Source organism: Lutimaribacter degradans, assembly GCF_023703375.1.
Classification (GTDB): domain Bacteria; phylum Pseudomonadota; class Alphaproteobacteria; order Rhodobacterales; family Rhodobacteraceae; genus Lutimaribacter; species Lutimaribacter degradans.
In genome coordinates this window covers 55,368-141,268 of record NZ_JAMQGO010000008.1, presented here as the reverse complement: position 1 = coordinate 141,268, position 85,901 = coordinate 55,368, and the positions used below count along the sequence as shown (strand labels likewise).

Genomic DNA, 85,901 nt, shown 5'->3' with positions numbered 1-85,901 from the left:
CCCCCCCCCCCCCCCCCCCCCCCCCCCCCCCCCCCCCCCCCCCCCCCCCCCCCCCCCCCCCCCCCCCCCCCCCCCCCCCCCCCCCCCCCCCCCCCCCCCGGCGCGGGCAAGGCCCGCGCAAAACCTGCAACCGCGCCCAACGGGCGCGGTTTCCTTTTGGCCTAAGGGTCAAAGCCATAGCCGAACCGCGCGATATCCTCGGCGCAAAGTTCTGCGATCAGCGCGGCGCTGCCGTCGTCGTAATAGCCGCGCCAGTCGCGCGCGCGCTCCGTCTCGTTCACCCGCTCCAGCGCCGGGGCGAACCCCAGATGCGCGGCCAGCGGCGCGGCATCCTGCACGAAATGCTCCAGCCGGATATAGGCGTTGCACCGCTCCTGCCCCGTCGAGTCGGTCATGTAGGCGCGCGCGGGCGTGGCCCGGATACTGGCCTGCGTGTGCGGATGGGCCAGGAACTCGGCGAATGTCGCCCCCTGCGCCAACGCCACCGCCTTGTGGGCAAAACGTTGCACGCGCAGCCAGTGGTAATAGCTGACCATCCGGTCCCAGGGGTTGCGCACAAGCGTGAAACAGAACAGCTCGTCCAACTCGTCGGGCGCGACCAGCCCGTCAAGATCGGCCAGGGTGGAATGTTTCCACAACCGTCCCGCTGCCTGTATGCCGGCCAATCGTCTGCGGCGCTTGCGCGCCTTGGGGGTGTCGCCCAGCATGATGTCATCCTTCATGGCGCGGGCCTCCAGCGCCAGCGCCAGCGCCGTTCCCCCGGTCTTGGGGATGTGGATGAACAGGTATTTTCGCCCGCGCGACAGGATCATGGGCCCAGCCTATGCCCGCGCGCCAGCGCCAAGACAACGGGGGCATGATGATTTTCCATCATTCCGGGCCTTTTCATTTCCCATCAACGCGCAATACTCTGACCGTCGCGCGGCGCGCCAGTGAAATTTAGTTGCGAAAGGGGCAAGCCAATGGGTTGGATGAAAGACGAGACAGGTTTGGACAGGAACGCGGCAAATTACGTGCCCTTGTCACCGCTGTCGTTCCTGCGCCGGGCCGTGCAGGTTTTTCCGGGGCACGAGGCGGTGGTCTATGGCCCGCATCGCAAGACCTATGCCGAATATGCCGACCGCGTGACGCGGTTGGCCTCGGCGCTGGTCAAGCTGGGGGTAAAGCCGGGCGAGGTGGTGGCCACGCTTTTGCCCAACATCCCCGCCCAGGCCGAGGCGCATTTCGGCGTGCCCGCCTGCGGCGCGGTGCTGAACACGATCAACACCCGGCTCGAAGCCGATACGGTGGCCTATATCCTGGATCATGGCGAGGCCAGGGTGCTGCTGTGCGATCCGCAATTCCTGCCCATGGCGGCCGAGGCGATCGAACGGATGGAGGGCGCGGCCCCCATCGTGATCGAGGTGGCCGACGACCACGCGGGCGTTCACGCCCATGGGCATTACATGGACTACGAGGCGCTGCTGGAAACCGGCGACCCGGATTTCGAATGGATCATGCCCGAGGACGAGTGGGAATCGATCGCGCTGAACTACACGTCCGGCACCACCGGGCGGCCCAAGGGCGTGGTCTACCACCATCGCGGCGCCTACCTGAACGCGATGGGCCAGGTGATAAGCTGGCGCATGACGCTATACCCGAAATACCTGACCATCGTGCCGCTGTTTCACTGCAATGGCTGGTGCCACACTTGGATGATGCCGCTGGTGGGTGGCACGCTGATCTGCTGCCGCGATATCGCGGCCAAGCCCATTTTCGACGCCATCGCCGACGAGGGCGCCACGCATTTCGGTGGCGCCCCCATCGTTCTGAACGCCCTGATCAACGCCCCCGAGGCCGAGCGGCGCACCTTTGACCACGTGGTCGAGGTGTTCACCGCCGGCGCGCCCCCCGCGCCCGCGACGCTGGCCAAGATCGAGCCGATGGGCTTCAACGTGACCCATGTCTACGGCCTGACCGAAACTTACGGCCCCGCCACGGAATGTACCTGGCAGGGCGAATGGGACGGGCTGCTAGGCGATGACCGCGCCGCCGTCAAGTCGCGCCAGGGCGTTGCCATGCCGTTCATGGAGCCGGTGCAGCTTTGGGATGACCACAACAACCCCGTCCCGATGGATGGCAAGACACAGGGCGAAATCGTCTTTCGCGGCAACGGGGTGATGAAGGGGTACCTGAAAAACCCCACCGCCACCGCCGAGGCCTTTGCCGGGGGCTATTACCACTCGGGCGATATCGCGGTGCAACACCCCAACACCTACCTGCAGATTTCCGACCGCGCCAAGGACATCATCATCTCGGGCGGGGAGAACATCAGTTCGGTCGAGGTCGAGGGCGTTTTGATGGGCCACCCTGACGTTCTGCTTTGCGCCGTGGTGGCCAAGCCCGACGACAAGTGGGGGGAAGTGCCCTGCGCCTTCGTCGAGTTGAAAGATGGCCACGACACCGACGAGGCCGCGCTGATCGCCTATGCGCGCGAAAGGCTCGCGGGGTTCAAGACACCCAAGCACGTGGTGTTCCAGGAACTGCCGAAAACCTCGACCGGCAAGATACAGAAATTCCAACTGCGAGGGATCGCGAAAGAGCTGTAGCAGGGCGATCTTGGGCCGGGGGCAGCCACGCGGACGTGGCTGCCGCTCACCACGGATGCCCGGTATCCGCTGAGTTCAAGACGGGCGGTGAGGGAAGTTCGCTGTAACAGCGCCATGCCCTAATTTGATTGACGAAAGCGGTCGTTCGGATTGAACGAAAATCTTAACGTGCTTCGTTACAGCACAAGCAGTTTGTCGTACAGTGCGTTGACTTTACGAGCGAATGTGTCTCCATGTGGGCGTGGGAGACAAAGTATGGCTGAAACAAAAAGAATTTCGACGAGTGAACAGGCGATCCTTCTAGCTCAGCGAGAGGGCCACTTTTTTGATTTCAAAGGGAAAGAGATTAAGCCTTCCCGACTTAGCAAGACGATTTCTGCTTTCGCAAATACTAGTGGCGGAGAATTGGCGGTTGGCATCGAAGAAGTCGCGGGCTTGTCTGGAAGCGAAAGACACTGGGAAGGGTTCGTCGATGAAGAGGACGCAAATGATATCCTGCAGGTAATCCACGACTTGGAGCAAGTCGGAGGTGGTTTTTCCTGCCAATTCCTGGAAGTTGAAGGCAGCTTAGGTCTTGTGCTTCACGTTGTGGTTGACAAAACGCAGGGTGTTACTGCAGCGAGCGATGGGAAAGTTTACGTTCGGAAGGGTGCGCAAAACTTACCAGTAGCGGGCGATGCCCTAGACCGGCTCAAGTATGACAAAGGGATACACTCTTACGAGGATGAATTACTAAACTGCGAACATCAAGAAGTTTCAAACTCCGCAACGGTGATTGAATTCATGCTTGGAGCGGTGCCCGCAGGCGAACCCTTGGAGTGGCTAACGAAACAAAGAATTGTTGTGGACACGCGGCCTACCGTTGCCGCTACCCTGCTTTTCTCAGACTCGCCACAGGCACTTCTTCCGAAACGGTCGGCAGTGAAAATTCTTCGCTATAAGACCAAAGACGAGGCGGAACGAGATTATCTTTCCGATGACCCTGAGACCGTCGAGGGGTCACTTCATTCGCTGATTTACGATTCGGTAGCTCGTGTGCGTGAGATAATCGAAGGTATCGAAAAAGTTGGTTCGAAAGGTATGGAAAAAGTTTTGTACCCTGAGGAGGCCTTGCACGAACTATTAACGAATGCCGTTCTGCACCGCGATTACAGTATTCCCTCGGACGTACAAGTTCGGATTTTTGACAACCGAGTTGAGATTGAAAGCCCCGGGCGACTACCGGGTCACGTTACGATCGGGAACATTACAAGGACGCAATTCGCAAGAAATCCAAAGATCGTAAGGTTGATCAACAAATTCAAGAATCCACCCAATAAGGATGTTGGTGAGGGCATCAATACCGCCTTTGAGGCAATGGAGAAACTCCGGCTCAAAAAGCCTGAATTTGTAGAAACTGACGGTGGGCTAGTCGTCACGCTAAGACATCAATCGCTGGCATCGCCGGAGCAGTTAGTGAAGGAATATCTTGCTGAGAACTCGGAAATTACCAATGCGGACGCGCGCGAGCTAACGGGCATCAAGTCCGAAAATACAATGAAGAATGTATTCTATCGCCTGCGCGATGCCGGAGAAATCGAGCAGACGCCAAAGGTTTCTGGCAAAAAACACTCTTGGCGATTGTTGCGGCCCGGCTAGGTGGACCTCATTTCATTTTACATTCAATTTGAGGTGCGGTTTCTCGTCTTGGTGCAACCAAACCACAGTGTTAGGTTGAGTCTCACAATACACGCGAATGTCGGCAAAGCGGGCTGCGACCGCAGCATCACAGCCGAGTGGTGAATGTCTCCTGTGGGCCGCAAATAGCGCGGCGCGTTTTGGGCATTTTCGCAGGGGCCTCGGCGTACCGAGGGTAGTGTGGGCTCGAACCGGGCCACCGCACCCCGATTGCACCCCGCCGCGTCCCGCGCCATAAGGTGGCGATCACCCAAGGATCGGCCCCATGCCCCGCTATGCCCTGAAAATCGAATATGACGGCGCGCCCTTCGCCGGGTGGCAGTGGCAAGAAGACCAACCCTCGGTCCAGGGCGCGATCGAGGCCGCGCTGGCCAGGCTGGAACCGGATGTGCCCCGCATCGCCGCCGCGGGCCGCACCGATGCGGGCGTTCATGCCCTGGGCCAGGTCGCGCACTGTGACATGGGCAAGGATTGGGAACCGTTCCGCCTGTCCGAGGCGTTGAATTACCACCTCAAGCCGCAGCCAGTCGCCATTACCGCCGCCGCGCGGGCGCGCGCTGACTGGCACGCGCGCTTTTCGGCCACCGAACGGCGCTACCTTTTTCGCCTACTCGTTCGCCGCGCCCCCGCCACGCACGAGGCGGGCCGCGTCTGGCAGGTGAAAAGCCCGCTCGATATCGACGCGATGCGGGCCGGGGCCGCCCATCTTGTCGGGCACCACGATTTCACCACCTTCCGTTCGACCATCTGCCAGGCCAAAAGCCCCCTGAAAACGCTCGACGAGATCACCATCACCGAAACGCCCGGTTTCAACGGGCCGGAAATCCACTTTCACCTGCGCGCGCGTTCTTTCCTGCATAACCAGGTGCGATCAATCGTCGGCACGCTGGAACGGGTGGGCGCCGGATCGTGGGTGCCCGACGATGTCAAACGCGCGCTTTTGGCGCGCGACCGCGCGGCTTGCGGCCCCGTCTGCCCGCCGCACGGCCTGTATCTTGCCGGGGTCACCTACCCGGATGATCCGTTCACCTGACTGCCACGGGCGCGCCTTTCATCGCGGCTGAAAACCGCCCTGCCGCGCCGCTTCGGCGTGCGCTGGTATCAGGGTGCGGGGGCGGGGATTATTCGCTGGTCAATGCGCCGTTTTCCCAGGTGCCGCTGTCCTCTTCGCCCGAGGCATAGCGCATCGTGCCCTCGCCCTGGCGCTTGCCGGCGCGGAACATGCCCTCGTAGACATCGCCATTGGCATAGGTGGCCACGCCACGCCCGGAAATTTCGCCCGCCTGCCACTGGCCTTCGTATTCGAACCCGTCCGGCATGGTGATCTTGCCGGTGCCGTCGCGCTGGCCATCGGCGAATTGCCCTTCGTAAACCGTTCCATCGGGATAGATGGCCTTGCCCTGGCCATCACGCTGGCCTTCTTTCCACTCGCCCTCGTAACGATACCCGTCGGGATAGGTCATCACGCCGAAGCCGTGGTTCTTGGCATTCTTGTAGGCCCCTTCATAGACCAGCCCGTTGGCATAAGTCGCCTTGCCCTGCCCTTCGATCACGCCGCCGCTCCATTGCCCTTCATAGGTCGAGCCGTCGGGATAGGTGATCTTGCCCTCGCCATCGGCCAGGTCGTTGCGGAATTGCCCCTCGTAGACCGAGCCGTCGGGATAGACCACGCGGCCCTGCCCCTCGATCTGGCCGGCCACCCAGGCCCCTTCATAGCGATAGCCATCGGCCCCGGTGAACACGCCCTGACCGTGGCGGCGGTCATCGGCGAAATCGCCTTCGTAGATGTCGCCATTGGCATAGGTCAGCTTGCCCAACCCCTCGCGGCGGCCCGAAACGAAGGCCCCTTCGTAGACATCGCCGTTGGGCTGGGTCAGCTTGCCCTGCCCGGTCATCTGCCCGCCGCGCCACTCGCCTTCGTAGACCATCCCGTCGGGCAGGGTCAGCGTGCCGCGCCCCTCGCGTGCGCCGCGGGCCATTTCCCCGTCATAGACCGAGCCATCGGGATAGGTGATCGTGCCGCGCCCTTCCTTGACGCCGTTCACCCAGTCGCCTTCGTAGACATAGCCACCCGGTGATTCCATCGTGCCGCGGCCATGATGCATGGCGTTGCGGAACGCCCCTTCATAGCGCACGCCATTGGCATAGACAGCCACGCCGCGCCCGGTGATCTTGCCTTCGACCCAGTCGCCTTCATAGGTTCCGCCATCGGTGAAAACGATCTTGCCCACGCCGTGCGGCTTGCCCTTTTCGAACTCGCCCTCGTAGACCGAGCCATTGGGAAAGCGCGCCACGCCCTGGCCGCGAATCTCGCCATCGACCCACTGGCCAGTATATTCATACCCGTTGGGCAGCCGATACGTGCCCTGCCCGTGCTGCATTCCGTTGCGGAACTCGCCCTCGTAGACGCCCCCATCGTCATATTCCTTGGTCTCGGTCCCGTCTTGCGCCCAGACGGGCGCGCCCAGCCCGATCGCAAGGGCAAGACACGCGTATTTCGCTGTGGTGATCGTCATCGGATGCGTCCCTGCTCTGCCCATCGCGCCGATGGCGCGGTGTTCGAAATCTACTGGAGGCACCCGCACGTATCAACGCCTTTTGCCCGCACGGGCGGGCGGTTGCCCTTTTCCTTCCTTCGCGATCTGTTAAATGAAGGCGCAGGCAGCTTGAGGAACGCAGCAAAGATGGCCGACCGGTTTCGCATCACCCTTGCCCAACTGAACGCCACTGTTGGCGATATCGAGGGCAACGCGCAAAAGGTTTTGGACGCCTGGCATCAGGCCCGTGCGGCGGGTGCCGACCTGCTGGCCCTGCCCGAGATGTTCATCACCGGCTACAACCCGCAAGACCTGATCCTGAAACCCGTGTTTCACCAGGCCGCCATCGCCCGCATCCGCCGGCTTGCCACCCAGTGCACAGATGGCCCGGCCATCGCCCTGGGCGGGCCAACGCTGGATGGTGTGCGTTTGCACAATGGCTATTACATCCTGCAAGGCGGAAAGGTGAAGGCCGAGGTGCTGAAACACCACCTGCCCAATTTCAACGTTTTCGACGAGGAACGCACGTTCGAACCCGGCGACGTGGCCGGCCCCTACGTGGTGAACGGGCTGCGCATCGGCAGCCCGGTCTGCGAAGATGCCTGGTACGAAGACGTGGCCGAAACCCTGGCCGAGACGGGCGCCGAGATATTGCTGGTGCCCAACGGCTCGCCCTATTTCCGCGAGAAGCTGGAGATACGGCAGAACGTCATGGTGTCGCGCGTGGTCGAAACCGGGCTGCCCGCGATCTACCTGAACCTTGTGGGCGGCCAAGACGACCAGGTATTCGATGGCGGCTCGTTCGCGCTGAACCCCGGTGGCGGGCTGGCCCTGCAAATGCCCGTGATGGAAGAAGCCGTGCAGCATGTCGACCTGGCCCGCGGGCCCGATGGCTGGCGCATCGAACAAGGGCCGCTGGCGCACGTGCCGGACGCGCTTGAACAGGATTACCACGCGATGGTGCTGGCGCTGCGCGACTACATGCGCAAGACCGGGTTCGAAAAAGTGCTGCTGGGCCTGTCGGGCGGCATCGACAGCGCCATCGTCGCCACCATCGCGGCCGATTCGCTGGGGCCCGACAAGGTGCGTTGCGTCATGTTGCCGTCGGAATATACCTCGGATCATTCGCTGGAGGATGCAAAGGCCGTCGCCCAGGCATTGGGCTGCCGCTATGATTTCGTGCCCATCACCGAAGGACGGCAGGCCATCACCAACACGCTGGCGCCCCTGTTCGAAGGCACGCAACCGGACCTGACCGAGGAAAACATACAGTCCCGCCTGCGCGGTCTGCTGTTGATGGCCCTGTCGAACAAGTTCGGCGAGATGCTGTTGACCACCGGCAACAAGTCCGAGGTCGCGGTGGGATATGCCACGATCTATGGCGATATGGCTGGGGGCTACAACCCGATCAAGGATGTCTACAAGACCCGCGTGTTCGAGTTGTGCCGCTGGCGCAATGCCCACCACCGGGGGTGGATGATGGCCCCCGAGGGCGAGGTCATTCCCGACCGGATCATAACCAAGCCACCCAGCGCCGAGCTGCGCCCCGACCAGAAAGACGCGGACAGCCTGCCCCCCTACGACGTGCTGGACCGGATATTGGAGCTACTGGTCGATCACGATGCCAGCGTCGCGGATTGCGTGGGCGAAGGCTTCGACCGCGAAACCGTCGAGAAGATCGAGCACCTGCTTTACATCAGCGAATACAAACGGTTCCAATCGGCGCCCGGCGCGCGCCTGTCGCGCAAGGCGTTCTGGCTGGACCGCCGCTATCCCATCGTCAACCGCTGGCGCGACCGGCAATAGGCCACGCTTGCCCGCCCCGGCAGGTGGGATGCCAGCCGCGGCTACCGAGCAGGCAACGCGGGTAACTACGCCCGTCTTGACAAGATGCAAACGCTGCTTAAGCGGGCTTGCCGCTTGAAAACAGGCCTTCGGGTTCGATGCCTCGTTTCTCGGCGCTGGCACGTACCGCCTCTTGCAGCGCGGCGCTGCGGCCTAGCAGGCGGCGGAACCGTGCCTCGTCAAGTTCAAGAAGGGTCGAGGGGGCGATGGCGCGCACCTCGGTTCTGCGGGCCTTGTTCATCAATACAGCCATCTGGCCGAACATCTCCCCGCGTCCAAGGCGCCAGGTCTGACCCGCCGTTTCCACCTCGGTCGCGCCCGACGCGATGAAAAACACGCTTTTGGCGGCGCTGTCCTTGCGGATGATGATGTCACCAGCGTTGACATAGCGCGTCTTGAGCACGCGGCTCAACCGCTTCAAATCCCGCTCCTCCAACGCCGCGAAAAGCGGAAACTGGCGCACCAGTTCGATCCGCTGCAGCGCGATGTCCAACTGCGGGCGATCCTCGGCCGCGGCCCGGCGCAAATCGAGATCTTCCATCAGCTTGGTGTAAACCTCGGCGCCGATCAGGCCATCCTCGCGCATGGTCGCGTATTCGCGCTCTTCCAGCCTCAAGACGGTGCGGCGGATGAACCGGCGCTCCAATTCCTCGGCATAGCCAGGGTATTGCAGGCGCAGACCTTGAAGGGCGGTTTCGACGGCGTCGATCCGGCGCGACAGCAGCTCGCGCAGCAGCTCGGCAACCCGCCGTCCATGAATACGCCGGATGCGCCCATTGATGAAGGCCCCCAGGTCCCGCAGGACAAGCCGTTGCGACAACAGCAATTCGAAACGGTCAGCCGTCATCCGGGCCAGGGGCCGTGACAGGCGCAACCGGCTGTGCAGCAGGCCAGCGGCGCGAAAGGCGCGCCCGTAGGCGACGCTGCGCCGGGCCGCGCGGTTGTACCCGCTGCGCCCGCCCGAGCGCGCGCCCTCGATCAGGCGGTCGGCATCTGACAAGACTTGCTCTGCCATCCTGGCCGAGATCGTCCGCTCGCGGACGCGTTCAAGTATCGTGTCGCGTTCGTGCCCGGCCAATGCAATAAGGCCCAATGTGATCCGGTCACGATCCAGGATATCCGCGCTGTCCTCGGCTGATTTGACTGCCTCTTCCAGCCGCTCACCGAAACGCTTGGCTTCTGACCTGACGATTTCATGGCCAAGCTCGTAATTCTCGGTAGTACGGGCCACGTCTTCGCGCACCGTCTGCAACGCGACGGCGACCACCTGCCGTGAAAGCGCCTCGTCGATCGGTGACAGGCGATCAAGCCCCAGTCGGCCAATGATCCAGCGCAGCGTCGTGCCCTGCACGATCAGCGTGAAAAGCGTAAAGCCGGTGGCCAAGATGCCGACCACGCGCTGAATACCATCCGGCACGCGAAAACTTTCCGTCACGGCCAGCGCCAGTGCCAGTGTCACCGCACCCCGCAAACCACCCCAAAGGATGGCGACCCTGTAGGGCCGTTCGACCGTGGGCGACAGCTTGAGCACCGTCAAAAGCGGCATGAGCCCGAACAGGATCACGACCCGCGCGACAACGGCGGCAAGGATCACCACGCCGACCAGCAGGAAATCCGCGCCCCGCACTTCTTCCAGCAGCCGGGGGATCAGCAGCGCCGCAAGGATAAAGATCAACGCCCCGGCCCAATGCGCCAGAACATCCCAAAGCTCGCGCAGGTTCGTCCAGGCCTGTGGAGGCAGGCGCCCCGGCCCGGTCAGGTTCAGCGTCAACCCGGCGGCGACCACCGCTATCACGCCCGAGGCACCGATACTTTGTTCTGCGCCAATATAGGCAAGATAGGGCAGAGCAACCGAGATCGTGATCTGCGCAAGCTCGTGTCGGCTGAACAGCGCCATGACCCAGACGGCGACCCGCGCCGCCAGCCAGCCGGTGAATGCCCCGCCAACGATCAAGAGCGGGAAACGTGCCAGCGCGTCCCCGAGGCTGGGATCAGGCACACCCAGCATGACGAACCCCATGAACAGCCCGAAAAGCGCAATGGCGGCAGCATCGTTCAGCAGGCTTTCGCCCTCGATGATACGGGCCAGACGTCGCGGCGCCGAGATCGACCGGAAAATCGAAACCACGGCCGAAGGATCAGTGGTGGAAACGATCGCACCGATCAGCAGACAGGCCGCCAGCGGCAGCGCGCTGACCCACGACAAGGCATAGCCCACACTGAGCGTTGCCACGACCACCGCCACCACGGCCAGCACGAGGATAGGCACCCAATCGTCCAGCATCCGGCGCAGGTTCATGCCCAGCGTCGCCTGGAACAGCAGCGTTGGAAGAAAGACGTAAAGAAACACGTTCGAGCGGATCGGCAGTGCAAGGATCGCCTCGGCCACCGGGTTGAGCGCATCGGTCAATTCGGTGCGCAGGAAAAAGATCGCGCCGACGCCGATCAGGATGCCGATGCTTGCGAGGATCACGCTGTAAGGCAGGCGCATCCGCGCCGCCAGCGGCTCGGCAACGCCGATGACGAGGAATAGCGATGCTATGATCGTGGTGACCAGAACGATGTCCATGCTATTGAAATAGCACAGTGTTCATTGGTCGCATCGCGAAAATGCCGCAAATGGGCGACCGGCGCGGAATTTCCGGCCACGCGGTCTGGATTCTGAACAGGCAGCGCGACCGCCTTGGCCCGCGCGCGGCACCACGCCGTTTCGGAATGGGTTTTGCTTGTCTGCGTGTCTGTTCACTTCGATCAGGCTCATTCCCACCAGCGGTCTATGGTGGCAATGTCATCATCGCTCCAGCCGAAATGGTGCGCGTATTCATGCACGGTGACATGGGCGATCAATTGCTCCAGCGCCACATCGCCCCTGTCACGCCATTCCGCAAGGATCGGCTGGCGAAAAAGCCACACGACATCCGGCCCGGCGGGTTGATCCCAGACTGATTTTTCCGTCAGCGGCACACCGTCATACAGCCCCGTCAGCTCCAGCGGGTCATCCATTTCCATTTCGCGCAGGATATCGTCTGGCGGCCAATCGGCCACGCGCAGCGCCACGTCGCGGGCCAGCGCGGCGAAGGGGGCCGGAAACGCGGCCACCGCATCGCGCGCCACCTGTTCGAACCCGTCAAGATCAAGTGCCTCTTGCATGCATCGCCATATGGCCCTGAACAACGCGCGCGAAAAGGCCCAAAACGACTTGCATGGCGGAAACTGACAAGCCGCATGGCTGGGCGCACGCTAGGGGTCGTCACCCGTTCACATCCAGGAAAACACAGGTGATAGACGTTCACACCGTCGCGGCGGCGTTCTCGCCCGCCGAATGCTCTGCCATAGTCGCATTATGCCGCGATCATGCACCGAAAGATGCAAGGCTGGTCGGGCAAGCCCGCGACCACAACCTGCGCCGGGCCGATCTTGTGTGGCTCGACGAGGTTGCAGGCGCCGATTGGGTGATGGACCGCATCATCGACGTGGTGCGCCGTGCCAACCGTGACGTGTTCGGCTTTGAACTGACCGAGTTTGCGGAAAGCCCGCAAGTCGCCCGCTACGGCGCCGAGCGCGAGGGGCATTTCGACTGGCACGCCGATATCGGCGACGCGGCGCTGGCACGCAAACGCAAACTGACTTTCGTTGCGCAGTTGTCAGATCCCGAAAGCTATGACGGTGGCCTGCTCGAGCTGCGCCCCTCGGCCCAGGTGATTTCCGCGCCGCGGGCGCAGGGAGCGGCAACGCTGTTTCCCAGCTACCTGCTGCACCGCGTCACGCCGGTGACGCGCGGCGCGCGGCAGTCGCTCACGATCTGGGCGCACGGGCCCGTGTTTCGCTGAAGCCCGTCAGGTGTGGCGAAAGGTCAGGTAATGGGGGGTGCGCCCCTCGCGCAGGGCCTTTTGTTCGTAGCGGGTGGAAATCCAGTCGTCCCACGGCTGGCGCCAGTCCTGCGGCCCCTCGGCCAGCCATTCGAAACCGTGGCGTGGCACCTGCTCCAGCGTCTGGCGGACATAGTCGGGAATGTCCGTGGCCACGCGAAAAATCGCACCGGGTTTCAGCACACGGGCCAGCGGCTCAAGATGTTCGGGCGTGACGAAACGGCGCCGATGGTGGCGTTTCTTGGGCCAAGGGTCGGGATAGAGCAGAAAAGCGCGATCAATGCTGCCCGCGGGCAACACATCGAACATGTCGCGCACATCGCCCGGATGGACCCGCAGGTTTTCCACGCCCGCCTGCCGTATCTTGCCCAGCAACATGGCAACGCCGTTGATATAGGGTTCACAGCCGATGATTCCGGCCTGCGGATTCAACTGCGCCTGGTGCACCATGTGTTCGCCCCCGCCAAAGCCGATTTCCAGCCACACGGGCCGGTCGCCGAACAGTGCTGGCAGATCCAGCGGGGTGCGGTCGGGGTTTGCATCCCAATCCACCGGGCCGGGCGACAGCTTGGCCAGGTCTTCGTTAAGGTAGGCCTCTTGGCTGGGGCGCAGGCCCTTGCCCTTGATGCGACCATAGAAATTGCGCCACGGAGCGCCGGAATGATGATTTGACGTGCCCATGCCCTGCCTCCTAGCGCCGGGCGCGGGCGGGATCAAGCGGCGGCAGAGGGGCGCGCGCGCATACGCTCCAGCCAGTCATGCGTGGCAGCGTGATCCTCGGGCGGGCGCATCTTGATGACGCGGGCGAAATCGGTGAAAACGAAGGCCGAGATATCGGCCAGGCTGAAGGCGTCACCGGCCAGCCACGGCGTTTCCGACAGACGATCATTCAACAGCTCGAAAAAGGCGGAAACCCGCGCCAGACCACGTTCGGCGAGTTCGGGAATCTGTGGCAGGTCCATCGGTCCGGGTAGCGCGCGGCCCTTCATCGCGGGGTGCGAATTGCGAAACGCCTCCGCCACGGCGACGCCGCCCTCGAATTCGACAATCGCATTCCACATCGCCACAAGGCCCTTTTCGTCGGGCGTGCGGCCCATCAGGGGTGGCTCGGGGTGCACCGCCTCAAGATAGGTGGCGATGGCGATATTCTCGGTCAACGTGGTGCCGTCATCGGTGATCAGCACCGGCACGGTGGCGCGGGGGTTGATCTTGAGAAACTCGGGCGACAACTGCTGCCCCTCGGCAATCGAGATATCATGGGTTTCGACCGTCAGCCCCTTTTCGACGATCACCATCCGCGCGCGACGCGGGTTGGGGGCGGTTGAACAGTCGTAGAAAATCATGCGCTTGGCTCCTTTTCTGGGTGGGGCCAGTGTCGGGGTGCCCCAGGCACAAGGCAAGAAAAAACCGCGCGCCACAGGAGTGACGCGCGGCTTTGGATCAAGGGCGATAATCGCTTGCTCAGATCGCTTTTTTCAACGCTTCGGCCAAGTCGGTCCGCTCCCAGCTAAAGCCGCCATCGGCATCGGGCTCGCGACCAAAATGGCCATAGGCAGCCGTGCGCGTGTAGATTGGCTTGTTCAAATCCAGATGCGTGCGGATACCGCGCGGCGTAAGGTCCATCACCTTGGGGATAGCGGCCTCGATCTGCGCTTCGGGCATCTCGCCCGTGCCATGGGTGTTGACATAGATCGACAAGGGGCGCGCCACGCCGATGGCATAGCTGAGCTGCAAGGTGCAGCGCCGTGCCATGCCCGCGGCCACGATATTCTTGGCCAGATAGCGCGCGGCATAGGCCGCCGAGCGGTCAACCTTGGTCGGGTCCTTTCCGGAAAACGCGCCGCCGCCATGCGGGGCCGCGCCGCCATAGGTATCAACGATGATCTTGCGTCCGGTCAGGCCCGCGTCACCATCGGGCCCGCCGATGACGAATTTGCCGGTGGGGTTCACGTGCCATTCGGTTGCGGCACTCAGCCATTCGCCGGGCAAAGACTCGCGGATATAGGGTTCGACCAGGTCGCGCACGTCGGCGCTGGTCATGTTTTCATCCATGTGCTGGGTCGACAGCACGATTTGCGTGACCTCGACCGGCTCGCCGTTCTCGTACCGCACCGAAAGCTGCGACTTGGCGTCGGGGCCCAGGTTGGGTTCCACGCCGGATTTGCGCACCTCGGCCAGCCGCCGCAGGATCTTGTGGCTGAACTGGATCGGGGCCGGCATCAGCGCGTCCGTTTCATCGGTCGCATAGCCGAACATGATGCCCTGGTCACCGGCGCCTTCGTCACCCTGCTCGCCCGTAACGCCTTGGGCGATATGGGCAGATTGTTCGTGCAAAAGGTTGGTGATCTCGCAGGTGTTCCAGTGGAACTTGTCCTGTTCGTATCCGATATCCTTGATGCAGGCACGGGCGATATCGTCGATCCGGCCCATGTATTCGTGCAGTTTCGCCTGATCGGTCAGGCCCACTTCACCGCCGATGACCACGCGGTTGGTGGTCGCGAAGGTCTCGGCCGCGACACGGGCCAGGGGATCTTCGGCCAGAAAGGCATCGAGGATGGCGTCCGAGATACGGTCGCACACCTTGTCGGGATGCCCCTCCGAAACGGATTCGGAGGTGAAAGTGTAGTTTTGTCTTGCCATGAAAAACGCTCCATTGATGCGACCCGCCACGCCAGGAAGCCGTTGTGACGGTGGGATGCCACTCGTTACGCGCCCGGCAGGGCGGCGTCAATGCGATTTAGTCCGTCGCATCCGGGCAACATTCAGGCCAAACCCGCCAAGACACAGGAAAATCAGCAGGGCAATCGGCCCGTCGCCCGATCTTGCATAGGGCGTTGGGGGCAGCGCCGGTGGCAAGGCGGCATCCACGAAACCCGCCTGTCCCAGTGGGATTTGGGCCCGCACCGTGCCGCGCGGCCCGATCATGGCCGAAACGCCGGTATTGGCCACGCGCACCATGGGCAGCCCCTGCTCCACCGCGCGCAAACGCGCCTGGGCGAGGTGCTGATAGGGCCCCGAGATGCGACCGAACCACGCATCGTTCGTGATCTGCAACAGGAACCGTGGCCGGGCGGGTGCGGTGGCCACATCGCGGGGAAAGACCGCTTCGTAACAGATAAGCGGCAAGGCGGCGCCGATGCCCGGCACCTCCATCAGCCGCGCACCCGGCCCGGATGAATAGCCGCGCCCTTCGGATGCGGCCAACCCATGAATACCCCAGCGCGCAAGGATGTCGCCCAAGGGCATGTATTCGCCGAATGGCACCAGGTGGTGCTTGTCGTAAAGCGCACCCACCTGCCCGCCCGCGTCGATGCGCGCGGCGCTGTTGTAGATGCGCATGCCCTCTTGCCGCTGGACACCCAGGACAACCGGCACGCCGCCTGCCGCATCGGCCACGGCGGCCAGCGCGTCATCGGCGTAGTTCAACCAGACCGGCACCGAGGTTTCGGGCCACACGATCAGGTCGGGCCGCGCGGTATCCGTGGTTGCGGCGGTAAAACCCAGTTGGCGGCGGAAGAAACCCGGCGCTTTCTCGGGGTCCCATTTTTCATGCTGCGGGGCATTGGGTTGCGTCATGCGCACCAATGGCGCATCCGGCGTGGGGGCGGGCGCAGGCTGGGCCGCCCCCCAGTACAGCAGGGCGGCAAACAGCCCCGGCCCCAACAGCGCGGGCAGCGGTCGCGGCCCCACCAGCCCGCACAGCGAAACCGCCAGCGCCAGTACCGTTGCGGTCAGCCCCAACGCGCCGCCATATGCCGCAAGCTGAAGCGCGGGCGACGCGATCAGAACATGCCCGACCAAGGCCCAGGGAAAGCCGGTGAACAATATGCCCCGCAGCATTTCGGCCCCGGTCAGGGCAACGACCCAGATTAGCCCGCGCCCGCCAAGGACGCGCGCCAGACCAAAGGCCAGCGCCCAGAACAGGGCCAGCCCCGCGGCCATCAGCACCAGGGCAAAGGGCGCCATCCAGCCGTGGCGGGCAACATCCACCAGGAACGGCTCGATAATCCATGACAGCGCCACGAGAAAATAGCCCGTGCCGCCCGACCACCCGACCAACGCAGCGCGGCGCCAGCCGCCGGCGATGCGAAAGAGCGCGTAAAGCCCGGCAAAACCCAGGATCGCCAGCGGCCACAGGTTCAGTGGCGCGTGTCCCGTTGCCGACACCGCGCCGGCCAGCAGCGCCAGCCCCATTACCTTGCGTAACGGGCGGCCCTGCACCCAGCCCTTCATCCGGCCCATCGGCGCAGCGCCCGCTTTCATCTAGCTTGCCGAGCTGCCATCCAGCCGCACGCGCAACCGCTTGATGCGGCGCGGGTCGGCCTCGACCACCTCGAACTCGGGGCCGGCCGGGTGCTTGACCACCTCGCCGCGTACCGGCACGCGGCCCGACAGCATGAAGACCAGCCCGCCCAGCGTGTCGATCTCTTCTTCGTCCACGTCCTCGGTATCGGTCAGGGATTGGCCGATCTCTGCCTCGAACTCGGCCAGCGGGGTCTTGGCAAGTGCGAGGTACTGGCCGTCTTTCTCGGCGGTCCAGAAACTGTCATCCTCGGTGTCGTGCTCGTCCTCGATCTCGCCGATCACCTGTTCGATCAGGTCCTCGATCGTCACCAACCCGTCAACGCCGCCATATTCGTCGATCACCAGCGCCATGTGCTTGCGTTCGGTCTGCATCTTTTGCAGCAAGACCCCGATGGTCATCGAGGGCGGCACGTAAAGCAGCGGGCGCAACATGTCTTTCAGCGCGAAAGACCCGCCCTTGCCGTTGAACCCGTGTTTCAGCGCGAAATCCTTGAGATGGATCATACCCTGCGGGTTGTCGAGCGTACCTTCGTAGACCGGCAGGCGCGTCAACCCGGTTTCGCGGAACTGCTCAACCAGTTCATCGCGGCTGATGCTGCACGGAACCGACACGATATCGGCCTTGGGCACTGCCACGTCCTCGACCCGCATGTTGCGCAGGTTCGACAAGCTGGGCGACGCCGTCTGGCTGTGTGCGTGGGAGTCTCGGAACGTGTCCTCGACATCCGATGCGCCAAGCGCCCCAATGATGCGTGTGAAAAAATTCCCGTTCGTTTCAGCGACGGGATCGTGTGTTTTGGCCTCGATCGGCTGCGCGCTATGCGCCGCCGTAGAAGAGCCCTCGGTGCTTTCGCCCATTTTTCCTTACCAAAAACCGGGCCCGATCGGCCCATGATGTCATCAATATGGGTCAGGCAACCCCAGTTTGCCAAGTATCTTTACTTCGGTTTGTTCCATCAGAGTGGCGTCGCGGTCACGGATATGGTCATAGCCCAGCAAATGTAACACCGCGTGCACAACCAGGTGCGTGGCGTGATCGGCCAGTTGCTTGCCCTGTTCAGCCGCTTCGCGCGCGCAGGTATCATAGGCGATGGCGATATCGCCCAGCTCTTGCAGCGGCCCCGCGTCAGCCCCTTGCGGGCCTGTTTCGGGCAAGCCCGGCATATTGCCGTCATTGGTGGCGGCAAGGTCCTCGGCGGGCCAAGACAGCACGTTGGTGGGCTGCGGCTTGCCACGGAAATCGGCATTCAGCACGGCAATGCGCGCATCGTCGCAGGCCAGCAGCGCGATTTCAAAGCGCGATGGATCAAGCCCCAGATGGGTCAGCGTCGCCGCCGCCGCGCCTTCGGCAAGCGGCTCGATCCCGGCACTGGTCCAGCGCTCATCCTCGATGATCGTATCAACCAACATGGGCCTGCCATATCCGCTTGGCCCGTGCGGTAGAAGTGCAAAAACGCGCAGTCTCTTTATAGGCCGGGCCCCCGGACGATATGCCCCAAGGTTACCGCCCCGGTTTATTGATCGGCGTCGTAGGCTTCGATGATGGCCGCGACCAACGGGTGGCGAACCACGTCGCGGGCCGTGAAATAGTTGAAGCCGATCTTGTCGATGCGCTTGAGCAGCCGTTCGGCATCGTGCAGCCCCGATGTCACGCCGCGCGGCAGGTCAACCTGGCTGCGGTCGCCGGTGATCACCATGCGCGATCCTTCGCCCAGGCGCGTCAGGAACATCTTCATCTGCATCGAGGTGGCGTTCTGCGCCTCGTCCAGCACGACAAAGGCGTTCGACAGCGTCCGGCCGCGCATGAAGGCCAGCGGTGCGATCTCAATGCGCTTTTCCTCGATCAGCTTGGCGACCTGCTTGCCGGGCAGGAAATCGTTCAGCGCGTCGTAAAGCGGCTGCATGTAAGGATCGACCTTGTCCTTCATGTCGCCGGGCAAATACCCCAGCTTTTCGCCCGCTTCGACCGCCGGCCGTGACAGGATGATACGGTCGACCGCGCCGTTGATGAACATGTTCACCCCCGCCGCGACCGCCAGATAGGTCTTGCCGGTGCCCGCGGGGCCGATGCCGAAACACAACTCGGACTTGAACAGGTTCTGCACATAGCTTTTTTGCGCGTCGGTACGCGGTTCAACCAGCTTCTTGCGGGTCTTTATCTCGACCGCACCGCCCTTGAACATTTCCAACTGGTCGCCGTCGCGGCTGCCGGTATCGTCGCCTGAGCCACCCATGCGAATTTCACGGTCGATATCGGCGCGCTCGACCTCCCGCCCGGCCTCGAGCCGGGAATAGAGCGCGCCCAGCACGTCCATCGCCTCGTTGGCGGGGGTATCTTCGCCGATCACGGCCAATTCGTTGCCGCGGCGCAAGATCTGCACCCCAAGCTTCTGTTCTATCTCGGCCAGGTTGCGGTCATATTCGCCGCACAGGTCGATCAACAGGCGGTTATCGGGAAATTCCATCACGCGCTCGCCGAGCGCGAAAGGGGCGGTCGCCGGGGGCAGCTCGGTGGTGGGCAAACGGATCTCCTTGTCCGGGCGTACGTCGATGGTGCCAAGTTGTGCCGCGCGGTGCAACCGTTTGGCAGGGAAACTCATCGTGTTGAGACAAAAAACGCCGCAAGCGCGGAGCCTGCGGCGTTTTGCAAGGCATCTAGCACCGGGTCAGAGCGAGTCAGGCACGCCGCTGCCGCCCTTGAACGGGCCGACCGCCGTGTTGGGCGGCGCAGCTTCCGAGCAGACCGGCTTGCCGTACTTGTCCAGGCGCTGCGACAGGTATCCTTCAAGACCATCATCGATGATCCAGTGATCGCACCCGTTGGGGTCAACCCAGATACCGGCCTGCAATTGGCTCAGGCTCTTGCGGTCGAAACCGCGGTCGCGGCTCTTGTCCGGCCCGACTGTTCCATCGCAGGCCGCCAAGGTGGTGATCATGGCAAGACCAGCGGCAATTTTCACGATATTCATAATTATTCCCCCGGTGGCCTTACTGGATACAGATGATTTCAACGCGGCGGTTCTGCGCCATGCCCGCCGCGGTGCTATTGGCCGCTTTAGGCATACGCTCACCATACCCGCGCACATCGACGACACGCGCGCCCACCCCGGAGGCCACGCGCGCCACCGCGTTGGCCCGGTTGTAGCTCAGGCGCATGTTGTATTCGTCAGAGGCGCGGCTATCGGTATGCCCGGCGATGACGAACGCCCGCGCGGTGGTCGAACGAAAGAAGTTTTCCAACTGTGCCCGGCCGGCCGCCGAGATACGGTGGCTATCGGTGGCGAAATACTGGTCGGAGTTCATGACGCCGCAAACATTGCCCCGGCGGCAGACCGGGACGCCCTGGCGGTTCACATGCGGCGACATGTAGCCTTCGGCGCCGTCATCCATGACCCAGTGTTCGCAGCCGTCCGGGTCGATCCATATACCGGGAATGTATTCTTCGCCCCGAACGGTCTGTTGTGCCGATGCCGGTGCCGGTACCGTAAAAATGATTGCGCCCACAAGCAGGGCGCAGATAAGTTGCCCTGCTCTGCGGATCGCCTTGGTAAATGTAACCACAGCAGTCATCCTGATATTGTTGTCCCCCAACGGCCCGTCCCGGAAACATCTGGGAGGGGCCAACCTTCCGCACACAGGATGTAGCAAAATCAATCGCCTGTGAAGGGAAAAATCCCTTATACTGTTTCGCGTAAGGAAACATGGCCCCGCGCTCGGGGCCCGCCTTGCGCACCGGCAGCCCGATGGCCCGCGCGGGACAGTTCAGGCGACTTCGCCCGCGAGCGAGTTCGGGCCGCTTTCCAGGATACGCACGCGATGAATCTCGCCGGCCCGCGCGCGGCTGTCGGTGACATGCACGGCGTGCAGGTAATCGGACTTGCCGACCATCTGCCCGCTCATCCGGCCCGGTTTTTCAAACAGCACGCCCACCTCGCGGCCCACCATCGCATCCTGAATGGCCCGCTGTTGCTCGGTGATCAGCGCCTGAAGCCTTTGCAACCGCTCGTCGGCCACCGCCGCATCGACCTGCGCACGCTCGGCCGCCGGCGTGCCGGGACGGGTGGAGTATTTGAACGAGAACGCCTGCCCGTAATTGACGGCGCGGATCAGGTCCATCGTGTCTTCGAAATCCTGGTCGGTTTCTTCGGGGAAACCCACGATGAAATCGCCCGAGATCAGGATGTCGGGACGGGCGGCGCGGATACGCTCGATCAGTCGGATATAGCTTTCGGCCGTGTGGCTGCGGTTCATCCGTTTCAGGATGCGATCACTGCCAGATTGCACCGGCAAGTGCAGGTAGGGCATCAGTTTCTCGCACTCGCCATGCGCCGCGATCAGGTCATCGCTCATGTCGTTTGGGTGGCTCGTGGTAAAGCGGATACGCTCCAGCCCGTCGATCTTGTCCAGCGCCCAGATCAGGCGGGCCAGGCTCCAATCGTCGCCGTCCGGGCCAGGCCCGTGATAGGCGTTTACGTTCTGGCCCAGCAGCGTGATCTCGCGCACACCGCGCTCGACCAGGTCGCGCGCCTCGTCCAGCACGCGGGCGGCAGGGCGGCTGACCTCGGCCCCGCGGGTGTAGGGCACCACGCAAAAGGCACAGAACTTGTCGCAGCCTTCCTGCACGGTCAGAAACGCGGTCGGGCCACGGCTGGCCTTGGGGCGCTGCTTGAGAACCTCGAACTTGTCCTCGAGCGGGAAATCGGTATCGAGCGCCTTTTCGCCCTGTCCGGCCTTGGCCTCCATCTCGGGCAGGCGGTGATAGCTTTGCGGGCCCACCACCAGGTCGACCATGGGCTGGCGGCGCATGATCTCGGCGCCCTCGGCCTGGGCGACGCAGCCCGCGACCCCGATCTTGAGGTCGGGCCGCGCGGCCTTGAGCCCCTTGAAGCGGCCCAGCTCGGAATAGACCTTTTCAGCGGCCTTCTCGCGGATGTGGCAGGTGTTGAGCAGGATCATGTCGGCATCATCGGGGCTGTCGGTGCTGACATAACCGCTGCTGCCCAGGGCTTCGGCCATGCGCTCGCTGTCATAGACGTTCATCTGACAGCCATATGTCTTGATATAGAGTTTCTTCGCCTCGCCCATCCGACCGGCTCCATTCTGCTCGCGTTGGGGTGCGTATACCAGAACGGCGCCACCTTGCAATGTAGGGCGAATTGTCCGAGTTTCGGCGACAATAAAAAGGAAAGGCAAGCGGCAGCATGCGATTTGAATCGTTGAACGAGTTTCTGTCAAAGGGCGAGCCGGTGTTGGCCAAGGGGCCCGTGGCGTTGATCTTTGCCGAAGACGAGACAGAGCTGGACAGCACGTTGCGCCATCACCTGTCTTGCGGGTTCAAATCCGTCGTTCTGTTTGCCCCGCCCCCGCTTGCAATGGCCGCCGACGTGGCCGACCGCGTGACGCGGGTCGATTATGACACGCTTGTGGACAATGCCCTTGTCACGGCGATCAACGCCGTGATCAACAAGGCGCCGGGCCAGTGGCTTTATTATTGCTACAACGCCGAATATCTTTTCTACCCGTTCTGCGAAACGCGCACGGTGGGCGAAATGCTGACCTTTCACGGCGAAGAGCGACGGGACGCCATGCTGGCCTACGTGGTCGATCTGTACGCAGCCGACCTGGACGCGCATCCCGACGCCGTGTCTCTGGATGACGCGCACCTGGACAAATCCGGCTATTACGCGCTTGCCCGCGAAGACCCTGTCACGAAGCAGCCGCGCGACCGGCAACTGGACTTCTTCGGCGGGCTGCGCTGGCGCTTTGAAGAACATATTCCCGTGCCGCGCCGCAAGATCGACCGAATCGCCCTGTTCCGCGCGGCGCAGGGCCTGACATTGCGGCCCGACCACACCTTTTCCGACGAGGAGTACAACACCTACGCCTGCCCCTGGCATCACAACCTAACGGCGGCGATCTGTTCGTTTCGTACCGCCAAGGCGCTGAAACGCAACCCCGGTTCGACCTTCGATATCGAGACCTTTTGCTGGCACAACTCGGTCCCGTTCGAGTGGCATTCACGGCAATTGCTTGACCTTGGCCTGATGGAGCCCGGCCAATGGTTCTGAAGCGGACGTGACCCGGCGGAGCGGGCCGCGGCCCGCGCATTGGGAGCATCGCTGACGCGCTGCGGAATGAGGGGCGCTGCCCCTCAAACTCCCCAGGGTATTTGCGGCAAGAGGAAGGATGCCGTCAGGCCGGCCTTGTGCGCAGGAACAGGTAGAGCGGCAAGCCGCAGCTGACACCGATGCAGAAGGTGGCCGGGATGGCGACCAGCGCCGTCCAGTTGCGACGCGTGGCCACCTCGGCCAGGATCCAGATCGTCAGCGCGATGGCGGCAATGGTCAGATCCCACGTCAGTCCGGTGGTGGAGGCGTTGACATACCATGCATCGACCAGGCCGGACAGGCCGGTGCCGGTTTCCGTCATGTAGCTGGCGAAGTAATACATCGGGTGGACGGCGCCCCAGACGGCCAAGCCAAGATATAGCACGCGCAACGGGGACATGTCAGTAGGCCCTGGTGACGCCGAACCGGGCCTCGCCGCTGATCGTGACGCCGGTGTCAGGCGCGGTTTCAGCGGTGCCGGGGCGTTGCGGTTCGCCGTCGGCGCCGCAGGCGACGAGCGTGACGAGAGCCAGCAACAGGGCGAGCGGTTTCATTTCAGCACCTCTTTCCAGCGGGCAACCTGGGCGCGCACCTGTTCGGGCGCGGTTCCCCCGTAGGATGTGCGCGAGGCGACCGAGTTTTCAACCCCGAGCACGGTGAAGACGTCGGCGGTGATGTTGGAATGGACCGATTGCATGTCGTCGAGCGTCAGGTCGGGCAGATCGCAGCCCCTGCCCTCGGCCATCGCGACAAGCTGGCCCGTGACGTGATGCGCATCGCGAAACGGTATGCCCAGCACGCGGACCAACCAGTCGGCCAGGTCGGTTGCGGTGGAAAACCCCGAACCGGCGGCGGCGGCAAGGCTGGCGCGATTGGCGGTCATGTCACGCACCATGCCCTCCATCGCGGCAAGGGCCAGCATCAGGTTGTCGGCGGCATCGAAGACCTGTTCCTTGTCTTCCTGCATGTCCTTCGAATAGGCCAGCGGCAGCCCCTTCATCACCGTCATCAGCGCCACGTTGGCCCCGAAGATACGCCCGATCTTGGCGCGAATCAGTTCGGCCGCGTCGGGGTTTTTCTTTTGCGGCATGATCGACGACCCGGTGGAAAAGCGGTCGCTGAGCGTAACGAAGCGGAATTGCGCGCTGGACCAGATCACCAGTTCCTCGGCGAAACGGCTGAGGTGCATCGCGCAGATCGAGGCGGCGGCAAGAAACTCCAACGCGAAATCGCGGTCGGAGACGGCATCGAGCGAATTGGCCGCCGGCCGATCGAAGCCGAGTGCTTGCGCGGTCATGTGCCGATCGATGGGGAAGGAGGTGCCCGCCAGCGCTGCCGCGCCCAGGGGGCATTCGTTCATGCGGGCGCGCGCATCGCTGAACCGCCCGATATCACGGCCGAACATCTCGACATAGGCCATCATGTGATGGCCCCAGGTGACGGGCTGCGCGGTTTGAAGATGGGTAAATCCCGGCATGACCCAATCGGCGCCGGCCTCGGCCTGCGCGATGAGCGCCGCGACGAGCGCCCGAAGCCCGTCAATTGCCGCGTCGATCTGGTCACGCACCCAGAGCTTGAAATCGGTCGCCACCTGGTCGTTGCGCGAACGCCCGGTGTGCAGGCGGCCCGCCGGCGCACCTATGATCTCTTTCAGGCGCGCCTCGACATTCATGTGAATGTCTTCGAGCGCGGCGGAAAACTCGAAACGCCCCTCTTCTATTTCTGACAATACGGTGAGCAGACCTTTGCGAATGGCCTCGGCATCGCTATCACTCAGGATGCCCGTGGACGCCAGCATTGCGGCATGGGCGCGTGAACCGGCAATATCCTGTGCCGCCATCCGCTTGTCGAACGAGATAGAGGCGTTGATCGCCTCCATGATCGCGTCCGGCCCCGCGGAGAACCGGCCGCCCCACATCTGGTTTGCGCTGTCATTGCCCATGTCTGCCCCTTGGAGGTCATATGCGTCTGTCGAAGTCCACCGTGCTTTATCTGGCCATCGCCGTCTGTGCAATCGCGGGCGTGGCCTGGGTCGCGCTGAAAGACCCCGCGCAGGTGATGCCTGCCGGGCTGGAAAACCGTGCCGAAATCGAGGCACTGCGCACGGGCGACATGAAGAAACTGCAATTTCACCCCGCACCGAAAGCCGTTCCCGCCATAGCGTTTGACAGCGAGAGCGGCGAAGAGGCGCAGCTGTCCGATTACAACGGAAAGCTGGTGGTGGTGAATTTCTGGGCCACCTGGTGCGCGCCATGCCGCAAGGAAATGCCGATGCTGGACGCGCTGCAGGATGAACTGGGCGGTGACAATTTCGAGGTGGTGACAATCGCCACGGGCCGCAACGCCCCGCAAGCGATGAAGGCGTTTTTCGACGAGGTCGGCGTGAAGCATTTGCCGCTGCACCGCGATGCGAACTCGGCGCTGGCGCGCGGGATGGGCGTTCTGGGCCTGCCCGTCACGCTGATCCTGTCGCCCGAGGGGGGGGAACTGGCGCGGCTGACGGGGGATGCCGATTGGTCATCCGACAGCGCCAAGGCGATCCTGACCGCGATGATACCGGACAGCTGACCCAAGGCCAGCTTCGTCTGCAGAAGATTTGCAACCTGCCTGTCGCAGGCCCCGGCGGAATGGCGCCCATGCCGGTTTGGCGCTTTCTTGAAGGCGCGGATTTGCTAAGCTTCGGGCCAAAAGGATATGTGCCCATGCCCCTGACCCGCCGCGCCTTTACCCTGGGCCTGACCAGCGCGTTGACCCTGCCAAACGCCGCCCTTGCGCAGGGGTTCGACGCATGGCTGCGCCGGTTCCGCGCGCAAGCCGCGCAGGCGGGTATATCGCAATCGACGATGGACGCGGCATTTGCCGGGGTGCAGCGGCTGCCAAGGGTTGTTGCCAACGACCGCGAGCAGGCCGAGGTGACGCGCAGCCTGCAAGATTACGTGAGCACCGCGGCCTCGTCCGCGCGCATCCGCGGCGGGCAACGGGCTCTGACCCGGTTCGGACAAGTGCTGGGCCAGATCGAGCGACGCTATGGCGTGGAAAAAGAGGTGATCGTCGCCATCTGGGGCATGGAAAGCAGTTTCGGCGGATTTCGCGGATCGACCCCGGTTATCTCGACATTGGCCACCTTGGCGCATGAGGGGCGGCGGGCCGACCTTTTCCGGGCCGAGCTATTGGCTGCGCTGCGGATAATCCAGTCGAGCAACGTGTCACCGGCGGGGATGCAGGGCAGTTTCGCGGGCGCCATGGGACACACGCAATTCATGCCCTCGACCTACCTGGCCCACGCGGTGGATTTCAACGGCGATGGCCGACGCGACATCTGGGGTGATGACCCGACGGATGCGCTGGCCTCGACGGCGGCGCTGCTGGCCACGAATGGTTGGCGGCGCGGCCAGCCATGGGCCATCGAGGTGAACCTGCCGCAAGGGTTCGACCTGGCGCTGACCGGGCGCGTCTACCCGCGCCCGACGCTTGACTGGCGCGGGCTGGGCGTGACGGCTGCGGGCGGTGGGCGCTTGCCCGATCACGGCAACGGCGCGCTGATACTGCCCGCCGGTCCGCGCGGGCCGGTCTTTCTGATCCATGACAATTTCCACGTCCTCAAGACCTATAACTACGCCGACAGCTACGTGATCGGGGTCGGGCACCTGTCGGACCGGCTGGCCGGTGGCGGCCCGATCCGCGCGGGATATCCGCGCGATCCGTGGGGCATGAGCGATGCCGAACGCGTGGCGCTGCAAAAGCGGCTGAACGCGGGCGGCTTTGGCGCCGGCAACCCCGATGGGGTGATCGGTGAAAAGGGACGGGCCGCCATTCGCGCCTACGAGGCGGCCAATGGCCTGCGCGTCACCGGGGTTCCGAGCCGGGCCTTGCTGCAAGGGTTGCGCTAGACCAAGTTGGCCAGGCTGTGGCCCCGCGCGGGGCCAATGACGCGGCCATCCGGCCGCGCAATCATGGCAATGTCACTCGGCCCATTCCCATGGGCGAGTGAAGCCGCCCAGCACGTGGCTTACCTCGTCATCTTGCAGCTCGCCGGTGCGCTTCACTCGCGCGACCAGGCCGCGTTTCTTGTCGTCCACCACTTCGATCACGCGGGCGTTCAGCTTGGCCTCTTCCAATGCAGCATTGTAGACACGCGTGATCGCACGTTTGCGCAGGTCGGGCTTGAACACCTTGCCGACAGCCGTTTTCGGCAATTCATCCAGGATTTCCACATGTTTCGGCAGGGCCGCGCGTTCATGCACGTGAATCTTGCAATGCTGGTACAACTCCTTGCCGGTCACTGTGCCGCCATCGACCAGTTCCACGTAGGCGCATGGAATTTCGCCGGCATGGGCATCGGGCTGGCCGATCGCCCCGGCAAAGGCCACGTCCTTGTGCGCCAGCAGGGCATCCTCGATCTCGGCGGGGTCGATATTGTGACCGCCGCGAATGATCAGGTCTTTTGCGCGACCCGTGATCCACAGATAACCATCGGCGTCGATACGGCCCAGGTCGCCCGTGCGCAGGTACTTGCCGTAATAGTAAAGTTCCTTGTTCTTGTCGGGCTCGGTATAGGTTTCGGGCGCATTCACGCCGGGGTTCGATACGCAGATCTCGCCCACTTCGTCGGTGGCGCATTCCACGGATTCGCCATCGACCTCGCGCATGATGCGGATATCGGTATAGGGGAAACGGATCCCGACCGAGCCGACCTTTTTCTCGCCATCCACGGGGTTGACGCTGACAAGGCAGGTGGCCTCGGTCAGGCCGTAACCCTCGACGATGGTCACCTGCGTGGCGCTTTCGAAACGCTTGAACAGTTCAAGCGGCATGGGCGCCGACCCCGAGAACGAGGTTTTGACGCTGCTCACATCGGCATCAACCGGGCGCTGCATGAGGGCCGAAACCGCCGTAGGCACGGTAATGATGAAGGTGATCTTCCAGCGTTCGATCAGTTTCCAGAAATTGTCGAAAACACCATCGCCGCGATACCCTGCGGGCGTGGGGAACACCACGTGGGCCCCAGACTTGATGCAGGCCATCAGGATCACGTGACAGGCAAAGACGTGGAACAGTGGCAGCGGGCAGATCACGTTGTCATCGGGCGTGTAGAGCAGCGTGCCCCCCAGCCAGCCGTTATAGATGATGCCGGAATAGCGGTGCTGCGCCACCTTGGGCATCCCCGTGGTGCCACCCGTGTGGAAATACGCCGCCACCCTGTCACCCTGCGCATCGGCGAATTGGAGCGTGCGGGGTTGCCGAGCCATTTCCTTGTTGAAATCCAGAACATCGGCGTGGTGATTGCCCAGGTTCTTGGGGCGCACCAGCGGCACGATCAGGTTCTTCGGGAAGGTAAGGTAGCGGTTGAGGTCAACCTCGAGCACAGTGTGCACATTGGGCGCATGGCGCACCGCCTCGGCGGTTTTCTGGGCAACATCCGTCTTGGGGAACGCCTTGAGCGTGACAACGACCTTGGCCTTGGTCTCGCGCAGGATGGCCCCGATCTGTTCGGGTTCCAGCAGCGGGTTGATCGGGTTGATGATACCCGCGATTGCCCCGCCAAGGATGGTCAGCACGGTTTCGTTGCAATTGGGCATGACCATCGCCACCACGTCATCCTCGCCCACCTTCAGGCTTCGGAACAGGTTGGCAGCCTGGCAGGTGCGAGCGTAAAGCTCGTCCCAGCTCAGGGTTTCGGCCTTGTCATCAGGCCCCGAGAGCAACTGGAACGTGACGGCATCCTGCTTGCCATGTGCATCTTTCGTCTGCTTCAGCATCTGATGCAGGGTTGTGGGCACGTCACGCTCGGCCCACGGCATTTCGTTTTCGATGGCGATGGAATCCTGCACGGATGCAAAGGCCATGATGTCCTCCCAATCTGGGCGCACGCCCGGAATCTCCCTCTCGGGGCAGTTTGGATGCGAAACAAACCCGGCGCAAGTGGGCCGCCGCGACGTCATCGAAAGACCGGACCCCAAGTCAAGTAACAAGACCTGGCACGGCTGCCACGGTGCAGCGACGCGGTTCCCGCCGGCCGCGCCCGCGCCCTTACCAGCGTTTCAGGGCGTCTTCATCCTCGTCCCGCGCGGCGACCCAGTCTGCCCCCTGCCCGGTATGCTCTTTCTTCCAGAAGGGCGCGCGGGATTTCAGGTAATCCATCAGGAATTGCGCCGCCTCGAACGCATCGGCCCGGTGCCGCGCGGCGGTGGCGACCATCATGATCATCTCGTCCGCCTGCATCCGGCCGTGGCGATGCACGATCAACACGTCGCCCAATTGCCAGCGGTCGCGGGCTTCGTCCTCGATCTTGTGCAACGCGCGCTCGGTCATGCCGGGGTAATGCTCGATCTCCATGGCCTGCAAGCCCCCGGCCACGTCGCGCACGACGCCGGTGAAGGTCACGATCGCCCCCATGCCGCCCGCCTGCGCGGCGACAAAGGCGTTGGCCTCGGCCCCCAGGTCGAACGGGTCGGATTGCACGCGCACCGCCATGCGTTCAGCCCCCCGTCATCGGCGGAAAGAATGCCACCTCGCGCACGCCGTCCAACGGGGCATCGAACTCGGCCAGGTCCTGGTCCACCGCCACGCGCAGGGCGGACAGATCGGCGAAGGCGACCTCGTAGCGGTCTTCGCGGGCGCGCAATTCCTCGACCAGTTGGGCCACGGTGGCCGCTTGCGTTTCGACGGTTTCGCGCGGCAGGCCGATGCGTTCGCGCACCCAGGCAAAATAGAGAATATCTATCGTCATGAGCTGTCCTTCAGATACGGGATGGCTTTGCGAAAATAATCCAGCCCGGTAATGAATGTCAGCGCCGCCGCGATCCAAAGCAGCGCCAAGCCTATGTGCCCTGCCCAGATCATGCCCTCAAGCTTCCACCACAGCCCGTGCAGATCCGGTTCGCGCCCGTCGAGGATGGCGGCAACCATCTCGGCATCCATGCCATATGTGGACATGCCGAAGTAATGTTCAAACACCCCCTGGCCGAAAAGCACCGCGATGGCGACCATCTGCAACGTGGTTTTCCACTTGGCCAGTTTCGTCACCTTCAACGTGCCGGCCGTATCGCCCAGGAACTCACGCAGTCCTGAAACGAACACCTCGCGGAACAGGATCACCGTCGCGGGCAGCACAAGCCAGGGCGACATCGACGAATAGCCCACGATAACCATAAGCGCGATCACCACCATGGCCTTGTCGGCAATCGGGTCCAGCATGGCGCCCAGTTTCGTTTCCTGTTTCCAGGCGCGCGCCAGGTAACCGTCGAACCAGTCGGTCACCGCCGCGCCCAGGAACAGCAGCAGCGCGAACCAATCGGCATATGGGCGGGTGAAATACAAAAACATCACCGCCACGCCGGGCGCGGCCAGCAGGCGCAGGACCGTCAGGATATTCGGGATCGTCCATGTCATGGCATGTTTCCTAGCCGCTTCGAGCCGCAGGGGGAAGGCCCGTCAATACCGCCGATGCACCCGCCGCCCGCTGGCGATCCGACGCTTGAGCATCGACTCGCGCAGGAAAACGAAAAGCCCCGAGCCCATGATGAGCACGATCCCCAGGCTGACCCAGATATCAGGCAACTCGGCCCAGATCGCCCAGCCCCAGAACACCGCCAGCGGCAGGCCCACATATTCGAACGGTGCCACGGTGGCGGCATCGGCCATCCGGTAGGCCTGGCTGAGGCAATAGCTGACAATGGCCGAGTTCAGCCCCAGCCCAAGGAAAAGCCAGCGATCGTCGGGCGCGGGCCAGACCCATGCACGCAGCAAGAATTGCAGCGAGCCGTTCTCGACCCCTTCGGCAAAGCGACCGTCCCCCGCCACGATGTAGAACAGCACCGACACCGTGATGAAGGTGGCCTGGATATAGACCGCCAGCGCCGAGGCCGATGTCGTCACCCCCAGCCGCCGGGTCATCAACTGGTTGAGCGCATAGGTCAGCGCCGCCAGAACCGGCAGGAACAGCACCACGCGCGGCACCCCGAGCGCGGCCTGCCCGGCCCAGGGCTTCATCATGACGACAACGCCCAGGAACCCCACCAGCACGGCGCCGAGGCGCCAAGGCCCCACCTTTTCGCCGAGAATGGGAATAGACAGCAGCGTGATCATCAAGGGCGCAGCGAAAAACAGCGCCGTGGCGTCGGCCAGCGGGATCACCGCAAGCGCGGCAAAGAATGTCATGTTCGAGATCACGATCAGCACGCCACGCAGCAGATGCAAGCTGGGCTGGCGTGTCTTGAGCAGGTGAAAGCCGCCCTCCCACCGGACCAGCATCAGGCTGAAAAGGATGCCGATCGACGAGCGGATGAACACCATCTGGTGCAACGGGTAGCCCCCCGACAGCTGCTTGATCAGCATGTCGTTTACCGAAATGGCGGTGACGCCGGCTAGGATGAAGACGATGCCTGCCGTGTTTCTGTCTATCTGCGACCCCATGTCGCCCGCCTAGCACGCCCGCAGGGTGGCGCCTATCGCAAAAGCGACCTCTTCCCGCAGCCCGCGGCTTGGGCTAACGTCGCGCGCACTGGACGAATGAGGGAGACCAGCGATGGAAATGCACGACCAGCGGGACATCCGCGCCGACCGCGAAACTGTGTGGGCCGCACTTTTGAGCGCGGATGTGTTGCAGGAATGCGTCCCCGGCGCGCAAGAAGTGACAGGCAGCCCCGAGGACGGGTTCCAGGCCACGGTGGTGCAAAAGGTCGGCCCGGTGAAGGCCACGTTCAAGGGCATGGTAAGCCTGACGGACATGAAGGACCTGGAAAGCCTGACGCTCTCGGGCGAGGGCAAAGGCGGCGCGGCCGGTTTTGCCAAGGGCAGTGCCAAGGTACGCCTGGAAGAGATCGAGGGCGGCACGCGTCTTTACTACGATGTCGATGCCAAGGTGGGCGGCAAGCTGGCACAGCTGGGCAGCCGCATCATCGACGGTTTCGCCAAGAAGATGGCCGACCAGTTCTTTTCCCGCTTCCAGGAGGTGCTGGAGGGCCCCGCCGAGGATAGCGAGGAAGAACCCGAGGCGGTCAAGAAGGGCTGGCTCAAGCGACTGACCAGCCGGTCGTGATCTTGCGGAGCGCGGCCCGTGGCCGCGCGCCGGTTCAGCATCGCCGAGGCGATGCGGATCGAGGGGCGCTGCCCCTCGAGCACCCCGGGGTACTTGAGGCAAGAGGAAGATGCAGGGCGCGTGTGCGCGAGCGCGGGTTGGGCGCCGGGCGCGCCGGTGCTAGCTGTCCGTGAAAAGGAGATGCGCGATGACATCCATTCTGCACATCGAAGGGCTGACGAAGCGCTATGCCTCGGGGCACGAGGCGCTCTCGGGCGTGGACCTGACGATCGAGGAAGGCGAGATCCTGGCACTTCTGGGCCCGAACGGTGCGGGCAAGACGACGCTGATATCGATCATCTGCGGCCTGGTCATGCCGACGGGCGGGCGCGTGTCGGTTGGCGGGCACGATATCGCGCGCGATTACCGCAAGGCGCGCGGCATGATCGGGCTGGTGCCCCAGGAAATCGCGCTGGAGCCCTTCGAGACGGTTTGGAACGTGGTGCGGTTTTCGCGCGGCGTGTTCGGGAAAAAGCGCAACGACGCACATCTTGAGGACGTGTTGCGCAGCCTGAGCCTGTGGGAAAAACGCGACGCGCAGATCCGTGAATTGTCGGGCGGGATGAAACGGCGCGTGCTGATTGCCAAGGCACTGTCGCATGAGCCGCGCGTGCTGTTTCTGGACGAGCCCACAGCAGGCGTGGATGTGGAGCTGCGCCGTGGCATGTGGGAGGTGGTCGAGGGGCTGCGCGCGCGCGGCGTGACCATCATCCTGACCACCCATTACATCGAAGAGGCCGAAGAGATCGCCGACCGTGTCGCGGTTATTTCCAAGGGCCAGATCCTACTGGTCGAGGAGAAGGCCCGCCTGATGGCGCGTATGGGCCGGAAAGAGCTGCGGATCGAGTTGCACGAGCCGATCGACAGCCTGCCCGAGCGGTTCCGCGACAAGGGATTGGAGCTTGTGGATGCGGGCCGCGCGATCGTGTTTCATTATGATACCCGCGGGGAGCGCACGGGCATTGCCGCGCTTCTGGCCGAGCTGTCGGAGGCAGGGATCGTGTTGCGCGACATCTCGACCCGGCAATCGAGCCTGGAAGAAATATTCGTGGGACTGGTGACGGAGGACACGGCATGAACTGGACTGCCATAGGCGCCATCTATCGCATGGAGATGCTGCGCTTTTTCCGCACGATCCTGCAAAGCTTCGTTTCGCCGGTTTTGTCGACCTCGCTTTACTTCGTGGTGTTCGGCACTGCCATCGGCAGCCGTATCGACCAGGTCGAGGGGGTCAGCTACGGTGCGTTCATCGTGCCGGGGCTGATCATGCTGTCGATCATGACACAGGGCATATCGAACGCCAGTTTCGCGATCTATTTCCCGAAATTCATCGGCACGGTCTACGAGATCCTGTCGGCGCCGATCAGCTTTCTGGAGATCACCATCGGCTATGTCGGCGCGGCGGCGACCAAGTCGCTGTTCATCGGGGCGGTGATCCTGGCGACGGCACATCTGTTCGTGGATTTGCAGATCGCGCATCCGCTGGCGATGCTGGCCTTCATGGGGCTGACCTGCCTGTCATTCGCGCTGTTCGGTTTCATCATCGGCATCTGGGCACAAAATTTCGAGCAATTACAATTGATCCCGCTGTTGGTCGTGACGCCGCTGGTGTTCCTGGGGGGTGCGTTCTACTCGGTCTCGATGCTGCCGCCGGCGTGGCAGACGGTGACATTGTTCAACCCGGTGGTTTACCTGATCTCGGGCTTTCGGTGGTCGTTTTTCGGGCTGGCGGATGTGCCCGTTGGGCTGAGCCTGCTGGCCATCGCGGGGTTCACATGCCTGTGCCTTGCCATCATCTGGTGGATGTTTCGCACTGGTTACCGGCTGCGCGATTGACACGCTTTCACGCAACAAATGCCATGGCTTGCGCGCGGGCACCTTGTTTGTCGCGCACCGGCAATCTACATCGGCATTCATGAAACGGTTCATCCCCTTTGTAAAATCCGATCCTGTCGTGGCCGTTGTTCGGCTTTCGGGCACCATCGGATCGGGGCCGCGCGCGCAACTGAGCGACGAGGCCCTTGCCCCCATGCTGGAGCGGGCCTTTCGCCGCGGCAAGCCGCAGGCGGTGGCGCTGCTTATCAACAGCCCTGGCGGCTCGCCCGTGCAGTCGGCGCTGATCGGCGCCCGCATCCGCCGCCTGAGCGAGGAAAAGGGCGTGCATGTTCATGCCTTTGTCGAGGATGTGGCCGCCTCAGGCGGGTATTGGCTGGCCTGCGCGGCCGATGATATCTGGGCCGATTATGGCTCGATCCTGGGGTCGATCGGGGTGATCTCGGCGGGTTTCGGCGCGCATGTGCTGCTGGCGCGGCAAGGGGTCGAACGGCGGGTTTACACCGCGGGCCAGTCGAAATCGCTGCTGGACCCGTTCCAACCCGAAAAAGAAGAGGACGTGGCCCGCCTGCGGGTGATCCTGGATGACATGCATGACGGCTTTATCGACTGGGTGAAAACCCGTCGGGGCGACAAGCTGGATGAAGGGACCGAGCTGTTCACGGGCGATGTTTGGCTGGGCAGCAAGGCGCGGGAACTGGGCCTGATCGACGGGCTGGCCCACCTGGAGCCGAAAATGAAAGAGCTTTACGGCGACAAGGTGCGCTTTGCCCGGTATGGGCGCAAGCGGTCGCTGTTCCAGCGGCTGGGCGCGACGCTGACGCAAGACGCCCTTGCCGGGCTTGAGGAGCGCGCGGCCTATGCGCGTTTCGGCCTCTGACGTGATTATAAAGATCGTCACCCTGTTCCTGATCGCGATGGGCGTGCTGGCCATGTTCGGCAAACTGCGATTTCCGGGCCAGGCGAAATTGCAATCGGCCCGTTGCCCGTCATGCGGCCGCTACCGGATCGGCAAGGGGCCTTGCCCCTGCAAGAAGGGAAAACGCTGAGACATGGAATGGCTGCTGGTTGGGCTTGGCCTGGTGATCCTGCTGCTTGCAGGCGACGCATTGGTGAAAGGCGCGGTGAACCTCAGCCTGCGCGTGGGCATACCGGCGCTGATCGTCAGCCTGACCATCGTGGCCTTCGGCACCTCGGCGCCCGAACTGCTGATTTCGGTCAAGGCGGGGCTTGAGGGCGTTCCGGGACTTGCCCTGGGCAACGTGGTCGGGTCGAACACGGCGAATATCCTGATGGTGCTGGGCATCCCTGCGTTGATGGCCACGATGCACACCAGCGAATGCGACAGCCGCAAAACCTATTTGCAGATGCTCGCGGCCTCGGTGTTGTTCATCGGGCTGGCCTTTACCGGCGAATTCAACGTGATAACCGGGCTGATACTGCTGGCGGCCCTGTTCGCGATGCTTACAATTGCCTTTCTCGACGCGCGCGCCCATCGCAGCGCCGAAAAGGCCGCCATTGCCGCCACCGAAGAAGAAGAGGTGGAAGGCGCCGACCCCGACATGCCGTGGTGGCAGATCCTTGTTTTTCTGGCCCTGGGGCTGGTCGGGCTGCCGCTCGGCGCCGACCTTCTGGTCGACAATGCCAGCATCATCGCGCGCCGATACGGCATCAGCGACACGGTAATCGGCCTGACGCTTGTGGCGGTCGGCACCTCGCTGCCCGAGCTTGCCACGACGGTCATGGCCGCGCTGCGCCGCCAGGCGGACGTGGCGCTTGGCAATGTCATCGGGTCGAACATGTTCAACCTCCTGGCGATCATCGGCATCGCCGGGCTTGTCGCACCCATCCCGGTAGACCGTGAATTCCTGACATTCGATCTGTGGGTGATGCTTGGGGCATCGATCCTGCTGGTTCCGTTCGTGTTTCTGGGGCGCGACATCACGCGCATCTGGGGCGTGATCTTGACGGCGCTTTACGTGGGCTATGTCGTGATCGTGCTAAGCTGACAAACAAGGAGGCGCGCATGACACGGGCTTTGGTGACCGGCGCGGGCAAGCGACTGGGCCGCGCAATGGCATTGTATCTGGCAGATCGCGGGTATGACGTGGCGGTGCATTACGCCAGTTCGGCCGATGCGGCCGAAGAGGTCGCGCAGTTGATACGCGACAAGGGGCAGATGGCCGCCACGTTGCCGGCCGACCTGCTGGACGAGGGCGCCACCCAGGCCCTGCTGCCCGCCGCCGCAAAGGCGCTTGGCGGGCCGATCACCGTGCTGGTCAACAACGCTTCGATCTTTGAATATGACAATATCGAGACTGCCACCCGCGAAAGCTGGGACAGGCACATGGAATCGAACCTGCGCGCGCCCTTCGTGCTGACACAGGCGCTGGCCGGACAGGTGCCCGCACCGGAACACGACGACTTGGGAGAACCCGTGGCGCAGGGGCTGGTGGTCAACATGATAGACCAGCGCGTGAACAAGCTGACCCCGGAATTCATGACATATACCATCGCCAAGATGGGGCTATGGGCCTTTACGCGCACCGCCGCGCAGGCGCTCGCCCCGCGCGTGCGCGTCAACGCCATCGGCCCCGGCCCCACGTTGCAAGGCGGGCGCCAAAGCGACGGTCATTTCGCTCGCCAGCGCGCGGCAACGGTGCTGAACCGGGGCCCAAACCCCGCCGATATCAACGCCGCGCTGGGGTACTTCCTGGATGCCCCCGCCATCACCGGGCAGCTTTTGTGTGTCGATGGCGGGCAGCACCTGGCCTGGCAAACGCCGGACGTCCTGGGTGTCGAGTGACGCCGTGGTGGATTACCCCGGCGGCAAGTTGTTCACCGCTCTCAATTCCGTGATCCGCCCGTTACAAAATTGTTAAGAATATCAGTGATTTGCAATGTGCGATATTTTTTATTATTCAAAACCAAATACTTACAATCTCGCCCATTTTTTAGGCAAATCATGGAACACCGTCAAAACGAACGAAGAATCCGGACTGCCCAAAAGATATCATCAGAGTTATCCACAGCTTCGGTGGATTTGTTCGGCCTTGCCCTACTCGTCTGTTCATTGCAGCCGCCGCGCAAGAATCATATCTGTGCATCATGAGCCCTGATACCGACGCGCCGCGCACCGGCCACACCGTCATTCACGACTACCTGAAGACGCTGGACGCCTCGCCCGGCGTCTACCGGATGCTCGATTCCCAAAGCCGGGTGCTGTATGTCGGCAAGGCCCGCAACCTGCGCGCACGGGTCGGCAATTACGCACGCCCCACCGGCCACAGCCCCCGCATCGCGCGGATGATTTCCGAAACCGCCTCGATGATGTTCCTGACCACGCGCACGGAAACCGAGGCGCTGCTGCTGGAACAAAACCTGATCAAGCAGCTCAAGCCCAAGTTCAACGTGCTGCTGCGCGATGACAAGTCGTTCCCGAACATCCTGGTCACCGGCCACGATTACCCAATGATAAAGAAGCATCGCGGCGCCAAGCGCGAAAAGGGCCGCTATTTCGGCCCCTTCGCCAGCGCAGGCGCGGTGAACCGCACCCTGTCACAGTTGCAAAAGGTCTTCTTGCTGCGCAACTGCACCGACACCCAGTTCGAAAGCCGCACCCGGCCCTGCCTTCAATACCAGATCAAGCGCTGCACCGCGCCCTGCGTCGGAAAGATCAGCAAAGAGGAATACGGCAAACAGGTGGCTGACGCCGAGCGGTACCTGTCGGGCAAGTCGACCGAGATCCAGGAAAAGCTGGCCGCGCAAATGGCAGAGGCCGCCGAGGCGATGGAATACGAACGCGCCGCCGCCTTGCGGGACCGCATCCGCGCCCTGACGCAGGTGCAGACCGCCCAAGGGATCAACCCCCGCAGCGTGACCGAGGCCGATATCATCGCGTTGCACCTGGAAAAGGGGCAAGCTTGCGTCCAGGTATTCTTCATCCGTGCCGGCCAGAATTGGGGCAACCGCGATTTCTATCCGCGCGTGGGCGCCGATATCGACGCGCCCGAGGTGCTCGAGGCGTTCCTGGGCCAGTTCTATGATACCAAGGATCCACCCCGCCAGATCATCCTGTCCCACGGGATCGAAAACCCCGACCTGATGGAACAGGCCCTGACCGAGAAACTGGGCCGCAAGGTCACGCTGATCGTGCCGCAAAAGGGCGAAAAGGCCGAGCTGGTCGAGAGTGCCGCGCGCAACGCGCGTGAAAGCCTGGCGCGCAAGATGGCCGAAACTGCCACGCAGGCGAAATTGCTGCAAGGCGTGGCCGAAGCTTTTGGCCTGCCGGCCCCCCCGCAACGGATCGAGGTCTACGACAACTCTCATATCCAGGGCACCAACGCGGTTGGCGCGATGATCGTCGCCGGCCCCGACGGTTTCATGAAGAACGCCTATCGCAAGTTCAACATCCGCGGCCAAGACCTGACACCGGGCGACGATTTCGGCATGATGAAAGAGGTGCTGCATCGCCGCTTCAAGCGGCTGTTGAAGGAAGACCCCGACCGCGACCGCGGGCTATGGCCCGACCTGCTGCTGATCGATGGCGGCGTCGGACAGGTCAGCGCCGTGGCCCAGATCATGGCAGAACACGGGGTGTCCGACATCCCCATGGTGGGTGTGGCCAAGGGTATTGACCGCGACCACGGCAAGGAAGAATTCCACCGCAAGGGTCAGCGCCCCTTTGCCCTGCGAATGAACGACCCGGTGCTCTACTTCATCCAGCGCCTGCGCGACGAGGCGCACCGTTTTGCCATCGGAACCCACCGCGCCAAGCGCGCCAAGGCCGTGGGCGCGACCCCGCTCGACGATGTGCCGGGTGTTGGCGCGGCGCGCAAGCGCGCGCTCTTGGCGCATTTCGGTTCGGCCAAGGCCGTCAGCCGTGCGAACCTGGCCGATCTCAAGGCGGTGGAGGGGATATCGGACAGCATGGCCGAAACCATCTACGCCTTCTTTCACGAAAAAGCGTAGCCCGGCTGCGTCGGGCAAATGCCCGCCCTAAGCGTTCCCGCTTTCTGAAAATGTCGCGGGCCGTGTTTGCTGCGCCACCCCTGCGCCATCCGCCAGTCCGGCACGCAGGGCACAGGATGCGCGGTGCTGCCTGGTGCGAAGCTATCGGTTGGCACCCGGGATCGGCCCGTTCTCCGTCCAGTCCCAGGTGCCCGCGTCCCGCTCGGCCACGGCCTGTTTCCAGCCCACGGCCTCGGCCCGCGCCTTGAAATTCAGCCCCTCGGGCGAATGCCGCGTGATCCCGTCGAATATCGTGGCAAGGCGTTGGGTGTTCATCAGCCCTTGCGCCTCGATCGCCTGGTTGATCACAAGTTTCTGCATCGCCAACTGGTTGATCGGAACGCCGGCCATGCGCGCGGCCAACGCCTCGACCTCTTCATCCAGTAGGTCATCCGGCACCGATTTCAGCACCAGCCCCATCTCGGCCGCCTCGCGCCCGGTGATCTTGTCGCCGGTGAACAACATGCGCTTGGCCCGCTCGGCACCCAGTCGGTAGACCCACATTGCCGTTGTCGGGCAGCCCCAGACCCGCGTGGGCATGTACCCGATCCGGGCGGTATCGCCCATCACGACGAAGTCGCAACACAGCGCAATGTCCGACCCACCCGCAACGGCAAAGCCGTGCACCTTGGCCACCACGGGTTTCAGCGCACGCCACAGCGCCATGAAGTGCTGCGTGTTCTTCCACATGAATCGGTAATCCTGGATCGGGTCCCAGGGCATGTCCTGGGTGGCCTGGCCGTTGCCGTTGCCCTCAGCGTAATATTTCAGGTCATAGCCCGCGCAGAATGCCTCGCCGACACCGGCCAGCACAATGACATGCACCCCGTCATCGGCATCGGCGCGCTGCACGGCCTGTTCCAGCAGCACCGGCACCTCGTCATCGATGGCATTCATAACCTGCGGGCGGTTCAGCGTGATCCGCGCGATGCGCCCGTCCTTTTCATACGTCACCTTGCTCATATCTTGCTCCTCCCTTTGGCTGGCAGCAAAGCACCGTGCACTACACGCGCCAAGCGTGACGCGACGGCGCGCTTGTGCGCGCACAAGGTGGCCTGCAGCCTTGCATGCGAAAAACGATGCACAAGGGCCCGCGCGCCCAAGGCACGGGGCGAACCTCGCTTGCCTAGTCCAGCTTTATCACCAGGCCACCTGCCGCCTGCGCATCGGCCGGGTCATGGGTGACCATCAGCACCGGCAATCCCGCCGCGCGGGCCCGCTCGAAGACAAGGCTGCGGATCTGTGCGCGCCGGTCGGCATCGAGCGACGAGAACGGCTCGTCCAGCAGCAGGGCGCAGGGCGCGGCCAGCAGGGTGCGCATCAGCGCCACGCGCAGTTTCTGCCCGCCCGAAAGCGTGGCCGGATCGCGGCTGGCAAAACCGTTCAGGCCGACATCGGCCAGCGCCTTTTCAACGGCAGCCCGCCGCGCCGCGCCCCGCAACGCCCGCGGCAGCCCAAAGGCAAGGTTACTGCCCACCGACAGATGGGGAAACAGCAAAGGGTCCTGGAAGAGGATACCGATCTGGCGCGCCTCGACCGGCAGGGCGGCCAGGTCTCGCCCATCCAGCAAGATCCGGCCAGACACGGCAAAGGGGGGCGACAGCGTTCCCATCACAGCGCCCAGCAGGGTTGACTTGCCCGCACCCGAAGGCCCCATGACCGACACCACCTGCCCCGGCGCCACATGCGCCGAAAGCCGCAGCATCGGCTTGCCCGACAGGGTCACGCGCAAATCTTGCAGGATCAGCCCCGGCTCATCCATGAAGCAGCCCTCGCCTGTTGCACCAGACCAGCCGTGGCAGCCCGACGGCCAGGGCGAATGGCAAGAGCGCAAGCCCCGTTTGCACAATCGCCCAAACCGCGATGGCGCGCCTGTCGCCGCCCGCCGCCAGCGCCACCGCCTCGGTTGTTACGGTTTGCACCCGCCCGCCACCGATCAGAAGCGTGGGCAGGTATTGCCCAACCGACACGGCAAACCCCACGGCCGCTGCCGTAAGCAGAGGTGCCAGCAGCATCGGCAACCGCACCGCCCAAAGCACCCGGTCGGGCCCCGCGCCAAGACTGTGGGCAATGGTGGCCTGGCGCGCATCCCAGGCGCGGAACGGATCGCCCAACGACAAGAAGACGTAGGGAAAGACAAATATCACATGCGCCGCGACAACCGCGCCGACCCCGCCCTTGACCCCGAGCATCAGCATCCATGTTTGCACGCCCGGCAAGAATGCCACTTGCGGCGCCAGCAGCGGCAGGTACAGCAGCCATTGCCCGCGCGCGCGCAGGCGCAGGGCGTGGCGATGCTCGGCCTCGAGGCAGCCGATGGCCAGCACCAGCGCAAGGAAGGTCGACAACGCGGAAATGCCGATGGTCGTGCCCAGCGCCTCGGCCACGCCGGGCCAGTGGCGCACCCAGTTGCCCAGCGTCATCGCGTCGGGCCAGGGCGAGGGAAAGCGCCAGAAACCGGCAAAGGACCAGATTGCCAACACGCCCAACCCCGCCAGCACCGTCAGCGCCGCCGACCCGGCCAGCGCCAGCGACAACGCCGCCGTGATTGCCCCACCGGCGCGGCGCGCGCCCGACCAGATCCAGGCCCGGCCCAGCCACGCCACCACGCGTTCACCCAGGCACCAAAGGCCCAGTGCTGCCACCACAAGCGCCAGCTGCAGCGTGGCGGCGGCCGCAGCCTGCAGTCGCATTGCAAGGTCCGGGGCGTTCATCCAGCGCACCACCTGCACCGCCAGCGTGGGCGGCGTATTGGGCCCCAGGATCAAGGCCACATCGACCACGGTCATGGAAAAGGCCAGAACTACGAGCACCGGCAACCTGATCTGGGCGTAGACGCGGGGAAACACCGCCTTGAGCCAGGCCGCGGGCCGATCATGGCCAAGGCTGCGCGCCACGGTTTCGGCGCGCACCGCGTCGGCCTGCCCCAGCGCGGCCAACGTCATCAACAGCAGGAACGGCACCTCTTTCACCACGAGCCCCGCCATCAGCGACAGACCCGCCGGGTCTTGCACGATCAGCAGGTCAGGCGGCTGTGTCCAGCCGGTAGCCCAGGGCGACAGCAAGCGCACGACAAGGCCCGACGGGGCGACAAGAAAGGCCAGGCCAAAGGCGGCTGCCGCATGGGGCACCGACAACAGCGGCGAAAGCGCCCGCCGGAAGGCCGCGAAAGACCGCGTGCCCGACCAGCAGGCCACGAGCAGCATCACGATGACCAGCGAGATCACAGTTGCCCCCAGCCCCGTGACCATGCTCAGCCATACCGCGCCGGGCAGACCCGGCCAGGCCAACAGCGCCCGGAAGGCATCTACGCCAGGCTCGACCCGCCCGATGACCGGCAAGATGCCGAATGCCGGGGCCAGCGTGCCCACCAGCCCCGCCAGAACCGGCCCCAGCAACAGCGCCAGGGTCAGCATGGGCATGGCGCGCAGGCGCATGCTACCGGGTCACGCCGTAGCGGTCGATCCAGTCGGCCTCGATCCTCGTCATCCAGCTTGGATGCGGTTCGGGCAGCGCGGGGCCCAACGCCTCGGGCGACAACGTGGCAATGCCCAGATCGACCTCGTTGAACAGGGCGCGCTCGGCCTCGGGCAGCGCGGCCACGTCCAGAACCGTGCCATAGCCCAGATGCGCCGGATCCAGCGCGCGGGCCTGCACCTGCGGGCTGAGCAGGAAATCCGCCACCACCATCGCGCCGGTCTTGGCGCTGGCATTGTAGGGGATCGCCACGAAACTCGCGTTTGCAATGCTGCCCCCGCCGGGCACGAACGTGCGCACCGTGTCGGGCAGCTGGTGTTTGGCGATCGCGGTCGACGCCTCGCCGGGGCTGAAACTGATGGCCAGCGAAATTTCGTCATCCGCCAAAAGCTGGATCTGGCGCGGCCCGGTCTGCGGGTAGGCCCGGCCCTGCCGCCACAGGTGCGGCGTAAGCTGGTCAAGGAAATCCCATAGCGGCGCGGTAACGGCATCGTAATCGGCCTGTTCGACCGGCACGAGCAGCGGCGCAGTGTCGTCAAGCACTCCATAAAGCGCCTGCTTGAGGAATGTCGTGCCAAGGAAATCGGGCGGTTGCGGATAAGTGAAACGGCCCGGATTGTCCTTTGCCCAGCCTAGCAGCGCATCCATATCTTCAAGCGGTTCCATATCCGCCGTGTCATACATGAAAACCACCTGCGCGGTGGCCCAAGGGCTTTCCATGCCGTCGGTCGGCACGGTGAAATCGGCCCTGACCGGCTTGCCCTCCACGTCGACCAGCGCCCAGTTGGGCAGTTGTTCTGCGAAGGGGCCGAACAGCAGGTCCGCCTCTTTCATCGCGGCAAAGTTCGGTCCGTTGATCCAGATCAGGTCAATCGCGCCGCCGCTGTCCTGGCCGGCCTGTTTCTCCGCCAACACGCGCGAGACCGCGTCGCCCGTGTTTGACAGCTTCACATGCTCAAGCGTTACGCCGAACTCCTCGGTCACGCGCTGCCCGACCCAGGCGATAAAATCATTGGTTGTCGTCGAGCCGCCCCAGGCGTTCCAATACACCGTCTGTCCGCGCGCCTCTTTCAGCACCGCGTTCCAATCGGCCGGATCGGGCTCGGCCCAGGCCAGCGCGGGCACCATGGCCAGCGTGGCGATCATGCGTTTGAGCATCCTCACTCCCCTTTCACTCCTTCGAAAACCCGCCGCGCCAACAGCAGCCGCGACGCCCCCGTCACGAAACACAATGCCCCGAACACCCAGGCCAGGGGTGCGAACCAGCCCGGCCACAGGCACAGGGCCACGAAAAACGCGATCGTTTCGAACCCTTCCAACAGCCCGCCGGTAAAATAGAGCGATTTGACCCCGCGCGCATCCGTCTTCATCTCGTGTTTTTCCGCAAGGATCGCATACCCCAGGAAACTGGCACCGTTGAAATAGAAACTGCACAGCAGGAACGCGCCGGCGGCTCCGTTCGCCACCGGGTCGAGCCAGACAAAACCAACCGGCACCGCACCGTAGAACAGGAAATCGCAGACGATATCGAGATAGCCCCCGAAATCGCTGCCATGGCTCGCGCGGGCCACGGCCCCGTCCAGCCCATCGGCCAACCGGCTGGCCAATAGCGGCAAAAGCGCCCAACCTGGCGCACCCAGCGCGATCACCGCTGCCGCGCCCAGCCCCAGCACCAAACCCGTCAGCGTGACCGCGTCCGCCGTGACACCCCAGCGCGCCAGAACGCGCCCCTGCGCGTTCAGGACCGGGTCGATCAGGGGGCGGATATAGGCGTCGATCATGGCCAAGCCATAGACCGGGCGCGCCCACACAGGCCAGTGCCAATCGCGTTACGGCGTTGAAACAATCGCCATCGGGGCGCGGATAGGCCGGAACCTGTCGCACAAGGGCTTGAATCGCGCCGCGTGATGCGTATGCGTGGAGCATTCGACAAGGACAGGTAACCATGACGGACAGGTTCGACCACACGGTTGAGATCCTCGGCGATCTTATCGCGTTTCCCACGGTCTCGGCCGACAGCAATCTGGAAATGATTGCCCACCTCGCCAACCGGCTGAACGATGCCGGCGCCGCGGTGCAGATGATGACGGACCCTTCCGGCCACAAGGCAAACCTTTTTGCCACCATCGGCCCCGAGATCTCGGGCGGGATCGTGCTGTCGGGCCATTCCGACGTGGTGCCCGCAGAGGAAAGCGGCTGGACGGATGACCCGTTCGAAATGGTCGCACGCGATGGCGCGTTCTATGGCCGCGGCACCTGCGACATGAAGGGCTTTATCGCAGCGGCCACCGCCATGGCGCCCATGCTGTCCGAGGCAAACCTGCGCCGGCCCGTGCATTTCGCCTTTACCTATGACGAAGAGGTGGGCTGCCTGGGCGCGCAGCACCTGGTGCGCGAACTCGCGCATGCCGAGGTCCGACCCGCGACCGCCATCATCGGCGAGCCCACGATGATGCGCATCATCGAAGGGCACAAGGGTTGCTGCGAATACACCACGCGCTTTCACGGGCTTGAGGGGCACGGTTCGGCGCCCGACCTGGGTGTATCGGCGGTCGAATACGCTGCGCGATACGTCATGCGCCTGATCGAGCTGCGCGAGCATCTGAAACCGCGGGCGCCCGTGGGCAGCCGGTTCGAGCCGCCCTGGTCGACCCTGCAAGTGGGTCGGCTGCATGGCGGTGTGGCCCATAACGTCATCGCCGGCCTTGCCGAAGTCGAGTGGGAACTCCGCCCGGTGCAGACCGCCGACAAGACCTATATCACCACCGAGATCGACCGTTACGCCAACGAAGTTCTGCTGCCCGCCATGCGCGCGGTGCACCCCGACGCGCAGATCGAAACCGAGGTGATCGGCGATGTCGAGGGGCTGGAACCCGCCGACGATAACGAGGCGCGCGACATCATCCAGCAATTGACAGGCCAGAACGGTGCCGACGTGGTGGCCTTCGGCACCGAGGCGGGGCTGTTCCAGTCACTGGGGATGAGCGCGGTGGTCTGTGGGCCCGGTTCGATCGAGCAGGCGCACAAGGCCGACGAGTACGTCAGCGCCGACCAGTTGGGGCAATGCGTCGACATGCTGGAACGGTTGTGTGACGGGCTGGTGATGCGCTGAGCAGACCGCCGGTCATCGCCCGCGCCGCACATGGGCCATCCAGTACTCGCCCCCCCGGCGCACGGCCTGGTAAACCGCATGTCCCGCCGCCACGCCGAGACCCGTATGCATACCGGCAAATCCCGTGTCACCCGAAGGCGCGGCCACGGCGATGCAATCGGTGCCGGTGCCGGTGGCCAGGCCGGTCGGCAGGTCATGGCCCAGTTCGGTCACGGCGACTGTGCGTGCCTGCGCCACAAGGGCCAAAAGCTCGATCAACGCGGCCTGCGTGACACCGGCCTCAACGCGCAACGCGATGTTGATGGTTCCGAAGCTTGCCGGATCATAGGCCATGCGGGTGCCCACGCGCTCGGCATTGGACAGGCCCACGGTGGCCACCGCGGTGGCGGTCATCCCGTCCTGCGTGGCAGTGGCCACCTCGTAGGCGCGCACATCGCGCGAGGTCAGGAAACAAGGCGCGTCGCGGGCGTTTCGGCCGGCCAGCTCGGCATCCAGCCATTCGGGCACGTCCAGGTCTGGCGTCAGGTCGGCGTTGCGCACCTCGCGCCACAGGATGCGGCGTGCAGCCACGAAACCGGGCCGGTTCAACGTGTGGCTTAACACCTGCATCTCGCCGCCCAGGTCGAAACAAAGCCAGGGCCGCGCAAGCGTGACGCTCATTCCAGCACCTCGAGCGGTTGAAAGACATGGCCGTGTTCGGTTGCCGCGCTGAAAGCGGTAATGCCAAAGACCTGCGCCACCAGTTCTGGCGTCAGCACCTGCCCGGGCGGGCCATCGGCCACGACACGGCCCTGCCCCAGCAGGATCAACCGCGAGCAATGCCGCGCCGCCAACCCCAGGTCGTGCAGCGATACCAGCACCGCGCGCCCCGACCGGGCGACCTGGCCAAAGGTGCGCATCGTCGCGATCTGGTGCGCCGGGTCCAGCCCCGACACGGGTTCATCGGCCAGCAGCAGCGGCGTGTCCTGCGCCAGCGCCCGCGCGATCAGCACGCGCGCCTGTTCGCCACCCGACAGCCGCGTGGCGGTGCGGTTGCGCATGTCCGACAGGTCCATCCAGTCCAGCGCCCGCGTCACCGCCGCGCGGTCGGCCTGCGACAGGGCCCGCGCCCGGTGGGGCGTGCGGCCCAGCGTCACCAGCGCCTCGACCGTAACGGGCCAGGCGATTTCGCGCATCTGGGGCATCCAGGCCACCGCCCGGGCCCGGGCGCCCGGATCGAGCTCGGCAAGGCAGCTTTGGCCTTCATGCGGCAACAGCCCAAGCGCCGCGCGCATCAGCGTGGTCTTGCCCGCGCCATTGGGGCCAATCAACCCCACCAGTTCACCGGGCTCGATATCGAGCGTGACACCGGAAAACACCGGGCGGTCGCGCAGGGTAACCGACAGGTCGCGCAAGGACAGCAGGGTCATACCATCTCCTTTCGCGTCTTGTAGATCAGGTGCAGGAACAGCGGCGCGCCCACCAGCGCGGTCAGGACACCCAGTTTAAGGTCGCGCTCGGGCAGGATCACACGCACCGCGAGATCGGCGGCCAGCAACATCGCCGCGCCCCCCAGCGCCGAGGCCGGCAGCAGGCGCGAGGGTTGCGCCCCCACCAGCGGGCGCAGCAGATGCGGCACCACAAGACCCACGAAACCGATGGCCCCGGCAACGGCAGTTCCCGCCCCCACCACGCAGGCCGTGCCAAGGATCAGAACCAGCCGCAGGCGGGGCAGGTCGATGCCCATGGCCTGTGCCGCGTCTTCGCCCAGGGTCAGCGCATCCAGCCCCCGGCCCAGGCTGGCCAGCAACACCCAACCCAGCAGGGTAAAGGGCAGCGCCAACCACAGATGCGTCATCGACCGGTCGGCCAATGACCCCATCATCCAGAACACGATTTCGTTCACCGCAAAGGGGTTTTGCGACAGGTTCAGCACCAACTGTGTCAACGCGCCCGCCATCGCCGAGATCGCGATCCCCGCCAGGATCAGCACCAACGCCCCACCACGCGGACCGGCCAATGCAAGCACAAGCAGAACACCGCCCAATGCCCCTGCCAGCGCCATCAGCGGCAGCGCCAGCGCAAAGGCGGCCGAAAGGCCCGTCTGGATCGCCAGGACCGCCCCCAACGCGGCCGAGCCCGACACCCCGATCAACCCCGGTTCGGCCAGCGGGTTGCGCAGATAGCCCTGCATCGCCGCGCCCGCCAGGCCAAGGCTGGCCCCGATCATCGCCGCCAGTATCGCACGTGGCAGACGAATTTCGCGCATCACCATGGCAACCGGCCCCTCGCCCCCGCCGAAAAGGCCCGCCAGGCTGTCAACCGGCGCAATGCTGGCCGGCCCGACCAGCAGCGACAGTACGAACAGCGCCGCCACCCCGACCGACAGACCGACGAACAGCCGGGTCATCGGGCCGCCTCGACCCGGCGGCGCAGATCAGCCATGGCCGTGACAGCGCGCAGCGCGTGCGGCGTGCCGCAGACCCAGTCACGGTCGGTCACGGTGCCATTGACCCGCCCGCGTTTCAGCGCGGTGACAACCGGGTGCTCCATCACCGCCTCGGCCCGGCTCGCGCCGGGATAGGGGTTGCCGGTCACCACCACGTCGGGCGCGGCCATCGCCAGCATCTCCAACGGCAGCGCGCCAATGGCGCCAAAACCCATTTCGGTCGCGATGTTTTCGAACCCTGCCGCGCGCAGGATCTGCCCCGCCAGCGAGGTGTCGCCCGAGGTATAGCCATTGGCATAATAAAGCGCCGCGCGCGGACCCTTGTTGTCATGCCGCAGCGCGGCCAGATCGGCATTGAAGCGGTCGATCAGCGCCTCTGCGCGGTCAGGCCGGCCCAGCAAGTCACCCATCCGGGCCAGGCGGTCAGGAATGTCCGACAGCGCATAGGCAGGGTTGAACTCTTCCACGCGCAGGCCCAGCCGGCGCAGCATGTCGACGGTGGCGCGATCGGTGAACCGACCGGCCAGAACCAGGTCGGGCGCCATCAGATACACCTCTTCGGCACGGCCATGGATCACCGGCAGGTCGGCGGCCTTTTCGGCCATGGCCGATGTGCGCGGGTTGGCGGCCAGCGCCGTCACCGCTGCCAGTTGCCCCGGCGCGGCCAGCATCATCGCCAGCTGATCGGTGCACAGGTTCAACGATACGACCGTTTTGGGGGCATCGCGCGACGGCGCGTCGGGGGCCGACAGGGTTTCTTCCGGGGCCGACGCGCGCAAGCCCCCCGACCCTGCCCCGATGGCAAGGGCCGCCGCGCCAGTCACCACCAGCGCGACAAGCAAAGATATGACCCTAGAACGACGCACGGAGACCGAAATACGCTGCCCGGCCCGGCATGTTGTAGCCGCCGGCGGTCTCGTAATCCTCGTCCAGCAAGTTCTCGACCCGCATATAAGCCTGCGCTTGCGTGCTGACATCATATGTCACGCCCAGGTTGACCAAGGTGTAATCGCCCACCTTGTTGCCTGCGGGGGCAAAAGCGCTGGGCACCACGTCGACCACCTGTTGCACCTCGAACATGCCGCCAAAGCCCCGGCCCAGGTCGGCCTCGACCCCCAGCACCAGGTCGTGCCGGGGCACGCGCACCAGCCGCGCGCCATTGTTCTCGGCATCGGTCAGCGTGTAGTTGCCGAACAGGCTGTAGCGCTCGTTCACGTCATAGGTGCCTGCCAGCTCCAGCCCCTTGGTCGTGGTCGTGCCCGGCACCTGGTTGTAGGCCGAGGTCGTGAAATCGTACTGAATGAGGTTGTCGATCTCGGTGTAAAAGGCGGTCGCGCGGATAGACCCGGCACCAAGGTCACGCTCGACCCCCAACTCGAACGAACGGCTTTCCTCGGGTTGCAGCGTTGCGCTGCCGAAGGGGCCATAAAGCTCGTATAGCGACGGGGCGCGAAAGCCCGTTCCCAGAACCGCCCGCACCGTCCAGTCGGGCGTGGCGCGCCATGCAGCGGCCAGGCGGCCCGAGCTCGACCCGCCGAACATCGAATGATCGTCATGCCGCAACGCAAGCGACAGGTCCAAGGTATCGCTGGGGGCATAGAGCGCCTCGGTGAAAACCGAATGTGTCGTGACATCGCCGGAGGTGCCCGGCAGCGCGAAACTTTCCTCGGTGCGGTCGGCGCCGAAATTCAGCGTCAGCCCGGCATTGAGCGGCGCCGAGCCGCGATACTCCAGTGTTTCACGCTCCCCCAGGAACGAGGTCGTGAACCCGCCCGGGTCCTGCCGGTCGCTCTGATAGGCGGAAAAGGCAAGCTCGTGCTGCACCGCGCCTGTCTCGAACCGGGCAAAGGCACGCGCGCCGCGCTGGGCAAACAGGTTGGTGCCGCGGTTGTCGGTCGTGGACCGGTCAACCTCGGCGGTGCCGTCACGCCACAAAAGCGCTGCACCCAGCGTCAGGCCGTCGGTCAGGTCGTATTCCGCCGTGGCAGTCAGCATCTCGCTGTCGTACCCGTCTTTCTCGGTGTCACCCGCCCGCGCCGAGATACCCTCGGTGCGAAAGCGCGAATAGGTCATCGCAACCTCGCCACGCTCGCCACCATAGGCATAGCCGAAACTGCCCGAATAGGTATCGAAGCTGCCAAACTCCAGGTTCAGTTCGGTAGTCGGGCCCCGACCGCGCGCGCGCATGGTCGTGATATCGATCACGCCGCCAATCGCCTCGGAGCCATAAATCGCCGATTGCGACCCCTTCAAGACCTCGACCCGGCCCAAACCGGCCGACGTAAGCCCGCCGAAATTGAAAGAGGTCTGCGTTGACGACGGGTCGGCAACATCGATCCCGTTGATCCGCACCCCGATATAGTTGGTATCAAGCCCCCGAATCCGCAGCGTGGTGTTGGTGCCCACACCGCCATTGGCCGAGTAACTGACACCGGGCTGGCGCGACAAGGTCTGGCGCAGCGTCGTGTCGGTGTTCTGCAGCTCTTCATCCTCGATCACCTCGACCGTGGCGCCGGTGCGCGCTGCGGAAACCGGCGACAGGCTGGGCGACAGAACGATTGCTCCCAGATCAAGCGGTTCCTCTGCCATCGCGGGAGCGGCAGCCAGTGCCGTGATCGAGATGGAGGCCAAAATCCTGTGTTTCATACTGCTATCCTTCCAACAGGGGCGCTTTGCCCCGTATCCGACAAGTCAGGCGGAAGGACATACGCCCCCCGTGACGGTGAAAAATGCCACCACAACGGAAGGTCCGTTATCCACGGCGCGCCCCGCGCCCGGATAGGGTGATCACCTCGGCAGGTCTCCTGACTTGCGGGTCACAGCTTGGCCGGGCCTTCCCGCAGCGCCTTGGGGCGCGGCAGTGGCATATGCCGGCGTCGCTCACCGCTTACAGTTGCGGGGGCAGTCACGGATTTGGGCCGAAGCCCGCACCATGTTCCCTTTTACCCGGACGACTGAATCGCCCGGACCGAAGCAATCTCAGGGATAGCGAAAGATTGATGGCCGCGAAAGAGCAAAGACGACACAACACCCAGCCGATGCGGCCCGGCGCCCCCCTATCCGTGACCGGAACAGGCGGGCGCGCATTGTCATAGACCATGTCACAGGCCAGGCAGCCGACCAGCCGGCGCCGGCTTTCGCCGCGCCGTACTTTATACGGAAATCAACCGGGGCCAGCCTGCGGCGTGGCCGCGTCACGCCCTAGCGGCGACCCAGCTTGCCGAACTCGCTGTCCAGCAGCGCGCGCATTTTCTTCGCGCCGCCGCGCAAGGCTGCCGATACATCGGCATCATCGTGGCTGACGGTCTGGGGGTCCATCCCCTCGGGGCGCGCCTCGATCTTGCAGCGGATGTCATCGGCCCCGCCCTTGGCGGCGTTGGCATCGGCCAGGTGGACCTCGACCCGCGACAAGCGGTCAACCAGGTGGCCCAGTGCATGGGTTACGGTCTCTTCCGCCACCTCGGCCAAACGGTCATCGCCCTGGATGTTTGAATCGGTGTTAAGTTGGAACTGCATGTGTCCTCCTGGGTTGCGGGGCGCTGGTACAAGCTCGGGCGCCCCACCCACCTATTTAGGAAGGGCGCCTCGCAATTGCATCATCCCCGCAATCACTCGGGGCGAACGCGCGCGGCCGTCTTGTTGGCAAAGGCCTCCAGCCGCCCGCGCGAGGCGGGTTGGGTGTTGACGATACCCGCAACCACCGATTCCGCATAGGCCGCATCCAGCCCCGACATGTTCTGCATGTGGCTGATGGCAGAACAGATGGCGAAATTGGACAGGGGCGGGTTGGTGGCCGCGGCCCGCGCGATTTCCAGCGCCTTGGCCTCGGAATCCTCGACCAGGTATTGTGCCAGGCCAACGCTGATCGCCTCGTCGCCCTTGTAGACACGGCCGGTCAGCATCATGTCGATCATCCGCGCCTTGCCCACCAGGCCGGCCACGCGGATCGTGGCGCCGCCTCCGGTGAACAGGCCGCGCTGCCCCTCGGGCAGGGCAAAATAGGTGCTTTCGTCGGCCACGCGGATATGCGCGCTGCTGGCCAGTTCCAGCCCGCCGCCGACGACCGCGCCCTTAAGCGCGGCAATGATCGGCACACCGCCATATTCCATCTTGTTGAACGCTTCGTGCCAGCGCAGGCAGACATGCATGAACTGCTCGGGGCTGCGATCCTGCTGGTGATGCTCGACCAGGTCCAAACCGGCAGAGAAATGCGTGCCCTCACCGCGCAGGATAACCGCCCGCGCGCCCATGCGCGGCAGTTTCGAAAACACGTCGATCAACTCGTCGACCATTGCCGCATTCAGCGCGTTTCGTTTTTCGGGGCGGTTCAGAGACAGGGTGACGATGCCCTCGTCATCGGCGCTGATGGCCAGGGTTTCCAGTTGGAAGATATCCAGGCTGTCCATTCGAATCTTGTCCTTCTGTTTTGATCGGGTCGAACTCAGTCCCCGGCCAATTCGGCCAGGATGGCGTCGGTATCCTGCCCGCGTTCGGGCGCGGGGCGTGGCCGGTCTGGCGCCTGCCCGTCAAAGCGCGGCGCGGCGGCGGCCTGCAACACCCCGTCGGATTGCTGCCAGATGCCGCGCGCGGCGATATGCGCGTCGCCCGCCGCCGCATCCGGCGCGTTCACCGGCCCGACACAGGCATCGCTGCCATCGAACAGCGCCAGCCAATGCGCCAGCGGTTGCGCGGCAAACATCGCAGCCAGCCGCTCCGACAGGTCGGGCCAGGCCGCCTTGTCATATTGCCGCGCGGCGAAATCGGCATCATCCGACAGGCCAAGCAGTTCCAGGAAAATGGCGTAGAACTTGGGTTCAAGGCATTGCACGGACAGGAATTTGCCATCCGCGCAGGTGTAGCAGCGGCTCCAATGCGGGCCATCCAGCAGGCTTTGCCCGCGCATCATCGACAGCCCGCCCGCCACGTTCAACGACATCAAGAGGTTCATCATGTGGGCCGAGCCGTCAACGATGGCGGCATCCACCACCGTGCCCCGGCCACTGCGTCCGGCCCGGATGATCCCCGCCAGCATCCCCGCCACCAGGTACAGCGCGCCACCCCCGATATCACCCACCATCGTGGGCGGCGTGAATGGGGGCTGCCCAGCAGGCGAGGCATACCACAAGGCACCCGACAGCCCGATATAGTTCAGGTCATGTCCCGCCTGAAGGCTGCGCGGCCCATCCTGGCCCCAGCCGGTCATCCGGCCATAGACCAGCGCGGGATTGATACCGTGGGCATCTTCGGGGCCAAGGCCCAGCCGCTCCATCACGCCGGGGCGGAACCCTTCGATCAACCCGTCGCTACACGCGACCAGGCGCTTGACGGTATCCATGTCGGCGGGGTCTTTCAGGTCCAGCGCGATCGACCGCTTGCCCCGGTCCAGCAGGTTGCGCGCCGCCTTGTCGGGTGCGCCGGCGCCACCGCCACCCTTGCGGTGCACCACGATCACATCCGCACCCAGGTCGGCCAACATCATGGCCGCGAAGGGCCCCGGGCCCAGCCCCTCGATTTCGATGATGCGAATACCGTCCAGCATGGCGCGCCCTCCCCGGCTTGCATATTTCTCCTCGGGGCGCATTAACGGCATCCCGAGGTCCGAGCGCAAGCGCCCCGGCCAAAAGTGACGCAGGGTCGGAGCACCGCATCATGGCCCGCCATCCTGGCCAAGCGCCCTGTGCTTGGCCGCCAAAGCGTGCTAATCAAATCGTCAAAATCCGGCCGCCCGGCCCCGAGGCCCCGGCAGCGCAGGGTGAACCACGTGACAAATATTGCAGCAGAAAGGCTTGCATCGTGCAGGACAAGGATATCGATCAAGACCATATCAGGTCGCTCCTGGAACAGGACGAAATCGAGATGAGCGTTGTGATCTCGGACCCTTCGCAACCAGACAACCCGATGATCTATGTCAGTGACGAGTTCGAGACACAGACCGGCTATGCCCCGGACGAGGTGATCGGACGAAACTGTCGTTTCCTTCAGGGGCCGGATACGAACCCCCACGCCATCGAGGCGATCCGCCAGGGCCTGAAGGCCGAGACCCGCTTTACCATCGACATTCTCAACTATCGCAAGGATGGCACGCCTTTCGTCAACCGGCTGCGCATCCGGCCAATTTATGACGCCGAAGGCCGGTTGATGTTTTTTGCAGGGGCACAGAACCCGGTTTGACGCCCCGCGCCCGATAGCGGCGCCGGGCCTGATCTGCTTGGGAAAGGGCCGATTTCGATATGCCAGACCTGTTGATCGTCTATCACTCGCTGACGGGCGGCAGCCGCCAGATGGCCGAGGCCGCCGCCAGCGCCGCGCGGGACGAGGTGGAAACAACGCTGAAAACAGCGGTCGAGGCGGAGCCGGACGACCTGTTGCAGGCCGATGGATACATCTTTTGCGCGCCCGAAAACCTGGCCGCCATCGCCGGCTTGATGAAGGATTTCTTTGATCGTTGCTATTACCCGGTTCTCGGCCGGATCGAGGGCCGGGGATATGCCCAGATGGTCTGCGCCGGATCGGATGGCGAAAACGCCGCGCGGCAAACCGCCCGCATCGCGCAGGGCTGGCGCCTGAAAGAGGTGCAGCCGCCCCTGATCGTCTGTACCCATGCCCAGACACCCGAAGAGATCCTTGCCGAAAAGACCATCGGCCAGAACGACCTGTCACGTTGCCGCAGCCTGGGGGCCGCCATGGGGGCCGGTTTGCAGATGGGCGTTTTCTGAACGCCAAGGCATGGGCGCCTGACGCGCCTCATTCAAGGTAGCGCCGCAGATATGCCTCGACGGGCAGCGTCGCGCCAAGGCGACTGCCCAGAAGGAACATGCCGCCGAACTTGCGCTGAAGATACAGCACATCCATCGGTAGGGGCGGCGGCACATAGCCCGCCTGCGCCAGGGCCATACCCTGCTCATTCATCCGCGCCGATAACGTGCGGTCCGCGAACTCAAAGGCCTCAGCCCCACGGATCGCATCGAATACCGTGCCGATCATTGCCAATATATGGGCATCGAACGTGCCATCCCCTTTGATGAAACGCAGCTCTTGCGCGGCGACCTGCAGCGCGGGGGCATTGCCCTCCAGCCCGGCACGCATCAGGCGGCGGTAGCCCCCGGTCAACGACGGGTCCAGCGCCCGTGTCGCCCCGAAATCCAGCAAGACGATCCGGCCCGTTTCGGCATTGTAGCGGTAATTGGCAAAATTCGGATCGCTTTGCGTCAGCCCGAATTCGAACACCTCGCGCAGGGTCAGGTCGATCAGGCTTCCCATTATGCCATTGCGTTCAGCCTGCGGGGCCTCGGCCGCGGTTTCGATGGGGCGCCCTTCAAGAAACGACATGGTCAATATCTTGCGCGTGCTCCAGTCGGCGTGAAACATTGGCAACGCGAAGGCCGCGCTGTCCGCCAACAGGCGGGCGAAGCGTTCAAGATGCGCGCCCTCGCGCGTGTAATCGGTTTCCTCGTGCAGTTGGCTGCGCGCCTCTTCCATGTAGGGGGCCAGGTCGAACCCGCCGGGCAACAGCCCCGACATGCGCACCAGGGCGCCCACATTGGCCACGTCGCTGTCGATGCTGTTCGCGATACCGGGATATTGCACCTTTATCGCCACGTCGCGCCCGTCGCGCAGCCGCGCACGGTGGACCTGCCCGATACTGGCCGCAGCGATGGGGCGCACGTCGAACTGCCGGAAATGCCGCTGCCAATCACCGCCCCAGTTGCGCGTCAGCACCTGTTTCAACTGCGCGGGCGGCATGACATGCGCCTGGTCCCGCAGACGCGCCATGATCCCGGCCAACTCGGGCGGCAAGACCTCGCCCGCATCCATTGAGATAAGCTGACCCATCTTCATCGCCGCGCCTCGCATCCGCGAAAGCTCATCTGCCAGGCGGCGCATGTTGGCCGGTGTCATCAGCAGACGGCGCATCTCGGGCCGCGTGCCCCGGCCCAACGGGCCCAGGGCACTGACTGCCATGTTTCCGGCGATCCCCGCTGTCATCGAGCCGAGCCGCGCGAAACGGTTGATCCGGCCTGCTGGCACCGCCAACGGGCGCGAGGCGTTCGACGTAGATTTGGTCAAATCCTGTGTCCTTTTGCGGGGCCGACGCAATCCACGCCACGCCAGCGTTTCTGCAACGTCACGGCCACGATTTTCACACCGCCAACAGATAGATAGGGCAGGCATCCCGATGTCGAGCCCCGGCCCCACTAACCCCGGCGCGGCACAACAAACGGGGTTCAGTATTGCGCAGCCCATACCGACGGAAAGACACTGGAAAGCAAGCGCGCAGGATCACGCCCAAACAGATCACGTTCGAACAGTTCAACCTCGATCGCGCCTTGGAAGCCGCTGTCCCGCGCGGTCGCGACACAACGCGCCGCCCAGTCAGAAAGTGGCAAGTCCCGATGCATCGCGCCCGCGCGCATCACCGGTTCGCAGACTTGCAATACCACAGGATGCGCTGGCTGCCCGCCAAGCAGCGCCCCCAGCTCAGGATCATGGGCGGAATGATAAAGATCGACGATCAAGCGTGTCGCCGAAAGATCGCGGATAACATCAAGCGCCTGATGTATGGAATTGCAAACGCCCTTGGTCAGGCATTCGGCCGGGTGGATCGGTTCAAGCCCGAGCGTAACCCCCACCGCCTCGGCTTCGCCGTCAAGGGCGCCAAGCTTATCGACGAAGCGCGCCCGCGCGTCGGGCAACCTGTCAAAGGCCCCTGCCCCGCCGGTAATGACGCAAAGCGCCCCGGCTTCGAGCGTGGCCGCCGCCTGGACCAGGCGACGGTTTTCCTCCGCCTGGCGCGCCTGGAAGGCAGCATCGGGATCGGTAAAATACCCGGCGGAATTGAGCGAAGAAACCGACAAGTCGCGCCGATAGAGTTCGCGACGCAGGCGGTCCGGCGCCATCTCGGACAGCGCGCGGCGCGTCAACGCGACAGACCCGGCCCCAAGCCGCGCGGCAAGGTCGAGAAAGTCGCCCAGCGGCCACCCTGCGGGCCAAATGTAGTGATTTACCGCGAAAGGATATCTCATGCGCCCGGACCGCGGCGCATGACCGCCAAAAGTATCAACAACCCCGATGCGATCAGCGTGACCCCGAATAGCGGCACCGAGAAACCGCCCGTCCAATGCGCAAGCGTGCCAAAGGACACGGGCCCCAGCACCCCGCCGATCTCGGCAGAGGTAAAGAACAGCCCGCCCGCCAGCCCCAGCCGCTCCTCGGGCACGCCGGGTGTTTCCATTAGCAGCATTATGGCGACGGTCATCATCGATCCACGCGCCAGGCCTTGCAGCATTAGCCCCGTTGCAAGAAGTATCGGCTGTTGCGATTGCAGCAACAAGCTGGCCAGCAGCACAGCCCCGAACAGCGTGGCCATAACGAGCAGCCGCCGCTCGGGCGTGGCAAGGCGCGGAATGAACAGCACCCCCAGGATACCGATGGCCGGGGGCAGCGCCGCCCAGACACCGGCCGAGACCGCGGTAAACCCGTAGCTGCGCAGGATCTCGGGCATCCAGTTGTTGAAACCGTGATTGATAAAGAACACGCCCACGGCCATGATCAGGATCACCCGCACGGCAGGCACCGAAAGAATCTCGGCAAAGGCGCGCAAGTTGTATTTCTTGCCGTCCCCCGCCGCGCCCAGATCCGCGGCGCGCCCTCGGGACACCATCAACCAGAAAAACCCCGAGGCCAGGACCAGCCCCGCATATGCCGCCATCACCCCGCGCCAATTGCCTCCGACAAGCGGCAGGACGACCGCGTTTGTCAGGCCCAGCGCCACCAACCCGCCAAGATATGGCCCTGTCACGTAAAGCCCCATCGCGGTGGCGCGGGCCTTGCCCTCGTAAAGCCGGGCAATGACAAGCGGCGCACCGACCGAGATCATCGGCCCGCCCGCGCCGAAGACCGCAACCGCAAGAAAAAGCTGGAACGGCGTCTCGGCCACACAGCGCAAAAGGGCCGAGGAGGCCATGATGACCGTCGCCAGTACCAGCATGCGCCGCGCGCCCAATCGGTCAAGCAATATACCACAGGGCACGGCACACAGGATGTAGGCAAGCGGCCACGACCCCAGGATCGCGCCGATCACGGCGTTATTGGCGTCGATATCGGCGCGTATCTCGGCCAGCAGCGGGGCCATCGACGCGATGATGACCCCGAAACTGAAATAGACACCCCAGACGCCCGCCAGAACCGGCCAGCGCGCCGCGACGCCAGGTGCCGGGGCCAGGGTTGGGCTGGTCACGAAACGGCTCAGTAGCTGCGCGGCAAGCCAAGTACGTGCTGGCCAAGAAAACCGTAAATCATGTTCTTCGAAATCGGGGCCGTCTGGTACAGGCGGGCTTCACGCCACTTGCGCTCGATCCCGTATTCGCGGGCGAATGCAAAGCCTCCATAGGTCTGCATGCAGATTTCGGCACAGGCCCACGAAGCATCGGCAGCCAGCAGCTTGGCCATGTTGGCTTCGGCCCCGGCCTTTTCACCGGCATCGAACATCGCGGCAGCCTTTGTGACCATCAATTCGGCGGCCTGCGCCTTGGCATAGGCATCGGCGATGGGAAACTGGATACCCTGGTTTGCGCCGATAGGGTGGCCGAACACGACGCGGTCATTGGCATATTCGCACGCCTTGTCGATAAAGAATTTCGCATCGCCAATGCACTCATAGGCGATCAGGATGCGTTCGGCATTCATGCTGTCGACGATGTATTTGAAACCACGTCCCTCTTCGCCGACCAGCGTATCGGCAGGGATTTCCACGTTGTCGAAAAACACCTCGCAGGTGTTGTGGTTGATCATCGCATCAATCTTGGAAAGGGACAGGCCGTTTTTCCGCGCGTCGTTCATGTCGATCAGGAAAACCGACATCCCGTCAGAGCGTTTCTTGCACTCGGCGGCGGGCGTGGTGCGCGCCAGAAGCAGCATGAGATCGGACTCGAAGGCCCGGCTTGTCCAGACCTTTTGGCCGTTGACGATATAAGTGCCGTTCGCGGTTTTCTCGGCCCGTGTCTTGAGCTGCGTGGTGTCGCTGCCCGTTGTGGGCTCGGTTACGCCGAACGCCTGCAGGCGCAGCTCGCCCGTGGCGATCTTGGGTAGGTACTTCTGTTTCTGTTCTTCCGATCCGTGCTTCAAGACCGTGCCCATCGTATACATCTGCGCGTGACAGGCTGCGGCGTTGCAACCCTTGGCATGGATCGTTTCCAGAACGGCACCGGCCGCCGAAAGGGGCAGGCCCGCCCCGCCATACTCTTCCGGGATCAGCGCCCCCAGAAAGCCAGACTTGGTCAACGCCGAGACGAAGTCATGCGGATAGGCGTCTTCCTTGTCCAGCTTGAGCCAGTATTCATTGGGGAAATCCTCGCACAGCCGGCCAACCGCGTCGCGAATATCCTGCCAGCCGGGATGCACGGGCATCGTGATCATGTCAGAGTCGTATTGGGTCATGTGGGGCGTCCTTCAGATGACGTTTTTTTCGCGCAGGGCAGCAATCTCGTCGTCCGAAAGGCCGAGATCGCCAAGTATGGCGTCGGAATGTTCACCCGCATCCGGGGCCGAGACATAGACCGACGCGGGCGTGCGCGACAGTTTCACGGGCTGCGCGACAAGGCGCGTCTGGCCGCGGGCGGGATGATGCACGGGGGCTGCCATTTCAAGATGCTGCACCTGCGGATCGTCAAAGACCTCGTCCATCATGTAAATCGGACCGGCGGGCACTCCCACCTCTTCCAGTGCGGCAACCCAATGGGCCGTGGTGTTCTCGGCGAATATGGGTTCAAGCAGGCCCCAAAGCTCGGGCCGGTGTTCAAACCGGGCCGCGTTCGTTGCGTACCTGGCATCCTGCGCCCAATCGGGCTTGCCGATAAGTTTGCAAAGGGCCTGCCATTGCGTGTCGCTGCCGACGCCCAGGTTGAGATAGCCATCGCTCGTCGGCACAACGCCCATCGGCGTGACATAAGGGTGATCGTTTCCGGTCGATCGCGGAACCTCACCCTCGACCAGGTAGCGCGCGGCCTGGAAGTCCATCAACGCGATCTGCGCCTCCAGAAGCGAACTTTGCACCCATTGCCCGCGGCCAGATGCGGCGCGTTCCTGCAAGGCCACGAAAATGCCGATCGCCGCATACAACCCGGACGAACTGTCGGCCACGGCTGCACCTGCACGCATCGGCCCTTCGTCGGGGTTGCCGGTCACGCCCATCAGCCCGCCCATGCCTTGCGCGATCTGGTCAAAGCCCGCGCGGCGCGCATAAGGACCAGTTTGGCCAAAACCCGAGATCGAGGCAAGGATGACGCGCGGGTTCACCCTCGCCAGGTCTTCATAGGCGATGCCAAGCCGATCCTTCACGTCGGGGCGAAAATTCTCGACAACCACATCCGCGCCCTCAACCATGCGCAAGAACAGCGCCCGGCCCTCAGGCGCTTTAAGGTTCAGCGTGAGAGAGCGCTTGTTGCGGTGCAGGTTCAACATGTCATAGCCATGCCGCGCCCCTGAAACACCCGCCGACGGATCGGCACCCACGGGGGCCTCGATCTTGATAACGTCTGCCCCGAAATCGGCCAAAACACGACAACAGGTCGGCCCTGCGCGGACGCGGGTCAGATCAAGGACTTTCAGGGATTGCAGGGCGGTTGAACGCTCGGCCATCATCCTGCCTCCATCACGCGTGCGGCCCCGTCGGAATCGGCTTTGGCATACCAGTCGCCAATACCGCTCGAAGTCAGGAAAATCGTATCGTCACGCGCCGTCAGCAGATCTAGCGCGGCCTCGAAATGATGCGCGACATGGGGCACGCCGATGATGTGCGGATGCAGGGCCAGCGTCATCACCCGCGGCTGGCCTTTCATTTCCCTTTCGAACACCGCCAGCGTCGCCTCGACACGCTTCAGGTATTCATCGGTCGATCCGTTCTGGATCGCATAGACCGGCACGTCGTTAAGCTCGAAACTGTAGGGTAGCGCCATTAGCGGCCCATGCTTTGTTTTCATCCATGTCGGCAGATCGTCAAGCACCCAGTCATGCAAGAACTCGACCCCCTCGGCCTTGAGAAGGTCGGGCGTCTCCTCGGTTTCGCCCAGTCCCGGGCCCAGCCACGCGCGGGGCCGCTTGCCGCCGGCTTGCTCCAAACGGTCAAGACAGCGGCGGATCACCGCGGCCTCGTCCTCGGCCTGTTTCAGCGATTGCTGGAACCATCCATGACCGACCAGTTCCCAATCTGCCTCGACCACCGCGTCCATCAGCGCGGGGTAGACATCGGCCACCTGCGCATTCAGGAAAGCGGAGCACGGAAGCCCCTTGCGCGCCAGCATGTCAAGCATGCGCGGCATGCCGCAGCGCATACCGTATTCCACCCATGAAAAATTCGGCACATCCGGGGGGGCGGGGGTGGCACCGTGGGGGGCGGGAATGATGCCTCGCGGCATCGGCCGCTCGATCGGCCAATATTCGATGTTCATCACGATATGAACGATAAGCGTCTTTCCCGCGGGACCGGTCAGGGGCGCACGGTCCGACGAAAGCTGGAAAGGGATGCGCGGATTTGACGGCATGACGTTACTCCACATGTAGCCGGATGTCCGATGGTTTCCACGACAGCCGCACCGGCGCGCCCGCTTCGGGCGGGGTGTCGTCGCTGCCTGCGATGACCCGACTGACCATTTCGGTCCCGTCAGGCAAATGCGCCAGATGCGACGTCGTCAGGCCGAGATAAACGCTTTCATCGTAGGTTCCGATCATCGACAGCCCATCAGAAGCCGCAGCGCTGCCATTGGCCCGGTCCAGCGATACACATTCCGATCGGATCGACAGCGTGACCTCTTGCCCATCGGACACATCCAGGTCGCGCTTGTCGACCTGCAGCATGGCACCTGCAACATCGACCACGATACTCGCGCCATTCGACTGGGCCACCTTGCCCTTTAGCATGTTGTTCTCGCCCACAAAGCTGGCAGTAAAACTTTTTTGTGGCGCGCGATATATGTCGCGGGCACGGCCATATTCCACCAGGTCGCCATTCGCGATCAGCGCGATCCGATCGGCAACGGTCATGGCCTCTTCCTGGTTGTGGGTGACGTGGATGAAGGTGATACCCACCTTTTCCTGCAAATGCTTTAGTTCAAGACACATGTCCTTGCGAAGCTGAGCATCCAGCGCGGCCAGCGGTTCATCGAGAAGCAGGATGTCACGGTCGAGAACGATGGCGCGCGCCAGTTGCACCCGCTGCTGCTGGCCACCCGACAGTTCATGCGGCTTGCGGTGGGTGAACTGCGTCAGGCCCACCTGTTCCAGCGCGTAATCCACCTTTTCTGCGATCCGAGCCTTGGACAGCCCAGCCACCTTGAGGCCGTACCCCACGTTCTGGGTCACAGTCATATGCGGAAACAGCGCATAGGCCTGGAAAACCATCGTGGTTGGGCGTTTGTCAGGCGGCAGATGCCCGACGTTGCGGCCATGCAAGAGGATTTCGCCCCTTGTGGGCTTATGAAAACCGCCAAGCGTGCGCAAGAGAGTGGTCTTGCCACCGCCCGAAGGGCCAAGCAGCACGAAATATTCGCCCGCGGCAATGGATACGTTCACGTTCTTCAACGCGACGAAATCGCCGTAGTGTTTTGCAAGGTTGCGCACCTCGACGGCGGGGGCCTTGTTGTCGGTCATATCGGTCGTCCCATAGGTCATGACATCACCGGCTCGGCCTTGGCGCGGGCGATGCGGCCAAGGCTTTCGGCGCGGAGCATGGTGAAAAGGATGATGGAGCCGATCACGGCGATGGCCACAAAGCTGACCATGGCGGACATGGCATAGCTTTGGGGCGACATGCCGGTGTTCAGCATCTGGCTGATCAGCACTGTGGTAAACGTGTCAAACCCGCCCTTGAGAAGGCTGGTGCGGGTGTATTCGTTGAACACGAGGATCACTGTGAAGGCGCAGGCCGAAAAGACGCCGGCGCGGATCTGCGGAAACTCGATGTCCCAGAAAGCGCGCCAGCCATTGGCGCCGCAGGCGCGCGCCGCTTCGGTCTGTTCCGTCCGGTAACGCCCCATGGTGATCAGGATCACAACGAAAGAATAGGGAATGGTGTAGATGATCAGCCCGATCGTCGCGGTCAGAAAACTCAGCCGGAACCAGCTATCGAAAAGCGATGTGCCGATCTGATCGCCAAGCCAGATGAAAACCAGGTTGAGGTTCTTGAAGAATACCAGCAGCGCCGACCCCAGGATATCGGGCGGCACGAACAGCGGCGACAAAAGCAGGAAGATCGGGAAAAGCTTGTTATCGGCCGCCTTGTAGTACTTGGCGGAAAGCAGTGCCATCGGCACGGCGACAACGGTGACCACAAGCGCCAGGATCACTGTCCACCCCAAGGCCCCGATCAAAAGCTCGTCCGAGAAGATGAGCCCGTACCATTCCAAGGTGAAAACGTACTCATTGGCGCCAAAGCCGTTGGCATTGAAGGACACATACATCACGTAAATGACCGGCGTCATCAACGTCAGCACGACAAGCAGCAGGTAGGCCCATTTCAGCCGGTGCAGCCAGATATTGTCATAATCGTTCATGGCAGGCCTCAGCTTAGCGGTGTCAGGATCTTGGTAAGGTCGAACAGCTTGTGACCGATCCAGAGCAGCGACAGAAGTGTCGCCATCATGATCGCGCTCACCGCCATGGCGAGCGGAAAGTCGAGCGCGGTTATCGCCTGCGTGGCGATAAGCCCTGCATTCACCGCCCCAGCGCCGCCAAGGATGTTCGGCAGCAGTGCAACGCCAAGCCCGTTTACGAAAATAAAGACCGAGCCAGCGAAAATGCCCGGTGCCGCAAGTGGCAGGATCACATCCTTGAAGCGCCGCCAGGGCCCCACACCTAGGTCGTCGCAGACTTCGAAAATGTATTTCGGCACCGCTTCCATGGCGAGGAAGCCCGAAAACACGATAAAGGGCAGGAACGAAAGAACCTCGCCGATGACCACGCCGGTATGCGAGTAAAGCAGTGCCGTGATCGGTTCGTCGATAAGCCCAAGTTCCATCAGCGTGCTGTTCACCAGGCCGTTGCGCTGCAACACGGGGCGCAGCGCGAAAACGCGAATGATCTCGGAGACCATGAAGGGCAGGATGAACAGCAAAACCACGCGGTGCTGGGCGACCTGCGGAATCGATTTACGCACGAAAACCGCGATAGGAAACCCGAGAACAAAACAGATCACGACCGAGATCAGCGAATATTTCATCGAGCTCAGGAAATTTGTCAGGCGCGCCGAGAAAAAGAAGTTCTCGTAGGAAAACAGGGTGAACCCCGGCTCCATCCAGAACATCGTGCGCTCGAAAACCGAGAACACCACGGTCATGGCCATCGGGATGGCGAAGAACATCACCATGAAGATCAGCGGCGCGCGGAAAACCCATGGCACGAGTTTCGCGCGCCACGGGGCTTTATCGGCGTCAACGGGGTGGCCCCCGCTGACTGCGTGGCTCGACAGATCGGCCATTGACGATCAGGCCGCCTGAACCTTGGCCCACCAATCCTGATAGGCGCGCATGTTGGTCGGAAACACGTTCTGCCAGGAATTGCCAGCGACCGACCGTCGGGCCTGCTTGCGCGCCAGACGCTCGGCCATGATGGCCTTGGTATCGGCGTCGAAATCGTCGGGGTTGGCATCCACGTATTCGTTCACACCGCTCATTTGCGGCGAAAAGCCCAGGCCGGCCAACGTGCGCGCGCCGAACCAGGGTGACAGGTAGACGTTTGCGAGCGCATAAAATGCGTCCTCCATCCCGCGCTCCTTGCCTCCGCGCGTCAGCATGACGATGTTGTTCCACGTCTGGTGGCCCTCTTTCATCGTGCCGTAGCGGATGTCCTGCCCGTTCTTGCGCGCGGCGAATATCTGGATGACTTCCCAGCAGGACGACACCAGCACCTCTTCCGAGGAAAGCAGGTCGGCCCCGTTCTGAACCCCGTCCCAGAAGGTGCGGAAGTGGCCTTTTTTCTTGAGGTCGATCAGGAATTCGCAGGTCTGGCGCACCTCGTCCTCGGTCATGTCCGAAGGATTGTCGATCGAGCCCTTCCCCGATTGCTTCAGGTAAATCGCCGTGTTTGTCAGTGTCGGGCCAAAATCGTTCTGCATAGCTGCACGACCGCGGAACTGGCTGTCGAAGAGCGCCTCCCACGAGGTCAGCTCTTCGCCGATCTCGTCAAAATTGAAAGCCAGGCTGTCGGCGTTCGAGATATAGGGAATCGCGTAAAGCTTGCCATCGTGGCGCAACGTGTCGGCTGCGGCCCCGCCCTCCTGGTAGTGGGGCAGAATATTGGCCCAGTTGGGAATCCGGGCCGGGTCTAGCTCGGCGATGGCCCCTTGCGACGCAAGCGCATCCTCCATGCCTCCACCATTGTCGGTCATCGCGTCGTAAAGCGCGTTGCCGTCGCCCACCACCATCTTCTGGATGGATTCATCGGCACGCGCGGACTTGGCGATGGCATTGATGCCGACGCCCGACTGCGACTCCATGTCAGACCAATCTTGCGCGCCCACCTTGGCAATGCCCGGCGCCCAGAGTTTCAGCGCCTCTTGCGCGCGGGCGGGCACACCAAAGGCGCTGGCGGCAGCGCTCGCCCCGAAAAGGGCCATGAATGTTCGGCGGTTGAACTCGGTTTGGTTCATGAGACTTCTCTCCTGCTGGTTGGGTCCGACGCCAGGGCGGCGGACGGAAACATGTTCCCCGGTCTTGATGCCGAGTATCTCGCAGAGGCCGCCTGATCTGCGCGTTCTACCAGCCCGGCGCAGGGCAGACACCAACGGTGCGTGGGTTCTGATTATGTCGACAAAATTTCTAAATGCAAAAAAATTCTGTATGCAGAAACGACTTTCCCGCAACCCTCTATTTTTATGCCTTTTTTCCACTAACCCGCACAAATTTGCATCCTTACAGGCAAAACCGCTGGAAAGAACCCGCTTGATTTGCATGCCATCATGAGCGAATTTTTAAGCGAGATACCAATTTCTGCATGCGAAATGACCCATACATGGCCACCATCGAATCAGAGCTGACACGGATCTGCTGCGGAAACATCGGCGCGGACGTTCGGGCGTTGGCGCGTTTCAGCCTTCTGGATTGGCTGGGTTGCATCTTTGCGGCGCGGGCCACGCCGGTAGCACTTGCATGGGCACGCGCGCTGAACGCAGACCGCCATGATGTGCTGCGCAGCGCGATGTCACCGGATCGGACAGACGCACAGGGCGCGGCCTTGGCACTTGGCGGTCTGGGCAACGTTCTTGAGATGGACGACCTGCATCGCGCCTCGATCCTGCATCCCGGCGACACGGTCTGTGCCGCGGCACTAGCCGTGGCCATGCGGCGCCCAACCTCGGGCCCTACGCTGCTGGCAGCCATCGTGCGCGGATATGAAATCGCAACGCGCATTGGCGTGGCGGTTGCGGCGGGCGGCTATACCCCGTTTTACAATTCGGGCACCTGTGGCGTTTTCGGCGCCGCGATGGCGGCGGCAGACCTGCACCGGCTGGGGTCTGCCCACCTGGCAGACGCGCTTGGGCAGGCGGGCATGCAGGCCGCAGGAATCTGGCAATGCCGACTGGAACCGGGATTCTCGAAACAGCTTGCCACGGCCCATGCCGCGCGGGCCGGTGTCTTGTCCGCAGAGCTGGGCGCGGCTGGATTTACCGGGCCGCAGGCGATCCTTACGGGCGAGATGGGTTTTTTCAAAAGCTATTACCCCGGCGCTGACCCCGCCGCGGTACTCGACCCCCAACCCTGGGCCATCTCGCGGATGAGCTACAAGCCCTTTCCGGCCTGCCGCCACGCACACCCGGCCATTTCGGCGGCACTGGCGCTCGGGGCCGATCTGTCATCGCCCGTGCAGCGCGTTGACATTCACACGTATCGCGCCGCGATTGATTTTTGCGACAACACTGCCCCCGAAACAGCGGACCAAGCCCGGTTCAGCCTGCAACACGCCGTGGCAGTGGCCCTGCAAAAGGGCGCGCCCGAGATTGTGGATTTCGCCCCCCCCGCCCTGCAGGTACCAGCCACGAAAGCCCTGCGCGGGCTTGTCCACCTGCATGTGGACCCGGAATACGATGCAGCCTTTCCAAACCAATACGGCGCACGGGTCGTGGCAACCACGGCCGACAGCACCACGCACACCGCCACCTGTCCCGCAGCCTGGGGCGACCCGGAAAACCCCATGTCAGAGGCTGATCTGATCGCCAAGTTTCAACGCAACGCTGCCCATGGCGGCCTGACCGCAAAGGCTGCCACGAATGTGCAAGAAGCCGTTCTTGCCCTGGCAGACGCTCCCGATCTTGGCGCGCTTGCCCAAAGCCTCGCCCAATCCCTCGTACCCCAACAGGAGACCGCCTGATGCTGCTGAAACCGCCAGTTCCCTTCCATGAGCTTGACAACGAAACCGGCTGGGAGCCCGTTCCGGGCGGTGCCCCGGGGGTGCAGCAAAAGATGCTGTCGGGTGCACTTGACGAAACAGCGAAGACGGGTGTGCGCACGCGGCTTATCCGGTTTCAACCCGGCACGATCGCGCCGGCGATTTTCATGCACGATTACTGGGAAGAGGTCTACCTGATCTCAGGCAAGCTGGTGAACGGCTGCGATGCCGAAGGCAAGGGCGGCACCGAATATGCCGCACCCTCATATGCCTGCCGCCCGCCAGGAACGGAACATGGGCCCTTTACCTCGTCCGAGGGCTGTATCTTCTTCGAGATTCAATACTATATCGGAGACACGTGATGGAGCTGGGCCTTACCGGCAAAAGCGCGCTTGTTACCGGCGGCTCGAAAGGAATCGGGCACGCCATTGCCGCCGCGCTGCTGGCCGAGGGCGCGCATGTGACGTTGGTCGCACGGGACACCGCCCAGCTTGCGTCGGCGCAGGCGGCCCTTTCCGAAGGCGCCCAAGGCCGCGTGCACATGGTGCCAGCCGATCTTGGCACCGATACGGGACGTCTGTCGCTGATCGAGGCTGTCGGCACCCCGGACATCCTGGTCAACAACGCCGGCGCGATCCGCGCAGGCAAGATCGGCGATCTTGGCATTGCGGATTGGCGCCATGATTGGGAATTGAAGGTCTTTGGCTACATTCATCTCTGCCAACTTTTGCTTCCGGCCATGGCAGAACGTGGCACGGGCAGTATTCTCAACATCATCGGCATGGCAGGGCGCGCCAACCGAGCGGCCTATATCTCGGGTTCCTCGGCCAACGCGGCGCTCATCGCGTTCACGCAGGCACTGGGCGCCGATGCTCAGGCACAGGGCCTGCGCGTGTTCGGCATCAACCCGTCGCCAACCCTGACCGACCGGATGACCGATTTCATGAAACGCAAGGCCAAGGCCGAGTTCGGCGACGAAAGCCGCTGGCACGAAATGGTCGAACCTGACCGTTTCCCCTATGGCAGGCCGGCCCAACCCGACGAGGTCGCTGCATTGGCGACGATGCTGCTGTCACCGAAGGCGGGGTATCTGAACGGAACAGTGGTCGACATGGACGGAGGCGGACAATGGACAGGCAACTGAGAGACACGGAAGAACATGCGCAAGGCAAGCTGCGCCTCTCGCGGGCGGGCGGCGTGGCGCGGATCGTTCTGAACGCACCGGACAAGTTGAACGCGATGAGCCTTTCCATGTGGCATGCCCTTGGCGATGTCTGCCTGGCGCTGGCCCGTGATCAAAACCTGCGCGTCGTCACTATCGAGGGGGCGGGCGACCGTGCCTTCGTGGTCGGGGCCGACATCTCGGAATTCGGAGAAACACGCAACAGCGCCGAGGCAGCGGCCAGCTACGGCGCGGCCGTTTCCCGCGCCGAAGAGGCCATCACCGCGCTGCCGGTTCCAACGATCGCGCTGATCCGCGGGTATTGTATCGGCGGCGGGCTTGAGATCGCCATGCGCTGCGATCTGCGTCTGGCCCGTGATGACGCCCGTTTCGCCATCACGCCTGCCAAGCTGGGCCTCGGGTACGGTTACGACGGCATCGCCTTGCTTGAACGGCGGGTCGGCCATGCGACGACGGCGGATCTTTTGTTCTCGGGTCGAAAGATGGCCGCTGACGAGGCGATGGCAAAAGGGATTTGCGACCACGTCTACCAAACAGCCCGCTACGACGAAGCCACGCACGCCTATATCAAAACGATGGCCGAAAACGCACCCTTGTCGATCCGCGCGATCAAGGCGGCGCTGATTGACCTGGCCAGGCCCGAAACAGCGCGCAACCCCGATCACCCCCGAAAGCTGGCGCAGGCTTGCTTTGACAGCGCCGATTACCGCGAGGGTCAGGCGGCCTTCTCCGAAAAGCGCCCCCCAAGGTTCGAGGGACGGTAAGTCGATGCCGTCGCCCAGCCCCCATTGCGCCATCGGGCGCAGCGAACGCGTGACGGACACGCTCGATCTGCGGCAGGCGCGGCTGATGCAATTGACACTTGATCGGCCCGCAACGCTGACAAAGGGCGACCCCCTGCCGCCGTTCTGGCATTACCTGTATTTCAACCCGCAGATCCGCGCGTCGGACCTGGGCCGCGACGGGCATGAACGGCTCGGGCGTTTCATCCCCGATTTCGGCCTGCCCCGCCGGATGTGGGCCGGTGGCCGCGTGACGATCGACGCACCGTTGCGGCTGGGCGAAGAGGTCGAGAAACGCTCGACCATCCGAAGCATCGAGGAAAAGACCGGCCGCTCGGGCCGGCTTTGCTTCGTGACGGTGGATCACGATTTCAGCGTCGGCGGCGAGCATCGCATACGCGAGACGCAGAACATCGTTTATCGCCAGCCACCCGCCCCAGGCAGCGCGCCGCCAACCGGCCAGCGCGCGCCCGACGACGCCCGGTTTTCGCGCGTCGTGACACCAGACCCGGTGACATTGTTTCGCTATTCCGCGCTTATCTTTTACGGGCATCGCATTCACTATGACGCCGATTACACCCGCGAAGTCGAAGGGTATCCCAGCCTTGTGGTGCATGGGCCACTGACGGCCACGCTGCTTGTGGACCTGGGGCTGGCCCATCTTGGTGATCGCAGGCTGACCGCCTTTGACATACGCGCCATGCAGCCGCTATTCGCCCCCACCCCCTATACGTTGGAAGGCCGCGCCACCCAGACCGGTGTTTCGCTATGGGCCCGCACGCCGGACGGGGCCACGGCCATGACCGTGACCCTACATGCAGTGGACTGATTTACAGGAGAGTTCCATGACCAACCCCTTGTATGACAGGTTGATCGGAGATCGCCGCGACAGCGACGCCGTTCTGCTGCACCTCCCCGAAGGCGGCACAGTCACCTATGCCCAGATGGCCGCCCGCGCTGACAGGATCGCCGGGATGCTGCGCGCCCGCGGCTTGGCCAAGGGCGACCGCCTGGCGATGCAATGCCCAAAATCGCCCGAGGCGCTGGCGCTTTATCTTGCCTGCCTGCAATCGGGGGTAATTTTCCTGCCACTCAACACCGCCTACACTCCTGACGAGATCGCATATTTCGTTGGCGACGCGACGCCGAAGATCCTCGTGACCGACCCTGCCGCAGAAGCGGCGCTGACGCCGGTTGCACAAAAGGCCGGCGCCGCGCTGCTGACGCTCGACGGCGACCAGCATGGCAGCTTTGCCCAGGCCGTGGCCGCATCGGAGCCGGTCACCTCCGCAACCCCTTGCACCACCGACGATCTGACCGCTTTCCTTTACACCTCGGGCACCACGGGCCGCTCGAAAGGTGCGATGCTGACACAGGGCAACCTGCTGTCGAACGCCGAGGTGCTGACCGAAACCTGGCGCTTCACCGCGCAGGATGTGCTGATACATTCATTGCCGATCTTTCACGCCCACGGGCTTTTCGTGGCGTGCAACGTTCTCATGCTTGCGGGCGGGTCAATGATCTGGCTGCCTGGCTTCACGGTCGCGGGTGTTCTGGCCGCCTTGCCAGGGGCGACAACGATGATGGGTGTGCCCACTTTCTATACAAGGCTGCTCGACAGCCCCGACTTCGACCGTGCGCGGGCTGGCCACATGCGGCTGTTCACATCGGGCAGCGCGCCACTGCTGGCCGAAACCCACACCGCCTTTCGCGCCCGAACCGGCCATGCGATCCTTGAGCGCTATGGCATGACGGAAACCGGCATGAACACCTCGAACCCTTATGACGGCGAACGCCGTGCCGGCACGGTGGGTTTTCCCCTGAAGGGCACCGAGATCCGCATCATGGGCCAGGAAGGGCAGGAACTGCCCTGCGGCGAAACCGGCATGATCGAGGTGCGCGGCCCCAACGTGTTCAAGGGATATTGGCAGATGCCCGAAAAGACCGCCGAAGAACTGCGCGATAACGGCTTTTTCATCACCGGTGATCTTGGGCTGATCGACGCCGATGGATATGTCACCATCGTGGGTCGCGAGAAAGATCTAATCATATCGGGCGGCTACAACATCTATCCAAAAGAGGTCGAGCAGGTGCTCGATGACCAGCCCGGCGTCAAGGAGAGCGCGGTGATCGGTGTGCCGCATCCCGATTTCGGCGAGGGCGTTGTAGCCGTTCTGGTGCCCGAAACCGGTACCACGCCGGATCTGGATGCGATCGCCGCCGCCGTGGCCGGCAAACTGGCCAACTTCAAGCGGCCCAAGGCGTATTTCGTGCTGGACTCTCTGCCCCGCAACACGATGGGAAAGGTACAGAAAAACGTGCTTCGGGCCGAGTATGCCGAACAGTTCGATACGGCACCGGGGGTAAAAAAGGCGGGCGAATAATCCCGTTACAGTGCGCTTGCAAGCCTCTCCGCCAATGCAAGAAGCTCCCTCTCGGAGCCTTTGGGGCCAAGCAATTGCACCGAGACCGGAGGCTTTGACTCAGGTGCCGGAATAGCCAGGGCGGGCAAACCGGCGACATTGGCCAAAACGGTAAAATCCGCCTGGCCCACGGGCGGGCGGCTGCCATGCGCAAAGGCAGGTTCCGCGACAGTCGGCAAAAGCGCCACGGAGCCGGGGCCCAGCCCGTCGGTCAGGCAACGCGCCGCCGCTTCCAGCCGCGCGCGCACCTCCCGCGCCTTTTCTTCCGGCACCTTCGCACCGTAATCCAGCAGCTTTTGCAGGCCCGGGCTTAGCCCCGGCTCGGCGCCCAGGCTTTGGGCCCCTTCGATCTCGGTCAGCAGAAAGGCATCGGCGCGCAGCGCGTCGAGATCTATTTCAGGCATCTCTCCGGGCTGGCCCAGAAAACCGCCAAGCAATGTTGAGCATGTCTTGAAAAATGCCGCGACATCGGGCGTGCACCGGCCAAGCCACTCGCTGCCCGGTGCATGCCAACCCGTCGTTTCCCGAAATGGGCCGTCATGTGCGAGAACGTCGAGTACCTCGGAGATGGCCGCAGGCGTTCTTGCAAAAATGCCCAGCGCATCAAGACTGGGCGCCAGCGGCACCACGCCATCAAGCGGCAGCACTCCCTGCCCGACCTTCAGACCGTAGACCCCGCAATAGGCCGCCGGTATTCGAACCGACCCCATCGTGTCGCTTCCCAGCGCGGCATCGACAAGGCCGGCCGCCACGGCCACCGCCGCCCCGCCCGACGATCCGCCCGCGCTATGGCCCGGATACGCGACGTTTTCACAGCGACCGAAATGCGGATTGTCGGTTGACGCGCCAAGCGCGCCCTCATCCATTGCAAGACGGCTTACCAAGGTGGCCCCTGCGCCCCGCAATGCCGCCACCACCGACGCATCCGCCGCCGCGATCCGGCTGGCACGGGCACCTATCCCGGCAGTCCATCCCTGGCCGGCAACGGCGATGTTGGCCTTTATCCCGATCACACGTCCCGCAAGAGGCCCCGCACCCACCGCCTGCGCGCGGTCTACAGGCCCCGAAGCTGTGAAATCTTCGCAGAAGTGCAGCGCCGCGTCGCGCGCGGCGATCTGGTCGAAAAGCGCGCCAGTGTCGATCATTGATCGGCCACGGACTTGGAGTGCTGCATTCGTGCCGCCACGCGGGATGCCCCGGCAAGCAGATGTGCCGACATGACGCTGGCCGCCCATTTCGGCGCGCGCGCCTCGATCGCGTCGATGATTTCGGCATGATGGTTCAGGCTGCGCATCAGGTCTTTTTCCGAGTACATCGAATAGGTCCTTACGACCATGCTGACATCCAACGCGGTGGTCATCAATGCCGTCAGGCGCGGTGACCGGGCTGCCGCCACGATCGCGCGGTGAAAGGCCTCGTTGGCCTCGGTAAGGCGTTGATTGGCGGCCTCGTCCCGTGGCGGGGTGTCAGCCTTCATGGCGGCGTTGATGCGTCGCAGTTCGGCAATGTCCTCTTCGGTGGCCAGACGCGCGGCGCGCTGGACCGAATAGCATTCCATCAATCGGCGAATCTCGTAGATCTGCTCCGCCTCGTCCTCGGGGAAATGCGCAACGCGGGTCGTGTACCCGCTTTGCCGCTCGATGAACCCCTCAAGAACCAGCCGCCCAATGGCTTCGCGAATAGGGGTTCGCGATAGCCCCAGATCATCGGAAAGGCGTGTCTCGGTCAGGCGTTCCCCCTCTTCCAGCTTGCCTGTAAGAATGTTCTTGCGAATTGCCTGATACGCCTGTTCGGTAGCGTTCGGCCTCGAAGAGCCGGAAGATTGCATGGACATGAACCTTTGAACTGGGCCCAATCGGGGCGGGATAAGGTGCGCTGCACCAAGACGCCTATTTTGTATGCGAAATAAAACAGCCGGTCAAAACGAAATTACCCGGCCACATTATCCTGCATGCACCTCAATACTCATAAAAAACAGGTTTATTAGGAAGAACACTAGCGCGCCAAAGGTATCGCCGACACCCCGCGCCCCGGAAAAACAGTGGCAATTTTTCTGGAAATGTATCCAGAAATTGGAGTATTCGTAAAATCAAGCGGGCGACACGGGGATTCGCACCCGGACCGCTTGGGCCGCGTTGGCTCGGGGTCTTGATGCGACGGGTGGCGCCCGCAAGGAAATAGAAGCCCCGCCAAGGGGTCTGGCGTCCGCGCCTGCACTGTCACCGCCGCCCCGCCGCGTGCCGGGACACGGTCGCCAATAAAGGCACCGGCAAAGCTGCCGATACGCCGCAACGCAAAAATGCGCCGCGACGAAGGCGTGAATAATCAGGGAGACTAGAAAATGAAAACCTTCACCAAGTTCAAGACACTCGCCGCGGTGTCGGCAGCGGTGTTCACGCTGGGGCAGCCTGGCGCCGTTTCCGCCCAGACATCATGGGACATGGCCACACCCTACCCGGATGCCGAATTTCACACCCGCAACATCGTCCAGTTCGCAGAAGAGATTTCCGATGCAACTGCTGGCGAGTTGAGCATTACCGTCCATTCCGGCTCGTCGCTGTTCAAACACCCCGAGATCAAACGTGCGGTGCAAAATCAGTTCGTGCCGATCGGCGAAGTGCTGATGGCCAACCTGTTCAACGAAGATCCCATTTTCGGTGCCGACAATATCCCTTTCATCGCCTCGAACTACGAAGATGCCAAGGCGCTTTGGGATGCCCAGCGCCCGCTGGTCGAAGCCAAGCTGGCAGAAGACGGGATACGCCTTCTTTACGCGGTGCCATGGCCGGGACAGGGCTTTTATACCAACAAGGAGCTGACATCCGGCAGCGACCTCGAGGGGATGCGCTTCCGCACCTATAATGCGACGACCGCCCGCATGGCCGAGTTGCTTGGTGCCTCACCGACCACCATCGAAGCGGTGGAAATCCCCCAGGCGTTCTCGACCGGGATCGTGGATGCAATGGTGACCTCCGGAGCCACCGGCGTGCGCACCAAGGCGTGGGATTTCACGACGGAGTTCTACGATCTGCAGGCATGGCTTCCCAAGAACATGATCATCGTGAACGAATCTGCATTCTCGGACCTTCCCGAAGACCAGCAGAAGGCGATCCTTGATGCTGCGGCCGCAGCCGAGACACGCGGCTGGGAAATGAGCCAAACCGTTTCCACTGAATCGGTAAACGAACTTTCGGAGAACATGACCGTGCACCAGCCCAGCGCCGAATTGAGCGCCGATCTTGGCACTGTGGGCGAGACGATGGCCGCCGAATGGGCCGAAAGCGTTGGCGACGAGGGTAAAACCATCCTCGAAGCGTTGGACTGATCCTCGCTCGGTGCGGGCCGGCGGCACTGATCGCCGGCCTGCATCTTTCCCTGGGTCATTCGACGCCAATGCGGGTTGCGCCCGCGCATGCAAGAGGATGGATAATCATGCTCACGCGCTCCCTTAACGCGATATATTGGGCCGCCGGTGTAATGGCCGGCGTTTTCCTGGTGGCAATCTGCGTGATCGTTTCTGCCCAGATCGTGGCACGCCAGCTAGGCACCATCATACCATCGGCCGACCAGTTCGCGGGGTTTTGCCTGGCGGCAACCTCGTTTTTGGGCCTCGCCTACAGTTTTCGCCACGGCAGCCACATCCGCGTGACGCTTTTCGTGCGCGGCTTGCGCGGGCTGGCGGGGCGGCTGTTTCTTGCCATTGCACTGGCCACCGCGGCCGCGATGACGCTTTTGCTGGCCTGGCACACCATCGGCATGGTCTTGCAGAATTTTTCGCGCGGCGAAGTGACCTCGGGCCTTGTTCCGGTGCCGCTCTGGTTTCCGCAACTGGGTATGGCCGTCGGCGTGACGCTGTTCGGAATCGCGATCGTGGAAGACCTCGTTCGCACCCTGGCAGGTCATGACCCGTCGTTCATCGAGGCCGAGAATCGAAACCAGGCGCAAGTCACCGAAACAGATGATCGGGGAAAGCCGCTATGAGCGTCGCCTTGCCTCGCGTGCCATGCGCCGCCGTCAAAGGCACAACGCCCCCCTGCCGGGCTCTGCCGATCTTCCACGGCAGGCAATCCATTTCTGAAATCACCTCACCGGAGGCGCGCCCCTGATGGACCCGAACCTCGTAACGCTATTCCTGATCGGGGCCATGCTGGTGATGCTTGCGCTCGGTATCTGGGTGGCGCTGTCTCTCATGATCGTCGGTTACCTGGGCATCGCACTGTTTTCCGGCGCACCGGCCGGGGCCATCATGGCCACGACAATCTGGGGCCAGTCCTATTCTTGGGCGCTCACCGCACTACCGCTTTTCATTTGGATGGGCGAAATCCTGTATCGCACCAGCCTGGCCGCCAATATGTTCAAGGGGCTTGCCCCGTGGATGAGCGCCTTGCCCGGCCGCTTGCTGCACGTCAACGTCGCCAGTTGCGGCCTTTTCGCGGCGGTCTCGGGCTCGTCCGCCGCAACCACGGCAACCATCGGGCGGATCACGATCCCGGAACTTGAAAAACGCAACTACGACCAGAAGATGATCGTCGGCAGCCTGGCGGGCTCTGCCACGCTGGGCTTTCTCATCCCTCCCTCGATCATATTGATCGTCTACGGCGTCGCCGCCGAGGTTTCGATCAGCCGGCTGTTCATTGCCGGCGTTCTGCCTGGGTTGATGCTGATGCTTCTGTTCATGGGCTACATCATGGGCTGGTCGCTTTTGCATCCCGACCGCACACCACCGCCCGAGCCACGCGTGCCGTTCCTTCAACGCATCCGCGCCACCGCTGGGCTTTTTCCGATGCTGGGGCTTATCGTGGCAGTGATCGGCTCGATCTACGCCGGCTTTGCCACCCCGACCGAGGCCGCGGCCGTCGGTGTGCTGGGGGCGTTGGTTTTGTCCGCGCTGTCGGGCACGCTTACGCACGCTTCCTTCGTCGAAAGCGTCGCGGGGGCGACGCGCTCGACCTGCATGATCACGCTCATTCTGGCCGGGGCGGCCTTCCTGTCTGTTTCCATGGGGTTTACCGGGATACCGCGCACGCTTGCGGCATGGGTCGGTTCTTTCGATCTCAGCCAGGTCGAATTGCTGCTGGCACTGACACTTCTGTTCATATTGCTTGGGTGTTTTCTTGATGGCATCTCGATCGTGGTTCTGACCGCATCGGTGATCATGCCCATGGTGCAGGCCGCGGGGATAGATCTGATCTGGTTCGGTATCTACCTGGTGATCGTGATCGAGATGTCGCAGATCACGCCTCCCGTGGGGATCAACCTGTTCATACTTCAGGCGATGACGCGGCATGACCTTTTGACCGTCGCCAAGATGGCTTTTCCGTTTTTCCTGGTCCTCGTCCTCGCCACGCTCCTGTTGATCCTGTTTCCACAGATCGCGACCTACATGCCGTCACTCATGACACGTGGCTGACCGGGAAAGACAAGCCTCACTGCGTGTCGATCCAGACCGCGGCTGCCGCCTTCGGAGGGTGGGCGGTTTGGCCGCCACGGCACCGGGCAGCCAGCCGCTGCCCGGCGCGAAACGCACCGTTTCCAAAGGATTACCATCATTGGAACCAAGGAAGACGTGTTACGCTCGAACCACGACATGCCACGGCCTGACACGGTGGCCCTGTCACCCGGTCAATAAACGGTCAATAAACGGAATTGCAGCCCCGGGTCCGGGCGATGACTCAGCCCGCCAGCAAAATTTTTCGGGGCACGGCAAGGCAAGAATGAATAGGCGCTGAACCTCATGATGAAACTCGCAGCATTCGCCACCGGCACGCTGGTCGCAGCCAGCCTTTCAACCCCGGTTCAGGCGACCGAAACCATTCTTTTCAACTGTTTCTTTCCGCCCCGGCACCATGTCTGCTCCGAATTCCTGCCCGAGATGGGCCGCAGGATCGACGCCGCAACCGAAGGCCGTGTTGCGTTGCGCGTGCCGCCCAGTTCGCTGGCCGCGCCACCCAACCAGTACGAGGCCGTGCGCAACGGGGTCGTGGATGGCGCCGTTCAGTTCAACGGTTTCCTGGGCGAACAGGTGCCCGCGATTCAGTTCGCCCTTCTGCCTTTTGTCGGGCAGGCCGGCGCCGAGCAAAGCAGCGTTGCGATCTGGGAAACCTACCAGGCCCATTTCGGCCCTGGCTTTGGCGACGCGGTCCTGTTGAGCGTCTTCGCCTATAACGGCGGCGATTTCTATTCGGTCACCGACGCGCCCATCGACTCGGTGCAGGATATCGCGCGCCGCAAGATCTGGGCCGTGCCCGGCGCAACGGCGAACACGATCGCCGCAACCGGTGCCTCGGTGGTTTCCGGCCCTGCCGTGCAGATGCTGGAAATCGTCTCACGGGGCGTGGTCGACGGTCACGTGGGTGTGCCGCAAAGCGAGATCGCCCAGTTCAAGCTGACCGACTACACCCGCTCGGTCACGCTGTTTCCCGAAAAGATTTTCCAGGCCAGCTTTTCCTTCTTCGTCAGCAAGGACAAATGGGCGCGCATCTCCGAACCGGATCGCGCCGCCATCCTCGCCGCGCTGGGCGGCGATTTCGCGCGCTGGATGGGGGCGTTCCAGGATCGGGTCTTTCACCAGGCACATGAAGAGCTCAAGGCCGCGGGCGTGGCCTTTGTCGCGGGCGATCCGGCGATGCTGGACGAACTCAGGACGCTGGGCCGCGCCCAGGTCGAGGCGTGGATTGCAAGGATGGGCGACGAGGGAGTCGACGGTGCGCAAGTTCTGGCCGATTACGCCGCAGCCGTTGATGCGGCCCGCCCAACCAACGGCGACTGATGGCACTGTACCGGATCAGGCAAGCCATCAGGTTGCTTATGGTCGCCCTGACCGGAGCCGCCATGCTGGTGATGGTCTTGCTGACAGTGGTGGATGTCGTCGGGCGTCATGGGTTCAACGCCTCGGTCTTCGGCGCATCCGAGATGATCCAATGGTTGATGATTATCGTGGTCTTCGGCGGCATCGCCTTTGTCACGCGCGATGATGCGCATATCACCGTCGGGCTTTTCGAAAACCTGCTGGAGCGCCGCCTGCCCTTGGTGTCGCGCTGGGGCCGCCACATCTTCACTCTCGGGTTCTATGCGCTGATGGTCTGGGTGTTGTGGCGGCTTGCGCTGGGGGGCCTGGAAAGCGGTCGCCGCTCGGCCGTGCTGGGCATTCCGACCTGGGCCTTTTCCGGTATGGGCGCGCTGATCTCGACGCTCGGCCTTCTGGGATTCGTCGCTGATCTCTGGCACCGGCGCGGCCGATTGCGCCGCAAGGGCCGGTTCGGGCCAGACAAGGGCCCCTCATGACCCCGGCCCTGATCGGCTTTTCCGCGGTGATCGGGCTGTGCCTTCTGGGCCTGCCGCTTGCATTCGTGACGCTGGGCGTCGGGCTGGTCGGCTTTGCCTGGTTGCGCGGTTGGAACTGGAATGGTGCGCTGACCATGATGGGCCAACAGGTGATGGATACCGCCGGCAGTTATTGGCTTTCAGTGATACCGCTCTTTGTGCTCATGGGTGTCTTCATCCATCGCGCCCACATATCCGAAGATCTGTTTCGCGCCGCACATGGGCTTGTCGGGCATCGGCGCGGCGGGTTGGCGCAAGCGTCGGTTCTGGCATCGGCGGCCTTTTCGGCGGTCTCGGGGTCGTCGCTGGCCACCGCCGCGACCATGACCAAGATCGCCATGCCGCAGATGCGCGCCTATGGCTATGACGACAGGCTGTCATCGGGCGTGGTGGCGGCGGGCGGTACGCTGGGCATCATGATCCCGCCCTCGGTGCCGCTCGTGGTCTACGGCCTGATCGCCGCGCAGGACATCGGAAAACTGTTTGCCGCCGGGATGGTGCCCGGACTGTTGCTGGTGGCGCTTTTCATGGCGACGGTGGCAGTCACCGTGCGCCTGTGGCCCGCAAAAGGCCCCGCCGGGCGACGACTGCCCGGCCCCGAACGCCGTACCGCGTTCTTGCGGGTCTGGCCCGTTCTGGTGCTTTTCGCGGTTGTGCTGGGCGGCATTCTGCTCGGCGTTTTCACCCCGACCGAGGCGGCCGGTATCGGCGCCTTCGCAGCCGGGGTATTTGCCTTTGCGCGCGGGCACATCCAAACCCTCAAGGCCCTGTTTTCCATGCTGATCGAGGCGGTGCATACCAGCGCCGCCCTGTTTGCCGTGATCTTCGGGGCGCTGGTATTCGCGAATTTCATCAGCCTGTCGGGGCTTCCCAATGATCTGCTCGATCTCGTCGACGCCTTCGCGATAGGGCCGCTGACGATCGTGGTCCTGGTCTGCGCAATCTGCCTCGTTCTGGGCATGGTGTTCGAAACGATAGGTATCTTGCTGCTGATCACGCCTATATTCTTGCCGGTTTTGCATGATGCCGGCGTCGATCTGATCTGGTTCGGAATCGTGATGATCATCGTGATCGAGCTTGGGCTGATCACGCCACCCATCGGGCTGAACGTGTTCACCGTGCGCTCGGTGATGCCCGGCATCGCGCTGGGCAATATCTTTCGGGGGGTGATCCCCTTCGTCATCGCCGACCTGGTCGCGCTGGCGCTTTTGCTGGCATTCCCGGGTATCGCGCTGGCGCTGCTGCACTGGCTGTGATCACCTGCGCGCGCCCTCGGGCCAGGGCATTTGGGCATGGGCGCGCGCGAATTCGTGCAAACGGGCCGCCATCGGCCCATCGGGTGGTGCGCCGCGGCGCGTGGCCATGTCGACATGCAACAGCACCGTGTCGACCGTGGCCGCCAATGTTCCATCGGCCTTGAAAACGCGGTGAAACAGACGCGTTTCGCTGTCCTCGGCCAGCAAGACCTGGCTGTTGACGCGCACCGTTTCGCCCGCGTGGAGTTCGGCCAGGTATCGCAGGCTGTCTTCCTGCGTGACGTAACCGCCCCCCTTCGCGGCATGGGCGGCGTCGCACCCGATCATTTCCATGAACCGTTCGGTCGCCTGCGCGCCGATTTCAAGGTAGCGGGCTTCGTTCATGCGACCATTGCGATCGGTCCAGCCTGACGGGATCACCCGATGAACGGTGACGGGCAGCCCGTCATCCGATGGCAGGTCCAGCGTCGTTTCATGCGCGCCGATCGTGCCGCCCGCCCCGGTGCCGGTTTTCTTCAGCACGCGCATCATGCCCACCAGGTTGTCATCGCGCAGCCGTTCCAGCGCCCGAATCGACATGTGGCCCGATTGCGCGTCGGATTGCCCCGCGATCAGCTCGACAAGTTCGGGCGTGAATTCGGGCACATCCATCAGCTTGGTCCAGGGCCATTCCAGCGCCGGGCCGAACTGCGCCATGAAATGCGCCATGCCCGCCTCGCCCCCGGCGATGCGGTAGGTTTCGAACAGGCCCATCTGCGCCCAGCGCAGGCCAAACCCCATGCGGATCGCCTCGTCTATTTCGGCGGTGGTGGCGATGCCATCCTTGACCAGCCACAGGCTTTCCCGCCAGACGGCCTCAAGCAGCCTGTCGGCGATATGAGCGTCGATTTCCTTGCGCAGGGTGAGGGGATACATGCCGACGCCGCGCAGGATGCCGGCTGCGCGCGCGCAATGGTCGGCCGCGCCCACCAGTTCGACCAGCGGCAACAGGTAGACCGGGTTGAACGGATGCGCAACGATCACCCGCGCGCCCTGCGCCGTCAGTTCCGAGGGCTTGAACCCCGAGGTCGAAGACCCGATCACCGCCTGCGCGGGCGCCAGCCGGCTGATATCGGCATGCACCTTGTGCTTCAGCTCCAGCCGCTCGGGCACGCTTTCCTGCACCCAGTCGGCATCCGCCACGGCAGGCGCCAAGCTGTCATGCAGGCGCAGCGTGCCTTCGGCCGGCAGGGCCCTGTCATACAGCGCGGGCAAGGCGCGGCGCGCGTTGTCGAGCACCTCGCCGATCTTGCGCGCGGCCTCGGGGTCGGGGTCGAAAACCGCCACGTCCCAGCCATTCAAAAGGAACCGCGCGGCCCAACCGCCGCCGATCACGCCACCGCCGATGATTGCTGCCTTCATGTCAATCGCTCCGTTCATGGGCCAATGCCGGGGCCTGCCCGCTCATGCCACCGGCGCCCGCTTTGTCAGGCCCAGTGTCTCGCGCACCTCGGTCGGGCCGATCACGCGGGCGCCCATGTTTTCAACCAGCGTCACCGCCCGCTCGACCAACTGCGCATTGGTGGCCAGCACGCCGCGGTCGAGATACAGGTTATCCTCCAGCCCCACGCGCACATTGCCCCCCGCCAGAACAGAAGCCGTGACATAAGGCATCTGGTCACGCCCAAGGCTGAAGGCCGACCAATGCCAGTCGTCGGGCACGTTGTTGACCATCGCCATCAGCGTGTTCAGGTCGTTCGGCGCGCCCCAGGGCACGCCCATGCAGAGCTGCACCAGCGCCTGTGGGGCCAGCGTGCCCTCTTCGACCAACTGCCTGGCGAACCACAGATGGCCGGTGTCAAAGGCCTCGATCTCGGGTTTCACGCCCAGCCGGGTCATCATGGCCCCCATCGCGCGCAACATGCCGGGCGTGTTGGTCATGACGTAATCCGCCTCGGCGAAATTCATCGTGCCACAATCCAGCGTGCAGATCTCGGGCAGACATTCGGCGATATGCGCCATCCGCTCGGTCGCGCCGATCATGTCTGTCGCGCCGGCATCGACGGGCAAGGGCGCCTCCACGCCGCCGAACACGATATCTCCGCCCATGCCCGCCGTCAGGTTCAACACCACGTCGACCTCGGCCGCGCGGATACGCTCCGTCACCTCGCGGAACAGTTCCAGCCGCCGCGACGGCGTGCCGGTTTCGGGATCGCGCACATGGCAATGAACCACCGCCGCACCGGCGCGCGCGGCGTCGATGGCGCTGTCGGCAATCTCTTTGGGTGAGCGTGGCACATGCGGGCTGCGGTCTTGCGTGCTGCCCGAGCCGGTGACGGCACAGGTGATAAAGACATTGCGGTTCATCGACAGTGGCATGGCATGAATCCCTTTTTCAGGCGGGTCTCGTTTCCGGGCAAAGGCGCGCGTTGCAGGTTTGCCAGCCCTCGGCACCTGCACGATATCGTTGAACACGGCCAAGACAAGCCAAAGCCCCGCGCCCGCGCAGGATTTTCGGCACAGCCCGCTCGACACCCGCGCGGGCCTGCCCGATGATACCGGCCATGAGCCGGATCAATCTTGAACAATTGCGCACCTTTCTGTTCGTCACCCGCAAGGGCGGCGTGCGCCGCGCGGCCAGCGCCATGAACCTGACGCAACCGGCCGTGACCGCCCGCATCCGCAACCTCGAGGAAAGCCTGGGCTGCGCCCTGTTCGACAGGTCGGGCGGCGCCATGCGCCTGACCAAGCGGGGCGAGCGCCTGCTGCGCTATGCCGAGGAATTCGAACATCTGTCCGAACTGGTCGCCCGCGACGTGATCGACCCTGCCGGTCTTGAGGGCCACCTGCGGCTTGGCGTGTCCGAAACCATCGCGCAATGCTGGCTGCCCGAGCTGATCGCCCGGTTGCACCGGCTCTACCCCCGGCTGGAAATCGAATTCAACGTCGACATCTCGATGAACCTGCGGGCAAGCTTGCTCGACGGGGAAATCGACCTGGCGATCCTGCTGGGGCCGATCTCGGAATACACTGTCGAGAATATCGAGCTTCCGGGGTTCGCGCTGGCCTGGTACGTCGCCGCCGACGCCCCCGACCTGCCCGGCCCCGCCTATTTCGACGGCCGGCCGGTGCTGACCTATGCGCGCAACACGCGGCCTTACCGCGAAATCCGGGCCGAGCTTCTGGCCCGACTCGGCCCCGGCGCGGCGATCTTTCCGTCCTCGTCGCTTTCGGCCTGCTTCCGCCTGGTCGAGGCCAGCCTGGGCGTGGCCGCCCTGCCCCGCGCCCTTGGCGCCTCCTACGTGGCCGAGGGGCGCATCCGCGAATTTGACCCCGGTTGGGAGCCAAGGCCCCTGCGCTTCACCGCGTCCTACCTGGGCGAGCCGCGCAGCCAGATCGTCGAAACCGCCGCGCAGACCGCGCAAGAGGTCGCGCTGGCCTTTCAGGCCGCGCAGGATATCGGCTGACCTCTGACATGCGCGCGCCGTGCCGGACACCACCGCGCGGCGTGCAACGTGTAACCCCGCCTGGCCCGAGGCGATAACAATTGGTTATCTCTACCTAGAAAATATTTCGATTTGCTTTTATCGCCGCGCCCGGCGACGCTGAACCTGTCCAATGGGGGATGCACATGACCACCGATCACAACCGGCTGCGCCACGCCGATCTGCCCACCGTCCGCCAGGCCATCCGCGCGGGCCAGTATACTGCCCATACCGCAGGCCTTGGCGCGGGCTACCTGCAGGCGAACCTTGCCGTCCTGCCCAGCGCCTACGCGCTCGATTTCATGCGGTTCTGCCAGCGCAACCCCAAGCCCTGCCCGCTGGTGGGCGTGTCGGACACCGGCAACCCGATGATGACGACGATGGGCCGCGACATCGACATTCGCACCGACGTGCCGGCCTATAACATCTATCGCGATGGCCAGCTTGCCCGAAGCGTCACCGACATCACCGACCTGTGGACCGATGACATGGTGGCCTTCGCCCTCGGATGCTCGTTTACCTTCGAAAATGCGCTGATGCAGGCCGGGATTCCAGTCTGGCATATCGACAACGATACCACCGTTCCGATGTTCCGCTCGTCCATCGACACGGTCCCGGCGGGGCCGTTCTGGGGCAAGATGGTCGTCAGCATGCGCGCCGTTCCAAACCCGCGCGTCGACGAGGTGCGCGAGATTTCTCGCCGCTTTCCGCTGGCGCACGGCGCGCCGGTGCATGTCGGCGATCCGGCTGCCATCGGCATCACCGATCCGGGCGCGCCCGATTGGGGCGATCCCGCGCCCATCCCGGCAGACCACGTGCCGGTTTTCTGGGCCTGCGGCGTGACCCCGCAGGTCGCGCTTGAAGCCGCAAGCCCGCCCCTGTGCATCACCCACAAGCCCGGTCACATGCTGATCACCGACATCCCCGAGGATGCGGAAACCCCGGTGCTGCCACAACACACCACGCAAACACGACAACCAAGGAGAGCATGAAGATGAAACGCCTTATCACCGCACTTGCCGCCACCACGGCGCTGGCCGCCCCCGCCCTGGCCGAGGATCTTTCGGTCGTCGGCTCATGGTCGGGCCTGCCGCTGCACAAGCAATACGAGGCGCCGTTCTGGTCGGAAACGCTGCCCGCCGCATCGGACGGGTCGCTCAACGTGTCGCTGACCACCCACAACCAGATGAACCTGGGCGTGGGCGACGTGTTCCGCCTGCTGGGCGATGGCGTCTATGACGTGGCCATGACCGTGGCCGACTATGCCGTGGCCGACGCCCCCGAGCTCGAAGGGCTGGACGTTCCGATGATCGCCATGACCGCCGACAAGGCCCGCGCGATGGTCGATGCCGCCCGGCCCATGGTCGAAGACATCTACAACACCCGCTTCAACAGCCATGTGCTGGCCATCGCGCCCTACCCGCCTCAGGTGGTGTTCTGCAACGCCGAGGTGACCGAACTGGCCGATCTCGAAGGCAAGAAGGTGCGCGCCTCGGGCCGCATGACCGCCAAGTTCCTTGAGGCCCTGGGCGCCGAGGGTGTCAACGTGGCCTTCTCCGAAGTGCCCGGCGCGCTGCAAAAGGGCGTCGTGGATTGCGCAGTCACCGGCGCGGGCTCGGGCTATTCCGCCGGCTGGTGGGAGGTTTCGACCCACCTGATGCCGATCCCGCTGGGTGGCTGGGACAGCGTCGTGACCGCCATCAACCTGGACAAGTGGAACGGCCTTGACGCCGAAACCCAGGATTTGATCGAAACCCAGATCAAGGCCGAATTCGAAGACCCGGCCTGGGCCACGGCGCAGGATGCGCTGGTCAACGACATCGCCTGCCTGACCGGCAATGGCGAGTGTCCCGCCGGCGAAGCGCGCGACATGACGCTGGTCGACGTGTCCGATGCCGATTTCGCCAAAGCCCGCGACGTGCTGGTATCCGAAGTGCTGCCCGACTGGGCCGAACGTGCCGGCGACGACTGGGTGACGCGCTGGAATGAAAGCGTGGGCCAGGTCGTCGACGTGACCGTTCCCACCAACTGATCCTGAAAGGCCCCGACCATGGCGGAAACGATCCTTTCGACCCTGCGCAGCCTGAACCGGTGGGTGGCCATCACCATCGGCATCGGCCTGCTGGCCTGCGCGGGCTTCGTCCTGCTGGATATCGTGTTACGCCAGGTCGGGGCCTCTTTCGGCGGCACCGATGAAATCTCGGGCTATGCCATGGCCATCGCCACCAG

84 protein-coding genes and 2 riboswitches (1 of these 86 only partly in view) are annotated in these 85,901 nt (G+C 63.6%); of the genes, 35 read left to right on the top strand and 49 right to left on the bottom strand.

All coding sequences use genetic code 11. The annotated features are described in order from the left end of the window. Positions 1-161: 161 nt before the first annotated feature. Entirely contained in the window at positions 162-812 is a 651-nt protein-coding gene (locus M8744_RS12845; protein ID WP_251418253.1) for a sulfotransferase family 2 domain-containing protein, read from the bottom strand. A gap of 150 nt (positions 813-962) precedes the next feature. Between M8744_RS12845 and M8744_RS12840 the strand changes: the two genes are divergently transcribed. The 3 genes from M8744_RS12840 (at position 963) to truA (ending at position 5,298) form a co-directional block, all read left to right on the top strand. Then, a complete protein-coding gene (locus M8744_RS12840) occupies positions 963-2,588 on the top strand; it encodes an AMP-binding protein (protein WP_251418236.1) in 1,626 nt (541 codons plus the stop codon). Positions 2,589-2,843: 255 nt separating this feature from the next. After that, positions 2,844-4,226 (top strand): ATP-binding protein, encoded by a 1,383-nt coding sequence (locus tag M8744_RS12835; RefSeq protein ID WP_251418233.1) that lies wholly within the window; start codon positions 2,844-2,846, stop codon positions 4,224-4,226. A 304-nt stretch (positions 4,227-4,530) separates the two neighbouring features. Continuing rightward, the gene (gene truA, locus M8744_RS12830; RefSeq protein ID WP_251418230.1) at positions 4,531-5,298 is read left to right on the top strand and encodes a tRNA pseudouridine(38-40) synthase TruA; all 768 of its coding nucleotides are present in this window, start codon (positions 4,531-4,533) and stop codon (positions 5,296-5,298) included. A gap of 88 nt (positions 5,299-5,386) precedes the next feature. Here the strand turns inward: truA and M8744_RS12825 are convergent, their stop codons facing one another. Next, the gene (locus M8744_RS12825; RefSeq protein ID WP_251418213.1) at positions 5,387-6,781 is read right to left on the bottom strand and encodes an MORN repeat-containing protein; all 1,395 of its coding nucleotides are present in this window, start codon (positions 6,779-6,781) and stop codon (positions 5,387-5,389) included. A 168-nt stretch (positions 6,782-6,949) separates the two neighbouring features. Between M8744_RS12825 and M8744_RS12820 the strand changes: the two genes are divergently transcribed. Beyond that, the gene (locus M8744_RS12820; protein ID WP_251418210.1) at positions 6,950-8,608 is read left to right on the top strand and encodes an NAD+ synthase; all 1,659 of its coding nucleotides are present in this window, start codon (positions 6,950-6,952) and stop codon (positions 8,606-8,608) included. 97 nt (positions 8,609-8,705) lie between these two features. On the opposite strand, the gene M8744_RS12815 is transcribed toward M8744_RS12820, so the two are convergent. Beyond that, complete coding sequence (locus M8744_RS12815; RefSeq protein WP_251418207.1) at positions 8,706-11,216, bottom strand: cation:proton antiporter; 2,511 nt, start codon at positions 11,214-11,216, stop codon at positions 8,706-8,708. A 188-nt stretch (positions 11,217-11,404) separates the two neighbouring features. Then, a complete protein-coding gene (locus tag M8744_RS12810) occupies positions 11,405-11,797 on the bottom strand; it encodes a metallopeptidase family protein (RefSeq protein ID WP_251418206.1) in 393 nt (130 codons plus the stop codon). A 128-nt stretch (positions 11,798-11,925) separates the two neighbouring features. Here M8744_RS12810 and M8744_RS12805 point away from each other — a divergent pair, with 128 nt between their 5' ends. After that, on the top strand, positions 11,926-12,477 hold the full coding sequence (locus tag M8744_RS12805; protein ID WP_251418203.1) for a 2OG-Fe(II) oxygenase: 552 nt from the start codon (positions 11,926-11,928) through the stop codon (positions 12,475-12,477). A 6-nt stretch (positions 12,478-12,483) separates the two neighbouring features. Here M8744_RS12805 and trmB read toward each other — a convergent pair whose 3' ends face one another. The 10 genes from trmB to miaB form a co-directional block, all read right to left on the bottom strand. Further along, positions 12,484-13,197 carry a tRNA (guanosine(46)-N7)-methyltransferase TrmB gene (gene trmB / locus M8744_RS12800; protein ID WP_251418200.1) on the bottom strand — a complete coding sequence of 238 codons (714 nt, stop codon included), beginning with the start codon at positions 13,195-13,197 and terminating at the stop codon, positions 12,484-12,486. Positions 13,198-13,229: 32 nt separating this feature from the next. Further along, positions 13,230-13,859: a glutathione S-transferase family protein gene (locus M8744_RS12795; RefSeq protein ID WP_251418197.1), complete on the bottom strand. Its 630-nt coding sequence runs from the start codon at positions 13,857-13,859 to the stop codon at positions 13,230-13,232. Positions 13,860-13,977: 118 nt separating this feature from the next. Continuing rightward, positions 13,978-15,156 (bottom strand): methionine adenosyltransferase, encoded by a 1,179-nt coding sequence (gene metK / locus M8744_RS12790; RefSeq protein WP_251418179.1) that lies wholly within the window; start codon positions 15,154-15,156, stop codon positions 13,978-13,980. A 6-nt stretch (positions 15,157-15,162) separates the two neighbouring features. Then, a riboswitch (SAM-SAH riboswitch) is annotated at positions 15,163-15,210 on the bottom strand. 33 nt (positions 15,211-15,243) lie between these two features. Beyond that, positions 15,244-16,779, bottom strand: a complete 1,536-nt coding sequence (lnt, locus tag M8744_RS12785) for an apolipoprotein N-acyltransferase (protein ID WP_251418176.1) — start codon at positions 16,777-16,779, stop codon at positions 15,244-15,246. After that, on the bottom strand, positions 16,780-17,679 hold the full coding sequence (locus M8744_RS12780) for a hemolysin family protein (protein ID WP_251418173.1): 900 nt from the start codon (positions 17,677-17,679) through the stop codon (positions 16,780-16,782). Positions 17,680-17,721: 42 nt separating this feature from the next. Beyond that, the gene (ybeY, locus tag M8744_RS12775) at positions 17,722-18,231 is read right to left on the bottom strand and encodes an rRNA maturation RNase YbeY (protein ID WP_251418170.1); all 510 of its coding nucleotides are present in this window, start codon (positions 18,229-18,231) and stop codon (positions 17,722-17,724) included. Positions 18,232-18,335: 104 nt separating this feature from the next. Next, positions 18,336-19,286, bottom strand: a complete 951-nt coding sequence (locus M8744_RS12770; RefSeq protein WP_251418280.1) for a PhoH family protein — start codon at positions 19,284-19,286, stop codon at positions 18,336-18,338. 201 nt (positions 19,287-19,487) lie between these two features. After that, positions 19,488-19,790 (bottom strand): hypothetical protein, encoded by a 303-nt coding sequence (locus M8744_RS12765; RefSeq protein WP_251418152.1) that lies wholly within the window; start codon positions 19,788-19,790, stop codon positions 19,488-19,490. 19 nt (positions 19,791-19,809) lie between these two features. Beyond that, positions 19,810-20,391, bottom strand: a complete 582-nt coding sequence (locus M8744_RS12760) for an OmpA family protein (RefSeq protein WP_251418149.1) — start codon at positions 20,389-20,391, stop codon at positions 19,810-19,812. A 192-nt stretch (positions 20,392-20,583) separates the two neighbouring features. Then, complete coding sequence (miaB, locus tag M8744_RS12755) at positions 20,584-21,906, bottom strand: tRNA (N6-isopentenyl adenosine(37)-C2)-methylthiotransferase MiaB (RefSeq protein WP_251418146.1); 1,323 nt, start codon at positions 21,904-21,906, stop codon at positions 20,584-20,586. A 116-nt stretch (positions 21,907-22,022) separates the two neighbouring features. Between miaB and M8744_RS12750 the strand changes: the two genes are divergently transcribed. Further along, positions 22,023-22,889, top strand: a complete 867-nt coding sequence (locus M8744_RS12750) for a glycosyltransferase family 2 protein (protein WP_251418127.1) — start codon at positions 22,023-22,025, stop codon at positions 22,887-22,889. Between the two features lie 124 nt (positions 22,890-23,013). On the opposite strand, the gene M8744_RS12745 is transcribed toward M8744_RS12750, so the two are convergent. From M8744_RS12745 to argH, 3 genes are read right to left on the bottom strand one after another with little or no spacing between them, the layout of a single operon-like run. Further along, positions 23,014-23,328, bottom strand: a complete 315-nt coding sequence (locus tag M8744_RS12745; protein WP_251418124.1) for a DUF2834 domain-containing protein — start codon at positions 23,326-23,328, stop codon at positions 23,014-23,016. A 1-nt stretch (position 23,329) separates the two neighbouring features. After that, entirely contained in the window at positions 23,330-23,482 is a 153-nt protein-coding gene (locus M8744_RS12740) for an argininosuccinate lyase (protein WP_251418121.1), read from the bottom strand. Further along, positions 23,479-24,870 carry an argininosuccinate lyase gene (gene argH, locus M8744_RS12735; RefSeq protein WP_251418118.1) on the bottom strand — a complete coding sequence of 464 codons (1,392 nt, stop codon included), beginning with the start codon at positions 24,868-24,870 and terminating at the stop codon, positions 23,479-23,481. The genes M8744_RS12740 and argH overlap by 4 nt, the downstream gene beginning before the upstream one ends. Positions 24,871-24,890: 20 nt before the next feature. Between argH and M8744_RS12730 the strand changes: the two genes are divergently transcribed. Both M8744_RS12730 and M8744_RS12725 read left to right on the top strand, forming a co-directional pair. Next, on the top strand, positions 24,891-25,496 hold the full coding sequence (locus M8744_RS12730) for a TlpA family protein disulfide reductase (protein WP_434481369.1): 606 nt from the start codon (positions 24,891-24,893) through the stop codon (positions 25,494-25,496). Positions 25,497-25,630: 134 nt separating this feature from the next. Beyond that, positions 25,631-26,818, top strand: coding sequence for a lytic murein transglycosylase (locus tag M8744_RS12725; RefSeq protein WP_251418115.1), 1,188 nt, complete (start codon positions 25,631-25,633; stop codon positions 26,816-26,818). Between the two features lie 72 nt (positions 26,819-26,890). Here M8744_RS12725 and M8744_RS12720 read toward each other — a convergent pair whose 3' ends face one another. The 5 genes from M8744_RS12720 to M8744_RS12700 form a co-directional block, all read right to left on the bottom strand. Further along, entirely contained in the window at positions 26,891-28,774 is a 1,884-nt protein-coding gene (locus M8744_RS12720) for an acyl-CoA synthetase (RefSeq protein WP_251418112.1), read from the bottom strand. A gap of 184 nt (positions 28,775-28,958) precedes the next feature. Beyond that, complete coding sequence (locus M8744_RS12715; protein ID WP_251418109.1) at positions 28,959-29,402, bottom strand: molybdenum cofactor biosynthesis protein MoaE; 444 nt, start codon at positions 29,400-29,402, stop codon at positions 28,959-28,961. A gap of 4 nt (positions 29,403-29,406) precedes the next feature. Continuing rightward, entirely contained in the window at positions 29,407-29,658 is a 252-nt protein-coding gene (gene moaD / locus M8744_RS12710) for a molybdopterin converting factor subunit 1 (RefSeq protein WP_251418107.1), read from the bottom strand. Next, a complete protein-coding gene (gene pgsA, locus M8744_RS12705; RefSeq protein WP_251418104.1) occupies positions 29,655-30,320 on the bottom strand; it encodes a CDP-diacylglycerol--glycerol-3-phosphate 3-phosphatidyltransferase in 666 nt (221 codons plus the stop codon). Before pgsA ends, moaD begins: the two co-directional genes overlap by 4 nt. A 42-nt stretch (positions 30,321-30,362) precedes the next feature. Next, positions 30,363-31,343: a DMT family transporter gene (locus M8744_RS12700; protein ID WP_251418101.1), complete on the bottom strand. Its 981-nt coding sequence runs from the start codon at positions 31,341-31,343 to the stop codon at positions 30,363-30,365. 112 nt (positions 31,344-31,455) lie between these two features. Here M8744_RS12700 and M8744_RS12695 point away from each other — a divergent pair, with 112 nt between their 5' ends. From M8744_RS12695 to uvrC, 8 genes are all read left to right on the top strand, one after another. Next, positions 31,456-31,968, top strand: coding sequence for an SRPBCC family protein (locus tag M8744_RS12695; RefSeq protein ID WP_251418098.1), 513 nt, complete (start codon positions 31,456-31,458; stop codon positions 31,966-31,968). A 187-nt stretch (positions 31,969-32,155) separates the two neighbouring features. Further along, a complete protein-coding gene (locus M8744_RS12690) occupies positions 32,156-33,085 on the top strand; it encodes an ABC transporter ATP-binding protein (protein ID WP_251418095.1) in 930 nt (309 codons plus the stop codon). Further along, on the top strand, positions 33,082-33,843 hold the full coding sequence (locus M8744_RS12685; protein WP_251418092.1) for an ABC transporter permease: 762 nt from the start codon (positions 33,082-33,084) through the stop codon (positions 33,841-33,843). The genes M8744_RS12690 and M8744_RS12685 overlap by 4 nt, the downstream gene beginning before the upstream one ends. Before the next feature lie 79 nt (positions 33,844-33,922). Further along, the gene (locus M8744_RS12680; protein WP_251418089.1) at positions 33,923-34,720 is read left to right on the top strand and encodes a S49 family peptidase; all 798 of its coding nucleotides are present in this window, start codon (positions 33,923-33,925) and stop codon (positions 34,718-34,720) included. Then, the gene (locus tag M8744_RS12675; protein ID WP_251418086.1) at positions 34,701-34,889 is read left to right on the top strand and encodes a hypothetical protein; all 189 of its coding nucleotides are present in this window, start codon (positions 34,701-34,703) and stop codon (positions 34,887-34,889) included. Before M8744_RS12680 ends, M8744_RS12675 begins: the two co-directional genes overlap by 20 nt. A 3-nt stretch (positions 34,890-34,892) precedes the next feature. Then, positions 34,893-35,849 (top strand): calcium/sodium antiporter, encoded by a 957-nt coding sequence (locus tag M8744_RS12670; RefSeq protein ID WP_251418083.1) that lies wholly within the window; start codon positions 34,893-34,895, stop codon positions 35,847-35,849. Beyond that, a complete protein-coding gene (locus tag M8744_RS12665; RefSeq protein ID WP_256474195.1) occupies positions 35,846-36,646 on the top strand; it encodes an SDR family oxidoreductase in 801 nt (266 codons plus the stop codon). Before M8744_RS12670 ends, M8744_RS12665 begins: the two co-directional genes overlap by 4 nt. Before the next feature lie 302 nt (positions 36,647-36,948). Then, positions 36,949-38,811 carry an excinuclease ABC subunit UvrC gene (gene uvrC / locus M8744_RS12660; protein ID WP_251418062.1) on the top strand — a complete coding sequence of 621 codons (1,863 nt, stop codon included), beginning with the start codon at positions 36,949-36,951 and terminating at the stop codon, positions 38,809-38,811. Between the two features lie 141 nt (positions 38,812-38,952). Here uvrC and M8744_RS12655 read toward each other — a convergent pair whose 3' ends face one another. The 5 genes from M8744_RS12655 to M8744_RS12635 all read right to left on the bottom strand — a co-directional run bounded on the left by M8744_RS12655 (position 38,953) and on the right by M8744_RS12635 (position 44,108). Further along, positions 38,953-39,897, bottom strand: coding sequence for a crotonase/enoyl-CoA hydratase family protein (locus tag M8744_RS12655; protein ID WP_353049793.1), 945 nt, complete (start codon positions 39,895-39,897; stop codon positions 38,953-38,955). 79 nt (positions 39,898-39,976) lie between these two features. Then, the gene (locus M8744_RS12650; protein WP_251418035.1) at positions 39,977-40,612 is read right to left on the bottom strand and encodes an ATP-binding cassette domain-containing protein; all 636 of its coding nucleotides are present in this window, start codon (positions 40,610-40,612) and stop codon (positions 39,977-39,979) included. Beyond that, positions 40,605-42,272, bottom strand: coding sequence for an ABC transporter permease (locus tag M8744_RS12645; RefSeq protein WP_251418021.1), 1,668 nt, complete (start codon positions 42,270-42,272; stop codon positions 40,605-40,607). The genes M8744_RS12650 and M8744_RS12645 overlap by 8 nt, the downstream gene beginning before the upstream one ends. A gap of 16 nt (positions 42,273-42,288) precedes the next feature. After that, positions 42,289-43,485 carry an ABC transporter substrate-binding protein gene (locus M8744_RS12640; RefSeq protein ID WP_251418018.1) on the bottom strand — a complete coding sequence of 399 codons (1,197 nt, stop codon included), beginning with the start codon at positions 43,483-43,485 and terminating at the stop codon, positions 42,289-42,291. Positions 43,486-43,487: 2 nt separating this feature from the next. Then, positions 43,488-44,108: a CDP-alcohol phosphatidyltransferase family protein gene (locus M8744_RS12635; RefSeq protein WP_251418015.1), complete on the bottom strand. Its 621-nt coding sequence runs from the start codon at positions 44,106-44,108 to the stop codon at positions 43,488-43,490. Between the two features lie 164 nt (positions 44,109-44,272). Here M8744_RS12635 and argE point away from each other — a divergent pair, with 164 nt between their 5' ends. Then, positions 44,273-45,439 (top strand): acetylornithine deacetylase, encoded by a 1,167-nt coding sequence (gene argE / locus M8744_RS12630; RefSeq protein ID WP_251418012.1) that lies wholly within the window; start codon positions 44,273-44,275, stop codon positions 45,437-45,439. Between the two features lie 12 nt (positions 45,440-45,451). On the opposite strand, the gene M8744_RS12625 is transcribed toward argE, so the two are convergent. The 8 genes from M8744_RS12625 to M8744_RS12590 all read right to left on the bottom strand — a co-directional run bounded on the left by M8744_RS12625 (position 45,452) and on the right by M8744_RS12590 (position 53,406). Beyond that, on the bottom strand, positions 45,452-46,099 hold the full coding sequence (locus M8744_RS12625) for an adenosylcobinamide amidohydrolase (protein ID WP_251417996.1): 648 nt from the start codon (positions 46,097-46,099) through the stop codon (positions 45,452-45,454). After that, positions 46,096-46,848 carry an ABC transporter ATP-binding protein gene (locus M8744_RS12620; protein WP_251417993.1) on the bottom strand — a complete coding sequence of 251 codons (753 nt, stop codon included), beginning with the start codon at positions 46,846-46,848 and terminating at the stop codon, positions 46,096-46,098. Before M8744_RS12620 ends, M8744_RS12625 begins: the two co-directional genes overlap by 4 nt. Next, entirely contained in the window at positions 46,845-47,828 is a 984-nt protein-coding gene (locus tag M8744_RS12615; RefSeq protein ID WP_251417931.1) for a FecCD family ABC transporter permease, read from the bottom strand. The genes M8744_RS12620 and M8744_RS12615 overlap by 4 nt, the downstream gene beginning before the upstream one ends. Next, on the bottom strand, positions 47,825-48,709 hold the full coding sequence (locus M8744_RS12610) for an ABC transporter substrate-binding protein (RefSeq protein WP_251417924.1): 885 nt from the start codon (positions 48,707-48,709) through the stop codon (positions 47,825-47,827). Before M8744_RS12610 ends, M8744_RS12615 begins: the two co-directional genes overlap by 4 nt. Positions 48,710-48,719: 10 nt before the next feature. Then, complete coding sequence (locus M8744_RS12605) at positions 48,720-50,513, bottom strand: TonB-dependent receptor plug domain-containing protein (RefSeq protein WP_251417915.1); 1,794 nt, start codon at positions 50,511-50,513, stop codon at positions 48,720-48,722. Between the two features lie 131 nt (positions 50,514-50,644). After that, positions 50,645-50,855, bottom strand: a riboswitch (cobalamin riboswitch). A 213-nt stretch (positions 50,856-51,068) separates the two neighbouring features. Beyond that, complete coding sequence (locus M8744_RS12600) at positions 51,069-51,383, bottom strand: HPF/RaiA family ribosome-associated protein (protein ID WP_251417891.1); 315 nt, start codon at positions 51,381-51,383, stop codon at positions 51,069-51,071. A gap of 92 nt (positions 51,384-51,475) precedes the next feature. Continuing rightward, entirely contained in the window at positions 51,476-52,273 is a 798-nt protein-coding gene (locus M8744_RS12595) for a crotonase/enoyl-CoA hydratase family protein (protein ID WP_251417884.1), read from the bottom strand. A gap of 35 nt (positions 52,274-52,308) precedes the next feature. Next, on the bottom strand, positions 52,309-53,406 hold the full coding sequence (locus tag M8744_RS12590; protein ID WP_251417877.1) for a CaiB/BaiF CoA transferase family protein: 1,098 nt from the start codon (positions 53,404-53,406) through the stop codon (positions 52,309-52,311). Positions 53,407-53,660: 254 nt separating this feature from the next. Here M8744_RS12590 and M8744_RS12585 point away from each other — a divergent pair, with 254 nt between their 5' ends. Together M8744_RS12585 and M8744_RS12580 are read left to right on the top strand one after the other, a co-directional pair. After that, the gene (locus tag M8744_RS12585) at positions 53,661-54,038 is read left to right on the top strand and encodes a PAS domain-containing protein (protein WP_251417870.1); all 378 of its coding nucleotides are present in this window, start codon (positions 53,661-53,663) and stop codon (positions 54,036-54,038) included. Between the two features lie 59 nt (positions 54,039-54,097). Continuing rightward, positions 54,098-54,583, top strand: coding sequence for a flavodoxin family protein (locus tag M8744_RS12580; RefSeq protein WP_251417864.1), 486 nt, complete (start codon positions 54,098-54,100; stop codon positions 54,581-54,583). 28 nt (positions 54,584-54,611) lie between these two features. Here M8744_RS12580 and M8744_RS12575 read toward each other — a convergent pair whose 3' ends face one another. The 10 genes from M8744_RS12575 to M8744_RS12530 all read right to left on the bottom strand — a co-directional run bounded on the left by M8744_RS12575 (position 54,612) and on the right by M8744_RS12530 (position 65,505). Further along, complete coding sequence (locus M8744_RS12575; RefSeq protein WP_251417858.1) at positions 54,612-55,934, bottom strand: ABC1 kinase family protein; 1,323 nt, start codon at positions 55,932-55,934, stop codon at positions 54,612-54,614. A gap of 158 nt (positions 55,935-56,092) precedes the next feature. After that, on the bottom strand, positions 56,093-56,890 hold the full coding sequence (locus M8744_RS12570; protein WP_251417851.1) for a sugar phosphate isomerase/epimerase family protein: 798 nt from the start codon (positions 56,888-56,890) through the stop codon (positions 56,093-56,095). Beyond that, positions 56,887-58,104 carry an MFS transporter gene (locus M8744_RS12565; protein ID WP_251417845.1) on the bottom strand — a complete coding sequence of 406 codons (1,218 nt, stop codon included), beginning with the start codon at positions 58,102-58,104 and terminating at the stop codon, positions 56,887-56,889. Before M8744_RS12565 ends, M8744_RS12570 begins: the two co-directional genes overlap by 4 nt. Positions 58,105-58,112: 8 nt before the next feature. Then, positions 58,113-59,303 (bottom strand): acyl-CoA dehydrogenase family protein, encoded by a 1,191-nt coding sequence (locus M8744_RS12560; RefSeq protein ID WP_251417824.1) that lies wholly within the window; start codon positions 59,301-59,303, stop codon positions 58,113-58,115. A gap of 12 nt (positions 59,304-59,315) precedes the next feature. Continuing rightward, complete coding sequence (locus M8744_RS12555) at positions 59,316-60,503, bottom strand: CaiB/BaiF CoA transferase family protein (protein WP_251417816.1); 1,188 nt, start codon at positions 60,501-60,503, stop codon at positions 59,316-59,318. Then, entirely contained in the window at positions 60,503-61,405 is a 903-nt protein-coding gene (locus M8744_RS12550) for a polysaccharide deacetylase family protein (RefSeq protein ID WP_251417809.1), read from the bottom strand. The genes M8744_RS12555 and M8744_RS12550 overlap by 1 nt, the downstream gene beginning before the upstream one ends. A 4-nt stretch (positions 61,406-61,409) precedes the next feature. Next, the gene (locus M8744_RS12545; RefSeq protein ID WP_251417803.1) at positions 61,410-62,531 is read right to left on the bottom strand and encodes an ABC transporter ATP-binding protein; all 1,122 of its coding nucleotides are present in this window, start codon (positions 62,529-62,531) and stop codon (positions 61,410-61,412) included. Beyond that, positions 62,528-63,412, bottom strand: coding sequence for an ABC transporter permease (locus M8744_RS12540; protein WP_251417797.1), 885 nt, complete (start codon positions 63,410-63,412; stop codon positions 62,528-62,530). The genes M8744_RS12545 and M8744_RS12540 overlap by 4 nt, the downstream gene beginning before the upstream one ends. Before the next feature lie 8 nt (positions 63,413-63,420). Then, positions 63,421-64,257, bottom strand: a complete 837-nt coding sequence (locus M8744_RS12535) for an ABC transporter permease (protein WP_251417782.1) — start codon at positions 64,255-64,257, stop codon at positions 63,421-63,423. An 84-nt stretch (positions 64,258-64,341) separates the two neighbouring features. Then, positions 64,342-65,505: an ABC transporter substrate-binding protein gene (locus tag M8744_RS12530; protein WP_251417779.1), complete on the bottom strand. Its 1,164-nt coding sequence runs from the start codon at positions 65,503-65,505 to the stop codon at positions 64,342-64,344. A gap of 362 nt (positions 65,506-65,867) precedes the next feature. Between M8744_RS12530 and M8744_RS12525 the strand changes: the two genes are divergently transcribed. The 6 genes from M8744_RS12525 to M8744_RS12500 are packed head-to-tail and all read left to right on the top strand — an operon-like array spanning position 65,868 to position 71,590. Beyond that, positions 65,868-67,223, top strand: coding sequence for an MmgE/PrpD family protein (locus M8744_RS12525; RefSeq protein WP_251417776.1), 1,356 nt, complete (start codon positions 65,868-65,870; stop codon positions 67,221-67,223). Then, complete coding sequence (locus tag M8744_RS12520; protein WP_251417774.1) at positions 67,223-67,603, top strand: cupin domain-containing protein; 381 nt, start codon at positions 67,223-67,225, stop codon at positions 67,601-67,603. Before M8744_RS12525 ends, M8744_RS12520 begins: the two co-directional genes overlap by 1 nt. Next, positions 67,603-68,385 carry a short-chain dehydrogenase/reductase gene (locus M8744_RS12515; RefSeq protein ID WP_251417770.1) on the top strand — a complete coding sequence of 261 codons (783 nt, stop codon included), beginning with the start codon at positions 67,603-67,605 and terminating at the stop codon, positions 68,383-68,385. The genes M8744_RS12520 and M8744_RS12515 overlap by 1 nt, the downstream gene beginning before the upstream one ends. After that, entirely contained in the window at positions 68,370-69,188 is an 819-nt protein-coding gene (locus M8744_RS12510) for an enoyl-CoA hydratase (RefSeq protein WP_251417767.1), read from the top strand. Before M8744_RS12515 ends, M8744_RS12510 begins: the two co-directional genes overlap by 16 nt. 4 nt (positions 69,189-69,192) lie before the next feature. Further along, positions 69,193-70,035, top strand: coding sequence for an HTD2 family dehydratase (locus M8744_RS12505; protein ID WP_251417761.1), 843 nt, complete (start codon positions 69,193-69,195; stop codon positions 70,033-70,035). A 16-nt stretch (positions 70,036-70,051) separates the two neighbouring features. Further along, positions 70,052-71,590 carry a malonate--CoA ligase gene (locus M8744_RS12500; protein WP_251417754.1) on the top strand — a complete coding sequence of 513 codons (1,539 nt, stop codon included), beginning with the start codon at positions 70,052-70,054 and terminating at the stop codon, positions 71,588-71,590. 5 nt (positions 71,591-71,595) lie between these two features. Here M8744_RS12500 and M8744_RS12495 read toward each other — a convergent pair whose 3' ends face one another. Both M8744_RS12495 and M8744_RS12490 read right to left on the bottom strand, forming a co-directional pair. After that, entirely contained in the window at positions 71,596-72,774 is a 1,179-nt protein-coding gene (locus tag M8744_RS12495; protein ID WP_251417747.1) for an amidase family protein, read from the bottom strand. Next, positions 72,771-73,463 carry a GntR family transcriptional regulator gene (locus tag M8744_RS12490; protein WP_251417741.1) on the bottom strand — a complete coding sequence of 231 codons (693 nt, stop codon included), beginning with the start codon at positions 73,461-73,463 and terminating at the stop codon, positions 72,771-72,773. The genes M8744_RS12495 and M8744_RS12490 overlap by 4 nt, the downstream gene beginning before the upstream one ends. A gap of 507 nt (positions 73,464-73,970) precedes the next feature. Here M8744_RS12490 and M8744_RS12485 point away from each other — a divergent pair. The 6 genes from M8744_RS12485 (at position 73,971) to M8744_RS12460 (ending at position 80,208) form a co-directional block, all read left to right on the top strand. Further along, positions 73,971-74,954 (top strand): TRAP transporter substrate-binding protein, encoded by a 984-nt coding sequence (locus M8744_RS12485; RefSeq protein ID WP_251417736.1) that lies wholly within the window; start codon positions 73,971-73,973, stop codon positions 74,952-74,954. Between the two features lie 107 nt (positions 74,955-75,061). Beyond that, entirely contained in the window at positions 75,062-75,610 is a 549-nt protein-coding gene (locus tag M8744_RS12480; RefSeq protein ID WP_251417731.1) for a TRAP transporter small permease, read from the top strand. Between the two features lie 124 nt (positions 75,611-75,734). Then, positions 75,735-77,039, top strand: coding sequence for a TRAP transporter large permease (locus M8744_RS12475; RefSeq protein WP_251417726.1), 1,305 nt, complete (start codon positions 75,735-75,737; stop codon positions 77,037-77,039). A gap of 327 nt (positions 77,040-77,366) precedes the next feature. Continuing rightward, a complete protein-coding gene (gene dctP / locus M8744_RS12470; RefSeq protein WP_251417720.1) occupies positions 77,367-78,398 on the top strand; it encodes a TRAP transporter substrate-binding protein DctP in 1,032 nt (343 codons plus the stop codon). Then, positions 78,398-78,913 carry a TRAP transporter small permease gene (locus tag M8744_RS12465; RefSeq protein ID WP_251417699.1) on the top strand — a complete coding sequence of 172 codons (516 nt, stop codon included), beginning with the start codon at positions 78,398-78,400 and terminating at the stop codon, positions 78,911-78,913. Before dctP ends, M8744_RS12465 begins: the two co-directional genes overlap by 1 nt. Then, positions 78,910-80,208, top strand: a complete 1,299-nt coding sequence (locus M8744_RS12460) for a TRAP transporter large permease (protein WP_251417680.1) — start codon at positions 78,910-78,912, stop codon at positions 80,206-80,208. The genes M8744_RS12465 and M8744_RS12460 overlap by 4 nt, the downstream gene beginning before the upstream one ends. Here M8744_RS12460 and M8744_RS12455 read toward each other — a convergent pair whose 3' ends face one another. Continuing rightward, a complete protein-coding gene (locus M8744_RS12455) occupies positions 80,209-81,609 on the bottom strand; it encodes a carnitine 3-dehydrogenase (RefSeq protein WP_251417673.1) in 1,401 nt (466 codons plus the stop codon). Positions 81,610-81,651: 42 nt separating this feature from the next. Beyond that, entirely contained in the window at positions 81,652-82,566 is a 915-nt protein-coding gene (gene bcoG / locus M8744_RS12450; RefSeq protein WP_251417666.1) for a 3-dehydrocarnitine:acetyl-CoA trimethylamine transferase BcoG, read from the bottom strand. Positions 82,567-82,751: 185 nt separating this feature from the next. On the opposite strand from bcoG, the gene M8744_RS12445 reads away from it, so the two are divergent. From M8744_RS12445 to M8744_RS12430, 4 genes are all read left to right on the top strand, one after another. Continuing rightward, complete coding sequence (locus M8744_RS12445; RefSeq protein ID WP_251417662.1) at positions 82,752-83,654, top strand: LysR family transcriptional regulator; 903 nt, start codon at positions 82,752-82,754, stop codon at positions 83,652-83,654. Between the two features lie 164 nt (positions 83,655-83,818). Next, entirely contained in the window at positions 83,819-84,664 is an 846-nt protein-coding gene (locus M8744_RS12440; protein ID WP_251417656.1) for a putative hydro-lyase, read from the top strand. A gap of 2 nt (positions 84,665-84,666) precedes the next feature. After that, on the top strand, positions 84,667-85,704 hold the full coding sequence (locus tag M8744_RS12435) for a TRAP transporter substrate-binding protein (protein WP_251417651.1): 1,038 nt from the start codon (positions 84,667-84,669) through the stop codon (positions 85,702-85,704). An 18-nt stretch (positions 85,705-85,722) separates the two neighbouring features. Next, positions 85,723-85,901: the beginning of a TRAP transporter small permease subunit gene (locus M8744_RS12430; RefSeq protein WP_251417645.1), read on the top strand. 370 nt of this gene lie beyond the right edge of the window; 179 of the gene's 549 nt are visible here — the first part of the coding sequence; its start codon is at positions 85,723-85,725; the stop codon falls past the right edge of the window.

Coding starts and splice junctions, on each gene's coding strand:
- M8744_RS12510 (WP_251417767.1), top strand. CDS start 68,370: ATGGACAGGCAACTGAGAGACACGGAAGAACATGCGCAAGGCAAGCTG.
- M8744_RS12460 (WP_251417680.1), top strand. CDS start 78,910: ATGACCCCGGCCCTGATCGGCTTTTCCGCGGTGATCGGGCTGTGCCTT.
- argH (WP_251418118.1), bottom strand. CDS start 24,870: ATGGGCAATGACAGCGCAAACCAGATGTGGGGCGGCCGGTTCTCCGCG.
- M8744_RS12670 (WP_251418083.1), top strand. CDS start 34,893: ATGGAATGGCTGCTGGTTGGGCTTGGCCTGGTGATCCTGCTGCTTGCA.
- M8744_RS12740 (WP_251418121.1), bottom strand. CDS start 23,482: ATGAAACCGCTCGCCCTGTTGCTGGCTCTCGTCACGCTCGTCGCCTGC.
- ybeY (WP_251418170.1), bottom strand. CDS start 18,231: ATGTTGGTTGATACGATCATCGAGGATGAGCGCTGGACCAGTGCCGGG.
- M8744_RS12725 (WP_251418115.1), top strand. CDS start 25,631: ATGCCCCTGACCCGCCGCGCCTTTACCCTGGGCCTGACCAGCGCGTTG.
- trmB (WP_251418200.1), bottom strand. CDS start 13,197: ATGGGCACGTCAAATCATCATTCCGGCGCTCCGTGGCGCAATTTCTAT.
- M8744_RS12540 (WP_251417797.1), bottom strand. CDS start 63,412: ATGAACGATTATGACAATATCTGGCTGCACCGGCTGAAATGGGCCTAC.
- M8744_RS12590 (WP_251417877.1), bottom strand. CDS start 53,406: ATGCTGGACGGTATTCGCATCATCGAAATCGAGGGGCTGGGCCCGGGG.
- M8744_RS12465 (WP_251417699.1), top strand. CDS start 78,398: ATGGCACTGTACCGGATCAGGCAAGCCATCAGGTTGCTTATGGTCGCC.
- M8744_RS12580 (WP_251417864.1), top strand. CDS start 54,098: ATGCCAGACCTGTTGATCGTCTATCACTCGCTGACGGGCGGCAGCCGC.
- M8744_RS12825 (WP_251418213.1), bottom strand. CDS start 6,781: ATGACGATCACCACAGCGAAATACGCGTGTCTTGCCCTTGCGATCGGG.
- metK (WP_251418179.1), bottom strand. CDS start 15,156: ATGGCAAGACAAAACTACACTTTCACCTCCGAATCCGTTTCGGAGGGG.
- M8744_RS12685 (WP_251418092.1), top strand. CDS start 33,082: ATGAACTGGACTGCCATAGGCGCCATCTATCGCATGGAGATGCTGCGC.
- M8744_RS12485 (WP_251417736.1), top strand. CDS start 73,971: ATGAAAACCTTCACCAAGTTCAAGACACTCGCCGCGGTGTCGGCAGCG.
- bcoG (WP_251417666.1), bottom strand. CDS start 82,566: ATGCCACTGTCGATGAACCGCAATGTCTTTATCACCTGTGCCGTCACC.
- M8744_RS12475 (WP_251417726.1), top strand. CDS start 75,735: ATGGACCCGAACCTCGTAACGCTATTCCTGATCGGGGCCATGCTGGTG.
- M8744_RS12690 (WP_251418095.1), top strand. CDS start 32,156: ATGACATCCATTCTGCACATCGAAGGGCTGACGAAGCGCTATGCCTCG.
- M8744_RS12795 (WP_251418197.1), bottom strand. CDS start 13,859: ATGATTTTCTACGACTGTTCAACCGCCCCCAACCCGCGTCGCGCGCGG.
- M8744_RS12545 (WP_251417803.1), bottom strand. CDS start 62,531: ATGACCTATGGGACGACCGATATGACCGACAACAAGGCCCCCGCCGTC.
- M8744_RS12595 (WP_251417884.1), bottom strand. CDS start 52,273: ATGGACAGCCTGGATATCTTCCAACTGGAAACCCTGGCCATCAGCGCC.
- M8744_RS12555 (WP_251417816.1), bottom strand. CDS start 60,503: ATGGCCGAGCGTTCAACCGCCCTGCAATCCCTGAAAGTCCTTGATCTG.
- M8744_RS12625 (WP_251417996.1), bottom strand. CDS start 46,099: ATGAGCGTCACGCTTGCGCGGCCCTGGCTTTGTTTCGACCTGGGCGGC.
- M8744_RS12780 (WP_251418173.1), bottom strand. CDS start 17,679: ATGGGCGAAAGCACCGAGGGCTCTTCTACGGCGGCGCATAGCGCGCAG.
- M8744_RS12845 (WP_251418253.1), bottom strand. CDS start 812: ATGATCCTGTCGCGCGGGCGAAAATACCTGTTCATCCACATCCCCAAG.
- M8744_RS12745 (WP_251418124.1), bottom strand. CDS start 23,328: ATGTCCCCGTTGCGCGTGCTATATCTTGGCTTGGCCGTCTGGGGCGCC.
- moaD (WP_251418107.1), bottom strand. CDS start 29,658: ATGACGATAGATATTCTCTATTTTGCCTGGGTGCGCGAACGCATCGGC.
- M8744_RS12605 (WP_251417915.1), bottom strand. CDS start 50,513: ATGAAACACAGGATTTTGGCCTCCATCTCGATCACGGCACTGGCTGCC.
- M8744_RS12620 (WP_251417993.1), bottom strand. CDS start 46,848: ATGACCCTGCTGTCCTTGCGCGACCTGTCGGTTACCCTGCGCGACCGC.
- M8744_RS12525 (WP_251417776.1), top strand. CDS start 65,868: ATGGCCACCATCGAATCAGAGCTGACACGGATCTGCTGCGGAAACATC.
- M8744_RS12720 (WP_251418112.1), bottom strand. CDS start 28,774: ATGGCCTTTGCATCCGTGCAGGATTCCATCGCCATCGAAAACGAAATG.
- M8744_RS12445 (WP_251417662.1), top strand. CDS start 82,752: ATGAGCCGGATCAATCTTGAACAATTGCGCACCTTTCTGTTCGTCACC.
- miaB (WP_251418146.1), bottom strand. CDS start 21,906: ATGGGCGAGGCGAAGAAACTCTATATCAAGACATATGGCTGTCAGATG.
- M8744_RS12765 (WP_251418152.1), bottom strand. CDS start 19,790: ATGAATATCGTGAAAATTGCCGCTGGTCTTGCCATGATCACCACCTTG.
- M8744_RS12490 (WP_251417741.1), bottom strand. CDS start 73,463: ATGTCCATGCAATCTTCCGGCTCTTCGAGGCCGAACGCTACCGAACAG.
- M8744_RS12650 (WP_251418035.1), bottom strand. CDS start 40,612: ATGGATGAGCCGGGGCTGATCCTGCAAGATTTGCGCGTGACCCTGTCG.
- M8744_RS12480 (WP_251417731.1), top strand. CDS start 75,062: ATGCTCACGCGCTCCCTTAACGCGATATATTGGGCCGCCGGTGTAATG.
- M8744_RS12560 (WP_251417824.1), bottom strand. CDS start 59,303: ATGACCCAATACGACTCTGACATGATCACGATGCCCGTGCATCCCGGC.
- M8744_RS12515 (WP_251417770.1), top strand. CDS start 67,603: ATGGAGCTGGGCCTTACCGGCAAAAGCGCGCTTGTTACCGGCGGCTCG.
- M8744_RS12750 (WP_251418127.1), top strand. CDS start 22,023: ATGCGATTTGAATCGTTGAACGAGTTTCTGTCAAAGGGCGAGCCGGTG.
- M8744_RS12435 (WP_251417651.1), top strand. CDS start 84,667: ATGAAACGCCTTATCACCGCACTTGCCGCCACCACGGCGCTGGCCGCC.
- M8744_RS12440 (WP_251417656.1), top strand. CDS start 83,819: ATGACCACCGATCACAACCGGCTGCGCCACGCCGATCTGCCCACCGTC.
- argE (WP_251418012.1), top strand. CDS start 44,273: ATGACGGACAGGTTCGACCACACGGTTGAGATCCTCGGCGATCTTATC.
- M8744_RS12645 (WP_251418021.1), bottom strand. CDS start 42,272: ATGCCCATGCTGACCCTGGCGCTGTTGCTGGGGCCGGTTCTGGCGGGG.
- M8744_RS12675 (WP_251418086.1), top strand. CDS start 34,701: ATGCGCGTTTCGGCCTCTGACGTGATTATAAAGATCGTCACCCTGTTC.
- dctP (WP_251417720.1), top strand. CDS start 77,367: ATGAAACTCGCAGCATTCGCCACCGGCACGCTGGTCGCAGCCAGCCTT.
- M8744_RS12505 (WP_251417761.1), top strand. CDS start 69,193: ATGCCGTCGCCCAGCCCCCATTGCGCCATCGGGCGCAGCGAACGCGTG.
- truA (WP_251418230.1), top strand. CDS start 4,531: ATGCCCCGCTATGCCCTGAAAATCGAATATGACGGCGCGCCCTTCGCC.
- M8744_RS12530 (WP_251417779.1), bottom strand. CDS start 65,505: ATGAACCAAACCGAGTTCAACCGCCGAACATTCATGGCCCTTTTCGGG.
- M8744_RS12770 (WP_251418280.1), bottom strand. CDS start 19,286: ATGGAATTTCCCGATAACCGCCTGTTGATCGACCTGTGCGGCGAATAT.
- M8744_RS12840 (WP_251418236.1), top strand. CDS start 963: ATGGGTTGGATGAAAGACGAGACAGGTTTGGACAGGAACGCGGCAAAT.
- M8744_RS12810 (WP_251418206.1), bottom strand. CDS start 11,797: ATGCAAGAGGCACTTGATCTTGACGGGTTCGAACAGGTGGCGCGCGAT.
- M8744_RS12680 (WP_251418089.1), top strand. CDS start 33,923: ATGAAACGGTTCATCCCCTTTGTAAAATCCGATCCTGTCGTGGCCGTT.
- M8744_RS12520 (WP_251417774.1), top strand. CDS start 67,223: ATGCTGCTGAAACCGCCAGTTCCCTTCCATGAGCTTGACAACGAAACC.
- M8744_RS12615 (WP_251417931.1), bottom strand. CDS start 47,828: ATGACCCGGCTGTTCGTCGGTCTGTCGGTCGGGGTGGCGGCGCTGTTC.
- M8744_RS12455 (WP_251417673.1), bottom strand. CDS start 81,609: ATGAAGGCAGCAATCATCGGCGGTGGCGTGATCGGCGGCGGTTGGGCC.
- M8744_RS12500 (WP_251417754.1), top strand. CDS start 70,052: ATGACCAACCCCTTGTATGACAGGTTGATCGGAGATCGCCGCGACAGC.
- M8744_RS12815 (WP_251418207.1), bottom strand. CDS start 11,216: ATGGACATCGTTCTGGTCACCACGATCATAGCATCGCTATTCCTCGTC.
- M8744_RS12495 (WP_251417747.1), bottom strand. CDS start 72,774: ATGATCGACACTGGCGCGCTTTTCGACCAGATCGCCGCGCGCGACGCG.
- M8744_RS12700 (WP_251418101.1), bottom strand. CDS start 31,343: ATGGGGTCGCAGATAGACAGAAACACGGCAGGCATCGTCTTCATCCTA.
- M8744_RS12835 (WP_251418233.1), top strand. CDS start 2,844: ATGGCTGAAACAAAAAGAATTTCGACGAGTGAACAGGCGATCCTTCTA.
- uvrC (WP_251418062.1), top strand. CDS start 36,949: ATGAGCCCTGATACCGACGCGCCGCGCACCGGCCACACCGTCATTCAC.
- M8744_RS12550 (WP_251417809.1), bottom strand. CDS start 61,405: ATGCCGTCAAATCCGCGCATCCCTTTCCAGCTTTCGTCGGACCGTGCG.
- M8744_RS12600 (WP_251417891.1), bottom strand. CDS start 51,383: ATGCAGTTCCAACTTAACACCGATTCAAACATCCAGGGCGATGACCGT.
- lnt (WP_251418176.1), bottom strand. CDS start 16,779: ATGAAAGCGGGCGCTGCGCCGATGGGCCGGATGAAGGGCTGGGTGCAG.
- M8744_RS12760 (WP_251418149.1), bottom strand. CDS start 20,391: ATGACTGCTGTGGTTACATTTACCAAGGCGATCCGCAGAGCAGGGCAA.
- pgsA (WP_251418104.1), bottom strand. CDS start 30,320: ATGACATGGACGATCCCGAATATCCTGACGGTCCTGCGCCTGCTGGCC.
- M8744_RS12570 (WP_251417851.1), bottom strand. CDS start 56,890: ATGAGATATCCTTTCGCGGTAAATCACTACATTTGGCCCGCAGGGTGG.
- M8744_RS12635 (WP_251418015.1), bottom strand. CDS start 44,108: ATGATCGACGCCTATATCCGCCCCCTGATCGACCCGGTCCTGAACGCG.
- M8744_RS12820 (WP_251418210.1), top strand. CDS start 6,950: ATGGCCGACCGGTTTCGCATCACCCTTGCCCAACTGAACGCCACTGTT.
- M8744_RS12730 (WP_434481369.1), top strand. CDS start 24,891: ATGCGTCTGTCGAAGTCCACCGTGCTTTATCTGGCCATCGCCGTCTGT.
- M8744_RS12695 (WP_251418098.1), top strand. CDS start 31,456: ATGGAAATGCACGACCAGCGGGACATCCGCGCCGACCGCGAAACTGTG.
- M8744_RS12640 (WP_251418018.1), bottom strand. CDS start 43,485: ATGCTCAAACGCATGATCGCCACGCTGGCCATGGTGCCCGCGCTGGCC.
- M8744_RS12715 (WP_251418109.1), bottom strand. CDS start 29,402: ATGGCGGTGCGCGTGCAATCCGACCCGTTCGACCTGGGGGCCGAGGCC.